Source organism: Pseudorhodobacter turbinis, assembly GCF_005234135.1.
Lineage (GTDB): Bacteria > Pseudomonadota > Alphaproteobacteria > Rhodobacterales > Rhodobacteraceae > Pseudorhodobacter > Pseudorhodobacter turbinis.
The window spans coordinates 1,417,501-1,529,453 of the sequence record NZ_CP039965.1 but is presented as its reverse complement, the minus strand read 5'-3'; the positions used below and the strand labels follow the sequence as shown (position 1 = coordinate 1,529,453).

General features: G+C 58.5%; 109 protein-coding genes, 1 tRNA gene, 2 rRNA genes, 16 pseudogenes and 2 riboswitches (1 of these 130 running past the window's edge). Of the genes and pseudogenes, 66 read left to right on the top strand and 62 right to left on the bottom strand.

Features of this window, described 5'->3' with window-relative positions:
• Positions 1 to 25: 25 nt before the first annotated feature.
• A complete protein-coding gene (gene msrB, locus EOK75_RS19900) occupies positions 26 to 463 on the top strand; it encodes a peptide-methionine (R)-S-oxide reductase MsrB (RefSeq protein ID WP_137195725.1) in 438 nt (145 codons plus the stop codon).
• Here the strand turns inward: msrB and EOK75_RS19895 are convergent.
• The gene (locus EOK75_RS19895; RefSeq protein ID WP_137195724.1) at positions 460 to 1,854 is read right to left on the bottom strand and encodes a glutamine synthetase family protein; all 1,395 of its coding nucleotides are present in this window, start codon (positions 1,852 to 1,854) and stop codon (positions 460 to 462) included. The two genes, msrB and EOK75_RS19895, sit on opposite strands and share 4 nt — an antisense overlap.
• Positions 1,855 to 1,878: 24 nt before the next feature.
• Positions 1,879 to 2,670 carry a tryptophan synthase subunit alpha gene (gene trpA, locus EOK75_RS19890; protein ID WP_137195723.1) on the bottom strand — a complete coding sequence of 264 codons (792 nt, stop codon included), beginning with the start codon at positions 2,668 to 2,670 and terminating at the stop codon, positions 1,879 to 1,881.
• 154 nt (positions 2,671 to 2,824) lie between these two features.
• Here trpA and ychF point away from each other — a divergent pair, with 154 nt between their 5' ends.
• From ychF to EOK75_RS19870, 4 genes are all read left to right on the top strand, one after another.
• A complete protein-coding gene (ychF, locus tag EOK75_RS19885; protein WP_137195884.1) occupies positions 2,825 to 3,922 on the top strand; it encodes a redox-regulated ATPase YchF in 1,098 nt (365 codons plus the stop codon).
• Between the two features lie 99 nt (positions 3,923 to 4,021).
• On the top strand, positions 4,022 to 5,230 hold the full coding sequence (gene uxuA / locus EOK75_RS19880; protein ID WP_137195722.1) for a mannonate dehydratase: 1,209 nt from the start codon (positions 4,022 to 4,024) through the stop codon (positions 5,228 to 5,230).
• On the top strand, positions 5,230 to 6,672 hold the full coding sequence (locus EOK75_RS19875; RefSeq protein ID WP_137195721.1) for a mannitol dehydrogenase family protein: 1,443 nt from the start codon (positions 5,230 to 5,232) through the stop codon (positions 6,670 to 6,672). Before uxuA ends, EOK75_RS19875 begins: the two co-directional genes overlap by 1 nt.
• A gap of 25 nt (positions 6,673 to 6,697) precedes the next feature.
• Positions 6,698 to 7,846, top strand: coding sequence for an AGE family epimerase/isomerase (locus tag EOK75_RS19870; RefSeq protein ID WP_137195720.1), 1,149 nt, complete (start codon positions 6,698 to 6,700; stop codon positions 7,844 to 7,846).
• A gap of 3 nt (positions 7,847 to 7,849) precedes the next feature.
• On the opposite strand, the gene EOK75_RS19865 is transcribed toward EOK75_RS19870, so the two are convergent.
• Together EOK75_RS19865 and EOK75_RS19860 are read right to left on the bottom strand one after the other, a co-directional pair.
• Positions 7,850 to 8,668, bottom strand: a complete 819-nt coding sequence (locus EOK75_RS19865; protein WP_240794101.1) for an EcsC family protein — start codon at positions 8,666 to 8,668, stop codon at positions 7,850 to 7,852.
• Entirely contained in the window at positions 8,631 to 9,143 is a 513-nt protein-coding gene (locus EOK75_RS19860; protein WP_137195718.1) for a GNAT family N-acetyltransferase, read from the bottom strand. The genes EOK75_RS19865 and EOK75_RS19860 overlap by 38 nt, the downstream gene beginning before the upstream one ends.
• A gap of 146 nt (positions 9,144 to 9,289) precedes the next feature.
• On the opposite strand from EOK75_RS19860, the gene EOK75_RS19855 reads away from it, so the two are divergent.
• Entirely contained in the window at positions 9,290 to 10,150 is an 861-nt protein-coding gene (locus EOK75_RS19855; RefSeq protein ID WP_137195717.1) for an S-methyl-5'-thioadenosine phosphorylase, read from the top strand.
• A 27-nt stretch (positions 10,151 to 10,177) separates the two neighbouring features.
• The gene (locus EOK75_RS19850) at positions 10,178 to 10,711 is read left to right on the top strand and encodes an adenine phosphoribosyltransferase (RefSeq protein WP_137195716.1); all 534 of its coding nucleotides are present in this window, start codon (positions 10,178 to 10,180) and stop codon (positions 10,709 to 10,711) included.
• Positions 10,712 to 10,840: 129 nt separating this feature from the next.
• Here EOK75_RS19850 and EOK75_RS19845 read toward each other — a convergent pair whose 3' ends face one another.
• From EOK75_RS19845 to coxB, 10 genes are all read right to left on the bottom strand, one after another.
• Positions 10,841 to 12,259 carry an FAD-binding oxidoreductase gene (locus EOK75_RS19845; RefSeq protein ID WP_137195715.1) on the bottom strand — a complete coding sequence of 473 codons (1,419 nt, stop codon included), beginning with the start codon at positions 12,257 to 12,259 and terminating at the stop codon, positions 10,841 to 10,843.
• Between the two features lie 25 nt (positions 12,260 to 12,284).
• On the bottom strand, positions 12,285 to 12,869 hold the full coding sequence (locus EOK75_RS19840) for a GNAT family N-acetyltransferase (RefSeq protein WP_137195714.1): 585 nt from the start codon (positions 12,867 to 12,869) through the stop codon (positions 12,285 to 12,287).
• On the bottom strand, positions 12,869 to 14,128 hold the full coding sequence (locus EOK75_RS19835) for a M16 family metallopeptidase (protein WP_137195713.1): 1,260 nt from the start codon (positions 14,126 to 14,128) through the stop codon (positions 12,869 to 12,871). The genes EOK75_RS19840 and EOK75_RS19835 overlap by 1 nt, the downstream gene beginning before the upstream one ends.
• Entirely contained in the window at positions 14,125 to 15,510 is a 1,386-nt protein-coding gene (gene thrC, locus EOK75_RS19830; RefSeq protein WP_137195712.1) for a threonine synthase, read from the bottom strand. The genes EOK75_RS19835 and thrC overlap by 4 nt, the downstream gene beginning before the upstream one ends.
• A gap of 21 nt (positions 15,511 to 15,531) precedes the next feature.
• The gene (locus EOK75_RS19825; protein WP_137195711.1) at positions 15,532 to 16,194 is read right to left on the bottom strand and encodes an SURF1 family protein; all 663 of its coding nucleotides are present in this window, start codon (positions 16,192 to 16,194) and stop codon (positions 15,532 to 15,534) included.
• An 89-nt stretch (positions 16,195 to 16,283) separates the two neighbouring features.
• A complete protein-coding gene (locus EOK75_RS19820) occupies positions 16,284 to 17,084 on the bottom strand; it encodes a cytochrome c oxidase subunit 3 (protein WP_137195710.1) in 801 nt (266 codons plus the stop codon).
• A 50-nt stretch (positions 17,085 to 17,134) separates the two neighbouring features.
• Complete coding sequence (locus EOK75_RS19815) at positions 17,135 to 17,707, bottom strand: cytochrome c oxidase assembly protein (protein ID WP_137195709.1); 573 nt, start codon at positions 17,705 to 17,707, stop codon at positions 17,135 to 17,137.
• Entirely contained in the window at positions 17,704 to 17,901 is a 198-nt protein-coding gene (locus EOK75_RS19810) for a hypothetical protein (protein WP_137195708.1), read from the bottom strand. Before EOK75_RS19810 ends, EOK75_RS19815 begins: the two co-directional genes overlap by 4 nt.
• 1 nt (position 17,902) lies before the next feature.
• The gene (gene cyoE, locus EOK75_RS19805) at positions 17,903 to 18,835 is read right to left on the bottom strand and encodes a heme o synthase (protein ID WP_137195707.1); all 933 of its coding nucleotides are present in this window, start codon (positions 18,833 to 18,835) and stop codon (positions 17,903 to 17,905) included.
• 54 nt (positions 18,836 to 18,889) lie between these two features.
• Positions 18,890 to 19,735, bottom strand: coding sequence for a cytochrome c oxidase subunit II (gene coxB / locus EOK75_RS19800; protein ID WP_137195883.1), 846 nt, complete (start codon positions 19,733 to 19,735; stop codon positions 18,890 to 18,892).
• A gap of 180 nt (positions 19,736 to 19,915) precedes the next feature.
• Here coxB and tldD point away from each other — a divergent pair, with 180 nt between their 5' ends.
• Positions 19,916 to 21,337: a metalloprotease TldD gene (gene tldD, locus EOK75_RS19795; RefSeq protein WP_137195706.1), complete on the top strand. Its 1,422-nt coding sequence runs from the start codon at positions 19,916 to 19,918 to the stop codon at positions 21,335 to 21,337.
• A 236-nt stretch (positions 21,338 to 21,573) separates the two neighbouring features.
• Here the strand turns inward: tldD and EOK75_RS19790 are convergent, their stop codons facing one another.
• From EOK75_RS19790 to EOK75_RS19770, 5 genes are all read right to left on the bottom strand, one after another.
• Complete coding sequence (locus EOK75_RS19790; protein WP_137195705.1) at positions 21,574 to 21,876, bottom strand: hypothetical protein; 303 nt, start codon at positions 21,874 to 21,876, stop codon at positions 21,574 to 21,576.
• A 70-nt stretch (positions 21,877 to 21,946) separates the two neighbouring features.
• Positions 21,947 to 22,423: a transcription antitermination factor NusB gene (nusB, locus tag EOK75_RS19785; protein WP_137195704.1), complete on the bottom strand. Its 477-nt coding sequence runs from the start codon at positions 22,421 to 22,423 to the stop codon at positions 21,947 to 21,949.
• The gene (locus EOK75_RS19780; RefSeq protein WP_137195703.1) at positions 22,420 to 22,941 is read right to left on the bottom strand and encodes a 6,7-dimethyl-8-ribityllumazine synthase; all 522 of its coding nucleotides are present in this window, start codon (positions 22,939 to 22,941) and stop codon (positions 22,420 to 22,422) included. The genes nusB and EOK75_RS19780 overlap by 4 nt, the downstream gene beginning before the upstream one ends.
• Positions 22,942 to 22,944: 3 nt before the next feature.
• Complete coding sequence (gene ribB / locus EOK75_RS19775) at positions 22,945 to 24,045, bottom strand: 3,4-dihydroxy-2-butanone-4-phosphate synthase (protein WP_137195702.1); 1,101 nt, start codon at positions 24,043 to 24,045, stop codon at positions 22,945 to 22,947.
• Between the two features lie 81 nt (positions 24,046 to 24,126).
• Positions 24,127 to 24,729, bottom strand: coding sequence for a riboflavin synthase (locus EOK75_RS19770; protein ID WP_137195701.1), 603 nt, complete (start codon positions 24,727 to 24,729; stop codon positions 24,127 to 24,129).
• Between the two features lie 160 nt (positions 24,730 to 24,889).
• On the opposite strand from EOK75_RS19770, the gene EOK75_RS19765 reads away from it, so the two are divergent.
• The 3 genes from EOK75_RS19765 (at position 24,890) to EOK75_RS19755 (ending at position 29,468) form a co-directional block, all read left to right on the top strand.
• Positions 24,890 to 26,179, top strand: a complete 1,290-nt coding sequence (locus EOK75_RS19765; protein ID WP_137195700.1) for a capsule biosynthesis protein — start codon at positions 24,890 to 24,892, stop codon at positions 26,177 to 26,179.
• A gap of 139 nt (positions 26,180 to 26,318) precedes the next feature.
• A complete protein-coding gene (locus EOK75_RS19760) occupies positions 26,319 to 27,410 on the top strand; it encodes a polysaccharide biosynthesis/export family protein (protein WP_168199321.1) in 1,092 nt (363 codons plus the stop codon).
• A 6-nt stretch (positions 27,411 to 27,416) separates the two neighbouring features.
• Positions 27,417 to 29,468, top strand: coding sequence for a capsular polysaccharide biosynthesis protein (locus tag EOK75_RS19755; protein WP_137195698.1), 2,052 nt, complete (start codon positions 27,417 to 27,419; stop codon positions 29,466 to 29,468).
• A gap of 4 nt (positions 29,469 to 29,472) precedes the next feature.
• On the opposite strand, the gene EOK75_RS19750 is transcribed toward EOK75_RS19755, so the two are convergent.
• From EOK75_RS19750 to EOK75_RS19740, 3 genes are all read right to left on the bottom strand, one after another.
• Positions 29,473 to 29,970 (bottom strand): MarR family winged helix-turn-helix transcriptional regulator, encoded by a 498-nt coding sequence (locus EOK75_RS19750; protein ID WP_137195697.1) that lies wholly within the window; start codon positions 29,968 to 29,970, stop codon positions 29,473 to 29,475.
• A 105-nt stretch (positions 29,971 to 30,075) separates the two neighbouring features.
• A complete protein-coding gene (locus EOK75_RS19745; RefSeq protein ID WP_137195696.1) occupies positions 30,076 to 30,369 on the bottom strand; it encodes a succinate dehydrogenase assembly factor 2 in 294 nt (97 codons plus the stop codon).
• On the bottom strand, positions 30,366 to 30,761 hold the full coding sequence (locus tag EOK75_RS19740) for a helix-turn-helix domain-containing protein (RefSeq protein ID WP_137195695.1): 396 nt from the start codon (positions 30,759 to 30,761) through the stop codon (positions 30,366 to 30,368). Before EOK75_RS19740 ends, EOK75_RS19745 begins: the two co-directional genes overlap by 4 nt.
• Positions 30,762 to 30,882: 121 nt before the next feature.
• Between EOK75_RS19740 and EOK75_RS19735 the strand changes: the two genes are divergently transcribed.
• From EOK75_RS19735 to EOK75_RS19710, 6 genes are all read left to right on the top strand, one after another.
• Positions 30,883 to 32,085 (top strand): pyridoxal phosphate-dependent aminotransferase, encoded by a 1,203-nt coding sequence (locus tag EOK75_RS19735; protein WP_137195694.1) that lies wholly within the window; start codon positions 30,883 to 30,885, stop codon positions 32,083 to 32,085.
• A gap of 81 nt (positions 32,086 to 32,166) precedes the next feature.
• Positions 32,167 to 32,580, top strand: coding sequence for a hypothetical protein (locus EOK75_RS19730; protein ID WP_137195693.1), 414 nt, complete (start codon positions 32,167 to 32,169; stop codon positions 32,578 to 32,580).
• 136 nt (positions 32,581 to 32,716) lie between these two features.
• Complete coding sequence (locus EOK75_RS19725) at positions 32,717 to 33,994, top strand: 4-aminobutyrate--2-oxoglutarate transaminase (protein WP_137195692.1); 1,278 nt, start codon at positions 32,717 to 32,719, stop codon at positions 33,992 to 33,994.
• Positions 33,995 to 34,123: 129 nt separating this feature from the next.
• Positions 34,124 to 34,384 carry a glycine zipper 2TM domain-containing protein gene (locus tag EOK75_RS19720; RefSeq protein ID WP_137195691.1) on the top strand — a complete coding sequence of 87 codons (261 nt, stop codon included), beginning with the start codon at positions 34,124 to 34,126 and terminating at the stop codon, positions 34,382 to 34,384.
• A gap of 86 nt (positions 34,385 to 34,470) precedes the next feature.
• Complete coding sequence (locus tag EOK75_RS19715; protein WP_137195690.1) at positions 34,471 to 35,208, top strand: energy-coupling factor ABC transporter ATP-binding protein; 738 nt, start codon at positions 34,471 to 34,473, stop codon at positions 35,206 to 35,208.
• The gene (locus EOK75_RS19710) at positions 35,183 to 35,779 is read left to right on the top strand and encodes a CbiQ family ECF transporter T component (RefSeq protein WP_137195689.1); all 597 of its coding nucleotides are present in this window, start codon (positions 35,183 to 35,185) and stop codon (positions 35,777 to 35,779) included. The genes EOK75_RS19715 and EOK75_RS19710 overlap by 26 nt, the downstream gene beginning before the upstream one ends.
• Before the next feature lie 4 nt (positions 35,780 to 35,783).
• On the opposite strand, the gene EOK75_RS19705 is transcribed toward EOK75_RS19710, so the two are convergent.
• From EOK75_RS19705 to cobO, 3 genes are read right to left on the bottom strand one after another with little or no spacing between them, the layout of a single operon-like run.
• Positions 35,784 to 36,773, bottom strand: a complete 990-nt coding sequence (locus EOK75_RS19705) for a phosphotransferase enzyme family protein (protein ID WP_137195688.1) — start codon at positions 36,771 to 36,773, stop codon at positions 35,784 to 35,786.
• On the bottom strand, positions 36,773 to 38,218 hold the full coding sequence (locus EOK75_RS19700; RefSeq protein WP_137195687.1) for a cobyric acid synthase: 1,446 nt from the start codon (positions 38,216 to 38,218) through the stop codon (positions 36,773 to 36,775). Before EOK75_RS19700 ends, EOK75_RS19705 begins: the two co-directional genes overlap by 1 nt.
• 3 nt (positions 38,219 to 38,221) lie before the next feature.
• Positions 38,222 to 38,830, bottom strand: a complete 609-nt coding sequence (gene cobO / locus EOK75_RS19695; protein WP_137195686.1) for a cob(I)yrinic acid a,c-diamide adenosyltransferase — start codon at positions 38,828 to 38,830, stop codon at positions 38,222 to 38,224.
• A gap of 99 nt (positions 38,831 to 38,929) precedes the next feature.
• Positions 38,930 to 39,167, top strand: a riboswitch (cobalamin riboswitch).
• 86 nt (positions 39,168 to 39,253) lie between these two features.
• Between cobO and EOK75_RS19690 the strand changes: the two genes are divergently transcribed.
• The 7 genes from EOK75_RS19690 to cobJ are packed head-to-tail and all read left to right on the top strand — an operon-like array spanning position 39,254 to position 47,224.
• Entirely contained in the window at positions 39,254 to 39,661 is a 408-nt protein-coding gene (locus EOK75_RS19690; RefSeq protein ID WP_137195685.1) for a DUF1636 family protein, read from the top strand.
• A complete protein-coding gene (gene cobW / locus EOK75_RS19685) occupies positions 39,654 to 40,700 on the top strand; it encodes a cobalamin biosynthesis protein CobW (protein ID WP_137195684.1) in 1,047 nt (348 codons plus the stop codon). Before EOK75_RS19690 ends, cobW begins: the two co-directional genes overlap by 8 nt.
• Before the next feature lie 5 nt (positions 40,701 to 40,705).
• Entirely contained in the window at positions 40,706 to 43,990 is a 3,285-nt protein-coding gene (gene cobN, locus EOK75_RS19680) for a cobaltochelatase subunit CobN (RefSeq protein WP_137195683.1), read from the top strand.
• On the top strand, positions 43,983 to 45,131 hold the full coding sequence (locus EOK75_RS19675; protein WP_137195682.1) for a cobalamin biosynthesis protein CobG: 1,149 nt from the start codon (positions 43,983 to 43,985) through the stop codon (positions 45,129 to 45,131). Before cobN ends, EOK75_RS19675 begins: the two co-directional genes overlap by 8 nt.
• Positions 45,121 to 45,750, top strand: coding sequence for a precorrin-8X methylmutase (locus EOK75_RS19670; protein WP_137195681.1), 630 nt, complete (start codon positions 45,121 to 45,123; stop codon positions 45,748 to 45,750). Before EOK75_RS19675 ends, EOK75_RS19670 begins: the two co-directional genes overlap by 11 nt.
• A complete protein-coding gene (gene cobI, locus EOK75_RS19665; RefSeq protein WP_137195680.1) occupies positions 45,747 to 46,475 on the top strand; it encodes a precorrin-2 C(20)-methyltransferase in 729 nt (242 codons plus the stop codon). Before EOK75_RS19670 ends, cobI begins: the two co-directional genes overlap by 4 nt.
• The gene (gene cobJ, locus EOK75_RS19660; protein ID WP_137195679.1) at positions 46,472 to 47,224 is read left to right on the top strand and encodes a precorrin-3B C(17)-methyltransferase; all 753 of its coding nucleotides are present in this window, start codon (positions 46,472 to 46,474) and stop codon (positions 47,222 to 47,224) included. The genes cobI and cobJ overlap by 4 nt, the downstream gene beginning before the upstream one ends.
• On the opposite strand, the gene EOK75_RS19655 is transcribed toward cobJ, so the two are convergent.
• On the bottom strand, positions 47,197 to 47,952 hold the full coding sequence (locus tag EOK75_RS19655; protein WP_137195678.1) for a cobalt-precorrin-6A reductase: 756 nt from the start codon (positions 47,950 to 47,952) through the stop codon (positions 47,197 to 47,199). The two genes, cobJ and EOK75_RS19655, sit on opposite strands and share 28 nt — an antisense overlap.
• Between EOK75_RS19655 and cbiE the strand changes: the two genes are divergently transcribed.
• From cbiE to cobF, 7 genes are all read left to right on the top strand, one after another.
• The gene (gene cbiE / locus EOK75_RS19650; RefSeq protein ID WP_137195677.1) at positions 47,951 to 49,150 is read left to right on the top strand and encodes a precorrin-6y C5,15-methyltransferase (decarboxylating) subunit CbiE; all 1,200 of its coding nucleotides are present in this window, start codon (positions 47,951 to 47,953) and stop codon (positions 49,148 to 49,150) included. The genes EOK75_RS19655 and cbiE overlap by 2 nt on opposite strands.
• Positions 49,147 to 49,515, top strand: coding sequence for a cobalamin biosynthesis protein (locus EOK75_RS19645; protein WP_137195676.1), 369 nt, complete (start codon positions 49,147 to 49,149; stop codon positions 49,513 to 49,515). Before cbiE ends, EOK75_RS19645 begins: the two co-directional genes overlap by 4 nt.
• A complete protein-coding gene (gene cobM, locus EOK75_RS19640) occupies positions 49,512 to 50,306 on the top strand; it encodes a precorrin-4 C(11)-methyltransferase (RefSeq protein WP_137195675.1) in 795 nt (264 codons plus the stop codon). The genes EOK75_RS19645 and cobM overlap by 4 nt, the downstream gene beginning before the upstream one ends.
• A complete protein-coding gene (locus EOK75_RS19635) occupies positions 50,299 to 51,624 on the top strand; it encodes a cobyrinic acid a,c-diamide synthase CobB (RefSeq protein ID WP_137195674.1) in 1,326 nt (441 codons plus the stop codon). The genes cobM and EOK75_RS19635 overlap by 8 nt, the downstream gene beginning before the upstream one ends.
• Complete coding sequence (cobA, locus tag EOK75_RS19630) at positions 51,621 to 52,355, top strand: uroporphyrinogen-III C-methyltransferase (RefSeq protein ID WP_137195673.1); 735 nt, start codon at positions 51,621 to 51,623, stop codon at positions 52,353 to 52,355. The genes EOK75_RS19635 and cobA overlap by 4 nt, the downstream gene beginning before the upstream one ends.
• Before the next feature lie 18 nt (positions 52,356 to 52,373).
• Positions 52,374 to 52,556, top strand: a riboswitch (cobalamin riboswitch).
• A 51-nt stretch (positions 52,557 to 52,607) separates the two neighbouring features.
• A complete protein-coding gene (locus tag EOK75_RS19625) occupies positions 52,608 to 53,288 on the top strand; it encodes an energy-coupling factor ABC transporter permease (protein ID WP_137195672.1) in 681 nt (226 codons plus the stop codon).
• Between the two features lie 46 nt (positions 53,289 to 53,334).
• On the top strand, positions 53,335 to 54,072 hold the full coding sequence (cobF, locus tag EOK75_RS19620) for a precorrin-6A synthase (deacetylating) (RefSeq protein WP_137195671.1): 738 nt from the start codon (positions 53,335 to 53,337) through the stop codon (positions 54,070 to 54,072).
• On the opposite strand, the gene nagA is transcribed toward cobF, so the two are convergent.
• The 6 genes from nagA to EOK75_RS20980 form a co-directional block, all read right to left on the bottom strand.
• On the bottom strand, positions 54,052 to 55,200 hold the full coding sequence (nagA, locus tag EOK75_RS19615; RefSeq protein WP_137195670.1) for an N-acetylglucosamine-6-phosphate deacetylase: 1,149 nt from the start codon (positions 55,198 to 55,200) through the stop codon (positions 54,052 to 54,054). The two genes, cobF and nagA, sit on opposite strands and share 21 nt — an antisense overlap.
• A complete protein-coding gene (locus tag EOK75_RS19610; RefSeq protein ID WP_137195669.1) occupies positions 55,197 to 56,225 on the bottom strand; it encodes an SIS domain-containing protein in 1,029 nt (342 codons plus the stop codon). Before EOK75_RS19610 ends, nagA begins: the two co-directional genes overlap by 4 nt.
• Positions 56,226 to 56,227: 2 nt before the next feature.
• Complete coding sequence (locus EOK75_RS19605) at positions 56,228 to 57,133, bottom strand: glucosamine kinase nucleotide-binding domain-containing protein (protein ID WP_137195668.1); 906 nt, start codon at positions 57,131 to 57,133, stop codon at positions 56,228 to 56,230.
• A 391-nt stretch (positions 57,134 to 57,524) separates the two neighbouring features.
• Positions 57,525 to 59,351 (bottom strand): TniQ family protein, encoded by a 1,827-nt coding sequence (locus EOK75_RS19600; protein ID WP_240794149.1) that lies wholly within the window; start codon positions 59,349 to 59,351, stop codon positions 57,525 to 57,527.
• 10 nt (positions 59,352 to 59,361) lie between these two features.
• Positions 59,362 to 60,354, bottom strand: coding sequence for a TniB family NTP-binding protein (locus tag EOK75_RS19595; protein WP_137195666.1), 993 nt, complete (start codon positions 60,352 to 60,354; stop codon positions 59,362 to 59,364).
• Positions 60,355 to 60,367: 13 nt separating this feature from the next.
• Positions 60,368 to 60,622: an integrase core domain-containing protein gene (locus EOK75_RS20980; RefSeq protein ID WP_168199314.1), complete on the bottom strand. Its 255-nt coding sequence runs from the start codon at positions 60,620 to 60,622 to the stop codon at positions 60,368 to 60,370.
• A 170-nt stretch (positions 60,623 to 60,792) separates the two neighbouring features.
• Between EOK75_RS20980 and EOK75_RS19585 the strand changes: the two genes are divergently transcribed.
• Positions 60,793 to 61,880, top strand: a protein-coding gene (locus tag EOK75_RS19585; protein ID WP_137192138.1) for an IS3 family transposase whose coding sequence is annotated in 2 segments (ribosomal slippage) — positions 60,793 to 61,054 and positions 61,054 to 61,880 — 1,089 coding nt in all. Because the reading frame shifts where the segments join, the coding sequence is not laid out codon by codon here.
• 40 nt (positions 61,881 to 61,920) lie between these two features.
• A pseudogene (locus EOK75_RS19580) lies at positions 61,921 to 62,229 on the top strand (LysR substrate-binding domain-containing protein); the annotation flags it as partial.
• A gap of 4 nt (positions 62,230 to 62,233) precedes the next feature.
• Here EOK75_RS19580 and EOK75_RS19575 read toward each other — a convergent pair.
• Positions 62,234 to 63,262 carry an NAD(P)/FAD-dependent oxidoreductase gene (locus EOK75_RS19575; protein ID WP_168199312.1) on the bottom strand — a complete coding sequence of 343 codons (1,029 nt, stop codon included), beginning with the start codon at positions 63,260 to 63,262 and terminating at the stop codon, positions 62,234 to 62,236.
• 385 nt (positions 63,263 to 63,647) lie between these two features.
• A complete protein-coding gene (locus EOK75_RS19570; protein WP_137195662.1) occupies positions 63,648 to 64,100 on the bottom strand; it encodes an Lrp/AsnC family transcriptional regulator in 453 nt (150 codons plus the stop codon).
• Between the two features lie 145 nt (positions 64,101 to 64,245).
• Here EOK75_RS19570 and EOK75_RS19565 point away from each other — a divergent pair, with 145 nt between their 5' ends.
• The 5 genes from EOK75_RS19565 to lpdA are packed head-to-tail and all read left to right on the top strand — an operon-like array spanning position 64,246 to position 69,384.
• On the top strand, positions 64,246 to 64,473 hold the full coding sequence (locus tag EOK75_RS19565; RefSeq protein WP_137195661.1) for a hypothetical protein: 228 nt from the start codon (positions 64,246 to 64,248) through the stop codon (positions 64,471 to 64,473).
• A complete protein-coding gene (locus EOK75_RS19560) occupies positions 64,466 to 65,698 on the top strand; it encodes a thiamine pyrophosphate-dependent enzyme (protein ID WP_137195660.1) in 1,233 nt (410 codons plus the stop codon). Before EOK75_RS19565 ends, EOK75_RS19560 begins: the two co-directional genes overlap by 8 nt.
• A gap of 1 nt (position 65,699) precedes the next feature.
• A complete protein-coding gene (locus EOK75_RS19555; RefSeq protein WP_137195659.1) occupies positions 65,700 to 66,713 on the top strand; it encodes an alpha-ketoacid dehydrogenase subunit beta in 1,014 nt (337 codons plus the stop codon).
• 3 nt (positions 66,714 to 66,716) lie between these two features.
• A complete protein-coding gene (locus tag EOK75_RS19550) occupies positions 66,717 to 68,003 on the top strand; it encodes a dihydrolipoamide acetyltransferase family protein (protein WP_137195658.1) in 1,287 nt (428 codons plus the stop codon).
• Complete coding sequence (lpdA, locus tag EOK75_RS19545; protein WP_137195657.1) at positions 67,996 to 69,384, top strand: dihydrolipoyl dehydrogenase; 1,389 nt, start codon at positions 67,996 to 67,998, stop codon at positions 69,382 to 69,384. The genes EOK75_RS19550 and lpdA overlap by 8 nt, the downstream gene beginning before the upstream one ends.
• A gap of 159 nt (positions 69,385 to 69,543) precedes the next feature.
• Here the strand turns inward: lpdA and EOK75_RS21910 are convergent, their stop codons facing one another.
• A complete protein-coding gene (locus EOK75_RS21910) occupies positions 69,544 to 69,864 on the bottom strand; it encodes an amidohydrolase family protein (RefSeq protein ID WP_168199310.1) in 321 nt (106 codons plus the stop codon).
• Positions 69,865 to 70,240: 376 nt separating this feature from the next.
• On the bottom strand, positions 70,241 to 70,990 hold the full coding sequence (locus tag EOK75_RS21510; protein ID WP_240794148.1) for a site-specific integrase: 750 nt from the start codon (positions 70,988 to 70,990) through the stop codon (positions 70,241 to 70,243).
• Positions 70,991 to 71,265: 275 nt separating this feature from the next.
• Between EOK75_RS21510 and EOK75_RS19530 the strand changes: the two genes are divergently transcribed.
• Positions 71,266 to 72,936 (top strand): recombinase family protein, encoded by a 1,671-nt coding sequence (locus EOK75_RS19530; RefSeq protein ID WP_137195656.1) that lies wholly within the window; start codon positions 71,266 to 71,268, stop codon positions 72,934 to 72,936.
• 232 nt (positions 72,937 to 73,168) lie between these two features.
• Here EOK75_RS19530 and EOK75_RS19525 read toward each other — a convergent pair whose 3' ends face one another.
• A complete protein-coding gene (locus EOK75_RS19525) occupies positions 73,169 to 73,630 on the bottom strand; it encodes a hypothetical protein (RefSeq protein ID WP_137195655.1) in 462 nt (153 codons plus the stop codon).
• 1,263 nt (positions 73,631 to 74,893) lie between these two features.
• Between EOK75_RS19525 and EOK75_RS19520 the strand changes: the two genes are divergently transcribed.
• Positions 74,894 to 75,301 carry a universal stress protein gene (locus EOK75_RS19520; protein WP_137195654.1) on the top strand — a complete coding sequence of 136 codons (408 nt, stop codon included), beginning with the start codon at positions 74,894 to 74,896 and terminating at the stop codon, positions 75,299 to 75,301.
• Between the two features lie 89 nt (positions 75,302 to 75,390).
• Here the strand turns inward: EOK75_RS19520 and EOK75_RS19515 are convergent.
• Positions 75,391 to 76,070, bottom strand: a pseudogene (locus EOK75_RS19515) (IS6 family transposase).
• Positions 76,071 to 76,329: 259 nt separating this feature from the next.
• Here EOK75_RS19515 and EOK75_RS19510 point away from each other — a divergent pair.
• Both EOK75_RS19510 and EOK75_RS19505 read left to right on the top strand, forming a co-directional pair.
• Positions 76,330 to 78,480, top strand: a complete 2,151-nt coding sequence (locus EOK75_RS19510) for an esterase-like activity of phytase family protein (RefSeq protein WP_137195653.1) — start codon at positions 76,330 to 76,332, stop codon at positions 78,478 to 78,480.
• Positions 78,481 to 78,878: 398 nt separating this feature from the next.
• Positions 78,879 to 79,306, top strand: a pseudogene (locus EOK75_RS19505) (transposase); the annotation flags it as partial.
• 38 nt (positions 79,307 to 79,344) lie between these two features.
• Here the strand turns inward: EOK75_RS19505 and EOK75_RS19500 are convergent.
• Positions 79,345 to 80,432 (bottom strand): IS3 family transposase gene (locus EOK75_RS19500; RefSeq protein ID WP_137192138.1). Its coding sequence is split into 2 segments (ribosomal slippage): positions 79,345 to 80,171 and positions 80,171 to 80,432, totalling 1,089 coding nucleotides; the frame shifts between segments, so codons are not numbered across the junction.
• Positions 80,433 to 80,614: 182 nt separating this feature from the next.
• Between EOK75_RS19500 and EOK75_RS19495 the strand changes: the two are divergent.
• The 6 genes and pseudogenes from EOK75_RS19495 to EOK75_RS19470 form a co-directional block, all read left to right on the top strand.
• A pseudogene (locus tag EOK75_RS19495) lies at positions 80,615 to 81,133 on the top strand (ParB/Srx family N-terminal domain-containing protein); the annotation flags it as partial.
• Positions 81,130 to 82,032: pseudogene (locus tag EOK75_RS19490) on the top strand (phage portal protein); the annotation flags it as partial. The pseudogenes EOK75_RS19495 and EOK75_RS19490, both read left to right, overlap by 4 nt.
• On the top strand, positions 82,032 to 83,342 hold the full coding sequence (locus EOK75_RS19485; RefSeq protein WP_137195652.1) for a S49 family peptidase: 1,311 nt from the start codon (positions 82,032 to 82,034) through the stop codon (positions 83,340 to 83,342). The pseudogene EOK75_RS19490 and the gene EOK75_RS19485, both read left to right, overlap by 1 nt.
• A 44-nt stretch (positions 83,343 to 83,386) precedes the next feature.
• Positions 83,387 to 83,701: pseudogene (locus tag EOK75_RS21505) on the top strand (head decoration protein); the annotation flags it as partial.
• A 525-nt stretch (positions 83,702 to 84,226) separates the two neighbouring features.
• Positions 84,227 to 84,454 carry a hypothetical protein gene (locus EOK75_RS19475; RefSeq protein WP_137195650.1) on the top strand — a complete coding sequence of 76 codons (228 nt, stop codon included), beginning with the start codon at positions 84,227 to 84,229 and terminating at the stop codon, positions 84,452 to 84,454.
• A 1-nt stretch (position 84,455) separates the two neighbouring features.
• Positions 84,456 to 85,313 (top strand): hypothetical protein, encoded by an 858-nt coding sequence (locus tag EOK75_RS19470; protein ID WP_137195649.1) that lies wholly within the window; start codon positions 84,456 to 84,458, stop codon positions 85,311 to 85,313.
• 176 nt (positions 85,314 to 85,489) lie between these two features.
• Here EOK75_RS19470 and copM read toward each other — a convergent pair whose 3' ends face one another.
• The 4 genes and pseudogenes from copM to EOK75_RS19445 all read right to left on the bottom strand — a co-directional run.
• Complete coding sequence (gene copM / locus EOK75_RS19465; protein ID WP_137195648.1) at positions 85,490 to 85,942, bottom strand: CopM family metallochaperone; 453 nt, start codon at positions 85,940 to 85,942, stop codon at positions 85,490 to 85,492.
• 102 nt (positions 85,943 to 86,044) lie between these two features.
• A pseudogene (locus EOK75_RS21500) lies at positions 86,045 to 86,137 on the bottom strand (glutaredoxin); the annotation flags it as partial.
• A 1,144-nt stretch (positions 86,138 to 87,281) separates the two neighbouring features.
• Positions 87,282 to 87,447, bottom strand: a pseudogene (locus EOK75_RS21695) (GreA/GreB family elongation factor); the annotation flags it as partial.
• Positions 87,448 to 88,221: 774 nt separating this feature from the next.
• A pseudogene (locus tag EOK75_RS19445) lies at positions 88,222 to 88,389 on the bottom strand (IS5/IS1182 family transposase); the annotation flags it as partial.
• Between the two features lie 30 nt (positions 88,390 to 88,419).
• On the opposite strand from EOK75_RS19445, the gene EOK75_RS21905 reads away from it, so the two are divergent.
• Positions 88,420 to 88,620 carry a 2Fe-2S iron-sulfur cluster-binding protein gene (locus EOK75_RS21905; protein WP_420821958.1) on the top strand — a complete coding sequence of 67 codons (201 nt, stop codon included), beginning with the start codon at positions 88,420 to 88,422 and terminating at the stop codon, positions 88,618 to 88,620.
• Here the strand turns inward: EOK75_RS21905 and EOK75_RS21900 are convergent.
• A pseudogene (locus EOK75_RS21900) lies at positions 88,599 to 88,688 on the bottom strand (hypothetical protein); the annotation flags it as partial. The gene EOK75_RS21905 and the pseudogene EOK75_RS21900 sit on opposite strands and share 22 nt — an antisense overlap.
• A 401-nt stretch (positions 88,689 to 89,089) precedes the next feature.
• Positions 89,090 to 89,584 (bottom strand): hypothetical protein, encoded by a 495-nt coding sequence (locus tag EOK75_RS19430; RefSeq protein WP_137195646.1) that lies wholly within the window; start codon positions 89,582 to 89,584, stop codon positions 89,090 to 89,092.
• Positions 89,585 to 89,721: 137 nt separating this feature from the next.
• Here EOK75_RS19430 and EOK75_RS19425 point away from each other — a divergent pair, with 137 nt between their 5' ends.
• The 5 genes from EOK75_RS19425 (at position 89,722) to EOK75_RS20970 (ending at position 91,251) form a co-directional block, all read left to right on the top strand.
• Entirely contained in the window at positions 89,722 to 89,892 is a 171-nt protein-coding gene (locus EOK75_RS19425) for a hypothetical protein (protein ID WP_420821939.1), read from the top strand.
• 5 nt (positions 89,893 to 89,897) lie between these two features.
• Positions 89,898 to 90,038 carry a hypothetical protein gene (locus EOK75_RS20975; protein ID WP_168199309.1) on the top strand — a complete coding sequence of 47 codons (141 nt, stop codon included), beginning with the start codon at positions 89,898 to 89,900 and terminating at the stop codon, positions 90,036 to 90,038.
• Positions 90,035 to 90,325 (top strand): DUF6127 family protein, encoded by a 291-nt coding sequence (locus tag EOK75_RS19420; RefSeq protein WP_137195645.1) that lies wholly within the window; start codon positions 90,035 to 90,037, stop codon positions 90,323 to 90,325. Before EOK75_RS20975 ends, EOK75_RS19420 begins: the two co-directional genes overlap by 4 nt.
• Before the next feature lie 91 nt (positions 90,326 to 90,416).
• The gene (locus EOK75_RS19415; protein ID WP_137195644.1) at positions 90,417 to 91,070 is read left to right on the top strand and encodes an NlpC/P60 family protein; all 654 of its coding nucleotides are present in this window, start codon (positions 90,417 to 90,419) and stop codon (positions 91,068 to 91,070) included.
• A gap of 13 nt (positions 91,071 to 91,083) precedes the next feature.
• Positions 91,084 to 91,251 carry a Pam3-gp28 family putative phage holin gene (locus EOK75_RS20970; RefSeq protein ID WP_168199308.1) on the top strand — a complete coding sequence of 56 codons (168 nt, stop codon included), beginning with the start codon at positions 91,084 to 91,086 and terminating at the stop codon, positions 91,249 to 91,251.
• Positions 91,252 to 91,418: 167 nt separating this feature from the next.
• Here the strand turns inward: EOK75_RS20970 and EOK75_RS19410 are convergent, their stop codons facing one another.
• Positions 91,419 to 92,339 carry a LysR family transcriptional regulator gene (locus EOK75_RS19410; RefSeq protein WP_137195643.1) on the bottom strand — a complete coding sequence of 307 codons (921 nt, stop codon included), beginning with the start codon at positions 92,337 to 92,339 and terminating at the stop codon, positions 91,419 to 91,421.
• Between the two features lie 96 nt (positions 92,340 to 92,435).
• Between EOK75_RS19410 and EOK75_RS19405 the strand changes: the two genes are divergently transcribed.
• From EOK75_RS19405 to EOK75_RS19390, 4 genes and pseudogenes are all read left to right on the top strand, one after another.
• Positions 92,436 to 92,867 carry a DoxX family protein gene (locus tag EOK75_RS19405; protein WP_137195642.1) on the top strand — a complete coding sequence of 144 codons (432 nt, stop codon included), beginning with the start codon at positions 92,436 to 92,438 and terminating at the stop codon, positions 92,865 to 92,867.
• 34 nt (positions 92,868 to 92,901) lie between these two features.
• On the top strand, positions 92,902 to 93,483 hold the full coding sequence (locus EOK75_RS19400; RefSeq protein WP_137195880.1) for an NADPH-dependent FMN reductase: 582 nt from the start codon (positions 92,902 to 92,904) through the stop codon (positions 93,481 to 93,483).
• Between the two features lie 41 nt (positions 93,484 to 93,524).
• On the top strand, positions 93,525 to 94,265 hold the full coding sequence (locus EOK75_RS19395) for a pirin family protein (RefSeq protein ID WP_137195641.1): 741 nt from the start codon (positions 93,525 to 93,527) through the stop codon (positions 94,263 to 94,265).
• A gap of 73 nt (positions 94,266 to 94,338) precedes the next feature.
• Positions 94,339 to 94,587 (top strand): annotated as a pseudogene (locus EOK75_RS19390) (pirin family protein); the annotation flags it as partial.
• 105 nt (positions 94,588 to 94,692) lie between these two features.
• Here the strand turns inward: EOK75_RS19390 and EOK75_RS19385 are convergent.
• Together EOK75_RS19385 and EOK75_RS21955 are read right to left on the bottom strand one after the other, a co-directional pair.
• Positions 94,693 to 95,424: pseudogene (locus EOK75_RS19385) on the bottom strand (IS1595 family transposase); the annotation flags it as partial.
• A pseudogene (locus tag EOK75_RS21955) lies at positions 95,398 to 95,652 on the bottom strand (hypothetical protein); the annotation flags it as partial. The pseudogenes EOK75_RS21955 and EOK75_RS19385, both read right to left, overlap by 27 nt.
• Between EOK75_RS21955 and EOK75_RS19380 the strand changes: the two are divergent.
• From EOK75_RS19380 to EOK75_RS19350, 7 genes are all read left to right on the top strand, one after another.
• Complete coding sequence (locus EOK75_RS19380; protein ID WP_137195639.1) at positions 95,627 to 96,463, top strand: pirin family protein; 837 nt, start codon at positions 95,627 to 95,629, stop codon at positions 96,461 to 96,463. The pseudogene EOK75_RS21955 and the gene EOK75_RS19380 overlap by 26 nt on opposite strands.
• Positions 96,464 to 96,966: 503 nt before the next feature.
• Positions 96,967 to 97,275 (top strand): BufA1 family periplasmic bufferin-type metallophore, encoded by a 309-nt coding sequence (locus EOK75_RS19375; protein ID WP_137195638.1) that lies wholly within the window; start codon positions 96,967 to 96,969, stop codon positions 97,273 to 97,275.
• A 67-nt stretch (positions 97,276 to 97,342) separates the two neighbouring features.
• Positions 97,343 to 98,182, top strand: a complete 840-nt coding sequence (gene bufB, locus EOK75_RS19370; RefSeq protein WP_137195637.1) for an MNIO family bufferin maturase — start codon at positions 97,343 to 97,345, stop codon at positions 98,180 to 98,182.
• Entirely contained in the window at positions 98,179 to 98,907 is a 729-nt protein-coding gene (locus EOK75_RS19365) for an HvfC/BufC N-terminal domain-containing protein (RefSeq protein ID WP_137195636.1), read from the top strand. Before bufB ends, EOK75_RS19365 begins: the two co-directional genes overlap by 4 nt.
• A gap of 13 nt (positions 98,908 to 98,920) precedes the next feature.
• Complete coding sequence (locus EOK75_RS19360) at positions 98,921 to 99,481, top strand: DoxX family protein (RefSeq protein WP_240794100.1); 561 nt, start codon at positions 98,921 to 98,923, stop codon at positions 99,479 to 99,481.
• Positions 99,474 to 100,451, top strand: a complete 978-nt coding sequence (locus EOK75_RS19355) for a DUF3179 domain-containing protein (RefSeq protein WP_137195635.1) — start codon at positions 99,474 to 99,476, stop codon at positions 100,449 to 100,451. Before EOK75_RS19360 ends, EOK75_RS19355 begins: the two co-directional genes overlap by 8 nt.
• A 113-nt stretch (positions 100,452 to 100,564) precedes the next feature.
• Entirely contained in the window at positions 100,565 to 100,936 is a 372-nt protein-coding gene (locus EOK75_RS19350; protein WP_137195634.1) for a hypothetical protein, read from the top strand.
• Here EOK75_RS19350 and EOK75_RS19345 read toward each other — a convergent pair.
• From EOK75_RS19345 to EOK75_RS19300, 10 genes and pseudogenes are all read right to left on the bottom strand, one after another.
• Positions 100,901 to 101,719: a YiiX/YebB-like N1pC/P60 family cysteine hydrolase gene (locus EOK75_RS19345; RefSeq protein ID WP_137195633.1), complete on the bottom strand. Its 819-nt coding sequence runs from the start codon at positions 101,717 to 101,719 to the stop codon at positions 100,901 to 100,903. The genes EOK75_RS19350 and EOK75_RS19345 overlap by 36 nt on opposite strands.
• A 59-nt stretch (positions 101,720 to 101,778) precedes the next feature.
• A complete protein-coding gene (locus EOK75_RS19340; RefSeq protein ID WP_137195632.1) occupies positions 101,779 to 102,768 on the bottom strand; it encodes a YeeE/YedE thiosulfate transporter family protein in 990 nt (329 codons plus the stop codon).
• 31 nt (positions 102,769 to 102,799) lie between these two features.
• Entirely contained in the window at positions 102,800 to 103,342 is a 543-nt protein-coding gene (locus tag EOK75_RS19335) for a hypothetical protein (RefSeq protein WP_240794099.1), read from the bottom strand.
• Between the two features lie 366 nt (positions 103,343 to 103,708).
• Positions 103,709 to 104,581, bottom strand: coding sequence for an acetoacetate decarboxylase (locus EOK75_RS19330; RefSeq protein WP_137195631.1), 873 nt, complete (start codon positions 104,579 to 104,581; stop codon positions 103,709 to 103,711).
• Positions 104,582 to 104,603: 22 nt separating this feature from the next.
• Positions 104,604 to 105,821, bottom strand: a complete 1,218-nt coding sequence (locus EOK75_RS19325) for a bifunctional alpha/beta hydrolase/OsmC family protein (protein ID WP_137195630.1) — start codon at positions 105,819 to 105,821, stop codon at positions 104,604 to 104,606.
• A 62-nt stretch (positions 105,822 to 105,883) separates the two neighbouring features.
• Positions 105,884 to 106,321: a DUF6789 family protein gene (locus EOK75_RS19320; RefSeq protein WP_137195629.1), complete on the bottom strand. Its 438-nt coding sequence runs from the start codon at positions 106,319 to 106,321 to the stop codon at positions 105,884 to 105,886.
• 35 nt (positions 106,322 to 106,356) lie between these two features.
• Positions 106,357 to 106,596, bottom strand: coding sequence for a zf-HC2 domain-containing protein (locus EOK75_RS19315; RefSeq protein WP_137195628.1), 240 nt, complete (start codon positions 106,594 to 106,596; stop codon positions 106,357 to 106,359).
• A gap of 107 nt (positions 106,597 to 106,703) precedes the next feature.
• A complete protein-coding gene (locus EOK75_RS19310) occupies positions 106,704 to 107,303 on the bottom strand; it encodes an RNA polymerase sigma factor (protein WP_168199307.1) in 600 nt (199 codons plus the stop codon).
• A gap of 250 nt (positions 107,304 to 107,553) precedes the next feature.
• Positions 107,554 to 108,459: pseudogene (locus EOK75_RS19305) on the bottom strand (IS3 family transposase); the annotation flags it as partial.
• A gap of 42 nt (positions 108,460 to 108,501) precedes the next feature.
• Positions 108,502 to 109,589 (bottom strand): IS3 family transposase gene (locus tag EOK75_RS19300; protein ID WP_137192138.1). Its coding sequence is split into 2 segments (ribosomal slippage): positions 108,502 to 109,328 and positions 109,328 to 109,589, totalling 1,089 coding nucleotides; the frame shifts between segments, so codons are not numbered across the junction.
• A gap of 71 nt (positions 109,590 to 109,660) precedes the next feature.
• Between EOK75_RS19300 and EOK75_RS19295 the strand changes: the two are divergent.
• Positions 109,661 to 109,867, top strand: a pseudogene (locus EOK75_RS19295) (IS110 family transposase); the annotation flags it as partial.
• Here EOK75_RS19295 and EOK75_RS19290 read toward each other — a convergent pair.
• The 4 genes and pseudogenes from EOK75_RS19290 to EOK75_RS19275 form a co-directional block, all read right to left on the bottom strand.
• A pseudogene (locus EOK75_RS19290) lies at positions 109,847 to 110,320 on the bottom strand (hypothetical protein); the annotation flags it as partial. The pseudogenes EOK75_RS19295 and EOK75_RS19290 overlap by 21 nt on opposite strands.
• Before the next feature lie 161 nt (positions 110,321 to 110,481).
• A tRNA-Met gene (locus tag EOK75_RS19285) sits at positions 110,482 to 110,558 on the bottom strand.
• Between the two features lie 91 nt (positions 110,559 to 110,649).
• Positions 110,650 to 110,764, bottom strand: a 5S ribosomal RNA gene (gene rrf, locus EOK75_RS19280).
• Between the two features lie 175 nt (positions 110,765 to 110,939).
• A 23S ribosomal RNA gene (locus EOK75_RS19275) occupies positions 110,940 to 111,953 on the bottom strand; it runs 1,820 nt beyond the window's last position.

Genomic DNA, 111,953 nt, shown 5'->3' with positions numbered 1-111,953 from the left:
CATTCAAGCCCAAAAGGAGGACGCAATGACCTACCACAAAACCAAAGAGGCGCTTGACCGCCTGACGCCAGAACAATTCCGCGTAACCCAGCAAAGCGGCACCGAGCGGCCCTATACCGGCGAATATGACGATCACTACGCGCCGGGGATCTATGTTGATGTCGTCTCGGGGGAGCCGCTTTTTGCATCCGCCGCCAAATTCAAATCCGGCTGCGGCTGGCCTGCCTTTGCCAAACCGGTCGAGCCTGCGAATGTCGGCGAGCTGCGCGACCAGACCCACGGCATGACGCGGGTCGAGGTACGTTCTGCCCATGCCGACAGCCATTTGGGCCATGTATTCAATGACGGGCCGCCCGATATGGGCGGGCTGCGTTATTGCATCAACTCTGCCAGCTTGCGGTTTATCCCCAAAGCGCAGATGGAGGCCGAGGGCTATGGCGACTATCTGGATCAGGCCACCTAGACTGTGTGCAGGTAAAGCTCGAAATCCACCTCGGAAATGGTGCTGGCAACGCGGGCATATTCGGCCGCTTTGATCGCCACAAAGGTGCGGTGCATATCCACGCCCAAGGCATCCCGCAAAAATGTTGACGCGCGCGCGGCATCTATCGCGCCGCGCCAGTCAACCGGCATATCGCCGACCTCTGCCCCGTCATAGCCGTTGCCGGTGGTTTGCGGCCCCGCATCGATCTGGTTTGCAAGCCCCGTGCGAATGCCCGCCAAGACGGTGGCCGCAACCAGATATGGGTTGGCATCCACGCCCGCGGGACGATGCTCAATCCGTCGCGCCTTTATGTCGCCCGCAGGGATACGCAAGGCCACCGAACGGTTGTTCACCCCCCAAGAAGGGCTGACAGGTGCATAGGATTGCCCGACAAACCGCCGCCATGAATTCGCATGCGGCGCAAACACCAGCATGGATTCCGCCATTGTGCTGCGCAACCCGCCGATGCTGTGCAGAATGGTGTCGGACCATTTCCCTTCGACAGCTTCGACAAAGACGTTATTGCCGTCGCTATCCAGCATCGAGACGTGAAAATGCATGCCAGAGCCCGCATATTGCTGCACCGGCTTGGCCATGAAACAGGCCGTCACCCCATGTGCGCGGGCCTGCGCGCGCACGATCCGTTTCAACCGGATCAGGTCATCGGCGGCTTGCATCACATCGGTGCGGTAATCCAGCGTCAGCTCATACTGCCCCGGCGCAAATTCCGAAATCACGGTTTCCGCATTGATACCGGCGGCGGCAGCCCCCGCATAAATATCGGAAAACAGCGGCAACATGCCGTGCAAATGATCGACCGAATAGACCTCGGTCTTGGCGCTGGCGGCGCGCCCGTCCAGCACATCGCGCGCGGGCTGCACCTTGCCATCCGGCCCGCGCTCGTTTGCCAACAGAAAAAACTCCAGCTCGAACGCGCCTGCGGGGAAAAGCCCCTCGGCGGCCAGCGCATCCACCTGCCGTTGCAAGGCATGACGCGGATCAGAGCTCATCGGGCTGCCGTCCAGCCCGTACATGGACATGAACACCTCGGCCCGCGCTGGCTTGGTGCCATGCAAGGGCACCAACGTGCCCGGCACCGGCCACGCGCGCAAATCGCCATCTCCCTGATCCCAGATCAATCCGGTTTCATGCACATCCTCGCCGCAGATATCCAAGGCCAGCACCGAAATCGGCACATGACGGCCCGACTTGTAAAACCCCAGCAATTCATGCCGGCGGATGATCTTGCCGCGCCCGACCCCATTGGCGTCATGCAGCACAAGATCAATCGCCTCCACCTCGGGGTGCGCGGCCATAAAGGCCTCTGCCTCAGCGACGGAGGAACCCGAGGGGCTGATGTCTGCGGTCATGGGACGGTTCCTTGGTGAAAATCTTCAGCCGCGATGGGCGCCGGCGGCAAGCTTGGCCACACGGTCCAGCACCTCTGCCACGGGCATGCCCTCGGCGATGTCTTTGACGATGGCTGAACCCACAACACAACCATCTGCGATGCCTGCAATGCCCTCGGCGGCCTCGGGCGTAGAGATGCCAAAGCCCACGATCACGGGCAGATCGGTTTGCGATTTGATGCGCGCCACCTCGGGGGCAACATCGGCAGGCTCGGGCGCCGCGGCCCCCGTGATCCCGGTGATCGAAACATAATACACAAAGCCAGAGGTGTTTTGCAGCACCTTTGGCAAACGCTTGTTATCGGTGGTCGGCGTTGCCAGACGAATGAAATTCAAGCCCGCCTTTTGCGCAGGGATGCACAACTCGCTGTCTTCCTCGGGTGGCAGGTCGACGATGATCAGCCCATCAATGCCGGCGGTTTTCGCTTGGGTTAGGAACAGATCCACGCCGCGCGAATAGATCGGGTTGTAATAGCCCATCAGCACAATCGGGGTGGTATCATCGCCCTTGCGGAAATCAGTAACCATCGCCAACGTCTTGTCCAGCGTCATGCCGCCTTCCAGCGCACGTTGACCGGCAAGCTGGATCGTGGGGCCATCGGCCATCGGATCGGTAAAGGGCAGGCCGATCTCAATGATATCCACACCCGCGCCCGGCAAACCCTTCATCACCGCAAGCGAGGTTTCCACATCCGGGTCCCCCGCCATAATATAAGAGACAAAAGCCTTCTTGCCCGCAGCTTTCAGTTCGGCAAATTTCTGATCGATCCGGGTCATTCTGGCGTCCTTATATATGTTGCGCCAAGGTTTGCCCAAAGGCGGCGCGAAAATCAATGGCCCTCGGCGCTGTTTCGGCACAAGAAGCCCTGCCCGCTTGCAGATAACCCGTGTTTCGGCCTATGAGGGCGGTGAAACGGATGGAGAGAAGATCATGGGCTTTCGCATGGGGATTGTCGGGCTGCCGAATGTGGGCAAGTCTACCTTGTTCAACGCATTGACGCGTACGGCCGCAGCACAGGCGGCGAACTTTCCGTTCTGCACGATTGAGCCGAACGTCGGCGATGTGGCTGTGCCAGATGCGCGACTGGAAAAGCTGGCCGCGATTGCAGGCTCCAAGGCGATCATCCCGACACGGATGACCTTTGTCGATATTGCGGGCCTTGTGCGCGGTGCCTCCAAGGGTGAGGGGTTGGGCAACCAGTTTTTGGCCAACATTCGCGAATGTGACGCCATCGCCCATGTTTTGCGCTGCTTTGAAGATGATGACATCACCCATGTCGAGGGCAAGATCGACCCCGTTGCCGATGCCGAAACCATCGAGACCGAGCTGATGCTGTCCGATCTGGAATCGATTGAGCGCCGTCTGGCCAACCTCGCGCGCAAGATCAAGGGCGGCGACAAGGATGCGGGCGATCAGGTGCGTTTGCTAAAACTGGCGCAGGTGGCGCTGGAAGAGGGCAAGCCCGCCCGTTCGGTCGAGGTGACTGAGGATGACGCGCGCAACTGGCGGCTTTTGCAGCTTTTGACCTCCAAACCCGTGCTGTTCGTCTGTAATGTTGAGGAATCCTCGGCCGCGAATGGCAATTCCCAATCGGCACGCGTGGCGGAAATGGCCACCAAGCAAGGCGCTGGCATGGTTGTGATATCCGCCCGCATTGAGGAAGAGATCAGCCAGCTTGACGCCGAGGAAGCAGAGATGTTTCTGGGCGAAATGGGGCTGGAAGAGGCCGGTCTGGACCGTCTTATCCGCGCGGGCTATGACCTCTTGGGGCTTCAGACCTATTTCACCATCGGCCCGAAAGAGGCCCGCGCCTGGACCATCAAAAAGGGCACCCTTGCCCCGCAGGCGGCAGGTGTCATCCATGGTGACTTTGAAAAAGGCTTTATCCGTTCCGAGACCATCGCCTATGACGATTATATCGCAGGCAAGGGCGAAGCCGGCGCCAAAGAGGCAGGCAAGTTCCGCGTCGAGGGCAAGACTTATGAGGTAAAAGACGGCGACGTCCTGCACTTCCTCTTCTCTGGCTGATCTCAGGGAAACAGGGCGCCACCCGAACTCGCATACTACCATACTTGTTTGCGCCATCACTCCATGCTAGCTTTTTTATGAAGCGGAATGGAGATGGCGATGCAGCAGACTTGGCGTTGGTTCGGCCCGACTGACGGGGTGTCGATTGATGATATGCTGCAAGCGGGTGTGGAGGGTGTCGTCTCGGCGCTGCACCACATCCCTACCGGACAGGTCTGGTCGCCCGAGGAAATCAAACTTCGCCAGACCCAAATAGCGACCCGCCGCGATGGCAGCCCCTCGGGGCTGCGTTGGGATGTGGTCGAAAGCCTGCCGGTGTCCGAAAACATCAAAAAGCAGCAAGGCGCGTGGCGCAATCATATCGACGCCTACCGCGCCAGCCTGCGCAATCTGGCCGAAGCCGGGATCAAGGTGATCTGCTATAACTTCATGCCGGTGCTGGACTGGACGCGCACGGATCTTGCATGGCGGGTGGGTCATGGCGGCACGGCGATGCGGTTTGACCTTTATGACTTCGCGGCCTTCGATATCCATATCCTCGGGCGCAAAGGGGCCGCCGATGACTTTCCCGAAGGTGTGGCGGCCGAGGCCGAAACCCGTTTTGCCGCAATGTCTCAGGCGCGGCGGGATGCTTTGATGGGCAATATCATATTCGGCCTGCCGGGGGCTGCCGAAGGTTTCAGCCTTGAGGATGTGCGCGCCCATCTTGCCGAATATGCCGACATCTCCGCCGACACCCTGCGCAAACATCTTATTGATTTCCTGACCGAGGTTGCCCCCGAGGCCGAAAGGCTGGGCCTGCGCCTGTGTTGTCACCCCGATGATCCTCCATTCCCGCTGATGGGCCTGCCGCGCGTGATGTCGACCGAGGCCGATTACCGCATGATACTGGATACGGTTGATCTGCCCGCGAATGGGGTGACCTTATGTTCCGGCTCTTTGGGGGCGCGGCCCGACAATGACTTGCCGGGGATGATGGAGCGCTTGGGCGACCGCGTGCATTTCTTGCATCTGCGCAACATCAAACGCGACAGCGACACCACGCCCTGCTCTTTCTTTGAGGCAGAGCATCTGGGCGGGGACACCGATATGGTGGCCTTGGTCAAAGCCGTTCTGGCCGAGGAAAAGCGCCGCCGCGATATGGGGCGCGTGGATTGCTCTATCCCGTTCCGACCTGATCACGGGCAGGATATTCTGGACGACCTGTCGCGCAAGCCGCAGCCCGGTTATCCGGCCATTGGGCGGTTGAAGGGCTTGGCTGAATTGCGCGGCGTGATGCGGGCGCTGGAACACGGGGCGGGCCTGTAATGCGGCTTTGCCTTAACACCCTGCCGCAATCGCTACTCCCTGCCTATGATCCAGAGGCACATGGAATCGGCATCCTGCATCTGGGCCTCGGGGCGTTTCACCGTGCGCATCAGGCGGCCTATACCGACGACGCGCTTGCCGCAGAGGGGGGCGATTGGCGTATTCTGGGTGTCAGCCTGCGCTCCACTGACATCATTGACGCGCTGGCCGCCCAAGACGGGCTTTTCACCCTGACCGAGCGGGCCGATACCGACCGGACCCGCGTGATCGCCGCAATCGGTGAAACGCTTGCCGCCGCCCGCGATAGCGAAGCGGTTCGCGCCGCACTGGCCCGCCCCGAGATCCGGGTGATCACGCTGACGGTTACCGAAAAAGCCTATGGCATTGACCGCGCCGCGATGGATATTGACCCCGCCCACCCCGATGTTGACCGCGACCTGAAGGATCCGCGCCATGCCAACGGCGTTCTGGCGCTTTTGGTCGAGGGCTTGCGGCGGCGGCAAAAGGCAGGGCTTCCCGCCCCTGCCATCCTGTGTTGCGACAACCTGCCGGAAAACGGTGCCTTGCTGCGCGCAGGTGTTCTGGGCTTTGCCCGCCGTATTGATGCGGGGCTGGCGGAATGGATCGCAGCCAATGTCGCTTTCCCCTCATCCATGGTCGACCGGATCACCCCTGCGGCAACCGATGCCACGGCGGACCGCATCAAGGATCTCTTTGGTGTGACGGATACCGCCGCCATTGAATGCGAGGCGTTTTCCCAATGGGTGATAGAGGATAATTTCCCCCAAGGTCGCCCCGCATGGGACGCGGCAGGCGCGCTTTTCGTCCAAGACGTCGCCCCCTATGAGCGGATGAAGCTGCGGATGCTGAACGGGGCGCATTCGCTGATCGCCTATGCCGGTTTCATCGCGGGGCATGAATTTGTACGCGATGCGATGCAGGATGCCCCTTTGGTCGCCTTGGTGGATCGTCACATGAAGGCCGCAGCGGCGGGTTTGGGCGCATTGGGGGATATTGATCTGGATGCCTACCGCCATGCGCTTCTGGCCCGGTTTGCCAACCGCTCTATCGCGCATCAAACCTATCAAATCGCCATGGATGGCACCGAAAAACTGCCACAACGGATTTTTGCCCCCGCACTGGAGGCAGGCACCGACATCGATGCCTTTGCTTTTGCGACAGCCGCTTGGATGCGCTATTGCACCGGCATTGATGAACAGGGGCGGCCCTATGACCTGCGCGACCCGCGCGCGGCAGAAATTCACGCCGCGCTGAAGGGTGCCACCACTGCCGGGGCCATATGCGATGCCCTGATCGGCCTGCCCGATCTGTTCCCCAAGGCCTTGAAGGAAAACCCCAGCTTTCGGCAGGCTTGCACCGATCGGCTGCAAATCATGCTGGCGCGTGGCATGACCCGAGCGATCGCCCAAGAGCCCCTTTGACCAGCCCTTGAAAGGACCGCAGACCTTGCCAGTAACCAACGCCTCGGCGCATAGCCCGGACCGCTTTGCATCAGACTTCATGCCCGCTTGGCTGGCGCGGGCCTTGCCTGCAGGCGACGGTCCTGCCCCCGTGGTCGAAAGCTTAGGCGCGCCTGACGCCCCCGCAACCACCCTGACACAAGCGCGCATCATTTTCACCTTGGCGCATCTGCACTTGACCAACGGCACGCCGGGGCTGCTGCAGGCGGCACGGCGGGTCTATGCCTATATGCTGGTGCAGCTGCGCGACAATGACGGCGGCTTTCGTCAATCCACGGCGGCGGATGGCCATTTGCGGCGTAGCTATGACCAAGCCTTTGTCTTGCTGGCGATGGCGACATTGCACCGTGCGGACCCGACACTGGTCAGCACGAATGATATCGACGCCTGCTGGGGCTTTATCCATGACCATCTGACCGCGCCGGACGGCTCCTTATGGGAGGATGACCGGGGCGCAGAGGGTGACACGCTACGCTCGCAAAACCCGCATATGCATATGCTGGAGGCGCTCTTGCAATGCCATGAGATGACCCGCGCACAGGTCTGGCTGGACCGTGCTGCGGGCTTTGTTGATCTGGCAGAGCGACACCTTATTGATGCGGCAACCGGCGCTGTGCGTGAATTCGTTGCGCCGGATCTTTTGCCATTGCGCACGGTGGATGGCGCGCGGCGCGAGCCGGGACATCAATTTGAATGGGCCTGGCTGTTGCGGCGCTTTGCCGGTTTTAGCGGCAACCCCGCCCCGCTTGCATTGGCCAGCCGGATGCAGCGCTTTGTCGAAACCCACGGTATACGCCACCACGGCCCGTTAGGCGGCGCGCCCTATGATGCACTTGACGCCAAGGGGAATGTGACCGAGGCCTCGCATCTTTTGTGGCCCCTGACCGAGGCAGGCAAGGTCTATGCCGCGCAATTTGTCCAGAGCGGTGATCCCGATGCAAAGGCCGCGGCCAAGACCTGCGCCGAGGTGATATTCACGCGCTACATCAGTGCCACGGATGCCGCCGACTGGGTAAACCAGCTCGATGAAAACGGAAATACCCTTTGGGATGCCGCGCTATCGCGGTTGCTGTACCATCTGGCTGTTTTCGTTACCGAAGGTGCCCGCGCGGGCCTGTGGCAAACCCGGCGCTGAATATCAGCGCGCCTTAAGCCGCTTTTGCGCGCGCAGCTCCTGCTCAAACGCGGTGCGAACAGGTTCCGCCCCGTGTAATGCAGTCAGGCGCAGCAGGCCAAAACGGATATGAGCCAATTCGCGGTAATGCGTCAGAAAGGCCGTATTCAGCGCCGCCCCCGAAACCGCACCCAAAACCGGAATCGATTGCGCGGCAAGTTTCTGGCCCAGAACTGTGGCAAAGCCCGGCACGATCTTGGCCAAAAGCTTGTGCAAGGCGGGGCCCGTCAGTGTGATCCGCGCTCCGATAAATGAGGTGTTGATCCCGTCATCATCCGCCAGCGGCCCGCCCATCGTCAGCACACGCAGGGCTTCGGCCCGCACCTCGGGCAAGCTTGTGTCGAAGCCTTCGGCCTCGGCTGCGCGCAGGATGGCATGCAAGATAACGGTGACAGTCACCGGCAATTCGGCAAGGGCGGTCGCAATCCCGCCTACCCCACCAACTGCCCCCGTCAAGGCAGCCAACGCAGGGGCCCCGCGTGGCCCGAAATCCGGCGCGTTGCGCCCATGCTGCGCAAGGCTGACGGCACGGGTCAGGGCTTGGGTCGTGATGCTTTCGATCTGGCCGCGCAGTCCGGCGGGCAGATGCGCCATCTGTGCTTCGATCTTGCCGCCAAACTTGTTGATAACCCGCATCAATGGCCCGTCGGCGCGCAGCTGTCGCGCCGCCAGCGCCGAAATCTCGGGCAGCGGGTCGTGGTTGTGCAGCACGGGCAGATGGGCGGTAATTTCCTGTTCCATACGCTTAAGGTAATGTGCCGTTGGGCGCAAAACAAGCAGCACGCTCCACCTGCCCCTGAACACCACGCCATGCATCTTGCCGCAACGACAAGCCCAAGACACGGTCGGGATTGGTGGGCGGCGGCATTACCACCCCTTCCAGCTTGGTAAAGCCGAATCGGTTGTAATAGGGCGCATCCCCCACCAAAAGCACGCGGTCCCAATCCAGGTTTCGGGCCAGATCAAGGCTTTCGGTCATCAAAAGCGCGCCCAGCCCTTCGCCCTGACGGGTCGGATGAACGGCGATCGGCCCCAACAACAGCACATCATCCGCCCCGACCCTGACCGGCCAATAGCGGATTGCAGCGGCCAGAACCCCGCCCTCATCGCGCAAAACCAGACTGAGTGCTGCAATCGTGCGCACCCCTTCCCGCAAACGGTACGAGGACAGCGCCGTGCGACCCGGTGCAAAGCACAGATCATATAGCGCCTCTACCTCCCACCCGTCGGCTTCGGTCTCTTGTTCCAGTTTGTACAAGGATGCCGTCCTTTGCGCTGAACCCCCAGCGCAAGAAACACGCAAGCGCAGCATATGCAAGACCGAATGGCAGAACATGGATTTTTCCCTTTCAGGCCCGCCGCCTGCGCCCTATCGTGAGCCTTGGACAAAAAGGAGCGGCAAGCATGGAAACCATGATCGGTGTTATCGGCGGCTCTGGCCTTTATGAGATTGCAGGGCTGGAGGGGGCGTCATGGGTCAAGGTGAAAACTCCTTGGGGCGCGCCCTCGGATCAGATCCTTGTGGGACGGCTGGACGGGGTGCCAATGGCGTTTTTACCGCGCCACGGTCGCGGGCACCGGCTGTCGCCCACCGATGTGCCCTACCGCGCCAATATTGATGCGCTCAAACGGCTGGGCTGCACCGATGTTATCTCGGTTTCGGCCTGCGGTTCCTTGCGCGAAGATTACGCGCCCGGTGATTTTGTGATTGTCGATCAGTTCATTGACCGCACCTTCGCGCGGGAGAAATCCTTTTTCGGCACCGGCTGTGTCGCGCATGTCTCTGTGGCCCAGCCCACCTGTCCCCGCCTGGGGGCGGCCTGTGCGCAGGCGGCCACGGGGGTGCAGGTGCATCAGGGTGGCACCTATCTGGCGATGGAGGGGCCGCAGTTTTCCACGTTGGCGGAATCACGGCTTTACCGTGCTTGGGGGGCGGATGTGATCGGCATGACCAATATGCCCGAGGCAAAACTCGCCCGCGAGGCAGAACTTTGCTATGCCTCTGTCGCGATGGTCACCGATTTCGACTGCTGGCATGAGGATCACGGCGCGGTGGATGTGGCCGAGGTGATCGCCACCCTGACTGCCAACTCCGGCCACGCCAAGGATATGATCGCCCGCCTGCCCACGCTTTTGGGGGCTGATCGTGCGCCCTGCCCGCATGGCTGCGACCGCGCGCTTGACCATGCGATCATGACAGCCCCCTCTGCCCGCGATCCTGATTTGCTGGCCAAGCTGGATGTTATCGCCGGCCGCATGCTCTGACCTACCATTCACAACCGAAAGCAATGTATGATCAAAGCCGTCAAAGACTATATCCGCACGATCAAGGATTTCCCGCATGAGGGGGTCCTGTTTCGCGACGTCACCACGCTTTTTGCCGATCCGCGCGGGTTTCGGATGGCGGTGGACCAACTTCTTTCACCCTATGCGGGTCTTGATATCGACAAGGTCGCGGGGCTGGAGGCGCGCGGCTTTATCCTTGGCGGGGCGGTGGCGCATCAGCTTTCGACCGGCTTTGTGCCTGTGCGCAAAAAGGGCAAACTGCCGGGGCGCACCATTTCCCAAGCCTATACATTGGAATACGCCGAGGCCGAGATAGAGGTGCATGACGACGCCTTCCACCCCGGCGAGAAGGTGCTTTTGGTCGATGATTTGCTGGCAACTGGCGGTACCGCCGAGGCCGGGATCAAGCTGATTGAACGGCTGGGTGCGCAGGTTGTCGGATGTGCCTTTGTGGTCGATCTACCCGACCTCGGGGGCCGCGCCAAACTGGAGGCAATGGGGATGCAGGTTCATGCCCTTTGCGCCTTTGAGGGCCTCTGAAATACCATTAACTATTTGGTAACGAATTCGGCATAATCTGAAAAAACCGGGAAAAACCGGTCGCTGCTTGCAAACACGTGACCATTTAACCCCAGCCCTGCCGGTTCACCCCGGTAGGGCATTTAAATATCAAAGCGCTTCCCGCAAGACCGCACCGGGGTTCATAATCCCCATCGGATCAAGCGCGGCCTTTATGGCCCGCATCGCGGCCAGTTTGGCCGGATCGCCGTATTTCTCCAGATCCTCAACCTTGAGCCGCCCGATCCCGTGTTCCGCACTGACCGAGCCGCCGCGCGCATGAACCATATCATGCACCATAGTCTTGATCGCCTCACGGCTGTTTTCATGATCTGCGCGGGTCTCTCCCGCTTTGGGGAAGACATTGTAATGCAGGTTGCCATCCCCCAGATGGCCAAAACAATTGATCCGGAAATCCCCCAGCGTGGCAAGCGCCGGTGCCCCCGCGGCAATAAACCCCGCCACCTCGCCCAAAGGCAGGGAAATATCATGGCTGGAGATTGACCCGATCCGGCGGTTCCCCTCGGGGATGTTTTCGCGCACCGACCAGAATTCCGCCCGCTGCGCCTGCGATTGTGCGATAACGCCGTCAAGCACCAGGCCGGCCTCGGCGGCAGCCTCAAACAATCCGGCAAGGGCTGCATCAGGGTCCAGCCCATCAGGCAGGCCCACATCGATCAGCACCATCCACTCTGGCGGTTGGGCAAAGGGTTGGCGTTGCTCGGGCATCGTCTCGGCCAGAAATGACAGACCCATGCCAGAGATCAGCTCAAACGCAGACACCAGCCCGCCAAGCCGCGATTGCGCCAGCGCCAGCAATTCCAGCGCCGCAGCAGGGCTTGGCACCACCATCAGCGCCGTGCCTATCGCCGCTGGTATCGGGGACAGCTTCAGACTGGCTGCGGTAATAACACCCAGCGTCCCTTCTGCCCCGATCAAAAGATTGCGCAGATCATATCCGGTGTTGTCCTTGCGCAAGCGTTTCAGCCCGTGCCAGATCGTGCCATCGGGCAAAACCGCCTCTAGCCCCAAGCACAGATCACGCGTATTGCCATAGCGCAGCACATTGACCCCGCCCGCATTGGTCGCCAGATTGCCGCCGATATGCGCGCTGCCCTGACTGGCCAGCGAGAGCGGAAAGAGCCGCCCCGCCTCCTCAGCCGCTGCCTGCACCTCGGCCAGCGTGGCACCTGCCTCAACCACCATCACGTTTTCGGACGGATGCACGGCGCGCACCGCCCGCATCCGCTCCAACGACAGTACCAGAACCGGCGGGCCGTCCGGCCGCACCTGTGCGACCACAAGCCCCGTACCGCCGCCAAAAGGGATCACCCCAACACGTGCCGCATTACACGCAGCCAAAATCACCGAGACGTCTTCGGCCGAGCGGGGCCGCGCAACGCCGCCCGCCTGCCCCGTAACACGTCCGCGCGGTTCCGCCAGATAGCGGGGCTCTGCCGCTGAAATCACCCCTTCGGGCAAGGCTGCCGCTAGGGTTTCAAGAAAGGCCGTGTCAGCAGGGTTCAACATGATGGCTCCTTATCCTGTGGGGGGATCAGCCCACATCCGTCCGGCCGCGCCGGTCACCGCGCAAATTGGCATAAAGCACATGATTGCGCCAACGTCCCGCGATTTGCAAATAGCTTTGCGCGACGCCTTCATATTTGAAACCGGTCTTTTCCAGCACCCCGCGCGAAGCGCTGTTTTCGGGCAGGCAGGCCGCCTCGACACGGCTCAGGTCCAACTCGGTAAAGGCATGATGCACCATCGCAAGAATTGCCTCGCGCATAAGGCCCTGACGCGCAAAAGGTTCCCCGACCCAATAGCCCAAGGTCCCCGCCTGTGACGGCCCGCGACGGATATTATCCAGCGTGATCGCGCCCAAAAGCTGTTGATCTTGGCGGCGGATAAGCAGCATCGGCAGTGCCGTGCCCTGCGCCTGCGCCCGAGACGCCCAGTAAACCCGGTTGGTAAAGGCGCGGCGCGACAGATGGTCAGCGGCCCAGACCGGCTCCCACGGGGATAGGAACCCCTTGCTTTCCGCCCGCAGCGCGCTCCACCCGTTCCAATCCGTGTGAATAGGCAAGCGCAGGGTCATGCGCTCTGTCTCTATCCGGACTTTACGGCGGAACCCAAGCATCAGGCAGCAAGACCTCGTCTGATGTCTTCCAGACTCGGGGCGGAATCGATCGGGCCGTAAAGCGCCATCGCCGTATCGGCCGTAATCATCTCACCGGCATAGCGGCGCACGCCCTCGGTGGTTACCGCCTCAATCTTGGCCACGGCTTCCTCGGGTTCTGGCACCCTACCCCAAATCGCAAGCAGACGCGCCAAACGTTCGGCGCGGCTTGACGGGCTTTCAAGCCCCATCAACATTCCCGCCTTTAGTTGCACACGGGCACGGTTGACCTCGGCATCGCTCATATCCGACGCGGCACGGCGCAGCTCTTGCAGGGTGATTGCGGTCAGATCGGCAATCTCTTCCTGAGAGGTGCCCGCATAAATCGTGATCTGGCCGCCATCCTCATAAGCGCCGGACTGGGCGAAAATGGAATAGCACAGCCCCCGCTCTTCGCGCACCTTTTGGAACAAGCGGCTAGACATGCCGCCGCCCAAGGCCATCGCATAGATCTGCGCGGTATAGACATCGGGCGAAAGATATCCGGGCGCATCAAAGGCCAGCGCGAAATGCACCTGCTCCAGCGCCTTGACCTCGCGCCGCTCGGCACCTTTGAAAACGGCAGGCTGGATGAGGGCCTTGCCCGTGGCTTTACGATCGCCAAACAGCGCCTCGGCCTGTGCGACAATCGCATCATGATCCACCGCACCCGCCGCCGAAAGGATCATGCGGTCGGGGCTGTAATGTTCGGCCACGAAACCGGTCAGGTCCTCGCGAGAAAAGCCGCTAACGCGTTCGGCGGGGCCGAGAATACTGCGCCCAAAAGGTTGATCGGGATAGCAGGCCTCTTGCAGCCAATCGAAAACGATATCATCGGGCGTGTCCATCGCCTGCCCGATTTCTTGCAAAATCACATGACGCTCGATCTCGATTTCTCTGGGATCAAACACCGGATTAAGAACGATATCGCCGATCACATCCAGCGCCAGCGTCACGTCATCTTCTAAAACGCGGGCATAATAGGCCGTCATTTCGCGGCTGGTATAGGCATTTATATAGCCGCCGACATCTTCAATTGACTCGGCAATTTGCAAGCTGCTGCGCTTTTCCGTGCCCTTGAACGCCATATGTTCCAGAAAATGCGCGATGCCGTTCTGTTCTACCCGTTCATGCCGCCCGCCTGCGGTGACCCAGATCCCCACGCTGGCAGATTTCAAGCCCGGCATCGCCTCGGTCACAATGCGAAACCCGTTGGGAAGTGTTGTCAGCCGGCTTTTCAATTGGCGATCCTTTCGCGGATATGGGCTTGCAAGGCGGCAAGATCATTGGGCAGGCGTGTGACGCGTTCATCGCGGTCAAACAGATCCGCCATACGGTCGGGCAGAATCGGGCGGGTGCCCATCGCCGCCTCGACCGCATCGGGGAATTTGGCGGGATGGGCGGTGGCAAGCGTGATCATCGGCGTCGCGCCCAAATGTTCTGCCGCAACCTTCACGCCAACGGCGGAATGTGGGCAAAGCACCTCTCCGGTCTCGGCGAAACAGCTACGGATGGTGTCGCGGGTTTCTTCCTCGGAACAGCGGCCCGAGGCGAATTGCTCACGCAGCATTTCCAGCGCCCCTTGCGAAATCGTAAAGCCGCCCTCACGCAACTCACCCATCAAGGCCGAAACGGCGGCACCGTCACGCCCGTAGGCATCAAACAAAACACGCTCAAAGTTAGAGGACACCTGAATATCCATCGACGGGCTGATCGAGGGTTTAACCCCGTCCGTCCGGTATTCGCCCAGTTTGATAGCGCGGTCCAGGATGTCGTTCTGATTGGTGGCGATCACCAACTTTTCAATCGGCAAGCCCATTTTCCGCGCAATATAGCCCGCAAAAATATCTCCGAAATTGCCCGTTGGCACGGTAAAGCTGACCTTGCGGTGTGGCGCGCCAAGGCTGACCGCCGCGCTGAAATAATAGACCACCTGCGCCAGAACCCGCGCCCAATTGATAGAGTTGACACCTGCAAGACGCACCCCGTCGCGGAATTCCATATCGTTGAACATGTCCTTTACGCGGGCCTGCGCATCGTCGAAATCGCCGTCAATTGCGATGGCATGGACGTTTGCCTCGCTCGGCGTGGTCATCTGGCGGCGCTGCACCTCGGACACCCGACCATGCGGATACAGGATAAAGACATCCACATTCGACAGCCCGCGAAAGGCCTCCATCGCCGCCGACCCGGTATCGCCGGATGTGGCACCGACAATCGTGATCCGCTCTCCTGATTTGGCAAGGGCGGCCTGCATCATCTGGCCGATCAGCTGCATGGCGAAATCTTTGAACGCCAGCGTCGGGCCATGAAACAGCTCTAGCAAAAAGTGGTTGGGTGCCAGTTGCACCAAGGGCGCACGGGCCGGATGGCCGAACCCGCCATAGGCATTGGCAAGCAACCCGCGGAACTCCGCCTCAGTGAAGGTGTCGCCCAAGAAGGGCAACATCACGCGAAAGGCGATCTCCTCATAGGGTTGACCGGCAAGCGCGGCAATATCAGCCGCTGCCATGGCCGGAATCTCTTGCGGGACGTAAAGCCCGCCATCGCGGGCCAGCCCCGTCATCATCGCCTCGGAAAAGCTAAGCTCCGGGGCCTGACCCCGAGTAGAGATATAGCGCATCAAACGCCCCCTTTATGCAATCTAACGCCTCATACGCCACAGCAGCAGGACTGTCATCCCCGCCCATACGATCGCCAAGGAAAACCATGTGATCGCATAGTTCAAGTGATTATTGGGAATGGCGGAACTGTCCACCGGTAAAGGCTCTATCCCGTCCCCGGATTGAGAGCGGGCGATGATCAGAACGGGTTCGGTTTTAAGCGCCCCTGCCATCGCCGGCAAGTCACGCGCAAACCACAGCCCGCTGGCCGCATCCGGCGCAGGCGTAAACCCGTCCACCTCATCGGGCCAAAGCAGGTTTCCCGTCACCTCAACCTTGCGGGTTTCGCGGGGCAGGCCGCGCGAGGCATCAGCCAGAAACCCGCGATCAAGCAAGACGCGGCGGCCACTATCCGTTTCCAGCACCGAGATCACGCGAACACCGGCACCGATATCCTTGCGGCTGACCAGAACATCCAGACCCTCATCCAGAAGTGTGCCTGACACCATCACCGGCAAAAAGCGATCTGCAACGCTATCGGGCGCGGCGGGCAAATCCACAGGGGCGGCACCGATACGCGCATCTATCGCGGCCAGAGTTTCCTCTTTCCACGCCAAACGCTGCATCTGCCATGTGCCAAGGGCCACTAAAATCGAGACCCCGAAGAGCCCGAAAAGCAGGGGCACCACTATCCGCCGTATCATGTCCCGTTCCGTTCTTTCTGAAAGCGAAAGGCGCGGCCCTTTCGGCCCGCGCCTCCTGATATTTTGGCCTTAAAACCCGTCACCCGGATTTATTGGCCCCAAACGTAGATTGCCGCGAACAGGAACAGCCAGACCACATCCACAAAGTGCCAGTACCAAGCAGCCGCCTCAAAGCCGACGTGCTGTTCGGGGGTAAAGTGGCCCTTTTGGGCGCGCACCAAGCAAACAATCAAAAAGATCGTGCCGATAACAATGTGGAAGCCGTGAAAGCCGGTCGCCATAAAGAAGTTCGCGCCATAGATGTTACCCGCAAAACCAAAGGCCGCGTGGCTATATTCATAGGCTTGCAACATGGTGAAAAGCGCGCCCAGAATGATCGCAAGGAGCAGACCGTTCTTGATGTCTTTGCGATTGTTCTCATGGACCAGCGCATGGTGCGCCCAAGTTGCCGCTGCACCGGAACACAGCAAAATCAACGTGTTGATCAACGGCAAGTGCCAAGGATCAAATGTCTCAATTCCCGCTGGAGGCCAAACACCATCGATTCCGGGTGAAAGCGGCCCCATCGGGTACATCGCATGTTTGAAGAACGACCAGAACCATGCTGCAAAGAACATCACTTCGGACATGATAAACATGATGAAACCGTAGCGCAGGCCAATACGGACAACGGGTGTATGGTCGCCGGTTTCTGCCTCATGGACCACTTCGGACCACCAGGCAAACATGACATAGAGCACAAGGGCCAAGCCAATAAGCCCCATCCACGGGCCGGATCCGTGCATCCAGATCACCGCGCCAAACAGCATGATGAACGCACCGAGAGACCCCATTAAGGGCCATATGGACGGCGGAAGAATATGGTAATCGTGGTTCTTGGCGTGGGCCATAGTCGTCATTCCCTCGTTTAGCGCTTTGCCGCTTTGTTTCGCGGTTTTTCTTAGTTTACTGTTCCGGCGTCAGATTGGGCAAGGCTTGCTTGCTCTGTCTCTGGCAGTTCGGATTCGTAAAAGGTGTAGGATAGTGTGATTTCGTGGACATATTTGCCCTCGCGGTCATCCACAATTTCCGGGTCCACATAGAATGTGACAGGCATCTGAACCCTTTCCCCGGGTTGCAAGACCTGCTCGGTAAAGCAGAAGCAGGCGATCTTATTGAAAAAGCCCCCTGCCGAATCCGGTGCGACATTATAGCTGGCCATACCGGCAACAACCCGGTCGGTCGGGTTATACGCCTCATAGAACGCCAGCCCGGTTTCACCGATCCGAATCTCCATCTCACGCTGCATCGGCTTGAATTCCCACGGCATGCCGCGTGTTTTAGAGCCGTCAAAGCGGACGGTAATGGTCTGATCCAAGATCACATCCGAGGCGGCGACAGCGGTCTGCGTGGTGCCCGCAAAACCCGTCACACGGCAAAACCAGTCATAAAACGGCACCGCCGCAAAGGACAGCGACACCATCATGACGGCAACGCCGCTAAGTTGGATTGCAGTTTTCTGAATTGGTGTCATTGGCTCGCTCCCTCCTCAACCGGGATCATTTCAGGGCGAACCACATGGTCAAACGCCTGCATTTCCCCAAGATTCATCACCTTAACCACCGTCAGCCCAAAGACCAACGCAACAAAGGCCACCAACACAAGGCCAAGGCCGACATTGCGGCCCAGTCGGCGTTTGTGCATCTCATGCTCTTCGCGGAACGCCATATTACCAGCCCCCAAGCCCGTAAGGTTTCAATGCGGCCTCTGCCAGAAAGGCCCCGAAATGTAGGAACAGATAAAGCAAGGAGAACTTGAAAACCTGCTTTTCAACGGTATATTTATCCGCCTCGGCCTGCACCTCATCGCGCCGCCATATTTTCCACGCCCCCCAAAGGAAGCCCGCGTTCAACAGCACCGACACAGCCAGATAAAGCGGCCCGCCAATAGAGGTGAACCCCGCCCCGACAGCAAAGGGCACCAGCGCAATCGTATAGACAAGGATATGGTTGCGCGTGACCTTCTTGCCATGCGTCACCGTCAGCATCGGCACACCGGCCTTGCTATAGTCACTGTTCATGAACAAGGCCAAAGCCCAGAAATGCGGCGGCGTCCACATGAAGATCAGCATGAACATCAGCACCGATTCCACGGAAACCCCACCGGTCACCGCCGCCCAACCGATCATAGGGGGGAATGCGCCCGCAGCCCCGCCAATAACGATATTTTGCGGCGTAGAACGCTTCAGCCACATCGAATAAACGACGGCGTAAAAGAAGATCGTGAAGGCCAGCAACCCCGCCGCCAACAGGTTGGTCGCCAGCGCCAGCATGACAACCGCGATCCCCGACAACGCCAGCCCAAAGCCCAAAGCCTCACGCGGATGGATCTTGCCTGCAGGAATCGGACGCCCTGCCGTGCGCTTCATGATCACGTCGATATCGGCATCCCACCACATGTTCAGCGCACCCGAGGCCCCTGCCCCAAGCGCGATAAACAAAATCGCCGTCATTGCCAAAAATGGATGCACCGGCACCGGCGCCACCAAAACCCCGACCATCGCGGTGAACACCACAAGCGACATGACACGCGGCTTGAGCAAGGCAACGTAGTCGCCAAAGCTCGCCTCTGTGTCTTGTGTATATGCCTGCGTATCGCTCATCACGTGGGTCCTTTACCGAAAGTCTGGCGACGAGAAGCCCCGTCGCCGATGCTTTTAATCTGCCAATGCGACAGTGACAGGGGTCGCTGGAATACCGGCAAATTCCTGCTTGGCCTCGGACAGCCACTCTGCATAGGCCTCTTCAGACACGACCTTCACCGTAATCGGCATATAGGCGTGATCCTTGCCGCAAAGCTCTGAACATTGCCCGTAGTAAATACCTTCACGTTCAGCATTGAACCACAGGTGCGCCAAACGGCCTGGCACCGCATCCTGCTTTACGCCGAACGCAGGGATCGTCCAAGAGTGGATCACATCCGCGCCGGTCACCGTCATCACGATGGTCTTGCCGACAGGCACAACCACGGAAGTATCCGTTGCCAAGAGGTAATCGCTTTCGGCATAGCCGTTCGCGGCCAGCTCTTCCTTGGGCAGCAAGAAGCTGTCAAAACCGAACTCCTCATCAACATACTCATAGCCCCAATACCACTGGTAGCCGGTCACCTTGATGTTAATGTCGCCCTTGGGGATCTCTTGCTGCTTGAACAGCACGGGCAGGGAGAACGCGCCGATCAGCACCAGAATCACGATCGGAACAATCGTCCAAGCCACTTCCAGCGGGCTATTGTGGGTGAATGTGGCAGGGTTTTGGTTACGCTTTTCGCTAAAACGCCATGCACACCACAGCATCAATCCTGTGACCATAAGCGTAATCACCGTGATGATCACCAAGATGAAATCATCCAACCAGTGAATGTCGCGGGCCAATTCGGTCGCCGCAGGCTGAAAGCCCATTGCGCCGTCAACTGGCCTCCCCACAACTTCCAAATCCTGTGCAAAGGCCATCCCGGCCATCCACAGGGACCCAAAACCAGCGGCAATGCCGGAAATTCCTGTCATCATGCGCATTTGCATTTCCCGTTCGTTACGCGGCAGTTTTTGCCTGCTTTTTGAGATCCGCCAAAAGTTAGGGCAGAATCCCGTTGTTTCCATCTATGGTGAAACCATATTAAGTCAGAAACAACAAGAGAAACCATAGCGGCAAAACGTAGCCGTTTGATGTAAATCAAGGACACGCCCATGACAGACGCCCCTTTCCGCCCTTTTGAGCAGCATCTGGACGAGGCAAGCACCCTTGCTCTGTTGCGAAAAGCCACCCATGGCGCCGACGACGGAGAGCTATTTTTAGAACGTCGCCGCTCTGAGGCCATTGTTTTGGATGATGGCCGCGTGAAAAATGCAACCTATGACGCATCTGAGGGCTTCGGGTTGCGGGCCGTTCGCGGTGAGGTGGCTGGCTATGCCCATTCCACCGAGATTTCAGAGGCGGCATTGGGCCGTGCGCTGGAAACCACCCGTCTGGCCGTGGGTGACGGTGGCGGCACCATGGCCGATGCCCCCAAGGGCACCAACCAAAAGCTTTACACCGATGCGAACCCTATGCTGGATGCCAGCTTTGCGGGAAAAATTGACTTGCTGCGTGAGGTGGATGCCTTCACCCGCGCGCTCGACCCGCGTGTGGTTCAGGTGTCCGCGACCATCGCGGCAGGCCTGCAAGAGGTGGAAATTCTGCGCCCCGAGGGCCTGCGCCTTTCCGATATCCGCCCTATGGCGCGGCTGAATATCTCGGTCATCGTTGAACAGAACGGGCGGCGCGAACAGGGCGGCATGGGCGGCGGCGGGCGTTATGGCCTCTCGCGGCTGATGGAACCTGCGCATTGGCAATCCGTCGCGCGCGAGGCATTGCGAATCGCTTTGCTGAACCTCGACGCGGTGCCTGCCCCTGCGGGCGTGATGGATGTGGTCCTTGGGGCCGGCTGGCCCGGTATCTTGCTGCATGAGGCCATCGGCCACGGGCTGGAGGGCGACTTCAACCGTAAGAAAACTTCGGCTTTTGCCGGGCTTATGGGACAACAGATCGCCGCCAAGGGCGTGACCGTTCTAGATGATGGCACCATCCCCGACCGTCGCGGCTCTATCTCCTTTGATGATGAGGGTACGCCCTCGGCCCGCAATGTGCTGATCGATGACGGCGTGTTGGTCGGCTATATGCAAGACCGCCAAAACGCGCGGCTGATGGGTGTGGCCCCCACCGGCAACGGACGCCGCGAAAGCCATGCCCATATCCCGATGCCGCGCATGACCAATACCTATATGCTGGGTGGCGATACTGATCCCGCTGAAATCGTCGCCAGCCTGAAGGATGGCATCTATGCGGTCGGCTTTGGCGGCGGGCAGGTCGATATCACCAACGGTAAATTCGTGTTTTCCTGCACCGAGGCCTACCGTGTCCAGAACGGCAAGATCGGCGCGCCGGTCAAGGGGGCGACGTTGATCGGGGACGGGGCGACCGCCCTTAAACAGATCCGCGCCATTGGCAATGATATGGCAATGGACCCCGGCATCGGCAATTGCGGCAAGGCGGGGCAATGGGTGCCGGTGGGTGTGGGCCAGCCAACCCTGATGATCGGCGGGCTGACGGTGGGCGGATCGGCGGCCTAAACACAATTGACGGCCAAGGGGCGTTCATCGCCCCTTGCCTAAGGCGCCTTGCGCCCCTATCTGTTGAATTGGCGGATCTGCTCGGTTTGTGATCAGCACATTTCCAGTGGCCCATAAGCAACTCCGAGGGAGCTGGCTCTGCTAAGATCCTGGTCTTGGTATCTGGCGCCCACCTGAAAACTCAGGCTCTCGGGAAATTCACGCAGACACGACTGCTGCGGTCCCCGCCACCTTTGTCAGCGCCGCTTGGCGCCGACTTTGACGCGTGCAAGTTCTCCGGTGATATGCTGTTTCAGACCGCCCTTGGGGCCGTCATCGGGCGCGGCAAGGCTCATCACCGCATAGGCGAATTGAACGCCTGCAAAGACGATGCCGTTGAACACAACCATCATCAGAAATGCGAGCCAGCCCATTTCGGTGCCCGTCACCAAATGCCGCAGGCCACCCACGTCAAAAAATACGATCATCGACACAAAGGCCAGCGCCAAGGCAAAGCCAATGGCGACGTTTACGATATAGAGTCGGATCAGTTTTGGCATGATATCCCCCGTTTCATCCATTTTTATAGCACGAAAGGGGGGCATATCCATAAGTCTAATCGTCGCGGGCCTAGAACGCCTCGGGCTTTGCCTCACGGGCCATGTGGTCAAGCACTGCATTGACGAATTTTGATTCCTTCCCTTCAGGAAAGAAGGCCTTGGCCACATCCACAAATTCGGTGATGACAACCTTGGGCGGGGTTGGCAGCTCCAGCATCTCGGCACCGGCGGCCCGAAACAGCGCGCGCAAAACCGGGTCGATACGGGCGATGGGCCATTTCTCCACCAAAGCACGGTCGGTCATCTGGTCGACCCGCGCCTGACGGTTCACGGCATGGTTCAGTAGCGCGCGGAAATGGGTCACATCCCCCTCGGCCATCTCGTCCCCATCATAGGTCGCGCCGAAACGGTGGTTCTCAAACTCGCGCTGGATCCCCTCAACCGTCTGGCCAGAGCTTTCCATCTGGAACAAGGCCTGCACAGCATAAAGCCGGGCGGCAGATTTCATTTGCTTCTTTTGGTCTTTTTTTGGGTCAGGCTTGGTCATGCGCGAAAGCTATCCTCGGAAGGGCGAAAGCCGATGCCTGTGCGCTTGCTGGACCAGCGGCGCGACAGGGCAATCAGATGAAGGGCGGCAGCGGCGGCGCCACCACCTTTGTTTTGTTTGTCAGGATTGGCGCGAACCTCGGCCTGATCCATATCCTCAACCGTCAAGATGCCATTGCCGATGCAGGCACCTTGCAAGCCAAGCAAAGAGATCGCGCGGCTGCTGTCGTTGCACACCGTGTCGTAATGCGTTGTCTCACCGCGGATCACGCAGCCAAGGGCGACGTAACCGTCATAATTGCTTTGCCGTTCGGCCATCGCGATCGCGGTCGGCACCTCCAGGGCACCGGGCACCTCGATGACCTCCACATCAGCACCGCAAGCCGCAGCCGTAGCGCGGGCTCCGGCAAGCATCTGGTCGGCAATTTCGCGGTAATAGGGGGCAACCACAACAAGCAGCTTCACCGGCTTGTCGAACTCTGGCAAAGGCAAGGTATAATGCGATTCAAGAGAAGCCATGTTTCACCCTTTCGGAATGGCACGGGTGCCGGTGATTGTCAGGTCATATGCATCCAGCCCGACAATGCGGGGCTGGGGGGAATTGGTCAGCAAGACCATCTCTGTGATGCCAAGGCTCGACAGGATTTGCGCGCCCAGCCCGTATTGGCGTAAGGTTTGCGGGCTGTCATCACTGGCCGATGTCATCTTCATATGCACATCGCGTAACAAGACCAACGCGCCGCGCCCCTCATCCGCGATCAGGCGCATTGCATCGCCAAATTCATGCGTCCGGCCCGCAGGCCCAAGGCCCGCCACATCCAAGAGCGGGTCCAGCGTGTGCATCCGCACCAAAACCGGTTCCGGCGTGGAAATATCACCCTTGATCAGCACCACATGATCCGCGCCCTCGGTATCATCGGTATAGATCCGCAGCGTCCAGTCCCCACCAAATTCCGAGGTGACCGTGCTTTCAGAGCTGACCCGCACAAGGTTGTCATTGCGGCGGCGGTAGGCGATCAGATCGGAAATCGTGCCGATCTTGAGCCCATGCTTTTGCGCGAAAGTGACCAGATCAGGCAGGCGCGCCATGGTGCCATCGTCATTCATAATCTCACAGATCACGCCCGAAGGGTCCAACCCCGCCAAGCGCGAAACATCCGTTGCCGCCTCGGTATGGCCCGCGCGCACCAGAACGCCCCCATTGCGCGCCCGCAGCGGGAACACATGGCCGGGACAGGCGATATCTTGCGGGCCCGCTTTGGGGTCAATCGCAACCTTGATCGTCAGCGCGCGATCCGCCGCCGATATGCCGGTGGTGACCCCCTCACGCGCCTCGATCGAGGTGGTGAAGGCCGTTTCATGCCTGCTGGAGTTCTTGGCGCTCATCAGAGACAGGCCCAAAGTCTCGATCCGCTTTTCGGTCAGCGTCAGGCAAATCAACCCGCGCCCATAGGTCGCCATGAAGTTCACATGGGCTGCATTGCACATCTGCGCCGGAATGACCAAATCACCCTCGTTCTCGCGGTCCTCATGGTCCACCAGAATGAACATGCGACCATTGCGAGCGTCGTCGATGATCTCCTCAATAGAGGCGATAGCGTGCGTATATTCTGTCTGGGTCATCTTGGGCCTCGAAACTGGATGCCCAGCCCTTACCGCGCCTTGAAGCCGAATGCCAGTGCACGCGATGTTAAAACGAGACGCTTATTGCTGTGCCCAATCGCGCAAACGGGCAACATAACGCGCCATCGTATCCACCTCGAGGTTGATACGATCCCCAACGGCCACATCGCCCCATGTCGTAGCTTGCTGAGTATGCGGAATAAAGTTGACGCCGAAGTCGGTGCCCTCCACCTCATTCACTGTCAATGAGGTGCCGTTCAGCGCAACCGAGCCTTTTGGCGCAATAAAGCCCGCCAGCGCATGCGGCGCGCGAAAGGTGACGCGGGTGCTGTCGCCCTCACGGTGCATGGCGATTACCTCGGCCACGCCATCGACATGGCCCGAGACGATATGGCCGCCCAGCTCATCCCCGACTTTCAATGCCCGTTCAAGGTTGAGGCGTTTGCCCACACTCCACCCGCCGATATTGGTTGCGCCCACCGATTCCGCGCTGATCTGCACGTCGAACCAGTTTTGCGGCGCATCCCCCAGCGCAATCACCGTCAGGCACACCCCGTCACAGGCAATCGAGGCCCCGATATCAATGCCCGCAATGTCATAGCCGGTGCCGATACGCGCGCGCAAATCGCCCTGCTGCTCCAGCTCCAACAGCTTGCCGATGTCTGTGACGATACCTGTGAACATGCCAAAATCCCTTAATTGCTGCCCAAGGCCTACCGCCCCCAAAGCCGCTATGCAAGCCGACCGCTATTTCGCCGGTCATTAACGGTATATTGCAAGATGGCGGGAATAATTCCCTTTACCAATGAGAAAAATTCAAGTGGATAGGGCAAAAGGATTTTTGATGCGCTTATCAGGTGAGAATCGCCGGTTCCTGTTGCTGCAGGGGCCGCATGGCCCTTTCTTCACGCAACTTGCCGCGATGCTGACCAAGGCAGGCGCGGACGTCTGGCGTGTCGGCTTTAACCGTGGTGACCGGGCCTTTTGGGCGCATGGCGCCTCGTACATCCCGTTCAAGGGCTGCGCGGCCGATTGGCCCGCCACATTTTCTGCGCTGATCGAGACGAAAGAAATCACCGATATCGTGCTTTACGGTGATACCCGCCCGATTCATGCCCATGCTGTGCGGATCGCCAAAGCGGCGGGGATCACAGTGCATGTCTTTGAGGAAGGCTATCTGCGCCCGCATTGGGTCACCTATGAGCGCGGCGGGTCAAACGGCAACTCGCGGCTAATGGATCTGACGCTGGCGCAAATGCAAGCCGCGCTGGAAAATTACGATATGGATCTGCCCGATGCCCCTGCCCGCTGGGGCGATATGCGGCAACATATGGTGTGGGGCGCGCTTTATCACTGGTTCGTGCTGACCGGCTTCTGGGATTACCGCAACTATCGCCCGCACCGCGCCCTTACTGTCCGGCAAGAATTCCTGCTCTATTGTAAGCGATTGGTCTTGCTGCCTTTTCACCGCTGGGAACGGATGCTGGCGGGGTTCCGGATCAAACACGGTGGCTTTCCCTATCATCTGGTACTGCTGCAACTGGAACATGACAGCAGCTTTCAAATGCACTCGCCGTTTTCTACCATGACCGATTTTCTAAGCATGGTGATGGAAGGGTTCGCCCGAGGGGCCGCCCCCCATCATCACCTTGTGTTCAAGGCCCACCCGCTTGAGGATGGGCGCGTACCCGTCGCACGCGAAATCAAACGTCTGGCCCTGTTGCACGGCGTCAAAGACCGCGTACATTTCGTGCGAGGCGGCAAGCTTGCAGGGCTGTTGAACCACGCCCGATCTGCGGTGACGGTCAACTCTACCGCCGCGCAACAGGTGTTGTGGCGCGGTCTGCCGCTCAAGGCTTTCGGGGCAGCGGTCTATGACAAGCCTGAATTTGTCTCATCGCAACCGCTGGACCGTTTTTTCACCCGCCCGACGCGCCCCGACAGCCGCGCCTACCGCGCTTATCGGCATTATCTGCTGGAAACGAGCCAGGTTTCCGGCGGCTTCTATTCCTCTCGTGGCAGGCGAGAATTGCTGCGGCAAGTGGTTGATATGATGCTTTTACACGACGATCCCTATGACGCGTTAACCACGGGAAGCGCGGCACCTCGGCAACAGTTACGGGCCGTGACGTGACAAACCCTCGAAAAGCTGGAATTTTATCAGGCCTTTATGTAGCGTGGCAAAAAATACTGAGGCAAAATCCAGAATAAAAGGAGCCCGGGCAGTGAAAATTACGGCAAACAAGGGGGCCAAGGGCTTGGCCCTTGTCCTTATGGTTACGGCACTGGCATCCTGCGGGCTGCCGCGGTCCGGACCGAATAAGAAAGAAATCTTTGCGGGCTCCGTGCTTAAACAGGGTGATGCCTTTATTGTTACGGTCAACAGCCGTGTGACCCGCGCAACATCTGTTGTTCCCGCGCTTGGCTTCGGGTCCGACTTCCGCAATGCAAGCGTGATGGGCTCGGATACAATCTCACCGGGGGATACGGTTGCGCTGACCGTCTTTGAAAACGTCAAGGATGACCCGCTTTTGGGCAATACCGGGCAACGTGTCTCGGCGCTGGAAGAGGTGCAGGTTGACGGCGCAGGCTATATTTTCGTGCCTTACGCCGGCCGGATCAAAGCTGCGGGGAACACACCCGAAGGGTTGCGCCGCCTGATCACACGCAAGCTCGACAGTCAGACGCCTGATCCGCAGGTTACCGTGCAACGGGTTGCGGGTAACGGTGCCACTGTTTCAGTGTCGGGCATGGTTGGCGGTCAGGGCGTCTATCCGATCGAGCGTCCGACACGCACCCTGACGGCAATGCTTGCACAGGCAGGCGGCTCTGCTATTGAGCCCTCGGTTGCCATTGTGCGCGTGACGCGCGGCGGGAAAACGGGGCAGATCTGGTTGGAAGATCTCTATGCCAACCCGTCGCTGGATATTGCGCTGCGGGCGGGCGACCGGATTGTGGTGGAACGTGACACCCGCGCCTTTGTCGCGATGGGGGCAACCGGATCGCAAAACCGCGTACCGTTTGAAACCCAGTCCCTCTCTGCGATTGAAGCGATTGCGCAGGTTGGCGGGTTGAATACTTCCCTTGCGGATCCCACTGGCGTTTTTGTGTTCCGCAACGAACCGGCAGAGATCGCAAATGCCGTTCTTGGCCGATCTGACCTGACCGGCGATCAACGCATGGTCTATGTCCTCGACCTGACGCAGCCGACCGGCATGTTTGAGGCCCGCGATTTCTTGGTCCGCGACGGCGATACGGTTTACGTCACCGAGGCGCCTTTCGTGCAGTGGCAAAAAACCATCTCTGCCGTAACCGGGACTGCCGGTGCCGCCAGCTCGCTTTCCTCCGTAGGGTCGTCGGACTAAGCGTAAATGCAGGCGCATCCAATTGAATCAAAAGCCGCCGGGGCGCATCCTCGGCGGCTTTTTGCATATAATGCCGGGTTTTGGCGTGCCCCCCGGCTGCGCCGGATACTGCAACTTGCGGGCTATGACCTGACCCTTGGCTTGCCTTCAAAAGGGGATGCCGTGGCGGTTTGGGGCCGCAGCCCCTATGCCAAACGCGGTGAAACAATCGCAGCGTGGCGGGCAGCAAACTTGATCCGGGTAGAGGATACCTTTTTACGCTCCATCAGACCGGGCCGCGCGGGGGATGCGCCGCTGGGGCTGTTTATCGACCCTTTCGGCGTCCATTTCGATGCCAGCCAACCGTCCCTGTTGGAGCATATTCTAGCCACCGAGGATCTGAACGATTCGCATCTTTTGATGCGCGCTTCACTGGGTATCGTGCGGCTGAAAGCCCTGCATCTTTCAAAGTACAACATCCACGACCCGTCCCTGCCTTGCCCTACGCCCGGATATGTGCTGGTTGTGGATCAAACCAAAGGTGATGCCTCGCTCAAGGGCTGCGGTGCAGATGTGTTTGACCAGATGCTGGCGGCGGCAAAGCGCGAACACCCGGGCAAGAGGATCGTGGTAAAATCACACCCAGAAACCAACCTGAGCCTGCGCGGCGGCCATTTCGCAGCCTATCCCGACTATACTCTGCTAACCACACCGGTTTCCCCTTGGATGCTGCTGGCAGGGGCCGCGGCGGTTTATACCGTGTCATCACAATTGGGGTTTGAGGCGATTTTGGCGGGCCATCGCCCTCGCGTGTTCGGCACGCCCTTCTATGCCGGTTGGGGGGCATCCGATGATGCGTGTTCAATCCCGCGCCGCACACGCAATTTGACACCGGAACAGCTTTTCGCGGCCGCGATGATCCTTGCGCCGACATGGTATGATCCCTGCCGCGACCGGCTCTGCAGCTTTGAAGAGGCCGTCGACCAATTGGAGGCGGAAGCCCGCACCTACCGCGAGGATCGGGCGGGCCATATCGCACTTGGCATGCGTCTTTGGAAACGGGGCCGGTTGCAGGCGGTTTTCGGTCGTCACACCGCGTTGAGGTTTGCGGATTCACCGGAAAAAGCTGTCGCCCTCGCCGCGACCGCTAACGCCGGACTTTTGGTTTGGGCTGGGGCCGAACCTGCGGGCCTGACCGCGCCGACACCGATTCGGCGGGTAGAAGACGGCTTTTTGCGGTCGCGCGGCTTGGGCGCAGAGCTGATCCCTCCACTTAGCCTCGTGGCCGATGATCTGGGGATCTATTATGATCCCTCCCGTGAAAGCCGTCTTGAGCGGATCATCACCAGCCCCGCCCCCCCCGGTGCAGAGCTTCGGGCAAGAGCTTTGGTGGAACGAGTAATCCGCGACCGTTTGTGCAAATATAACCTGTCCGGCACGGCCCTGCCAACGCTGCCCGTAGGCCACCGCATTCTAGTGCCCGGACAGGTTGAGGATGACGCGTCCATCCGCTTGGGCGCAGGGCAGGTACGCAGCAACCTTGCGCTTGTAAAAGCGGCTCGCAAGGCCAACCTCGATGCCATTTTGATCTACAAACCCCATCCGGATGTAGAGGCGGGCCTGCGCCCGGGCCTGATTGACCCGAAGGCGCTTGTACCCCTGGTTGATTATATCGCCAACAAGACCGATCCCATCGCTTTGCTGGATCAGGTACAGGAGGTGTGGACCATGACATCCCTTCTGGGATTTGAGGCGTTGATTCGTGGCAAAAAGGTCACCTGTTTGGGCACCCCGTTCTATGCCGGTTGGGGGCTGACCAATGATCTTGGTCCTGTGCCGCAGCGCCGCCTTTTGCAGCCCGATGGCACCGCCCGCAGTCACACCTCGCTGGACCTTCTGGTCCATGCAACGCTGATTTCATACCCGCGTTACTTTGATCCCGTCAGCCGCTTGCCCTGCCCACCCGAGGTGGTGCTGGACCGGCTGCGCAATGGCGCAATTCCGCGCCCTTCACTTGCCAACCGTCTGCTTGCAAAGACACAAGGCAAACTGGCAAGCCATGCCGCGCTTTGGCGGTAACCCATTAGTAAATATACCGGATCTGGTCTGTCCAATACCGTTCCATCCGTTTAAGCGACTGGTTGATGTTTTCCATCCCTTCCGCATTGATGATCCCGCGCTGCTCAAACCCTTCGGTGTGACGCGCAAACAGATCATTCAGAACGGTCCGGATATACCGGCCATTTTCCGTCAGGCTAACCCGCACAGAGCGGCGGTCAATCTCGGACCTCTGATGGTGCATATAGCCCAGCTCCACCAGCTTTTTCAGGTTATAGCTCACGTTGGAGCCTTGATAATAGCCCCGCGATTTCAGCTCACCGGCCGTAACTTCATTGTCGCCAACATTGAACAACAACAGTGCCTGCACCGAATTGATCTCCAGCACGCCTAAACGTTCAAATTCGTCTTTGACGACATCAAGCAACAATCGGTGAAGCCGTTCGACCAGCGCAAGACTTTCAAGATAACTGGACATCAACGCCTTGTCAGAGCCGTCCAGCAAATTTGTATGTAGGGTCATTCTCTTCTCCGCCCCGAAATTGGATAGGGACAGAATCGGCACAAAACGCAAACATTCGGTAAACTCGCGCTAGATTAGTCTCGAATTTGCGAAAATATTTCGCGCTTATCTTTTCAGACGATTACGCGCAAAAACGCCGATTTCACCAACCAAGTCCTTGTAATCAATGGGCGTTTCCGCCTTCCCTAAAATCCAAGGCAAAATTTCCTGATCATTTTCCCACAGCAGGCGATCATATAGAATCAGCCGCGCTTCATCCATGCCCGCCAGATGTTCATCGGCATAGGGGCCGAGAATCATATCCATCTCTTTGGTACCGCGCCGCCATGACCGCATCTTCATGCGTTTAAGCCGCGCCTCGGGCGTCTCGTTTAGCACCTCGTCCACGCCCGCATTCATTGTGCCGACTCCCGTAGCATCGCGCGCAAGCGCTTTTCCAAGTGGCCCATGTCTTGTGACAGCGCCAAGGCTTGTGCGCGCATCCGCGACAATTCTGCCAATGCGGTATTCAGATCGGTGTTGCTGACCGGCACGGGGGCTTCGACGCCTTCGCCTTCGCCCGTCAACAGCCAACGCATAGACACGTTGAGCATCCCCGACATCATCTGCAGCTTGTTGGCGCGCGGTTCCGAGTGATCGTTTTCCCAGTTCTGGATGGTGCTTAGCTTGACGCCGATCCGCCGGGCAAGTTCCTCTTGGCGAAGGCCTGCGGCCTCTCGGGCACCGGCGACGCGATCGCCAAAGGTTGCCGCTTCGGCACTATACCAGTTTGCGCTGTCTGTATCCGTCATTCATCGACTCCCCAGGGCTCGTTATCGCTTGATCGTATACTGCCTGCATTCTATGACAAGAGGCCGCCAAGTTCAAACGGGGCCGTCGCGGCATCTTTGCCCCCTGAGCCGGAGCCTGCCAATGGCCTTTTTGTCCGATACCCTCGCCCGCGTAAAACCTTCGCCCACCATCGCAGTGACCACCAAAGCCAACGAGCTGAAAGCCGCTGGCAGGGATGTGATCGGCCTTGGCGCCGGGGAGCCGGATTTCGACACCCCGCAAAACATCAAGGACGCGGCCAAGGCAGCGATTGACGCGGGCCGGACCAAATACACCGCCGTCGATGGCATCCCCGAGCTTAAAAAAGCGATCTGCGCGAAATTTGAGCGTGAAAACGGCCTGACCTATGCGCCGAACCAGATCTCTGTCGGGACGGGCGGCAAGCAGATTTTGTATAACGCGCTGATGGCGACCTGCAATCCGGGCGATGAGGTGATTATCCCTGCGCCCTATTGGGTGTCCTATCCCGATATGGTCTTGCTGGCAGGCGGCACGCCGGTTGCGGTGGCCGCAGGGATTGAGACGGATTTCAAACTCCAGCCCGAGCAGTTGGAGGCCGCGATTACGCCCAAGACCAAATGGTTCATCTTCAACAGTCCCTCCAATCCCACGGGTGCGGGCTATACCCGTGCCGAGCTGAAAGCGCTGACTGATGTCTTGATGCGCCATCCCCATGTTTGGGTGATGTCGGATGATATGTATGAACACCTCGTCTTTGATGACTTCGAATTCTGCACCCCCGCGCAGGTGGAACCCGGCCTTTATGACCGTACATTGACCTGCAATGGTGTGTCCAAGGCCTATGCAATGACCGGCTGGCGCATCGGCTTTGCCGCGGGGCCGGTAGCGCTGATCAAGGCGATGGGCACGATCCAGTCGCAATCCACCTCCAACCCTTGTTCCGTCAGCCAATATGCCGCTTTGGAAGCGCTGACCGGCCCGCAAGAGTTCCTGACCGACAACAAAGCCCTGTTCCAGCGCCGTCGTGATTTGGTGGTGGGCATGCTTAATGAGGCCGAGGGCATCACCTGCCCCAAGCCTGAAGGCGCTTTCTACGTCTATCCCGACATCTCGGGCTGCATTGGCAAGACTTCCCCTGCCGGCACCAAGATCACCGATGATGAAGTCTTTGCCACCGCCCTGCTGGAAGAAACCGGCGTGGCCGTGGTCTTTGGTGCGGCCTTCGGGTTGTCGCCAAACTTCCGTGTCAGCTATGCAACTGCCGACGACACGCTGACAGAGGCCTGCACCCGCATCCAGACCTTCTGCGCGGGCTTGCGTTAATCCAAACCACCCGGCCGCGTTCTATGCGTGGCCGGGTTTTTCGCAATGAACGCAGAGTGATCGTGCAACAGGGGCAAACAGATGAATGACCTGCCAGAGTATTACTTTCGGGTGCGCGACAACGGGGCCTTGGTGTTTCGGGTGGATGCCGACAACCGCCAGCGCCGCATTGACATGGACCAGATCGCCACCGTCAATATCCGCAACGGTGAGGTCAAACCCCAAGGGGATCGCAGCCTGACCCCCAAGGATATCGCCGAAATCCAAAGTTGGGTCGCGTGGCGCACGAACCAACTGGCAGAGCGCGAGGTCGATGATATCATACGCGCCGTCGACCATATGAACCTGACCAGCCAATGGGTGCAGACCCGCGCCTCTGACGCGCAGTTGGACCAAGTAACCGACGCGCTGCTTATGGCGATGCATGACCTCAAATCAGTTCTGATCCGCAAAAAAGCCGATCGCATGGTCCGCGAAACCGGGCGCGAAGACTAGCCCGCGCCGTTTACCTCCGCTTACGGCAGCCATTTTGGCAAATCGACAAGATCATTCCCTGCCGCTGCAATCGTCTGTTGAAGCGGCGCTTAAAAAGGCGTCATATCTGTGATGATCTTTAATCGAGGTATAGACGATGTTGAATGCAGAAGTGGCCGAGCGCAAGGATAAGGCAATCTCGCGCGGTGTAGGTATGTTGACGCAGATCTATGCAGATCGCGCGCTCAATTCCGAAGTGTGGGATATTGAAGGCACCCGTTATATCGACTTTGCCGCTGGCATCGCCGTGGTCAATACCGGCCACTGCCACCCCAAGGTGATGGCCGCCGTGACCGAGCAGCTTGGCCGTTTCACACACACCTGCCATCAGGTCATGCCCTATGAGCCCTACGTCCGCCTGGCAGAACGCCTGAACGAACTGGTCCCCGGTGATTTCCCCAAAAAGACGATCTTTGTCACCACCGGTGCCGAAGCCGTTGAGAACGCAATTAAAGTTGCGCGTATTGCCACGGGCCGCCCTGCGATCGTCGCTTTTGGCGGTGCCTTCCATGGCCGCACGTTCATGGGCATGTCGCTGACCGGCAAGGTGGAGCCTTACAAAAAAGGCTTTGGCGCGATGATGCCCGATGTCTATCACGTGCCCTTCCCGCAAGACATTCACGGCATCTCGACCGCCGATGCGATGTCCTCGCTCAACAAGCTCTTCAAATCGGATCTGGACCCGGACCGCGTAGCCGCCATCATCTTTGAACCTGTGCAGGGCGAAGGCGGCTTTTACCCCGCGCCGCCAGATTTGCTGCGCAGCCTGCGGGCATTTTGTAACGAGCATGGCATCGTGATGATCGCCGATGAGGTGCAAACCGGTTTTGCCCGCACCGGCACGATGTTTGCGATGGACGGCTATGACGTGGCCGCCGATATTACCACCATGGCCAAAGGTCTGGCAGGCGGCTTGCCTTTGGCGGCGGTCACCGGTCGCGCGGACCTGATGGATGCGGCCCGTCCCGGCGGCTTGGGGGGCACCTATGCGGGCAACCCCTTGGGGATTGCGGCGGCAAATGCCGTCCTCGACATCATCGAGGAAGAGGGCCTTTGCGACCGCGCCAACGAACTTGGCAGCCGCTTGCGCCAAAAGCTGGAGGCGATTCGCTCCACCTCTCCCGAGGTGATCGATATTCGCGGTCCCGGCTTTATGGTCGCGGTGGAGTTTGGCGATCCGGCCACGCATGCCCCTGATCCGGATTTCACCAACCGGGTGCGGATGGAGGCATTGAAGCGCAACCTGATCCTGCTGACCTGCGGTGTCTACGGCAACGTGATCCGCTTCCTCGCGCCGATCACCATTCCTGATGAGCATTTCGCCGAGGCAATGGATATCCTGGAGGCTTCCGTCGCTGCCGCGCGCAAAGGCTAAGCCATTTGAAACATCGGAAAAGGGGATTTGCGTTCCCTTTTCCGGCCTCCTTGGTTTTTTGAAATTCTAGGGAACTTTTCTGCAGATCATGCGTTCCCTCTCAGACAATCATTTTTGAGTGAGGATGCCATGAAAACGCTACTGCTTTCCCTTCCCGTTATCGCGCTGTCCCTTGCGGGCTGCCAAACTGCCAATCAAAATGCGGCCGCAGGGGCCGTTGCTGGCGGCGTTCTGGGCGCTGCTGTTTCCAATAAGGATGACCGCCTGACAGGTGCCGCCCTTGGTGCCGCTGCAGGTGTTGCCGCCTCTACCTTGATCGGCACTGCACCCGGCAAAGACCAGTGTTATTACCGCAACAGCCGCGGCGAGCGCTTTATTGCTGACTGCTGACGCGGGGCAGCTTTTTCCGTGGGTGCTTGGCACGGGCGGGCTGGCAGGGTAAAAGCCCCCAACCGCAGCCCGAGCCGATAGAGCCTATGCCCCCGCCAAACCCTCCCGTCGGATTGACCCTTGAAAACGCAGGCTTTACCGCCGCCGGTCGTGTGATCCTGTCCGATCTGACGCTGTCGCTGACAGAGCAACGCATCGGCATTATCGGGCGCAACGGTTCGGGGAAAACCAGCCTGTTGCGCCTGCTTTCGGGCCTTGTGGCCCCCGCCACCGGCACCGTGCGCGTCGATGGGCTGGACCCTGCGCGCGACCGCAAGGCGATCCTGTCGCGGCTCGGGATCTTGTTCCAGAACCCCGACCATCAAATCATCTTCCCAACCGTGGCCGAGGAATTATCCTTTGGCCTGCACCAGCAAGGCATGGCGAAACCTGCCGCCAAAGCCGCGATGCGCGCCATGCTTGCGCAGCACGGCCGCAGCCATTGGGAGGATCGCCCTGTCACAGCCCTCTCACAAGGTCAGCGGCATTTTTTGTGCCTGCTGTCACTGCTGGCGATGAAGCCCGCCACGATTTTGCTGGACGAACCTTTTGCGGGCCTTGATCTGCCCACGCAATCGCGGCTGACGCGCACCTTTGATGCCCTGCCGCAACGGCTGATCCTGATCACCCATGATCCGGCGGCGCTGGCGCGCTATGATCGGGTGATCTGGCTGGAACAGGGGCGCATTCGTGCCGATGGCCCGCCAACCACGATCCTGCCCGATTTCACGACCGAGATGACCCGTTTGGGGGAAGTTGATGCTGACACTGACCTGTCCGATTAAGACCCCCCTGCACCGCATCCCCGTGGGCCCGAAGCTGCTGGCCTTGGCGGTAGGAAGCGTGGCGCTGTTCCAGTTGCAGAACCTCTGGCTAATCGGGGCGGTCATGGCTGCGGTGGCGGGGCTTCACCTTGCCTTCGGGTGGGCCTTTGCCCGCCATGCAGCGGCCATGCTGCGCCCGCTTTGGCCGTTTTTACTGATACTGGGGATCTGGCACGGCTGGACAGGCGAATGGGTCACAGGGGCCGCGTTGGCAGGCAAGATGCTGGTGGCCGTGGCGCTGGCCAATCTGGTCACCATGACCAGCCGGCTTGAGGATATGATCACCCTTGTAGAACGCCTCGCCGCCCCTTTGTCGCGCTTTGGCCTGTCGCCGCGCGTGCTGGCCGTTGCGATGGCTTTGGTCATCCGCTTCACCCCGGTTTTGATGGAGAAGACAACCCAGCTTGGTCACGCATGGCGCGCCCGGTCCGCCCGGCGCGCAAACTGGCGGATCATGCTGCCCGTCAGCCTGATGGCGCTGGATGATGCCGATCATGTCGCCGAGGCCATCCGCGCCCGTGGCGGGCTATAGCACCTTATCCGTGGCTGGCCAGATAGCGCTGCGCCAGAACAAGCGTGCGGGCGGCAAAATCAGGGGCGAGCATTTGCGGCTCGGGCGCCTCAATATGACTGCCGATCCACGCCAAAAGCGCCATGCGGCGCAGCATGATGAAGGTGTCGATCTCGGCCTCATCGCAGGCCGATAAGGGGCGCACCTGCCGGTAGCCCTGCAACCAAGCCGCGCGCAAAGCGGGGATCTGGGGGTGATCCTCGATAAAGCTGATGCCGGCCGCGAAATCATAAAGGTGCCAGCCCAGCCCGCAATCGTCGAAATCGATCAACCGCGTGGTCGCGCCGTCGATCAACAGATTGGCCAGACGCATATCTGCATGGATCAACCCATAGCGATCCGCCCCCTTGCCAAAGGCGCTCAGGCGGCGGCGGACGGTGGCCTCGGCCTGTTCCAGAACCGTGACAATTTCGGGGGTGACATTCGGGGCGGCGCGCCAATCCCCCCAAGTGGGGTTCGGGCCAAAGACCGCCTCATCATCCCAGATCAAACGCTCCAGCGGGGTGGTCGGCTGCCACTGTTGCGTGTGCAGATGCATCGCGGCGGCAATAGCACCCAATGACGCAAAGGGGGTGGTCAGATCATTGCCCTCATCGGGTTGCGCACCGGGGGCAAAGTGGAACATCACCATAAAGCGCGGATCGTCAAGATCGGGCGCATGGCCCTGCTGTACAAAGGCCCCGTCCCGCCCTGCGATCGGCGCAGGGGTCAGTACGGTACCAAGGGCTGCCAACGCCTGTGACCACTCCAACTCTTGCTCTATCCCGCGGCGGGAATGATAGGCGGCGCGGTGGATTCGCAGGACCGCGCGGAAATCAGGGGCCTCGACCAGCCATGTGGTGTTTTCCGACACATTGATCAACCGCAGGGTCGCGCCTTCGGGCACAGGCCACAGCCGCAGCGATGCTTTTGCCAGCCGCTCCAACCGGGGCAAAAGATCGGCCAAAGGGGCCATCAGCGCGCGACCCCGAACAGGCCAGAGACATCCAGATGTTCCTCCAGATGCGCGGCAAGGCTGTCCAATGCGGCCTCAACCGCCGTGCTATGGCTATGGCTTGAGGACACGCCGAGATTGGCCAGAAAGGCCGCGCGAAAGGCATCATCCGCGAAAATCCCGTGCAAATAGCTGCCCGTGACCAGCCCGTCGACACTTATCGCGCCCTCACCCCCGTTGTTGATACGGGCAAAGGGGCGGGCGCGGTCGGGGCCCTCGCTGCGCCCGATGTGGATCTCATATCCCTGCACCGGTGTATCGCTGGCGATGTGGCGGCCTTGCACTTGGGTCAGACGTTTATCGCCCGTCATCACCGTATCGACCTCCAGCAAGCCCAGACCGGCGGTGGTGCCCGCAGGCCCCTCGCCCCCCTCAGGGTCCGCGATAGAGCGGCCAAGCATCTGATACCCCCCGCAAAGGCCAAGGATCCGGCCGCCGCGCCGGTGGTGGGCGGCAAGGTCGATATCCCAACCTTGCGCGCGCAAAAACGCCAGATCGCCGCGCGTCGATTTGCTGCCGGGCAGGATCACCAGATCGGCATCGCCGGGAATCGCCTCTCCTGCGCGCAGCATCGTCAGCCGAACGCCCGGCTCTTGTGCCAGCGGGTCGAGGTCATCGAAATTTGCAATCCGCGAAAAGGTCAGCGCAACGATATGCAGCCCCTCGGCCTTGGGCCTTGCGGCGATATCCAGCGCATCCTCGGCAGGTAGCCGCCACGCTTGGGGGAACCACGGGCAGACGCCAAAGCCGCGCCAGCCCGTGCGCGCGCCGATCAGCGCATAGCCGTCCCCAAACAAACGCGGATCACCGCGGAATTTATTGACCAGAAACCCCGCCACCATTGCCGCATCTTCTGGGTCAATCACCGCTTGCGTGCCGATGATCTGCGCAATCACCCCGCCGCGATCAATATCGCCCGCCAGTATCACCGGCACATCCGCCGCACGGGCAAAGCCCATATTGGCAATATCATCGCGCCTCAGGTTGACCTCGGCCGGGCTGCCCGCCCCTTCGACAATCACCAAATCATATCGCGTCTTGAGACGGGAAAAACTGTCCAGAACCGCGCCCATCAGCTTTGGTTTCAACGCCGCATAATCCGCCGCGCGGGTCGAGGTCAGCCAACGCCCCTGCACGATCACCTGCGCCCCGGATTCGGTCTCCGGCTTGAGCAGCACAGGGTTCATATCCGACACCGGCGCCAGCCCCGAGGCCTGCGCCTGCAATGCCTGCGCCCGCCCGATCTCGCCGCCATCCACCGTTACGGCGGCATTATTCGACATGTTCTGCGGCTTGAAGGGTGCCACGGTCAACCCGCGCAACCGCGCCGCACGGCACAGCCCCGCCACCAGCATCGACTTACCGACATTAGAGCCGGTGCCCTGGATCATCAGCGCGCGGCCCATCCCCTAGAATTCAACCCCTTTTTGCGCCTTGATCCCGTCGCGGAAGGGGTGCTTGACCAAGGTCATCTCGGTCACCAGATCGGCGGCCTCGATCAATTCGGGCTTGGCATTACGCCCCGTCAGCGCAACATGGGTCATCAGCGGCTTTTGCGTTTGCAGGAAATCCACCACCTCGTCGATCTCCAGATAATCATTGCGCAGCGCGATGTTTATTTCGTCCAAAAGCACGAATTGGACCTCGGGGTCGAGGATCAGCGCCTTGGCCTGTTCCCAACCGTTGCGGGCGGCGGCAATGTCGCGTTCGCGGTCTTGGGTCTCCCAAGTAAACCCTTCTCCTGAAACGACAAATTTGCACGCATCGGGGAAATGTTTTTGCAAGAAATCGCGTTCGCCTGTGGCGCGCGCCCCCTTGATGAACTGCACCACGGCGCAGGGCATCTGATGGGCGATACAGCGCATGATCATCCCGAATCCCGAAGAGCTTTTGCCCTTGCCGGTGCCGGTGTGAACGATGATCAGCCCGCGTTCCTCGGTCTTGGTTTGCATCATCCGGTCACGCGCGGCTTTGATCTTGCGCATCTTTTCGGTGTGGCGGCTGTTGGTGTCTTCCATCCGTCCCTCCTTAGGGGTTCATCGCCCTGATGTGTGGCAGCCTGCGTGCGGGGCGTCAATATGGCAGCTTGGGCTCTTGACTTGGCAGGGCCAAGCGGTCAGACCTGACCTCGTGTTGGTGCCCGGTCTTGGCTGGGTGAAAAGGGAATTTGCAATCGGGCCGAACGCGCAAGCGTTTGATCAGGTCAGCAGAGCCGCCCCCGCGACCGTGACCGGAGAGGTCACCCGAATGCCACTGGCCGATATGGTCGGGAAGGTTGGGTGACCGACAAGGGCTGCCATCCGGCACCCCCTGACATCCGCAAGCCGGGAGACCTGCCAGCACGGGATTGATCGAAACCGGGCGGGGTGCCTCGGTGGCGGGTCGCTATCGTTTTGCACCCTGTCGCCTAGCCTCGTTCTGCCTAATGAACGGGATTGCCGATGCCACAGGACCACCCCCATCCAGTCGAATTACTGGTCTGCACCAGTTGCCGCGCAGGCCAACCCGTGACCGAAGGCCAGCCGGTTCCCGGTGCTGCATTGCACGCGGCCCTGATGGCCCAAGAGCCGATGGATGGCGTTAAAATCACCGCTGTGGAATGCCTGTCGAACTGCTCGCGCGGCTGTACGGTTGCCCTGCGCGGCGGCCCTGCCCGCTGGACCTATGTTTACGGTAACCTGTCAGAGGGCACAGACGCCGCGATGGTCTATGAAGGGGTCGCGCAATACCGTGATGCCGCTGACGGGCTCGTGCCTTGGCGCGAACGCCCCGTACATTTCCGCAAAAACTGCATCGCCCGCATCCCTCCACTTCCGCAAACCCCCACCCCAGAGGTTGATCATGTCTGACCTGTCGAAACTTCCCGTTACCGTCATCACCGGCTTTTTGGGCGCTGGCAAAACCACGCTGATCCGTCACCTGATGCAAAATCCGCAGGGCCGCCGTCTGGCCGTTGTGGTCAATGAATTTGGCGATGTGGGGGTCGACGGTGATATCCTCAAAAGCTGCGCGATCCCTGATTGCCCGGCTGAAAACATCGTTGAGCTGGCCAATGGCTGCATCTGCTGCACCGTCGCCGATGACTTTATCCCGACGATTGAGGCGCTGATGGCCTTGACGCCGCGCCCCGATCACATCCTGATTGAAACCTCAGGACTGGCCCTGCCCAAGCCCTTGCTCAAGGCCTTTGACTGGCCCGATATCCGGTCGCGCATCACCGTGGACGGTGTGATTGCCGTGGCCGATGCCGAGGCCATTGCGGCCGGTCGCTTTGCGCCCAATGAAGCAGCAGTTGAGGCCCAGCGTGCGGCAGACGACTCACTTGATCATGAAACCCCGCTGTCCGAGGTGTTTGAGGATCAGATCGCTTGCGCCGATATCGTCTTGTTGACCAAGCCCGATCTGGCCGGCCCAGAAGGTGTCGCCCGCGCCCGCGCCATAATCGCCGCCGAGGCACCCCGCCTGCTGCCGGTGATTGAGGTCGCCGAGGGCGTTGTCGACCCCCGTGTGATCCTGGGCCTGGGCGCCGCCGCCGAAGATAGCCTCGACGCCCGTCCCAGCCACCATGACGGCGCCGATGATCATGACCATGATGACTTCGAATCCGTTGTCATCGACATCGCCGAGGTGGCAGAACCCGCCGATCTTGCCGCCCGGATTGAGGCTTTGGCCCGCGATCACAACATCCTGCGCGTCAAGGGTTATGCCGCCGTCACCGGCAAGCCAATGCGCCTTTTGGTGCAAGCCGTGGGCGCAAGGGTCCGCCATCAGTTTGACCGCCCTTGGGGGGCCGAGGAACCGCGGCGCGGCCGTTTGGTGGTGATCGCCGAGCATGATGATATCGATCCGGTGGCACTTCATGCTGCGTTGAACGCTCCGGCGGGATAACCTAAATGCACGTTGTCTTTCGCGAAAGCCACGGGTTGGACGAGGCCGACACCCCCACCGATCTGGGCCAAAGCCCGGGTGATCTGGTGGTGCTGTCGTTCTCGGACAGTGACCTTGGCGCTTTCGCGGCGGGCTGGCGTGCGGGTGGCGGGTGCGAGGGCCGTTTGCCCAGCCTGCGTTTGGCCAATCTGGCCGCGCTGAAACACCCTCTTTCGGTCGATACCTATGTGGAGCGCACGCTTGAGGGCGCCAAAGCCATCCTGATCCGGCTAATCGGCGGGGTGCCCTATTGGCCCTACGGGTTGCAAAGCGTGGCCGATCTGGCCCGCCGCAAGGGGTTGGCGCTGGCGGTTTTACCCGCAGACGGGCGCCCTGATCCACGGCTGGATGAGGTGTCCACCCTGCCCAAATCTACCCTGCGCCGCCTGTCACAGCTTTGCGATACCGGCGGGGAAATCGCGGCACAGGCAGCACTGGCGCAATTGGCACTTGCCGCGGGGCTTTATACCGGCCCTGTGGTCGGCGCAAAGGTGCTGCCGCAAGTCGGCGCGTGGTTGCCGGAACATGGCGCCTGTTGCCCACTGATGCGCGATCCCGCCCGCCCTCTGGTCTTGGTGACGTTCTACCGGACATGGCTGGCCGCCGCCGATATGGCCCCGATGACCGCGCTGACACAGGCGTTGCGGGACGCGGGCTTTACCGTATTGGGACTGTTCGCGCCCTCGCTCAAAGCGCCCGAAGCTGCACGCTGGCTGTCCCGCCAAGTGGCCTTTCTTGGGCCGGTCGCGATCATCAACGCCACCTCTTTTAGCGGCAAGGGCGCGAATGGGGTGTCGCCGCTGGATTTAGCTGAAGTACCGGTTTTTCAGGTCGCGCTTTCAACCGCTACGCACAGCGCTTGGGCGGAATCGGCACGCGGTCTGTCGCCTGCCGATCTTGCGATGCATGTTGTGTTGCCAGAGGTGGACGGGCGGTTGTTTGCAGGCGTCGCCTCCTTCAAAGACCCTGACACCCGCGACCCCGATCTGCAATTCTCTCGCCACGCGCATCGCCCCGAGGCCGATCGGATCGCCGCGATTGTGGCAAAGGTCGCGGGCTGGACTAACCTTGCCGCCCGCCCCGCCGCTGACCGCAGGCCTGCCTTGATCCTATCCACCTATCCGGGCAAGGACTGGAATATGGCCCATGCCGTGGGGTTGGATGCGCTGGCCTCTGCCGAGGCGATCTTGGCGGATCTGGCGACGGCGGGCCACAGCGTATCGCCCGATGCCCGCCCCCTTTCAGATGCACTCTCTGCACCGTCTGAGGCATGGCCGCTGGCCGAATACCGCGCGGCCCTGTCATCCCTGCCCCAAGAGCTACAGGACGACCTAAACGCCGTCTGGGGTGCGCCCGAAACTGATCCCGCCTGCCATGACGGTGCGTTTCATTTTGCCGTCACGCGGCGGGGCGGCGCGCTGATCGCTCTACAGCCTGAACGCGGCTCCCCCGATCTGCGCGATGTCGAGTATCATGACCTGATGCGCACGCCGCGCCATGGCTATGTCGCCTTCTATCTGTGGCTGCGGCAACAGGCGGATGTGATGATCCATATCGGCGCGCATGGCACGCTGGAATGGTTGCCGGGCAAATCGGTCGCCCTATCGGATGCCTGCTGGCCCGAGGCCTTGGTGGGCGCAATGCCCGTCATCTATCCCTTTATCGTCAATGACCCCGGTGAGGCGGCACAGGCCAAGCGGCGCATCGGGGCTGTGACCTTGGGCCATATCCCGCCGCCTCTGCGCCAATCGGGCGCGCCACAGCGGCTTTCGCGGCTGGAATCCCTGCTGGATGAGTTTTCCAATGCCGACGGGCTTGACCCGCGCCGTCGTGACCGCTTGCAAGGCGACATCCGCGCCGAGGCACAGGCCTTGGGCGTAGAGGCCGATCTGGGCCTTAGCGCTGCGACCTCATTGGCTGAGGCGATCACCCGTATCGACAGCTTTGTCTGCGATGTCAAAGACAGCCTCTTTGGCGACGGGCTGCATATCTGGGGCCGCGCGCCCGCCAGTCAAACCGCCTTTGATGGCGCAAGCGCCGCGCAGGCCGAACGCCAAGCCTTGCTGGATGCGGTGGCGGGGCGGCGTATTCCGGCGGGGCCGTCCGGCTCCCCTTACCGTGGGCGTGGGGATGTTTTGCCCACGGGGCGCAACCTTTATACCACCGATCCCCGCGCCGTCCCCAGCCGCGCCGCCTATGCCCAAGGCGTCAAACTGGCCGAGGAGCTGGTCCGCCGCCACCTGCAAGATCATGGTGATTATCCACGCGGGTTGATCGTCGATCTTTGGGGCTCTGCCACCATGCGCACAGCCGGAGAGGAATTCGCCATGGCCCTGCATCTGTTGGGGGTGCGGCCCGTCTGGGATGCCAATAGCGAACGGGTTTCCGGCATCGAGGTGCTGCCCTTGGCCGAGATGAACCGCCCGCGGCTTGATGTGACCCTGCGCGTCTCGGGGCTGTTTCGCGATGTGTTCCCCAATCTGTCCGCGCTTTTCACAAGTGCCGTTCGGGCGCTTGCCGCCCGCGATGAGGCGCCCGACTGGAACCCCTATGCAGGCACGGATGCGGGCGCGCGGGTCTATGGCCCGATGCCCGGCAGCTACGGTTTGGGCATGGGCAACAGCCTGACCGATTACAGCGCCGAGGGCCGCGCCGCGGCAGGGCAGGCATGGCTTGCGGCCAGTGCCTGGGCGCTTGATGGCGATAAAACAGTGCGTGATGAGGCCGGCATCGCCCAACGGGTCGCGGCGGCAGACAGCTTTGTCCACTTGCAGGATTTGCCCGAAACCGACCTGCTGCTGGCCGTGGATTATGCCGCCCATGAGGCAGGCTTTGCCGCCGCCAAGGCAATCACCGGCGGACAAGCCGCCCTTTGGCATCTGGACAACACCGATCCCGCCCGCCCCCGCGCCCGCAGCCTGCCCGAGGAAATCGCCCGCGTGGTTCAGGCCCGCGCTGCCAATCCGGCATGGATCGCGGGCATGCACCGCCACGGGTTTCGCGGTGCCGCCGAGATTGCCGCGACCTTGGACAACATGGCCGCCTTTGCGCATCTGGCCGATGTGGTCGGCCCCCATCTGTTTGATCTGTTCCATGATGCAACCTTGGGCGATACCGATGTCACTGGCTTTTTGCAGGCAGAAAACCCACAAGCCCTTGCCGCCCTGCGCGCCCGATTTGCGGCGCTGCAAAAGGCCGGGCTATGGCAGTCGCGCCGCAACTCCATTCTGGCGGGGATGGCCGATGGTTGACCCGATTATCCAAGGCTGGTGCCCCGGCAGCTATCGCCCGATGATGGCAGGTGACGGCTTGGTGGTGCGGGTGCGCCCGCCGCTGTCGCAGGTCTCGCCCGCGCAACTGGCCGCTTTGGCCGATCTGGCCGAAGATCACGGCACCGGCGTGATAGAGGCGACCTCACGCGCCAATCTGCAAATCCGGGGCGTGGCCGAGGCCCGCTTTGCCACGCTTTTGGCCGCACTTGACGGGCTGGGCCTGATCGCCGCCTCGGCCGAGCTGGAGGCCCGCAGCAACCTTATCCTTTCCCCCCACCGCGAGGATAGCGTGGCCGAGGATATCGCCCACACTTTGCCCAAAACCCTGATGGATCTGCCGCCCCTGCCCGCGAAATTCGGTTTTGTTATCGATACAGGCGCGATGCGGCATCTGGCCACCACCAGCGGCGACATAAGGGTGGAGGGCACCAAGGACGCGCTGATCGTGCGGGCGGACGGGGCAGCGGCGGGACGAAGGGTCACGGATGCGAACGCTGCGGTACAGGCCTGTGTTGATCTGGCGCGGTGGTTCCAAGAGACTGGCGGGGTCGGCCCTGACGGGCGAGGGCGGATGCGCCGTCATCTGGCCGCAGGGGCCGTTTTGCCCCCCGCATGGGCGAACATCCCGCCACCGCCAACCGCCGCCCAGATGCAGGCCGGATCGGGCGCGGTCGGGGCGGGCTTTGGCCTGTTTCCCGCCGCCGCCCTGCGCCAGATCGCACGTGCCACAAGCCACCCCATACGGGTTACCCCCTTCCGGCTGCTTGTGCTGCGCAAGGCCGATCTGACAGGCTTGACACATCCCGACCTTATCCTGTCGCCCGGTACGGGGCTGGCGGCGATCCACGGCTGCACAGGCGCACCCGCCTGCCCACAAGCCACCGTTCAAACCCGCACAACCGCCCGCGCGCTTGCGCCATTGTTGCCTGCGGGGAAAACACTTCATGTTTCGGGCTGTGCCAAGGGCTGTGCGCTCCAACGCCCTGCCGATTTCACCCTGGTCGGGCGGGATGGCCGCTTTGACCTTATCCGGGATGGCACGGTTGGTGCCCCCCCTTCACAATATGGCCTTGCGCCAGATCAACTTCCTCTCATCTTCGGACCCCAGAATGCCCTATAAATATGAAACCGACGGTGCCGCGATTTACCGGCAATCCTTTGCAATGATACGGGCCGAGGCCGATCTTGCACGTTTTGATGCGGATGATGAACAGGTCGCGGTGCGCATGATCCATGCCGCCGGGATGGTCGATCTGGCGGCGCATATCTGCTTTTCATCCGGGTTTTCCGCCGCCGCGCGCAAGGCTTTGGCAAACGGCGCGCCGATCTTATGCGATGCGCGTATGGTCAGCGAGGGCATCACCCGCGCGCGCCTGCCCGCCGAGAACGCTGTGATCTGCACCCTGCATGACCCCGCCACACCCGCCCTTGCCGCCAAGATGGGCACCACCAGATCCGCCGCCGCATTGGAGCTGTGGCGCCCCCATCTGGCGGGGGCCGTCGTCGCCATCGGCAATGCCCCCACCGCGTTGTTCCATCTGCTCAATATGTTTGAAGACCCCGCCTGCCCGCGCCCTGCCGCGATCATCGGCTGCCCTGTCGGCTTTGTCGGCGCGGTCGAAAGCAAAGAGGTGCTTTGGCAGGCGCAACCCACCCCCTGCTGCATCGTTGCGGGGCGTTTGGGTGGCAGTGCGATCACCGTGGCCGCCGTCAACGCCCTCGCGAGCCGTTCCGAATGAGGCCCGGCGTCATTCATGGTGTGGGCCTCGGCCCCGGTGCGGTTGATCTGCTGAGCGTGCGGGCCGACCGTCTGGTGCGCAATGCCAAACATATCGCCTTTTTCCGCAAGGCCGGTCGTGCAGGGCGCGCGCGCAAGATCGTTGAGGGCATGCTGCGCGCCGATGTCACCGAATTCGCGATGGAATATCCGGTCACAACCGAGATCCCGCTGGACGATCCGGCCTATAACGCCACGCTTTCCGCATTCTATGAGGAGTGCACCGCCCATCTGCGCGCCCTCGCCGCGACCGGTGAGGATGTCGTGGTGCTGTCCGAAGGGGACCCGTTTTTCTACGGCTCTTTCATGCATCTTTATGAACGGTTGAAGGACAGCAATCGGGTTGAGGTCGTCCCCGCGATCACCGGCATGTCGGCGGCCTGGACCGCGACGGGCCTGCCGATCACTTGGGGCGATGATATCCTGACCGTGCTGGCGGGCACCCTACCCATGGAAGACCTGATCCGTGGCATGTCGGGTGCAGATGCCATCGTGGTGATGAAAATCGGGCGCAACATCGACAAGGTGGTAGAGGCGCTGAAAACCTCGGGACGTTATGATGCTGCATGGCTGGTGGAATTCGCCAGCATGGAGGAACAGCGCGTCACCCCCCTGCGCGAGGCAACCGCACGCATCACGCCCTATTTCTCGATCATCCTTGTCCATGGTCAGGGGCGGCGACCATGACGGGCTGGTTGGTTATTGCGGGCCTCGGGCCCGGATCGGATGCGATGGTCACGCCCGAGGTCACCCAAGCCTTGGCCGAGGCCAGTGATGTCATCGGCTATATCCCCTATGTCGCGCGGATTGCACCGCGACCGGGCCTGACCCTGCACCCCACCGACAACCGCGTCGAGATGGACCGCGCCCGCCACGCCCTTGCCCTTGCGGCCGGGGGGGCGCGGGTGGTTGTGGTCAGCTCGGGCGATCCGGGGGTCTTCGCCATGGCCTCGGCTATTTTTGAGGCTGTCGAGGCCGGTGATCCGCAATGGCGCGCGCTGGATATCCGCGTGTTGCCCGGCATCACGGCGATGCTTGCGGCGGCGGCACGGGCTGGCGCGCCCTTGGGGCATGATTTTTGCACGATCAACCTGAGCGACAACCTCAAACCCTGGGCAGTGATAGAGCAACGCTTGCGCCTTGCGGTCGGGGCGGATTTCGCCATGGCCTTTTACAACCCGCGTTCGGCCAGCCGTCCCGAGGGGTTTGCCCGCACGCTGGAGCTGTTGCAACAGGCCTGCAATGATGCCCGGCCGGTGATCTTTGCCCGCGCCGTCTCTACCTCCGAAGAGGTGTTGACCGTGGTCCCCCTGCCCGAGGCGCGCCCAGAGATGGCCGATATGCGCACCATGGTGATCGTGGGTTCATCGCGCACACGGATGATTGCGCGCGACGGCGTGCCCTTTGTCTACACGCCAAGGTCGATCCCGAAATGAGCCAACCACGCCAGCACATCATCGACAGAGCTTACCTCCGCTCGCGGGGGAATGGCAGGCCGATCGATCATCAAAACCGGCAGGCCAAGCGCACGGGCGGCTGCGATCTTGGCAATGGCCCCGCTGCCGCCCGAATTTTTCGACACGATCAGGTCAATACGGTGATCGGTCAGCAAGGCCATATCCGCAGCCTCGGTAAAGGGGCCGCGCGAAATCAGGGCGTGATGATGCGGGAACGGCAAGGGCGTTTGCGGCGGATCAATCAGGCGCAACAGGTAGAAATGCTGCGGATGGGCGGCGAAATCCGCCAGATGCATACGCCCGACGGCCAGAAACACCCGCGCAGACAGGCGGTCCAGCGCGGCGACAGCGGCGGGCATATCGGGCACCACCTGCCAATTATCTTGCGGCTGCGGTTGCCAAGCGGGGCGGGTCAGGGCGACCAGCGGGATCCGGGTCACGGCACTTGCCTCGACCGCATTTGCGCTGATATTGGCGGCAAAAGGATGGGTGGCGTCGATCAGGTGGGTGATGCGGTGGGTGCGGATATACTCTGCCAACCCCTTTGCCCCCCCGAAACCGCCAACCCGCTGCGGCAAGGCCAAGGGTGCGGGGGCTGCCACCCGCCCCGCAAGGCTGACGGTGGCGGGCAGGCCCAGCGCGGCAATACGGCGACACAGGGCGGCGGCCTCAGTCGTGCCGCCGAGGATCAGAAGGTTGAGCGGCATGGTTGAAACCCCTTGGCTGACAATCATCGGACTTGGCGAAGATGGACCGGAGGGGCTGTCCCCCGCAAGCCGTGATGCGCTGACGCAGGCCAAAGTTGTGATGGGCCCACCCCGCCATCTGGCATTATTGGGCGAAACCTTGGCCAAACAGGTGGAATGGCCGGTGCCTTTTGCGGATGGGCTGCCGTTGCTGCTGGCTTTGCGCGGGCAGCGGGTGGTTGTGCTGGCCTCGGGTGATCCGTTTTGTTTTGGTGCGGGCAGCGTCATCGCCGCCCATCTTGACCGCCGCGAATGGCGCGCATTTCCTACCCCCTCGACCTTTTCCCTTGCCGCTGCACAACTTGGCTGGCGGTTGGAGGAAACGCTATGCTTGGGCTTGCACGCCGCCCCGCTGGCGCGCCTGCGCCCGCATCTGGCAAGCGGCGCGCGTGCGATTGTGCTGTTAAGGGATGGCCACGCGCCGCACGCGCTAGCCGCATGGCTTTGCGCCCAAGGGTTTGGCGAAACCCGCATGACGGTGATGGAATCCCTTGGCGGTCCAAGGCAACGGATCACGAATGCGCCCGCGCAGGCCCTACCGAACCGTGATTTCGCACACCCGCTTTGTGTCGCGCTAGAGGTTGCAGGCAACGGCCCCGCCCTGCCTCGCAGCAGCGGCATCGACGACAGCTTTTTTGAGACCGACGGCCAGATCACCAAACGCCCGATCCGCGCGCTGACCCTCTCTGTGCTGGAACCGCGTGCGGGGCTGCGGCTGTGGGATATCGGCGGCGGGTCCGGCTCTATCGCGGTTGAATGGCTTTTGACACATCCAACGACCCAAGCCGTGGCGATAGAGCCGCGTGCCGACCGTGCCGCCACCATCCGCCGCAATGCCGACCGGCTGGGCGTCGACCGTTTGCAGATCGTCGAAGGTCACGCCCCCAAGGCATTGGCCGATCTGCCCCGCCCTGATGCGGTCTTTATCGGTGGCGGGTTGTCGGATGGGATGTTGGACCATCTGACAACAACATTACCCCAAGGCACACGGCTGGTCGCCAATGCCGTCACGCTGGAATCCGAGGCATTACTGGCCTCTGCGCAGGCCCGCCTGGGCGGAACATTGCTGCGGATCGAACTGGCGCGCGCCGCGCCCTTGGGCAGCAAACGCGGCTGGAAGGCCAGCTATCCGGTCGTGCAATGGGCGGTGGTGCTATGATCATCGCGGGATTTGGGTTCAGGGCAGGTGCCAGCGCCGCAAGCCTACGCAACGCGCTGGTGCAGGCCGCAGACGGGCATAGGCCGGACTGTCTGGCCACCGCCGCGGCCAAGGCCCAATCCGCCGCGTTTCAACAGCTTGTCACCGAAACCGGCCTGCCCTTTCGCGCCGTTCCCGCCCATGATCTGGCCGCCATAAACACCCCGACCCAAAGTGCAGCCGCACAAACAAGCCATGGCACCGGCAGCGTCGCCGAGGCCGCAGCCCTTGCTGCCGCCGGCCCCCAAGCGCGACTGCTTGCACCGCGCATCATCTCAACCGACCGGCAGGCCACCTGTGCCCTTGCCATGACAGAGGACCCATGACCGTACATTTCATCGGCGCCGGCCCCGGCGCACCCGACCTGCTTACCTTACGTGGTCGCGATCTGATCGCCGCCTGTCCGGTCTGTCTTTATGCCGGATCTCTGGTCCCCGAGGCCGTTCTGGACCATTGCCCAAAAGGCGCGCGGATCGTGAACACCGCCTCCCTTGATCTGGATGCCATCATCGCAGAAATTCGCGCGGCCGATCAGGCCGGGCTTGACGTGGCGCGGCTGCATTCGGGGGATCTGTCGGTCTGGTCCGCGATGGGCGAGCAAATCCGGCGACTGCGTGCCGAGGGTATTGCCTTTACCGTCACCCCCGGCGTGCCAGCCTTTGCTGCTGCTGCTGCCGCGCTTGGGGCGGAATTGACGCTGCCGGGTGTGGCGCAATCGCTGGTCCTGACGCGCACACCGGGGCGGGCCTCCTCTATGCCGCCCAAGGAAACGCTGGTGAATTTCGCCGCCACGGGGGCCACGCTGGCGATCCACCTGTCGATCCAGAACGCAGCGCAAGTGGTGGCCGATCTTGCGCCTGACTACGGCGGGGATTGCCCCGTCGCAATCGTTTGGCGTGCAAGCTGGCCAGATCAGCGCATCATCCGCACCACCATAGCAGGGCTTGCCTCCGCAATCCCCGAAGGTGTCACCCGCACCGCGTTGATCCTTGTGGGGCCTGCCTTGGCACAAGAAGGGTTTGGCGAAAGCTGCCTTTATGCGGCGGATTATGACCGGCGTTACCGCCCGCAATCGGCAAACAGCCCTTGGGCAGAATGGACAGATGGAGATGACTGACCCCTATGACCGCAAACTTCCCGGCCTGATGATCTCGGCACCGGCTTCAGGCACAGGCAAGACCACCGTGATGCTGGGCCTGCTGCGCGCATTGGCCGAGGACGGGCTGGTGGTGCAGCCGTTCAAAAGCGGGCCGGATTATATCGACCCCGCCTTTCACCGCGCCGCCAGCGGACGGGCCTCGTTCAATTTTGATACTTGGGCGATGGACCCTGCACTGCTGGACGCGGTTTCGGCACAAGGGACGGGCGCGGATATCGCCGTGGCCGAAGGGTCGATGGGCTTGTTCGACGGGGTCGCCACACGCGGACAGACGGGCTTTGGTTCCAGCGCAGAGACGGCGCTGCGGATGGGCTGGCCTGTGATCTTGGTGATCGATGTCAGCGGACAGGCGCAATCGGCGGCGGCAACGGCGCTTGGCTTTGCGCGCTATAACCCCGACCTGCCCTTTGCGGGCGTAATCTTGAACCGTGTCGCCAGCCCCCGCCATGAGCGGCTGGCCCGCCTTGGCATGGAGGCTGCAGGCATTGAGGTGCTGGGCGCCCTGCCCCGGCGCGGTGATCTTTCCCTACCCGAGCGCCATCTGGGCCTGATCCAAGCGGTGGAGCACCCCGATCTGGAAACGGCGATTGCAGGCTATGCCACGTTCTTGCGCGCGCATGTCGATCTGGAACGGATCAAAACCTTGGCGCAGGGGCATGCGTTGGGGCAAGGCGCGCTGCCCAAACCACCGGCACAACGGATCGCCTTGGCACAGGATGCGGCGTTCTCCTTTACCTACCCGCATTTGCTGGAAGGGTGGCGCGCAGCAGGGGCCGAGATTTTGCCGTTTTCTCCCCTTGCCGATGAGGCACCGGATGCGGCGGCCGATCTGGTCTGGCTGCCCGGCGGTTATCCCGAATTGCATGCAGGGCGGTTGGCCGCAGCGGCGCAGTTTCGGGCCGGATTGCAGCACCATGCGCAAAGCCGCCCCGTGCATGGCGAGTGCGGTGGCTATATGGCATTGGGACAGGCGCTGATCGACAAGGACGGGGTGCGCCACCAGATGGCCGGTCTTTTGGGCCTTGTGACCAGCTATGAAACCCGCCGCTTTCACTTGGGCTACCGTCGCGCGGTCTTGCGCGCGGGCCTGCCCGGCTTTGCCGCCGGTCACGCCCTGCGCGGGCATGAGTTCCACTATTCCACCATTCTGGAACAACCCGACGCGCCGCTTGCCGATGTCTTTGATGCCGATGGCGGGCCGGTTACGGAAACCGGATCAATTCGTGGCCATGCCAGCGGCACCTTCTTTCACCTTATTACAGCAGAGACATCATGACCGGATTTGTCAGCATCATCGGCTCCGGCCCCGGCGACCCCGAGTTGCTTACCCTAAAAGCCGCCGACAGGTTGAAACGCGCCGATGTGGTGCTCTTTGATGATCTGGCCTCGGGTCCGATCCTTGCACTTGTGCGGCAGGGCGCGGATATGGTGGCGGTGGGCAAACGCGCGGGACGCCCCTCGCCCAAGCAAGATCACGTCAGCCGCTTGCTGGTGGATTATGCGAAAACCGGTCAGCGTGTGGTGCGGCTCAAATCCGGCGATAGCGGTTTGTTCGGCCGTCTGGAGGAAGAGCTTGTCGCCCTGAAAGCCGCAGGCATCGAATATGAGATCATCCCCGGCGTCCCCTCGGCCATCGCGGCGGCGGCGGCGGCGGGGCTGCCGCTGACGCGTCGCCTGACCGCGCGGCGGGTGCAATTTGTAACCGGCGCCGATACCAGCGGCGGCTTGCCCCCCGATCTGAATATGGCGGCCCTGGCCGATCCGGGGGCCACGACGGTGGTCTTTATGGGCAAGCGCAGCTTTCCCGCTTTGGCGGCGGCCTTGACCGCCCATGGCTTGCCCGCCGATACGCCCGCGCTTTTGGCCGAAGGGGTCAGCACCCCCGACCAGAAGCTTCAGCTTTCGACGGTTGAAGAGCTGGCACGGCAACTTGGTGAAAACACCGGCACCGCCCCCGCGCTCATTCTTTTTGGACCGCTTGCCACCGATTGCGCAAAGCTGGATTGAAACGCCGGTCACTTGGCGTCATAGTAAACCTCGAACGGTTCCCGAGAGGGATCAAAAGGGAACGGGGTGAAAAGCCCCGACTGCCCCCGCAACTGTAGGCGGATAGCGAGACTGGCAAAACCACTGGCCCCTTTGGGCCGGGAAGGGCCAGAACCGCGATGACCCGCAAGTCAGGAGACCTGCCGTTCTGAAACGCAACGCCGGAGCATCCGGCACCCATGGCCGCCGGGTGGGCGGTCCGGAGAGACTGATATGCATATCGAACCCGGCGTCGTAGATGGCGCCAAGATGGTCTTTGCCTATGCCACCGCAACCGCGGCTGCGGGCTATACCGCCAAGCTGATCGTCGATGATCTAAAAACCCATAACATTGTATCACTGGCCCTGCGGTCGGTGATCGCAATGGTCGGAACCTTTATCTTCTTTGAGGTGCTGCCCCATTTTGCCGTTGGCGTGTCAGAGGTCCACTTGATCCTAGGGACGACGCTGTTCTTGCTGCTGGGGGCGCCTGCCTCGGCCATCGGGCTGGCGGCCGGGCTTTTGGTGCAATCGCTCTTTTTTGCGCCGACCGATCTGCCGATGTATTTCGTCAATGTCACAACGCTGCTGTTCCCGCTGTTTGCGATTGATCTTCTGGCGCGGCGCGTTGTTCCGGCGCATGTGGCTTATGTCGACCTTAGCTATAGCCATGTTTTGAAAATGTCGGCGGCCTATCAGGGCGGTGTGGTGCTTTGGGTGGGTTTTTGGGCGATCTACGGTCAGGGCGTGGGGGCCGATAATCTGGCGGCCATCGGGTCCTTTGGTGCAGCCTATATGCTGGTGGTCCTGATAGAGCCGCTGGCCGATCTGGCGGTTCTGGCGGGGGCGAAATCCTTGCACGGACTGAAAGGATCACCGCTGTTGACCAACCGCCTGTATCATCAGCACAGCTAATGGATCAAGCGTTCGGGCCACAGCAAAGGCCCGGACGCGTTCAACAATGCAGACATTATTTCTTATTGGTATCGGCACCGGCAACCCTGACCATCTGACGGTCGAGGCCCGAAAAACCTTGGCCGAGGCCGATCTTATCCTGATCCCGCGCAAGGGGGCGGATCGCGCCGATCTTGCCGACCTGCGACGTCAGATTGTGGCCTCGGTCTTGGGGGCGGATGCGCCTGTGGTCGAATTTGACCTGCCCCGCCGCGACCCCGCCTTGCCCTATTTAAAGGCGGTCGAGGACTGGCACGACCGGATTGCCGCCGTTTGGGCCGCCTCCATCCCGCCTTCGGCCAAGCGGGTCGCCCTGCTGGTCTGGGGGGACCCTTCGCTTTATGACAGCACGCTGCGGATTGCCGCGCGGCTGTCGCCTGCGCCGAAAGTTCGGGTTGTTCCAGGGATCACCGCGCTGCAAGTGCTGACGGCGGCGCATGGCATTCCCCTCAACACATTGGGCGGGGATTTCACCGTGACCACCGGCCGCCGCCTGCGCGATCATGGCTGGCCCCAAGGCGCTACCACGCTGGTGGTCATGCTGGATCAGGGTGCTGCGTTCGAGGTGCTGGAGGGCAGTGCCTATCATATCTGGTGGGGGGCCTATCTGGGCATGGCGAACCAGCTGCTCCATGCCGGTAGGCTGGATGAGGTTGGCGCCGAGATACGCTCCATGCGGCAGGCCGCACGGGCGGCGCATGGCTGGATCATGGATATCTATTTGCTACGCAGGGTTGATGCCTGAGCCAATCGGGGTGTAGCGGTGTTTGTCATCCAACCAGATGCCGTTCCACCGCTGGCCGGAGGTAAAGCCGCCAAGCCCGAAATCTGTCGTCAACAGCTTGGCAGGGCCAGAGGTCACCATCGCATACGCCCGTGCCGGATCAATTCCGACCTCGTCGATCATCACCGACAGCGCGCGTGAGAAATCAAGATCCGCGCCCGCCAAAGTACCATCCTCAAGCCGCAAATCGCCGTTCTCTCGCAACACCCGCCGCCCGTTAAGGGTGAACTCCGTGATATCCGATCCGGCGGTGGCCATCGCGTCCGTCACCAGAAAAATCGCCGCAGGCCCCTGTTTGGCAGCCAGCGCCAAACGCATCGCGGCGGGATGCACATGAATACCATCAGCAATCATCCCCGCTGAAACCGCCCCGGCTTGCAGGGCCGCCCCGACCAACCCCGGCTCTCGGTTGCCAAGCTGGCTCATGGCATTGAAAAGATGGGTGACACAGCGCGCGCCCGCCGCAAAGGCAGCCTCAGCCTCGTCAAAGCTGCAATCGGTATGACCGATTGAGACGATAACGCCCGCCCCGCTCAGCCGTGCGATCTGTGCGGTGCTGACGGATTCGGGCGCGACCGTGATCATCACATTGGGCAAGCGTTGCGCCGCATCGCACAGGAAATCCTCGTCTGCCTGCTCCATCTTTCGGATCAGCGCAGGGTCATGCGCCCCTTTGCGCGCCAGCGACAGATGCGGTCCCTCAAGGTGGATGCCGATGATCCCCGAAACTCCTTTCCGGATCGCCGCTTCAACCGCGTCGACGGCGGCGCGGGTGCGCTCGACCGTATCGGTGATCAGGGTCGGCAGCAGCGCCCGCGTGCCTGTTGTGGCATGTGCCTGTGCGATTACAGCCAGACCTTCGGCCGAAGTTTGGCTGTTGAACATCACCCCGCCGCCGCCATTGACCTGAAGATCAACAAAGCCCGGCATCAATGTGCCACCCGCAAGCGTGATGCGTTGAAACCCCGCCGGAATATCCCCCTCAGGCAGGATAGCGCGGAAAACCTCGCCCTCCAGTAAGATCGCCATGCCCGGTTGCAGACCGCTGCCGTCAAAAATATCCGCCCCGATATAGGCGCGCTGTGTCATAGTGTTTCCGTTACTTTTTGAAGGTGGCGCGGGGCGTCGGGATTGATCCCGCGCGCACGGGCGAGTTGCTCCACCATCGCATAAAATGACAGGATCAGTGAAATCGGATCGGTCAGCGGATGGGCCGTACGGGCACAAGGCAGGGCGGTGGCTTGACTGGCTTTATCCGAGGTCACAAAGACCGCAGCGCCTTTTGCCGCCATCGCATCGGCCACGCCGACCACAGATTGCTCTGCCGCGTCGGCCGAGACAAAGGCCAGCACCGGAAAGCCGCGATCCACAATCGAGACCGGACCGTGCAGCACCTCGGCCGAGGAAAAGGATTCCGCGTGAAGCTGGCAGGTTTCCTTGAACTTCAGGGCCGCCTCGCTGGAAATCGCATAGGCAGGGCCGCGCCCCAAACAATAAAGCGACGGCCGCGCGGCGATCTGGTTGCCAAGCGCGCTCCAATCCATCGTCACCGCTTGGGACAGCACCTCTGGCAAGCCATGGAGGGCCGCCAACAAGGCCCGATCCTTGCGCCATTCCGCCAGCAGCCAAGCAAGTGAGACGATAGAGGTGACGAATGTCTTGGTCGCCGCCACGCTTTGCTCGGCGCCCGCATGAAGTTGCAGCGTATGGGTGCTGGCCTTGGCAAGCGCGCTGTCAGGATGGTTGGTCAGGGCAAAGGACAATGCCCCGCCCGCAGTTGCCATTTCGGCCATGCGCACAATATCAGGGCTTTTGCCCGATTGCGATACCGCCAGACAGGCCCCCCCTTGCAGGGTCAGCTTGCGCCCGTAGATGGAGGCCACAGATGGCCCGACCGAGGCCACGGGAATACCCGCCTCCATCTCACAGATATACTTGAAATAGGTAGCGGCATGGTCCGACGACCCCCGCGCGACAGAAATGATAAACTTTGGATCGCAGGCCGCCAAGGCGCGCGCGCCCGCCGCCATACCGGATTTTCCCTGTATCAAAAGGCTTTCAACCGCATCGGGAATTTCAAGGATTTCCCGACGCATATGGGTTTGATGGGGCATGCTCACTCCTTTGCCAACCGAAGCGTTTCCATGTTCTGATGGGCCTGACGCGCCAAAAACAACGCACCGTCAAGGGCGGTGCCAAGCGGGGCGACCAAACGGTCACGAAACCGGGTTTCGAGATAGGGCGCATAGTGCGGGCCAATTCCGCCTGACAAGCAAAACGGGCCTGATTGCCCCGCCGAGGCCGCCGCGAAACAGCTGTTCAAATAGGCCGCACCTTGCCGCATCAAATCGCTGGCGGTTTCATCCCCGACTTTGGCCGCCTCCACGATTTGGGGGGCGAATGTCGCGTAATCAGCTGGCAGGGCCGCACTCGCAAAATCAACAAGCGTGGTCGGCACGTCCCCGAATTGCGCCATGATTGCGCGCGTCAGGGGGCTTTGCGCCGCCAACCCGTCATGCGCCAGCAGGCAGCGCATCAAAGCGCCCCGTCCCAACCATGCACCCGAGGCCTGATCCGACAGATCAAAGCCCCAACCGCAAAAATACCGATGGGTCTGTGCAAAGCGTGCGGCGACCAAAGTGCCGGTCCCAACCGCCGCCAAAACGCCGTCACCCTGCCCCAAGGCCCCCGCAAAGGAGGTTGGCCGGTCATCCGTCACAACGGCCCGCGTGAAAGGCAAAACCGCCCGAAACCGTGCCGCGTCAGCCTCTTGCATAATGCCGGCCAGCCCGAGGTGAATGGCACAGCACCGCAGCTGCGCGGGCAGCAGCCCCACGCTTTCTGCCGCACAGGTAATGGCCGCCATCACATTGGCCCTTGCCTGATCCGGATCGGTGGAAAAATTTGCGGGACCGGCCTTTGCCGTTGCAAGCACGGAACCGTCAAGCGTCGCAAGCCCGGCCCGGCAGCCCGTGCCACCGCCATCAACCCCGATGACGCAACCGTTTTCCACAATACCCATAAGATACCTCTAGCATATCCATTTGCCCGCAAAAGAGAAATCCCCGCAAGTCACCCCAATAGCTATTGCTTCGATACTGCCGCGTAAATCGCCAAATATACAGAGTGGTTCGTCGACCGTCAGAGTGGCCGACCTTTTCCGGCATTGCCATTTCGGCCGCCAACTGTCGACGCGGGTATAGTTATGCCAAGCAGATTTTCGAAATCAAAAACATACGTTCAAAATCAATAAGTTGAAGACACCCCCAAATAAGCACGTGTCAAATGCACAGCCACTTTTGCCAAGGGTGCGGGTATAGTTTTGCGCCGGAAATCGGGGTAAGTTTTGCCATAATGAGCACAAAAAAAGACCGCCCCGAAGGGCGGCCTGAGTTTCTCGATATTGGCTTGGCTTAAAGGTCTTTTCGTCGGAATACTTTTGCTTGGAGCGACTTAAACTCCATGATCGGTTCAATACCCGCCTTGCTCAATTTTAGGCCCATTGTTCTCGTAACAATGCCATGCTCGGCAGCGAGATCCTGAAGCTTGACGTATTTCTCGCAAAACCGTTCCACCTCTTCTTTGGCGTAACAATACCGGACCGTGCCACGCGCGTTGGTAATGGTGGAAGCATTGAGGAACAGCTCCCCGTCCGTGTCACGGTTTACACGAAGGAGATCAATTGCCAGAAGCTTCAGGCCAATTAGATCAGACACGTTTTTTGGCGACAGCCCATGTCCAGCCACTTCTGCTTCAGACACCATCCGCACATTTTCAGGATCAACAAAGACTGACTTAAACCGCAGTTCTTCCGCTCCGGTCTCGACCCGAGGCAGTCGTCCTGCGAGCACAAGAGCAACGATATCCGCGACAGGCACACGGGCTATTTCAGACGCAGCAATAACGTCAGCCATACCATCGCCTGCTGAGGCCACAGGTTGCCCCGCGCGCCTGAACCGAGCAAGAAAATCGTCAAGATCATCATTCGCGACATTCGACAATAAGCCGCCTATTATCGACGGGTCGTTCCCGAGCTTGTTCAAGATACCATTTTTGACCATCATCTGTGCCTGCGTACGGTTACAGTTCAGATAATCTGGTATCTTTTTAATGGGAGTAGAATTTGTAATCCGATGTGCCAGTGCTTCGCCGTCATCTGCATTAAAAGTTCTTCTGCTTTCGAACTCAGCAGGGTTCCCTCCCGCAAGCAGCCCCGTAAGAACCAAAGCTCTATTGAGTGTCTTCCGGTGAACCCCGCTCACCTTGGATAACGTAGTCACCGTATGCCGTTTCCGTTGTAGCACAGTGGCTCCGAACAGGACCGTACCTGGTTCGACGGGCATATGATCGATAATAAAATCCCGCACGACATCCTTGATCGGACCCGGATCTTGCTTTGACGTGTTGAACTGGAGCCATTTATAAACCCCACCCAATGCTGACTGTGGGCCACCCCAGCGTTTTTCGACCGTCGCTTTTTGCACAATCTCTTCCAGCAACTGGTAAATGCCTTCGGCCCCCTGAGATACAGCTTCCATGCCAACTGAGCCCGCTTCGTCCCATTGCTGAATTGTCAGATCGTCGATGTCGGTATGGGCCCCATGGACGCGGTAGACGCCCAGCATTTCACAAGCACGCGCCGCTTGATCGATACGCTGTGCATCCATCCCGCCGGGCCCTACTGCGCCCAACAACCTGCCCCCAACATACATCTGAAGTGGCGAAACGCTTGCGGCCTCCGCGACGGCAACTTGATCAGAAAGTTCCTGATCTGATGGCGCGACCTTATCCATGTTCTGGAATCTCTCAAAGTACCCAAGGTTCTTCCGCCGGGTGAGGTAAATACCATGGCGTGGACACATGCGGACAGGATCCAACATCCACGAAAAGCGCCCTACCCTGTCGCCATGTGCCTCCTCTGTAGCATCATCAAGTAAGCACGCTGGGCAATAAGTTGTGAAGCCGCGGGTAATGAACGTGGAACCGAAGATTTCACCGTTGTAGGTCAATAGCCGTTCGCCAGCTTTCTGGGTACCACATCTCAAGATTTGCGTTTCTGAAACGCCTGTCAACTTTGACAGGCGTTCCACGGCATAATCGCTAAGGTCCATCACATCGAGCTGACTGATCCGCATCAATTCCAGAAAATCTGCGCAGGTCAGGCCAGTGTGAAAACGGGCGACACGGCCACACCAGGAAACGGTCGTTTCATCGGCATATGGAGCCAAGATGGGAAGCATGTGCACGATCTCAAACCTTCTCCAGCTTTTTCTTTTGTCGCTTTGTACGCGCCTCGTCGTATTCCTCCGCTCCCGCTTCGAGCGGGATGGAAAGCCAGTGATCGCTAAGAAAGACATTGGCACTCGGATCGCAACCTTCCTGCATAGCCCAGGCTTCGGCAAAATGATCAATAGTGAGGATCTTATCGTCCTCCCACAGCGCACATTCGATGGCATTGATGATCGTATCTATACCACGCCCGAAGCGGTGACGGCTTGCGGTAATCAAGCGCGCCATAACATCGGCATTGACGCGAGCCTTGATTGAGACCTCTTCGCAATAGTACTCAACCAGAGAGATCAAACCAAATTCGTCAACGCCATGCTGAAGGTTAGAAGGCACTATCTTTGTAAATCGTCGCGAAACCTGGGGATCTAATGCGGCTACCTCTGCCAAGCGTTCTGTCCCACTCAAAATGGGAATGACCGCATGTTCGCCCTGCATCAGGGATTTGATCATCCGCAAAGAGGTTTCAGTATCACTGGCAGAACGCGCCATGATGAGATCCTGTGCTTCATCTAACCAAAGGACACGAATCCCGGCAACACTCAGGCGCTGACTAACCGTCTTCCAGATGAACCATAATTTCGCGTTTTGCGTTACAGTGTCCACGCCCAAAGCGGCGAGGATCGCCAAGCCAACGCTTTTCAATGTTGCGGGGCTCGGCACCTGAATTTCAAGGTACCGCGGCGCACCCGTATCAGGATTATGTGCCAAAAACGGTGCTTCCTGAAGCATGGTGCGCACCGCGGTTGTTTTGCCGCCACCTGGCTTTTCAATGAGGATTACGCCTCGAGTTTCCTGCCCCGCGGTGTAGCGGCAAGGTACTGAGGTCATTTCCCCCGAGCTATCGACTTCGAACAAACGATAGAGATGTTTCTTTAGCTCGCGATCGCGTTCGGATGGAATATGGATTTCGCGCAGTTTCTGGATTTGCGCAGCGGTTGAGGTTGTAAACTCCATGGTTATGCTCCCGTTAGTTCCCATCTTCCATATCAGCGTCCCATTGTTCCAACGGGGTTCGGCCACCAAGACCCTCGTGCGGCGAGTTGTGATAAATATCGACAACCCAGCGCACCAAGACGAAAGCAACATCTTCCGCATTCAGACAAGCTCTTTTCTCGGATTTATAATCCCCTCGCTCAATAGAATTCGAGAAGGTGCGCCCCACCAAACGTGGCATTAAATCGGTGCTTAATGTGCCAAAAATACGCTCACCCGTCCCGCGCATACCGGGAACACCTGCGTGTGTTCGTAATGTTGCGACACGCAGATCGAGACAGCAATTGGTGAACGCCTCAGACTTAAAGGCTGGGCCGTTGTCTGTGACGGTAATCCCCCCCGAAAGTAAGGGGCTGCGGAAGTAGAATTTTCTCGGCAAGATGAACGAGGAGATTTTGAATGAAAATGACCAGATATAGCGAACCCCAGATCCTTGCGATCCTGCGCCAAGCCGAAGGTGGTGTGCCGGTGGCCGAGCTTTGCCGTGAACATGGCATGAGCAATGCGTCGTTTTACAAATGGCGTGCGAAGTATGGTGGCATGGATGCATCCATGGTCAGCCAGATGAAAGCCATGGAGGAAGAGAACCGCAGGCTGAAGCGGATGTATGCAGATCTGAGCATGCAGGCGGACTTATTGAAGGAAGCCCTCGGAAAAAAGTAACGGGGCCATCTCAGCGCCGCGAGATGGCCGAAACGGCGGTAGAGCGACGGGGCGTCAGCATCGCGCTGGCGTGCCGGGCCTTCGAGGTCAGCGAGACCTGCTATCGTTACAGCCCGAAGCTGAAAGACGAGAACGAGGTGATCGCCGATCTGCTGACAGGGCTGACGGATGCGCGCAAGACTTGGGGATTTGGCCTGTGTTTCCTGCATTTGCGCAACGTGAAGGGGCATCCGTGGAACCACAAGCGGGTCTACCGGATCTACTGTGAGCTGGAACTGAACCTGCGCATCAAGCCGCGCAAGCGGCTGAAACGGGAGAAGCCTGACGTTCTGGCGGTCCCGAACAGACCGAATGTGACCTGGTCCATGGACTTCATGGCGGATCGCCTCGGCGACGGCAGGGCTTTTCGGCTTTTGAATGTGTTGGACGACTTCAACCGCGAAGGGCTGGGGATCGAGGTTGATTTCTCGCTCCCTGCCGAACGGGTCATCCGCAGCCTTGATCGCATTATCGAATGGCGCGGAAAACCGGGCACGATCAGGGTCGACAATGGGCCGGAATATATCAGCGAAACACTGAGAAAATGGGCTGAGAAACATAGTGTTACGATCCAGCACATCCAACCCGGACAGCCCCAGCAGAACGCCTATGTCGAGCGCTACAACCGGACGGTTCGGCATGAATGGCTGGATCAATACATCATCGAAAGCATCGAGGAGGCTCAGGATCAGGCCACACAATGGCTCTGGACATATAACAACGACCGCCCGAACATGGGCATCGGCGGCATCACACCCGCTATGAAACTGAAAATGGCCGCGTAAGTTCTACAGATGCACCCCGTTAAAAAGGGGGCGATTACCCTATGAAACGGTGCAAGTAGATAGTTTGGTTGCCCAGATTGAAATGGTAAAAGCCGGTATGGGCCTCGCCATCCTGCCAAAGGCAAGCATTTCAACGCTCATTTCCTCCGGCCACCTGACAGAGATAAATGTCCAAAAGAAAACATGCAGTGTTATTTATAGAATTTACGGTCGCCAAAGCGAGCTTTCATCTTCCTTGAAAGGCATCGTCGACGTTATCAAGGATATCTGCAATTTTGAAAAACATGGCCAATATATAGCTGAACGCAAACCTCTCAGCAAAAAAATCGTAACTTCGGCTGCATCCTGAAACGTTAGCTTTTCATGCCAACGAACTTTCCAAATCTGGAAAGGTTGAATTTGGTATCAACAAAGCTGTCAGCTCTGCCAAATAGCACGTCAGACAGGACAGATGCGGACACCGCGGCATGAGTCAGGCCCAGATGATGATGGCCGAAGTTATATAGGAGGCCCGGATGCCGTCGTGCCCGCCCGATTGCAGGTAACGAGTCTGGCAGCATCGGCCGGTTTCCCAACCAGCGGCTGGCTCCGGAACGGTTGAGATCAGAGAAGACCTGTTTCGCATGTTCAAACAAAAGGTCGGCGCGCTTTTCGTTTAGTGGTGTCTTTTCCGAAGCAAATTCGGACGTACCCGCCAGACGCAAGCCCTTGTTCATGGGCGTCGCGATAAGACCATGCTCGGCGACCGCGACTGGCCTTGAAAGCGATACGCCTGATTGCGGCAACATGAGGTGATACCCGCGCTCCGATTGGAGAGGCATTGTATACCCAAGGGGCCGCAGCAACCGGTCGGACTGATAGCCCGCTGCAACAACAACATTGGCGGCATCGAACGCGCCCGCACCCGTAGAAACGGTCCAGCCATGATCGCTGCGTGTCAGCTTATCGGCCTTTGCTGCGATTATTTCTCCGCCACGGCTCTCAATTGCCTGTGCGAACCGGCACCCTAGCGCAAATGGATCGACGCAGTGACCATTCCCGCTAAAAAACAGACCCCCGCTAATCTGCCCGTCAACGGCAGGTTCCAGAGATTTAACCTGCTCTGCTGTCAACACTTCGACTTGAACACCAGAGGATCGCAGAAACCCGGTTTCGCGAATGGCAGCTGCGAACGTCCGTTCGTCTGAGTAGACAAAAATACTACCCCGGGCCTGGAAAAAGGAGGCGCATTCGGCAGCCTCCAAAAGCGGTGTGTAGGCCAGCAATGCACGCTCATTGAGGTAGCGCAAACCCTGAGTAACGGCCACGCGGCATTGAGGCATCAAGGCCCGAAGCAGGCGAATCCCCCAAGGGATCATGCGGGGTAAATACAATGGCTCCACCGCGAGGGGCCCCTTCGAAGATGCCATAAGATATGGAAGACGACGCAAAACCGCAGGAGAAACCACGCTTTCAACACGGTTACCCTCTCGTGGTTAAACAAGCGTTCAAGCGCGACTTCAAACACCGTCGAATGGTGAAGCGCCCGCAGTGCCCAAGAACGCGTCGGGAAACACTTTGCTACTTTCGGCAATGCACTGGCGCGTAGCTCGCTTAATGAGGCTAGTTTCAAGTCGTATAAAAACAAGCGATATTTAATGATGTAATCACATCAACAAAAGTAATGCTGCCGTTGGTCAGCAAATACGTTCGAGCGGAATTTATATAAGAATCATAAAGCAAGCTGCCCGGTTGTGTCGGGCCGCTTCACGCGGGCATGACCCGTCTTTACGGCAAGTATGCCTGAATATTTTTCAAACTGCGCAACACGAAGCTGGATCGCGAATGTCGGATACCAGGCACCTTGTACAACTTCTTTCTCAAGAACTCTTCGTAGCCACGGGTGCCTTGCACCGCCACTTTAATCAGGTAGTCGTATTCCCCTGTGGTCAAGTGAACCTCAAGGACTTCGGGCATTTGTTGCATCTTTTGCCCGAAGATCTCCAATGTCTCGTCATCATGCCGATCCAGGACAATTTCGATCAGAACGATCTCTGAGGCACCCAATTTTTCTTGATCGAAAATTGCATGGTAGCCGGAGATAACCCCTTTTTGTTCCAATCGACGGAACCGTTGCCAGCACGGGCTTGGTGACAAACCTACCTCTTGTGCAAGCTGCGCATTTGAAATCCTCCCGTCTCGCGCCAACACCTTGAGAATCCTGCGGTCCATCTCGTCCATTACCAAGGCCTTGCTCACCGAATGAATCTCCCTCACTCTTGCCAGATCAAAGAATAATATTTCTGTATATCAAACATGGGTAGCGTAAAATGAAAACCTCTTCTTCAAATTAAATACTATCATGCTGTCAGGTTGGAGGATCTGAATGGACATAAATTTTCACTGCAAGCACCCGCTGAACACTGTCGCGCGCGTAATGGACATCGCCCGACGGATGGACATTGATTTCGACCAACTGACCATGCGCCGAAAAGAATGCGGTCAGTTCGCAGTCAATTTCGCCCTAAGAACAGGCGATCAAACCGTCCGCGACAAGTTTTTCACACAGCTCCGTCAATGCCACGACCTGACACAGGACAAGTATGATGTTTGAAGAAGTACCCCCCCATTTAAAAGTCCCCGAACCTGCCCTCCGTAAAGGCGACAGCCCCGACTTCACCCATGTCCAGATCCCCCACGCCGGAGAGGTTAGACGGCCGGAACCGGACTCGAACCCCGAAGACATGCGCGACCTTGCATTTACAATCCTTCGGGTCCTGAACAGCGAGGGAGAGGCCGTCGGGCCGTGGGCCGGCTCTTTGTCTGACGAAGCGCTAAAGGAAGGCCTGCGCCATATGATGACCCTGCGTGCCTATGATGCGCGCATGCAAACGGCACAACGGCAGGGCAAAACCTCCTTTTATATGCAGCACTTGGGGGAGGAAGCTATTTCATGCGCCTTCCAAAAGGCACTCCGTCAGGGGGATATGAATTTCCCGACCTATCGGCAGGCGGGACTTCTGGTTGCTGCCGGCTATCCGATGGTCAAGATGATGTGTCAGGTCTACTCGAACGAGCAGGACCCCGTGCGCGGCCGTCAGCTTCCTGTTTTTTACAGCTCCAAGGAACACGGGTTCTTCTCGATCTCGGGGAACCTTGCGACGCAATATGTGCAAGCTGTTGGCTGGGCCATGGCCGCAGCCATCAAGGGCGAACGCAAGCTGTCGGCGGCATGGATCGGGGACGGTTCAACCGCAGAAAGCGATTTCCACGCGGCACTCGTCTTTGCCTCGACCTATAATCCGCCGGTCATTCTGAATGTCGTCAACAACCAATGGGCCATTTCCACCTTCCAAGGTATTGCACGTGGTGGCGTTGGCACATTTGCGGCCCGTGCGCATGGTTTCGGTTTGCCTGCACTAAGGGTGGACGGGAATGACTATCTTGCGGTTCATGCCGCGGCAACCTGGGCGGTGGAGCGCGCACGACGCAATCTGGGGCCGACCCTGATAGAATATGTGACCTACCGTGCAGGCGGTCATTCCACATCGGATGACCCCACAGCCTACCGCCCCAAAGAAGAGGGCAAAGCCTGGCCATTGGGCGACCCTATTCTGAGGTTGAAAACCCATCTCATTCAAAAAGGGCTCTGGAGCGAGGAACGCCACAAACAGGCCGAAGCCGAAGTGATGGATGAGGTGATCGCCGCGCAAAAAGAAGCTGAGGCAATCGGCACCTTGCATTCAGGCAGCCGCCCCAGCCCTCGCGATATGTTTGAAGACGTATACGCAGAGATGCCCCCTCATCTGATACGCCAACGCCACGAGGTAGGATACTAACATGGCCCGTATGACAATGATCGAAGCCATTCGCGATGCCCACGCGGTTGCGATGGAACGAGACCCTGATGTGGTCGTGATGGGCGAGGACGTCGGCTATTTTGGCGGTGTTTTCCGCTGCACAGCCGGATTGCAAAGCCGTTTTGGCGTTCAACGCTGCTTTGACACGCCCATCTCCGAACTCGGCATCGTCGGCACCGCAGTCGGGATGGCCGCTTTCGGCCTTAAACCCGTCGTCGAGATTCAGTTCGCCGACTATATGTATCCGGCCTATGACCAGATCGTAAGCGAGGCGGCACGGCTGCGATATCGCTCGGCAGGGGAATTCACTTGCCCAATAGTGGTGCGAATGCCGACGGGCGGCGGCATCTATGGCGCGCAAACCCACAGCCAAAGCCCGGAATCGCTATTTACCCATGTGGCCGGTTTGAAAACCGTTGTGCCGTCAAACCCACGCGATGCCAAAGGCTTGTTGCTTGCGGCAATTGCCGACCCCGATCCGGTCATTTTTCTAGAGCCGAAGCGGCTTTATAACGGTCCCTTCAACGGGCATTTCGACCGCCCCTCCGAAAGCTGGGCCAAGCATGAAATGGGCGATGTAGAAGAGGGGTATTACGAAACTCCGCTAGGCAAGGCTGCGGTCCTGCGCGAAGGCAGCGCCGTGACGTTGTTGACCTATGGCACGATGGTGCATGTGGCGCTGGCCGCTGTCGAGGAATCCGGCAAAGACGTCGAGGTGATCGATCTGCGCACATTGGTACCGCTCGACCTAGAGACGATCATCACATCGGTCACCAAAACAGGGCGCTGCATCGTTTTGCATGAAGCAACCTTGACGTCCGGTTTTGGAGCAGAGCTGACCGCGCTTGTGCAAAGCGATTGTTTCTACAGCCTCGAGGCGCCGGTCTTGCGGGTTGCCGGCTGGGACACACCCTATCCTCACGCCCAGGAATGGGATTATTTCCCGGGCCCCGAGCGTGTGAAACGGGCAATCACCAAAGTCATGGAGGGCTAAAAATTGACAGAACAGACCTATAAGTTGCCTGACATCGGCGAAGGGATTGCGGAGGCCGAAGTCAGTGATTGGCTGGTGAAAGTCGGCGATCTAATCCGCGAGGATGACATTATTTGCGAGGTCACGACCGACAAGGCAACAGTGGAAATTCCTGCTGCCATTGGTGGTAAAGTTGTATGGCTTGGCTGCAAGGCCGGGGACATCTTGGCAATCGGCAGCGATCTGATCAAGATCGACAGCGACGAAACCGTTGCCACCTCGACACCGGCCGATCCTGCGCCAGCCCCGCCTGTTTCCGCCCCGGCCGAACCTGCTGCCCCCGCCCCGAAAGCCAAGGCAGAACCTGCCGCTCCGCCCCCCGCGCGCAGACCGGCCCGCTCTGACGCTTTGCCGATAGTGCGCAATGCCGCAGGTCGCCCACTCGCATCCCCCGCAGTAAGGGGCAGGGCACGCGAATTGGGCATTGACCTGCGGCAACTAAGAGGGAGCGGCAAAGCCGGGCGCATCGAGCACGAAGACCTGACAGACTTTATAAACCACGGCCCCGATCTTAGTGCGCTTAAGGGCCCTACACGCCGCATGGGCACCGAGGACATACGGGTCACAGGTGTGCGCCGCAAAATCGCCGAACGTATGGCACAGGCGAAACAGCAGGTCCCTCATTTTTCAATCATTGAGGAAGTCGACGTCGAAGCCCTAGAGGAATTGCGCGCCAAGCTGAACGCCCGGTTCGGTGCCGATCGTGGTCGCCTGACAATCCTGCCGTTCTTGCTGCGCGCCTTGGCCGAAACAGTGGTCGACCATCCGGAAATCAATGCCCATTACGATGCCAAAGAGGGGGTTATTACCCGCTTTGATGCTTTGCATTGCGGTATTGCCACGCAAACAGATGGTGGCCTTATGGTGCCTGTCGTCCCCCACGCCGAAGCCTTGAACCTTTGGGCCACAGCCCGCGAAATCAAACGCCTTTCTGACGCCGCCCGCAGCCGCAAGATCGGACCGGAAAGCTTATCTGGCTCTACCATGACGGTCACCTCCCTTGGCAAACTTGGGGCTTTGGCAACAACGCCGATCATCAACCAACCCGAGGTGGCCATCGTCGGTGTCAACAAGATTGACGTGCGACCCGTCTGGGATGGGCGAACCTTTATCCCGCGACAGATGATGAACCTGTCGTGCAGCTTCGACCACCGTGTTGTGGATGGATGGGCTGCCGCGGAATTTGTGGCCAAGCTGAAATCCTTATTGGAAACCCCTGCAATGCTATTCATGGAGTTGGGCGATGATTGAACTTAAATGCTCGCTATTGGTCATCGGCGGCGGCCCTGGTGGTTATGTCTGTGCATCGCGCGCCGCGCGCCTAGGGGTTGATACCATCCTTGTAGAGGGCAAGCGCGTCGGGGGCACATGTCTCAACGTTGGCTGCATTCCATCCAAGGCACTGATCCATGCTGCCGACCTTTATCACAACGCGGCCCTTCAAGCCAAAGAGGGCCTACAGGGCATAACTGTCTCGGAACCGAAGCTGGATTTCGGCAAAACGCAAGACTGGTCGCAAGGCATCGTAGACCGGCTTTGCACCGGCGTGAGCGGCCTGCTTGAGCGTAGCAATGTCAAAAGCGTGAAGGGCTGGGCGCGGTTTCGGGATGGCAAAACCGTCGAGATCCAAAGCGAGACGGGCCCGATGTTGGTGACGGCCGAGAACATCGTGATTGCCACGGGTGCCCGCCCTGCGGAATTGAGCGGGTTCCCCTTTGGTGGCCGCATACTCGATTCAACTGCGGCCCTTGCTTTGGATACGCCACCCAAAAGGCTGGCCGTGATTGGCGGCGGGTATATCGGGCTGGAACTGGGAACGGCCTTTGCGAAACTTGGAAGCCAAGTGACCGTGATCGAGGCGGGCGAGCGTATTTTGATGCAATACGACGACAAGCTGACACGCGGCGTGAAACGTCGGCTTGAAACGCTTGGCATCGATCTGAAGCTGTCCACAAAACTGGCGAGCTGGGACAATGACAAGAGCATTCTGGGGCTTACCACTGCGGATGGGGCCGAAACGCTGGAAACCGATGCCGTTCTGATTACCGTCGGGCGGACACCCTGCACCGATGGGCTTGGCCTAGAAGAGCTGAGCTTGCGCCATGATGGCGCTTTCATCGAGATTGATGACCATTGCCTTACCTCTATGCGCGGCGTCTATGCCATCGGGGATGTGACGCCGGGGCCAATGCTGGCCCACCGTGCCATGGCCCAGGGTGAAATCGTCGCTGACATTGTCGCGGGCACCGCCAATGCTTGGGACAAGGCCTGTGTGCCCGCCGTTTGCTTTACCGACCCCGAGATTGCCACAGCAGGCCTGTTGCCGTCAGAGGTACCCGAAGGTGTCGCCACAAAGGTAAGCGAATTTCCGTTTCGTGCCAACGGCCGCGCCATGACGCTGGATGATACCGAAGGTTTTGTGCGGATCGTGGCGCGCGAGTCCGACCATGTCATCTTAGGGATTCAGGCTACGGGCTCTGGTGTCTCCGAACTTGTGTCGGGGTTTGCGCTGGCTATTGAATCGGGCTTGCGCGCCGAGGATCTGGCCGGAACAATCCACGCCCATCCCACCCTCAGTGAGGCGCTTCAAGAAGCCGCGCTGTCGATATCCAGCATGGCAAACCACGGCTAGTCCGCATCCCGCTCCGCCTCACGCATTGTTCAAAAATGCATATTCCGAACAATGCGTGAGGCGGAGTGATAATCCCGGCAGGTACCAAACGCCCTTCCCAGAAAGCCTTTGACCCGCCGAACAAGCACAGCTGCCAGCACCACCTCTTTTAAGCCAAGACTAGAATCCGTAGAACTTTACAGCATTATCCCAAAGAATTTGCCGCTTTAGACTTTGAGTTTTGGCTACAGCCTCAAGCGGGTTCAGCATCGAAATAGCAGGCGGTCGTACCGCCTCGGTAGCCTGCGGCCAATCCGACCCCCAAACAATGCGCTCAGGAAACATCTCTACCAATTGCAGCGCCGTATCGCGAAAGCCCTTATCAGCCTGTCCGCCAGGCACGCCCCGCAAATATTCCCCGCTAAGCTTTACCCAACCACGCCCAGAATTGCAGAGATCGCAAACCAGCTCAAAAGCGACCCTATGGTGAGCGATATACACCAGCGGATCTCGTATCTGATGGACCAAGGCCCGGACACGGATGGCTCGGCCGCCTGCTGCGATCAGAGAAGGGCACCTTTGCCGCCGCGTTCATCTTTGAAGACGGCGGTAAAATCTATGGTGATCAACACGAGACGTGGGTGATTGAGCAAAGCCCAAAAGCTGATGAGGTCGTGCATGGTTTAGGCGGGACACCCGCCGCCGAAAGCCGGGATTACGAGCCTTCAATCTGAGGTTACCCAATTCAGTGTTGGACTGTCGGCTTGACCCGGAAATTGGCCCCAAGCCCGCAATCGCCCCCCATGGGATCAGCCGTTGCCCCGAGATCAGACGCCCTATTCCGAATATCAAGCCTTTCGAATATCGGATTAGTCTTTCAATACAGATGTTGGACCACTGGAAAACTGGGCCGGTTTTTGAAGTATCCCGCTGCGGCAGGACCACTCGACACAGGTATCGACGCTCTCGGCCTCCACGATCGGATATCCTTGCGCACGGCCTCCGGCAGATCAGCGATACGGCCAAGCTGCGTCGCCACGTAGTGCCGCAAGCTGTGGAACACCTTGCCCTCCGGATTACCGTTGAGCCGGGTCTGAACCAGCTTGCGGAAGCGGTAATCGAGCTGACCTCCGAACCCCGAGCCCTTGCGGGGCCGCAGGTCGAGGAAGAGATCGGCTTGCGGCCCGTGCCGGGCGATCTGGCGGGCGGCGTGGTCAATGAGCCCGAGATCCACCAGCTGCGGATGCAGAGGCAGGTCGCGTTTGGCCGTGAGCGACTTGAGCCCGCGATTGGCGTTCGGCGCGATGATCAGCGCGGGCAGCCGGAATTCGCCCTTGAAGTGCCGCCCCAGGCGCAGGGTGACCAACAGGTAGTGCAGCACCTCGAGCGGCGGGAATTCGTGTTCATTGATGACCTTGTTGTAGCGGAACATTTCCTCTGCGCTGGAGCCCGGCCAGTCAAAATGCTCGACCGCCCATTGGACGAAGACGCGCTTGAACGCTTTCGTCTTGGTCAGGCCTATGGACCCATGTTTCTGGGTATATTGCAGCGTCAGCAGCGCCGCGCGCAGGAGCGGTGAGTGCACAAGGTCGGGATGGTCATTGGACAGGGGGTGGAATGTGATCATGCCCGATGCTGCCACGGGGTTTTCCGCGGGGCCAGGAGACCTCGGCCGATGGCACGAGAACGGAAGAGACATGCATGCGAAAGGGAGGTGCCAAATGCATCGCCTCTTGCCGTGTCTTCCGACCATGCCACAGGCGGGCAGCGGGAACATTTCTTCGCCATGATCCGGGCTCTGGCCCGCGAAGCCGCCAGAGCCGATCACGAAACAGGCCTAGATAATACACCTGACTCGAAGCATTCTACCAATTAAGCTACATTTCAGAAGTGGATATTCCCATGACACAACCTCTTCGTGCCGTAATCTATGCCCGTTTTTCCACTGACATGCAGCGCGATGCATCAATTGACGACCAGATCCGCTCTTGCCGTGAGCATGCCAAGCGGCAGGGTTTAAACGTGATTGAAGTCTATTCCGACAAAGCGATCTCTGGCGCGAGCCTGATGCGCAGTGGCATTCAAAAATTATTGCGAGACGCACAAGGCAACGTCTTTGATGTTGTCTCATCAGAAGCACTTGATCGCTTGTCGCGCAATCAAGCTGATATCGCCGCGATCTTCCAAAAACTGCAGTTTCGAGGCATCATGATCGAGACAGTAAGCGAAGCCATGATTTCCGAGATGCACATCGGCCTGAAAGGCACGATGAACTCCCTATTCATCAAAGACCTCGCCATCAAAACCCATCGTGGCCTCAAAGGGCGTGCCCTCGCCGGTAAATCAGCGGGCGGCAAGGCCTTCGGCTATCAAAATGTCATTCACTATGATGCCAGCGGTGAGCCGATCAGGGGTGACCGCAAGATTGATCCTATCGAGGCAGACGTGGTGCGGCGCATCTTCACTGATTACGCGGCAGGCCTTTCCCCGCGCAAGATTGCGGAAAAATTGAACGAGGGCGGCATCACTGGCCCAACGGGGCGTGGCTGGGGCACATCAACCCTGCACGGCAACCGTGAGCGCGGCACCGGCATTCTGAACAACGAGCTCTACATCGGACGGCAGATCTGGAACAGACTGGCTTATGTGAAAGACCCCGACACTGGCAAGCGCGTGTCTCGGCTCAATCCAGAGGCCGACTGGGTAATCACCGACGTTCCGGACCTGCGGATCATCGACGATGCACTTTGGGACGCGGTAAGAGCCAGACAAGGGGCCATGAAGGTAAAGAACTCAGACGTTCCAATCTGGGACAGGCGCAGGCCCCGGACCCTGTTCTCTGGCTTGATGGCCTGTGGGTGCTGCGGCGGCGGGTTCTCGAAGGTAAACAAAAATAGCTTTGGCTGCTCGATAGCCCGCAACAAAGGCAAGGCATATTGCACTAATATGGCTATGATCTCACAGGTCGAACTGGAGGAGCTTGTCCTCAAAGCCCTGCAAGACAACCTGATGGATGAAGATGCCCTGAAGGTGTTCTGCGAAGAATACGCCAAGGAGCGCAACCGCCTGCAAGCGACAGCATCGCAAAATCGTAGTGCGTTGGAAAAGGAGCTGGCGAAGACAAAGGCAGACCACGCAAAGCTGGTCGATGCCATCATCGCAGGCGTTCCCGCCGAGCAGGTGAAGGACAAGATGATCGCGCTGGATGCCCGCCGGATCGAGCTTGAGGCGCAGATGGAACGCGATCCGGCCCCGTCGCCCATCCGGCTACACCCGAAACTGGCAGAGACCTACCGCGACAAGGTCGCTACGCTGATCCGGCAACTTCAGGAACCCGACGGTATGCTGGAGGCAAAGGGAGCATTGCGCGGCCTGATCGACCGCATCGTGCTTCAGCCTACCAAACCCGACGGCAAACTCGCAATTCATCTCGAAGGCGCTTTGGCGCAGCTTCTGATCCTGAGTCTGGGGTCCAAAGGCAATCAAGGCCCGAGAAGTAAATCTCAGGCCATTGATAACATTGACGAATTAGTGTTGGTTGCGGGGAGGCCGCAACCGCCGCAATCTACCTGATCTGCGCAGCTTCGTTTGAAGAAGTTGATCTGAGAAGAATCTCTAGGCCATTTTTTTTCGCAATGCCCAAGTTAAAATATTCAGCTATACTGATAAATTACTGACAGCACCTTGAAAATGTTAACATACCTAAGCTCATTTGGGGGCGGCTGCTTTGTGACACGGGTCCTACGAGAGTACACATGACTGTGGAGAAATCCTAGACCAGCGGCCAGTCACGCAGCCCAGAAGCCTATTCTTTCGTCCCAAACCCCTTTGGTGCGCGGACGTCAAGATCAACAGGCAGGCCCGCGTCTTGCAATAGGTCGACGGCCATAGACTCTGCATTCGGGCCAGCGTTCACTATCTGCCGCCAGATGTCGCAAACATCAGATACAATTCGGGGCTCTGATACAGCGCGTGCCGTATGAAGCCAGACAGACAGCCCGTCGCTACTGTCATACTCGCGTGTTTTGCGCAGGGCGGCGATTTTTGTCTGCGTTTTAGAGACAAAACGCGAGACCTCTCTAGGCGTCCAGTCGATCATGCCGTACAAATTCTGCCCTTGGGCAAGATATGTGGCTGCCCAAAACGTAGTAAACGCGGCGTGACTTTCCAAAAAATGCGATTTTGCTTCGGCCAGCTTGTTGGAGAGCGCGTTGGCCGCATCAACGAGTGCCGCAGTGGCTTTTTCTTGCTTCCAGGCGTTAAACATAGTGTCCTCCTACCCCCTTTATGACGGAAATAGCAAAAAAGGGAAATTGCATTCCCGAACAGCCATATCTAATGGGGTCAAGGCTTGGGCGCGGATTCGTAAATGGATTGCTAAGGGCATGTGGATGTACCCTATCGTGCGGTCGGGAAAAGTGGATCGAACACCCGACGTTTAAAATCGCACCCCCGCGCGTTTCGCCACCTCATCCGCAATGACGCCCCTGCATAATAAAGTCTTGGTCGTGGCTGTTCGCAACATCCCAGTGTCGGCCGCAGTAAATACTAATGCAAATCCCGGACCACAGGTCTCCGCAATATCTTGCCATACTTAAGGGGGCAGGCCCTGTCAGCGGGCGAAAACAGGGATGCAATCTGCGGTCGCCTTGCTGGAGCACCCTCGGGGGGGGGGGGGGAACGCACAGTATCACCAGTCTCGACGAGAACATGAACCGAACTGTGAGCTTGCAGGCTCGACATGACATGCTCGCAATTCGAAGCACAGCCACGGCAATCCGATGTTATTTTCCCCATACTGACCCAGATCTGTGCGGGATCTTCATTGTCGAAGGTGAAAGCTGCCTGGTTGCCTGTAGGGCTGCGGCCGCCGAGCATGAAGTTGATGCCTGAGTTCGCAGATAAATCACCCCCTCGTTACAGGTAACGTAAATCTGGTTTCCAAGACCATGTGAAACTAAACTTTCAGAGACATCCTGCCCTATCCAGACACCCACATGCTACCTCAACCACAAGCACACGCGGGTAGCCTTAACAGCAACCGTATTGTTTTGACTTTGACGATCAATGAGACAAAAATCTAACTTTGATCAGGTGTTTGAACGTTGCAGCGCGATGCCGCCTCAGCAAGCAAAATCGCAGCCTCAATACAATCGATTATTGGTATACCGTGCCGTTGCGTTAGTTCTGGCCCTCGGCCGGTCAGCCCGCCAGACCCCAGACCCCAGACCCCAGACCCCAGAATGATTGCGCCAGCACCGTCGACGGCTCGTGCAATCTCAATAGTCTCATCCAATCGAGAATTAGCCCCTGTGTCACCCGAAGCCGCCGAAGCAACGCCAATGCCCGCTGCACGGATTGTACACTGATCTTGCGCCCCCAGCCGTTCGATTAAAGAGCGACTGCCCGGCACCATGGGCTCAACGCCAACAACGTGTCCTTTGTGTTGCGGGTCATCGTCTGGCTGATCTGAATCAATGCAAGTCTTATCTACCCGGTCTATCCAGAGTAATCATATTTGGAGGTCAACATGTACAAGCATATCCTTGTTGCCGTCGGTTTTGACGACGAGCATGATCCGGAGCAGTCCCTTCAGGCGGCAAGTATACTCGCCGACAAGGGTGCTCGCGTTTCCATCCTTCACGTACAAGAGGAAGTTCCGAACTTTGCTATTACTTACATGCCTGAGGGCTACGGTGAAAAGCTGAAGGTCGCGATAAAGGATCGGCTTGATGCGTTGGCGTCGCGGTTTGAAACGGGAACTGGTATCCTTCTTGAGGGGCATTCCGGCCGGACAATTCTCGACTGGGCTAAGGCGAACTCAGTCGATTGCATCGTCATCGCATCGCATCGGCCGGGTCTGCAGGATTATCTGCTCGGCAGTACCGCTGGCCGGGTTGTACGTCATGCGCAATGCTCTGTTCACGTCGTTCGATAACCGACGCTACAATGCAGATTATTACAGATTACTTCACCGGCATCGCCAAGTTGTTAAGGCGTATTTTTGAAAGGTCATGTAGGCTGACTTCAAGCCACAATCTCCACGGCATAATCGGCCCACAGGCAGAAAACATCTGCCCTTGCATGACGGTATAAAGTTACTGAGAGGCGGAAGCTTTGTGCCTGTCTGGGCGACTTGAACCTTTTCTCGTCGTCGCGGGGGCCTGTGACCGCCCTCAATTCTGTTGTTGAGGCCCTTCTGAGCCAGATGATCGGCGTCCGGTGCTTGATGAGCAACCGGCTTGATGTAGCTGCGTAATTTGACGGTAATGACAACCCTTGGTTGGCAGAATTGTGCGATCAGCCTTGCCATGAAGCGCGTGGCGGCTTTGGCATTTCGGCGCGTCTGAACGAAAACATCGATCACGTCGCCGTTGGCGTCTACTGCGCGCCAGAGCCAATGCTTCACGCCATTGATCGGAACACGACCCTCTCGCACATGCAGGCAAGCGCTGCCGGGCAGCGCCATCATCGAGATGCCACTTGTCATTCGGCCGTGGCCGGTCGCGGCGGATGCAATGAGCCCCGAAACGATTGACCCAGAGACGGACTGCTTCCCGGCTGACAATCAGGCCACGTTCGGCAAGCAGATCCTCGGCATCCGCAGTCCTCAGCGCGAACCGATGGTACGCCCAGGCCGCGTAACCGATGATTTTACCGGGGTGACGAAACCCCTTAAGGCGTAGCATTGTGCCCGGTGATTTCATGCGCCACCGTCTAGCCAATCCAGTAGGACTGAGCAACTTGGCAATGCCTTCATAACCGCTCGCCAGGTTTTAGGCATGCAACTCGCTTGCGGTTCACCGGAGAGAGGTCGCTGTGTGAAAGGTTTGAAAACAAGTTCCTCCGTTTTCTTATCACTTCGAGCGGCCGGAAGTATTCATTAGGCCGTTACAAAACCTTCACCTCGCCGTCATGAAACGCCCCAACAGTGCGCGCGAAAGCTATCACTTTGGGGAAACAAGAATGTCACTAAAACTACTCGGCATGACGTCAGTCATTGCGATCACCGCGACGGGTGCTGCGGCTGAAATGAACTTCAACCGCATCAGCAACTTTGCGACATTTGCCAATAACCAAGACGCGTCAGCGGAGTCATCCGCCGAGATCATCAGCGCTTCAGGCGACGGCATGACGCTGGTTTATTCTGACAGCCCGCTCGGCGTCATCGGGTTGATCGACATCACGGATCCCACCGCACCCTTGGCGAAAGGCAATATCGACGTTGGCGGCGAACCGACGGCCGTGTCCGTTTTGGGCAATATCGCCATGGTTGGTGTGAACACATCGGAAAGCTACACAGCACCATCGGGGATGTTGAAGGCTTTCGACCTGACAACCATGGAAGAAGTATCCGCCTGCGATCTCGGCGGTCAGCCAGACAGCACCGCGACCGCACCCGATGGCAGCTTTATCGCCGTTGCGATTGAAAATGAACGTGACGAAGATTTGGGCGAAGGCGGCCTTGGTCAAATGCCGGGTGGTTATGTTGTAACCATCGGCATCGAAAACGGCGTCCCAGCGTGTGACAGTATGGTGCAGATAGACGTCAATGGCCTGGCCGACATCGGCCCTAATGATCCTGAGCCAGAGTTTGTGGATGTGAACGCCGCGGGTGAAATCGTCGTAACGATGCAAGAAAACAACCACATCGTGGTCATGACCCAGACAGGGGAGATTCTAAACCACTTCTCAGCCGGATCTGTCGATCTCACTGAGATTGACACAACGGATGAGCGCGGCGCGCTGTTGTTCACCCAAACCCAAGAAGGCCGCCTGCGTGAACCGGATGGCGTCCAGTGGATCGACACGGATCACTTCGCTATCGCAAATGAAGGCGATATGGACGGCGGCGCACGTGGTTGGACCATTTTCAACAAAGACGGCACCGAAATTTTTGAAGCAGGCAACAGCTTTGAGCATGCCATCGTCCAGATTGGCCACTACCCCGACAAACGCTCAGACGCCAAAGGCGCAGAGCCCGAGGGCATGGAATTCGCCATTTTCAACGACATACCCTATGCTTTTATCCTAGCCGAGCGCGCCTCAGTAGTTGGTGTTTATGACGTCACGGATCCCAGCGCACCGGTCCTCACGCAAATGCTCCCGTCCGGGATTGCACCTGAAGGTGCCATCGCGATCCCGTCGCGCGGCCTGTTCGTCACAGCCAACGAAGCAGATCTGATCGAGGATGGCGGCATTCGTAGTCACGTCATGATCTATGAATACCAAGACGCACCCGCTGCCTATCCGCAACTTACATCTGCGGGTGCGGATGAATTGATCGGCTGGGGCGCAATTTCAGGCATGGTCGCGGGTGAGGACGGCATTGTCTACGCCATCAACGACAGCTTTTACAGCTACCAACCGACGATCTTCACCATCGACACCACTGTGAAACCTGCACAGATCACCAATGCCATGCCCGTCACGCGCGGCGGCTTTGCGGCGCAAAAGCTTGACCTCGAAGGCATCACACGAGACGGCGAAGGTGGCTTCTGGCTGGCCTCAGAAGGTCGCACTGATCGGATGACCCCACATGGAATTTACCACGTCAACAGCGACGGTGAAATTGACAAAGAGATCAGCCTGCCTGTGGAGCTTCTCGCGGTCGAACGCCGGTTCGGGATTGAGGGCATCACACTTATCAACGGAACGCTTTGGATGGCAGTTCAGCGTGAATGGGCAGACGATCCTGCCAATCACGTAAAGCTGGTTGCCTATGACATTGAAACAAGTGAATGGGGCGCGGTTTTGTATCCAACAGCTGCGGCTGATACGGGCTGGGTCGGGCTGTCTGAAATCGTAGCCTACGCAGGTGACGTCTATGTCATCGAGCGTGATAACCAGATCGGCGACAATGCCGCGATCAAAATGGTCTATCGCATTTCCGGCGACCAGATGGTTCCAGCACTCCTTGGCAGCGAATTGCCTATTGTGAGCAAAGAAGCCGTTTACGATCTGATCCCCGACCTACAGGCTGGCAACGGCTATGTCGTGGACAAAGTCGAAGGTCTGGCGATTTTTGCAGATGGCGCAGCTTGGGCCAGCACGGATAACGACGGCGTCGATGACAGCTCAGGCGAAACCTTTTTTTGGTCAATTGGCACCTTCTAAACCAACTTGGCCTTAACAACGCGGTGCGCAGGAATGACTGCGCACCGTTTTCGTTTTGAAGGCTGCGTATATCGAAGATTTGATCCCACATTCCTCCGTTGCCGAGCGCCCCCACAGCAACCATCTACTTCCTATACCTGACACTTTTTGCGGGGTTTGCAGTCGATCGAAATTGGACATTGATCTATGGGGAGGCATGGACCGGTTTGTCCCGCAAACTGTTGATCCGCAGATAACCTGATTTCGCAGGAGCAGCGAATGTCCCCTTCGGTGGGCCGCATTGCAGCATAGCAACAGTAGAGCGGCAGTAGAGTGAATGGCATGCCCCCACTGAAGTTCTCTAATCGCATTGGTCAAGTTCTTTGATTGATGCCTTAGCACGCGCCGGGTTCATGGTTCAGGCCAAAGCAAAGGGCCATCTGCACGATATCCACTGGCCGACAGGGCGTTGCGCAGCAATGGCCCGAGAGGCTGGCAGGCTGAAACCCGTGTCGACGCTGAGGCTGCATTCGACTACTTCGTCGCGACATATGGTGTGAAATACGACAAGGCCGTCGCCAAATTGACCAAAGACCGCGACGTGCTACTGGCGTTCTATGATTTTCCTGCTGAGCATTGGAAACACATCAAAACTACCAACCCAATCGAAAGCACCTTCGCCACGGTTCGGCATCGCACCGGCAAAACCAAAGGATGCCTCAGCCGCAAAACGGGCCTTGTCATGGCGTTCAAGCTGATGCTGTCAGCCCAGACCAAATGACACAAACTCGACGGCGCAAACCGTATGCCTGAGATCATCCAGGGGATTGAATTCAAGGACGGTATGGTAATCGCCCCCTTTTTAACGGGGTGCATCTGTAGAACTTACGCGGCCATTTTCAGTTTCATAGCGGGTGTGATGCCGCCGATGCCCATGTTCGGGCGGTCGTTGTTATATGTCCAGAGCCATTGTGTGGCCTGATCCTGAGCCTCCTCGATGCTTTCGATGATGTATTGATCCAGCCATTCATGCCGAACCGTCCGGTTGTAGCGCTCGACATAGGCGTTCTGCTGGGGCTGTCCGGGTTGGATGTGCTGGATCGTAACACTATGTTTCTCAGCCCATTTTCTCAGTGTTTCGCTGATATATTCCGGCCCATTGTCGACCCTGATCGTGCCCGGTTTTCCGCGCCATTCGATAATGCGATCAAGGCTGCGGATGACCCGTTCGGCAGGGAGCGAGAAATCAACCTCGATCCCCAGCCCTTCGCGGTTGAAGTCGTCCAACACATTCAAAAGCCGAAAAGCCCTGCCGTCGCCGAGGCGATCCGCCATGAAGTCCATGGACCAGGTCACATTCGGTCTGTTCGGGACCGCCAGAACGTCAGGCTTCTCCCGTTTCAGCCGCTTGCGCGGCTTGATGCGCAGGTTCAGTTCCAGCTCACAGTAGATCCGGTAGACCCGCTTGTGGTTCCACGGATGCCCCTTCACGTTGCGCAAATGCAGGAAACACAGGCCAAATCCCCAAGTCTTGCGCGCATCCGTCAGCCCTGTCAGCAGATCGGCGATCACCTCGTTCTCGTCTTTCAGCTTCGGGCTGTAACGATAGCAGGTCTCGCTGACCTCGAAGGCCCGGCACGCCAGCGCGATGCTGACGCCCCGTCGCTCTACCGCCGTTTCGGCCATCTCGCGGCGCTGAGATGGCCCCGTTACTTTTTTCCGAGGGCTTCCTTCAATAAGTCCGCCTGCATGCTCAGATCTGCATACATCCGCTTCAGCCTGCGGTTCTCTTCCTCCATGGCTTTCATCTGGCTGACCATGGATGCATCCATGCCACCATACTTCGCACGCCATTTGTAAAACGACGCATTGCTCATGCCATGTTCACGGCAAAGCTCGGCCACCGGCACACCACCTTCGGCTTGGCGCAGGATCGCAAGGATCTGGGGTTCGCTATATCTGGTCATTTTCATTCAAAATCTCCTCGTTCATCTTGCCGAGAAAATTCTACTTCCGCAGCCCCTTACTTTCGGGGGGGATTACCCCCCCTCGCGGGCGCTTTCGTAATTCCCCACATCGCGGATCCCGATCCTGCCGCTGGCATCGCCCGGCGCGCATCGCGCTTAACCGCCCTGCCCCAAATGAAAGCCACAACATGGACCTGGTCTTTGCACCGAGCCAGATCGAGACTTGGCCGCTTGACCGGCTGCGCCCTTACGCCCGCAATGCCAAAATCCACGGCACCGATCAGGTGGCCAAGATCGCGGCCAGCATGGCGAAGTTTGGCTGGACCGTGCCCTGCATGGTAGCCGACGATGGCGAGTTGATCGCGGGGCATGGCCGGGTGCTGGCGGCCGCCATGCTCGGGCTGAAGGACGTGCCGGTGATCCGGCTCAGCCATCTCGACGAGGCCGAGCGCCGCGCCTATCGCATCGCCGATAACAAGCTGACCGAGTTGGGCGAATGGGACGAGGCGATGCTGCGCGACGAAATCGCGGGCTTGCTGGCCGAGGATTTCGACCTGTCGCTGCTGGGTATCACTGACGAGGATCTGGATGCCCTGCTGCGCGATCCGGATCAAGCGGAAGGCGGCGCGGTCGAGGGCGAAGATGACATCCCCGAACCGCCGGTCACGCCGGTGTCGGTGGAGGGCGATCTCTGGCAGCTCGGATCACCAATGAGACCGTCCGTGTTCCCGCCGTGGATGTGATCCATGTGATGGACCCGGTCGAAGCAGGCCAGTTGCGCGGCGTGTCACGTTTTGCCGCTGCCATCGTGAAACTGTTCACGCTGGACCTCTACGACGATGCAGAGCTGGAGCGCAAAAAGATCGCTGCTATGTTCGCTATGTTCATCACTTCACCCGCCCCGGAAACGCCGCTGGACCCGACCGACGAGGATCTGGAGGTTGAGCCTGGCCAAGTGGTACGGCTGGATCCCGGCGAGGATATCTCGACGCCCGCCACCCCGGATTCCGGCGGCACCTACGAGCCATTCCAATACCGAACCCTGCTGCAAATCGCAGCCGCACTCGGCATCCCCTATGGCTATCTGACCGGCGACACCGCCAAGGGCAATTTCTCCAACACGAGGATTTCCCTGATCGAATTCCGCCGCCGCATCTCGGCCTGGCAGCATGGCGTGCTGGTGTTCCAGCTGTGTCGTGCGGTTTGGGCCCGATGGATGGATGTAGCGGTGCTGTCCGGTGCTATTGATTTTCCCGGTTATGACAGCCAGCGGCGGCAATATCAGTCCTGCACATGGTTGCCGACAAAATGGGACTGGATCGACCCGATGAAGGACGCCTCCGCCGAGATCCTGCAGATCGAGTCCGGGCTGAAATCTCGCACGCAGGCCATCTCTGAACGTGGCTATGACGCCGAACAGGTCGACCGCGAAATTGCTGCCGAGCGCAAACGCGAATTGGCGCTGGGCCTCGACTTCCGCCGTCCGGGATCCCCGGCGCAGGGACCGGGTGCTGCAAGTAGCAAAGACGGCAAGCCTGACGACAACGCAGACGACAATGCGCCGGATGACGCTGCAGACAAATCCGACCCGAAGGATGAACCGTGATGCACCACGCGCAGATCGCCCAGCGCGCCTTCAACACGCCCCTGATGGTGGACCCAGCCAAGGCGCTGGCGTTCCTGTCCGGGCTGGGGCCACGCATCACCGGGCAGGAGGTCACCTTCCAAGGGCTGGAGGCGGTGGCAGAAGACCAAGCTGCAGCTGCCCTCCCGGCCCGCGCTTCGCTGTTCGGCAATGATCTCGCCCAGCGTCACCAGCGCAACGGCAGCCAACCCTACCCGGTGGTCGACGGCATTGCCGTGATCGAAATCGCGGGCACACTTGTGCACCGTGGCGCCTGGATCGGGCAATCTTCGGGCCTGACGTCTTACGAGGGCATCGCGGCACAATTGCAGGCGGCTATCGCGGATCCCGGCGTGCGTGGGATTGCGCTGGATATCGACAGCTTTGGAGGTGAGGTCGCCGGGGCCTTCGATCTGGCGGATCGCATCCGTGCCGCCCGAGCGCAAAAGCCGGTCCACGCCTTCATCGCTGAACACGCCCTGTCAGCTGGCTACGTTCTGGCGTCTCAGGCGGACCGCATCATTCTACCGCGCACCGGGGCGGTCGGCAGCATCGGCGTGGTCGCCCTGCACACCGACATGAGCGGCGCGCTGGATCAAAAGGGCATCGCCGTCACGCTGATCCATGCGGGCGTGCACAAAATTGACGCCAATCCCTACCAGCCCCTGCCCGAGGCCGTGCATAACCAGATGCAGCGTGAACTGGAGGTCGTCCGCTTCCTCTTTGCAGAAACCGTCGCCGCAGGTCGTGGGGATCGCCTCAGCCAAGCGGCGGCACTTGCCACAGAAGCAGCTGTGTTCCGCGGCGCCGATGCCATTGCCGTCGGTCTTGCCGATGAACTTGCGGATCCCGTCACCGCCTTCCGCGCTTTCGCTGCCGCCCCGCGCGACACCACTTCCTCCAACAGAAAGGGTCCAACGATGACCACCACGCCCGCCGACACCCCGAACTCAGCACCACTTGCCGCAGCACCAATCGCAACCGAACCGACCATCGCTGCGAGCGCGATCACCTCAGACGCCACCACGATGACTGTCGACGCCGTGCGCGCCGAGGCGGCCGAGGTGGCGCAAGTCTGTGCTCAGGCCGCCCGACTGGGTGTGTCCATCGACGCTGCCGACGCGGTATCACGCGGGTTGAAGCCCGAAGCCTTGCGCGCGCGCGTGCTGGCCGACCTTGCCGCCCGCAGTGATGCTGCTGGCATTGTCGCGACCGCCCCGGCAGCGGCGGTCGCCAAAGACAGCCCGATCATTGCCGCCGCCAAAAAAGCTGCGACCGACGCCAAGCGTTGATCCAGCGCCCACGTCGCAACCCACAATAACATGGAGACTGACCAATGCCCGTCCTGACGGAACCGCCCAGCATGGGCGATGTCCTCAAATATGAGCTCAACCCGAACTACACCCGCGAGGTCGTAACCCTTCTGGTGGGCATGCCCTACCCGGTCGGCGCAGTGCTCGGAAAAATTACCGCCAGCGGCAAATACAAGTTGGCGACCAGTGGTGGCGCTGATGGTGCGCAGACCGCCAACGCGGTCCTCCTTTATGCCGTCGATGCCACGCTCGCCGACGCCAACGGTATTGTTCTCGCACGCGGCCCCTCGATCGTGTCGCGCGCTGGCCTCCGGACCATCACTGCCGCCGTCACGGATGGGCTCGACCACCGTCTGACGATCTCCTCAAACCTTGGTGAGCCGGTTCCGCTTGGCACAAAAGTGCATTTCCTGACGCTGGTGCGTTCTGACGCTGACCGGGTGGAGATCAGGCATGGGGCTGTGGCGAGCGAAGTGACTCTGCCGGTCGTGGAGGTTCTGGGGTGAGGCCCGGTCATCTTCTGAAGGGACGCGGCACACAGCGCCGCCGCTTCCGAATCGAACCTTCATGGACAGCGTGGCTAACGGCAGGTTCGAGCCCTGATTGACGGATGCTGCGTGATGTATGGATGTCAGCTATCATAAGAGCGCCAAAAAGGATCATTTTTAGAATGATCACTGCAACAGCATACGCTCATTTACTTGATAAATTTACGAAAACCTGAACAACACCTATTAAACACTATAAATTTAGACAACGAAGAAAACTTACTTACCCGCGCTAGAAACTAATTTGTATCTTTTTACTTAAAGTTGTGCACTACTAATAAGATCGTTCACAATGAAAGATTCATGGAGAGAATTATGAAAGAAGGATTTAAACCTGTTGAAATTCATCTGACAGAAATTGCAAATTTTGATATGCCCAAAGAAGTCCGAGAACGACTAACGTCGGATATGCTGGCGGGAAAAGGGTATGAGGCGTGCCACGTTATAATTCAGAAACAGACCGGTATATGGATCCCTGAACTGGAACAGGTTTTCAAAGACTTGGACAAGCTGCTAGGTCTCCCCTCCCCCAAAGGAGCTTAACTTGAACAAGCCTTCGCAGCTACTGTTACAGAAGCTGCGAACACCTACCGTATTTGAGCGTGAACATTCCATGCTAGATTCACAACTTCGTGGCTGTGTCGAATGTTTGGATTTGTCAGATAATTGCACAAATAAAAAGTTCTGGCTCTTAACGAATGGAGGCTTCGAATCAATTAATGATCCGAAGTGGGAAATTAACTCTGAGAATTCTGTGATGTCCGCTTTGAATATGCTTCATGGGCAAGTTGCTCTAAATGGCATCTCTTCTTTGCTGGAATTGTGCGTTGACCATGTAGTAATTTTTAGGAGCACCGCGAGAAATTCATTCTACCACCCACAGCTTCCAAGAGTAATTTTCATAAACATCGAACAGCAAAGCGGTCCATATCATATCTTGGAGGAACTAGTTCATCAAGCAGGGCATGCCACTGTAGATTCAATAAGTAGAAACTGCTCTTTGTATGTGGACGCAAGAACCGCGTCATCTTTCTCTGTCGATCATCATGACCGCACGCCCGAAGAAATGGGAACTGTTGTTAGGTTTCACTCGTTTGTTACATTGTCATTGGTGTGCGAAACACTGTCTCTTTTGGAAAAGCCTAAGGATGCAAGTAATGCTGCTCTCATGACCGGAAGGCTTTCTTATGCGTTTCACAAACTGGCCTACGATCTTCAATTTTTTATTGGCGCTATGGAGCTTTTGAAGAAGGACGGATTACTCTTTTTCAGAGGTTCATTCGAGTTGTATAATAGTATTCTAAGAACCCATGAGAATAGAATTTCAGAATGCGAGATGCGCGATCAGCCATATGTTTTCAACGAAGAAATTTTCTTAGGACACAACGCATTGATGCTCTAAAAATCCTAAGGTAGATCGTTGCCTATGTTGCGATAATACTCTCCCCGTCTTTTTAACATAATTTTTCTGTGCGGTTTTCGATAGTGCCCCTTCCAAAAAGGGCCCATTTTGAACGTTCCAAAATTGAAATTTTTTAGACGGGCTGCACAGTTTAAAACTTTGCAGTCCGTCTCAGATCAGTTCACGTTTATGGCCAGCCAATTTTTCATAAGCTCAATTTCGCCAACCTGTGCGTCCATGATTTCCTTGGCAAGCTTGATCATTTCGGGATCATCGCCATGGTCCAGCAAGACCTGCGCCATGTCTATTGCACCTTGGTGATGCGCAATCATGCCACAAGCAAACGCAACATCGGGATCTTCATTCATCATGCCTTTTTCCATGGCAGGCATGGTAATCATCATCTTGCGCATGTTTTTCTGAACATGTTCAGGGGAGGTGCTGAGGTCAACGCTATCAGACCCCGTCATTCCATCACTATGGCCCATGGCTGAATGGTCCATTTCACCCATTTCGGTAGATGTGATACAATGCTCAGGAAGCTGGAATTCGGCATCTTGAGCAAAAGCGGGGAGCGAAAATGCTGCCGCTGCGAGCGCTGTTGCAAGGGATAAGTTCACAAAGTTCATCTTGATTTTTCCTTGGGGTTTGAATGCAAAGTGGGCGCAGATGCGAACCCAACAAGGTAATAGCTAAGCCTTCCAGTAAGTGGAGGGTCAAATGCTAGCGGATCACAGTTTCGAGAGCATCCAGGCCGCCATACCAATCAACATCAAGTTCTCGGTCAATGACACAAAGCCAAGTGGTACATTTCTGTCACCACCATCCATTTGACTATATTGTTGATTTTTGCGCCACACACAGTTCCAAAAAGGACCATTTGATTAACGGCTCACCGAAGCGGACCTTGGAGCACATTGAATCAAGGTCCCAAAAGTCCGCACTGCCGCCCTTGGGCACCACCGCAGCGAAGGCCCGCTCCCGCCCTTCCAGCCGAACAAACCTTAATCGACCGAAGCGACCGGCAATACGCGCGCCTGCACAGGCCGTGCTCGGGCGGGAACCAATTGCCGACCGGTGCGTTTAATCCGTGGTGACCAATAACGGGCTCCAGAATAGGAGACCACATCTCGATATCCTCAAATCTTCGAAATCGATTAACTGTCCTCGACAATTTTGGAACTGACCCCGGCTCGCTGAGTGCGGACACTTATATTCCGGATAACTTCCCCAAGAACGGCCCGCTCGTCGTTGTGCTGCATGGCAGCACCTAGTCGGCGGAAAGCTATGATGTCGGCTCGGGTTGGTCTACGCTTGCCGACGAATACGGGGTAGCGCTCTTGTTTCCAGGCCAAAGACTGGCCAACAACCTCCTTGGCAGTTTCAACTGGTTTAAAACTGGGGACAGCCACCGCGGCGGCGGCGAACCACTCTCTAACCGTCATTGCGATGACCATTCATCACCGCTCCGGCGCGGCTATGGTAATATCGACCTTGCGAGCTGTTATACTGGGGGTTCTCAGCCCTGTTGCGTTCACGTTTGTGCTTGCAGTTCTGCTAGAACCCTTGGGGGCAGTCCTATCGTTCTTCCTAGCACTCATTGCTGGTGTTCTCGCCACCGCTGGGTTGATTAACGTGCAACGGACTGGCGCCAGCGCCTAACTCTGACGCAACCTCTGGTCGTGCCCCGTTTTAGTTCCTGTCTCTTTCGAGCAATGTTTGCTATGAAAGTGATTAAGAATGGCACCGAGATACACAGACGCGTTTCGGCGTGATGCAGTGCGGTTACAAGTCGCCTACCACGACCGTAAGTTTCATCAGATTTGGGCGTGGGTCTTTCGACTTTGAACAAATGGGTTCAGAAGCATCCGTTGGCTGGAAGGCGTGTTTACACGCCGAGAAGGGGGCAGCGGATGAGCGATCGTCATTCTCAAGGGGGCTGATTTGAGGAAATTGATGGATGAGGGCCTAGAGGTGAAGGTCACCAAAGGATTCCGGTTGGTAGATCACCTTCTCGATGCGGATCCGGCGCGTGCGATCTCTGACCACCCAATCGATAGCGTCGCCTTCCTGATAGCCCAAAAATCGCCGTACCGACATCGGAGAGAACTGAGAGCTTTCCCGCACCGCAATCCGTCAGTGCGTCCGTCACCCCGTCTCGACGCGCAAATTCAACAATGTTAGTCGTTTCCATGGTGGTGTATCTCCTTTGGTTGGGCTGCTGTCTCTCAACAACAAAGCAACCAGATACGCCGCCAACCTTCAAACCGCCCAAACACCAGATTCAGTCACAGCTCCTCAATGAGCGGTCGCAGATCATTTGGGTAAAGGACCGGCTGGTGCTCAGTCGTGGCGACTACGTTTCGAAAATGTTAATGGATCATGACTGGTGGCAAAGCCGAAACGCGTCATAGATCGCGGTGTGGATGTTCCGGCTGGCCTGAGCATCGCCAATTCGGTGCAGCTCGTACCCTAATTGCCCGCGAGGCTGCGGCGTGTTCGCGATCAGCGACTTGATATCGGTAACGCCGCCATTCCCGGCCACCTCGCGCAACGCGTTGAACAACTCGTTGTCCGGGACCGTTCCCATATCGACGATTACCTGATCGACCGTCAGTTCGGTGTGTTGACGCGTCAGTTCATTGATAAGCGTCGCGACCAGCTTATTTGACCCACGCGCAATGGAAACCAACCGCATGTCCGTATAGGGGCGCAAGTCCATGCGGGCGAATTCGGTTTTCCAGCGCGTGACCTCGGCATAGGTTAGATCTTGAGCCAAACCGCCGTCGATGGTGGCAAACGTCACCTCGGATCCGGCCTGCTGCGCCATCTGAGCCGCAAGCGGCGCGGGATGCCGCCCTGTGCCGTCCCAGACCAGCACCGATTGGGCGATCTTGCGGTCGCGTCCGATCACAGCATCGGAAAATACCACAGGCCGTCCGGGTCGACCGTCACGCGGTGCGCGCCAGACCATGTCCTTGTCGACCCAGATCAGCAGCGCCCCCCGCTTGCGCAGCGACACGTTGTAGCTGGACCAGTTCGTCGTGCGGTAGCGGGCGGGAGATGGCTTGCTCATGCACCGCGTCTAACAGCATGGATTCGCAAAGTGAATCCTCCGTCGACGGACTTGGGCAACAACGCCGTTCTACGCGAACAACTGGGACTAATCGGCGCAAAGCTGGGTTGCGGGCAAGGTGAGTGCGGCGCGTGTACGGTACACATAAACGGCAGCTTCACCGTATTTATATTTGTTTTAGGATATCGACTGCCAAACCATTCTACTGCTTCGCTTTTTGAGAAGACCTGACCGGGTGCAAGATGTTCCTCCGCCCACTTTATTAGAAGGTCTTTTGTAGACTGTTCGTAGATTGCCACTTTCGTAAATCCTTTGCCGCAAAACTATCTCTAAAAACTCATTGGCAGAGTCTAGAACGCTCACTTCCAACATATCAAACCGGTGGACCTGTGTGCACTGCAATGTCAGCAGCGCCGCGCACAGCAAGGGCGACTGCGCGAGGTCTAGATGGTCATTGGGAAGGGTGCGGAACTCGATCATTCGGCGATGTTGCCACGGGGGATTGCCCCGTCGCAAACGCAAAAGGCCCCCTGGGTTTCAGGGGGGCTCTGTAAACGTTGACGTGGCGTTGACGTAAAACGGGTGTGCTTATACACAAGCGAAACGCTCAACATTTAAGTCTTTGATATCATTTAGGATTTTGGTTGCGGGGGAGGGATTTGGACTTTGGCGAACTTTCTTTGATGTTGTCAGTTAAGTTTTACGCAGGGACATTTTCGTTGCTATCGTCGCCATTGTCTTTGGCCTGTGCTTTCGCGGCTTCGCGTTCGGCTTCTTCCTTCTGCTCGCGCAGATCATCTTCAACGCGCTCAAAGACGCCCTCGGGCATAGTCGCGTGTTTTGCGATGCGGCGGCGATTGCCAGCCGTCGCGAGCATACTGATTTCGTAGTAGAAGTCCGCAGCCGCTTCAGCATCGTTTTCCGATAAGAATGCAACCCATTCTTCGATCGTATCGGCGATTGCCTTGCGGGCGGCTCCCCGCGGCGATTTTCCGGCACTTCCCTGAACCGGCGCGGTCGCCCGACCCTCAACCGGAACAAGCCTTTGCCGGGCTTCAGCCGCTCTGCTCCGATCCATGGTGTCGAAAGCCAGAATAAATCGGCCACCACCTCGATCATGCAAACATATCTGCCCGGCGTTACCGGAAACAGCGGAACGGCGCTGGGCGGCTTTTCCTGTCTGCTTTCCGGACAAAGCGTAAAATATCAATAAAACAAGAGCGGAATTGATTCCGGCGTTTCAATTCCGGTCTCCGCCTAGGTTCCGCCCCTGACCATCTGCTTGGCTGTCTCTGAAACCGGCATCTGCCGGGTTTTGGATAGGAGCTTGATATGCAGACCACGGTCCCTGCCCCGCAGGATAAACCTCTGAACCTTTTGGCCGACTGGATCAGCCGCGAACAACTGGCTGGTGAACTCGGGCTTGCCAGCGATACCCTCGCCAGATGGGAGGCCCGCCAGCTTGGCCCGCCTTGTACACGGATTGGGCGCAAGGTGCTCTAGGCGGCGTGAACTATGACGCGCCGCCCCTGACCGTGCCGATGGTCGCGCCAAAGGCATTCTATTCCACTTGGGCCGTGAACCCGACCGACAACAGCGCCTGGACCAGCCTCACGCTCCCAAGCGAAGTCGGGATCGTCTCGGCATGAGCCCGCACCGGTCCGGTCAGAACCACGTCCGCATGCCCGATGTCGAATTTGAGGAATTGCTGGCCCGGGCGGCAGAAGAAGGCGCAAAGCGCGCCCTCGCCGATGTCGGGCTCGATGGCAAGGAAGCCGCCCCCGATATCCGGGATCTGCGCGCCCTTCTCGATGCCATCCGCTTTGTGCGTCGCACCGCCGTTCAAAGCGCGGTTCAACTCATCACCACTGGTATTATCTTGACGCTGCTCGCAGGCATCGCGCTGAAGATGAAGGTTTTTGGCCAGGGTGGCTGAGCTGCGCGCCGCACCGTTTTACATAGCCCACCCGAACCCGCCTTCATGGCGGGTTTTTTCTTGCCCGGTGACGGGCGAAAGGAACCACATCATGACGACCGACACTCGCGACCCCATCCGGCTGATCCAGAACGGCCTGCAACAACTGGGGCATGCCCCTGGCACTATCGATGGTCTCTGGGGGTCGCGCACAGCCCGCGCAATAAAAGCACTGCTGGCGGCCAATGGTCGCGCGGCCTCCCAGGCACCGCTGGGCCCATTGCCCTGGATCACTGAAGCCAAATCCGCGTTTGGCCGCCACGAGGCCCGCGATCGGTCCTGGTTGATGGATTGGCTCAAACGCGATGGCCGAAGTTTGGGCGACCCGTCAAAAAACCCTTGGTGCGGCGATTTCGTGGAAACCTGCATTCGTATGGGGTTACCGGACGAGCCTTTGCTAGGTGCGCTGGGGATCAATCCCTATTGGGCGCGAAACTGGCTCTTGTTCGGGCAAGCGGTCCAGCCGGTGACAGGCGCCGTTTTGGTCTTCGCCCGCGGGTCTGGCGGTCATGTCGGCTTCGCCATCGGTCAGGACGACACGCATTTCTACGTGCTCGGCGGCAACCAATCCGATGCCGTCACCATCGCCCGCATCGCCAAGTCACGCCTGCTCGGCGCGCGCTGGCCAGCAACGTTTCCGCCCCGTCCGCAGCGCCTGCCAACCATGAGGCCGGGCGAATACCTCGCAACCACCAATGAAATCTGAACAGGAGAAAATCATGCTGAAACCTGCAATTCTGGCGCTGCTGCGCCAAGTTCTGACGGTCGCTGGCACTGCTCTCGTCGCCAAGGGATATGTCGAAGCCTCTGATGTTGAGCCCGTGATTGGCGCGTTGCTGACCATTGGGTCGGTCGTCTGGTCGGTGGCTGACAAGCGTGCGCGATAGGACCAGTTGCAGCGGTGCGGTCATTCAGGGCATTCAGCTTGAATGACCGCACTGCCGGACAAAACGTGCCTTCATTGTAATCCATTCAACAGCTGCTTTCTGGTGGAATCGGTACTGTCGTAAAACACTCATTCTTGCGGCAGCCGAGGTCCATGTTTGGGTCTTGTTCAAGTCAGCCAAGGAAGCTGCTTTGTAGTTGCAACCAGATGGTCGACAAGCAGACGCAACCTTGTCGATTGAAACCGGTTTGGCGGAAACACTGCGTAGATTTCTCGTTTGGGCGATGTTGCGAAGTCAGGCAACACATGTTGGAGGCGGCGGCTTTCCAGATGTTCGGCAACATAAAAGATCGGAAGCAGAACGATCCCGATGTTCTGCAACGCGGCCCGGCACAAAATGGCACCAGAGTCCGCTTTGAAACTGCCCTGCAACGCAACCTGACCAATCTCGCCCGCGCTATTGGTATATCGCCATTCATGCGGCCCCCGGTTTCCGGTGAATGCGAGGGCATTGTGTTTTGTAAGGTCGGCAGGGATTTGTGGCGTTCCGTGAGTGCGAAGATATTCGGGGCTAGCGCAAAGTACGAGCGGGCAGTCTGCCATGCGTCGGGCGATTAATGATGTATCCTTTAAATATCCGATGCGTACGACCAGATCGAACCGTTCGGCTGCGACATCTACCAGTCGGTCATCGAGGTTCACGTCCAGTTCAACCTCTGGATATTGAGCTGCGAAATGCGCAATAGCATCACCGAAATATTTGATGCCAAGACTTTGCGGCAGGCTGACCTTGAGCGGACCACGGGGGCGCGACTTTAGCTCGTTGATCTCGTCTTCCGCTTCTTTCAAGTCTTCCAAAGCTCGCGCCGCACGCTCAAAATACAGCGTTCCTTCTTCCGTCGGAGACACATTTCGGGTCGTGCGGTTCAGCAATTTGACCTGCAAATCCTGTTCAAGGTTTTGGATCTGCTTGGACACCGCAGAGCTGGTGATGCCCAAAGCCTGCGCGGCGCCTGCAAAACTAGCGGCCTTAACCACAGCGATAAATACGCCAACGCGAGAGATGTGATCCATATCATTATCAACCAAATGGAATGAGTAAACTTCTAAGCGACAGTATTATCAATTCAATCATCACATGCAATATCGGTTCCAGAACAAGTTACCCACTTCTGGAGGAATATTATGAAACAGCAAAACGAACTCAACTACGGCGCACTCATTGTCCGCGTTTCCCTTGGCGTTGTCCTCCTAGCCCACGGGCTTTTGAAGGTCTATGTTTTCACAATCCCCGGCACGGTTGGCTATTTTGACAGCCTGGGACTGCCTGCGATTGCGGCCTATCTGACCATTTTCGCAGAACTTGCGGGCGGTACTGCCCTTGTTCTGGGCCTCTACTCCCGCCTTGTTGCAGCGCTTTCCTTGCCGCTTTTGATTGGCTCTGTCTGGGCCCACGCCGCGAACGGCTGGTTGTTTAGCGCACCAAATGGCGGTTGGGAATTCCCATTGCTGCTGGTGGCCCTCGCTGTCGCGGTCACGGCTCAAGGTGGCGGTGCCTTTGCCTTGCGCAAGCTGCCAGTGGTCGATGGGTTTTTGCCAGAAGCATTAAAGCCCTAAATTGAGAACAAAGATAACACAGAAAGCCAAGACAATGACAAAGCTCCTTATCTTCGCGGGCAGTGCTCGCAAGGCGTCCACCAATAAACAGCTCGCAGCCTTGGCTGCGCGCACCGCAAAAGAAGCTGGCGCAGAGGTCACTTTGATCGACCTCGCAGATTTTGACATGCCTATTTACAATGGCGATATCGAAGCGGACACAGGCTTGCCTGAGAATGCCAAACGCCTGAAGCAGTTGTTCGTTGAACACGACGGCTTCTTCATCGCATCGCCTGAATACAACAGCTCGATCTCTGCCTTATTGAAAAACGCGCTGGACTGGATTTCGCGCCCTCATACTGAAAACGAACCGGGCCTCTGGGCCTTTCAGGGTAAGGTTGCAGCCATCGGCTCCGTATCCCCTGGTGCTTTGGGCGGACTGCGCGGCCTTGTGCCATTGCGCATGATGCTGAGTAACATCGGTGTGACCGTTGTGCCGAGCCAAGTCGCTGTGTCAGACGGTTTCAACGCCTTTGACAAGGGTGGCGCACTGACCGCAGACATGACTGCGGGAATGCTGAAGGCGACCGTGGCGCAATTGGTTGGAACAACAGGAGCGTTGAAGCGCGACGCCTAATACGCAGCCCCTTGGCATGCGTTTTCAAAAGGAATGAACATATGACACGTCATCAGAATATCACGACACAAAACGCCCTTACCTTCACCAAGCGGCCTGCCGTTGAGCGCGGTAAAGCTGACTTTGGCTGGCTCAAGTCCGCGCATAGCTTTAGCTTTGGTCAGTATTACGACCCCAACCATCTTGGCTTCGGCAATCTGATCGTCATCAACGACGACCTTGTCGATGGCGGCAAAGGATTTGGCGCGCATCCCCACAAGAACGCGGAGATTTTTTCCTATGTGATGGGTGGTGCGCTTGAGCACAAAGACAGCATGGGCAACGGCTCGGTCGTTGGGACAGGTGGCGTGCAATACATGAGCGCAGGATCAGGTGTGACGCACTCTGAATTTAACCCATCTGCGACCGATGAAATGCGCTTCTTGCAGGTCTGGCTGGTGCCCGAGGTGGAAAACACGCAGCCGACTTATGATACGATGGATCTGACGTCTGCTGACAAAGACGGCAAACTGAAGCTGTTTCTGTCAAAAGATGGACGTGACGGGTCGATGAAAACGCAAGCCGATGCCAGCGTCTACGCGGCCACATTGAGCGGGGATCAAATGATCACGCAGGACCTGACTGCGGGACGAAAAGCATGGGTTCAAGTCGCAGGTGGGTCGGTCCGCGTAAACGAAATCATTTTGAACAAAGGTGATGGACTCGCGATTGACGGAACAGGCGCGTTGACGTTTGATCAAGGCAAAGACGCAGAGTTTCTATTCTTCGACCTCGCACCATAAGTGCCAAAGCGCTGGCGGTAAATTCACCGCCAGTGTGCCTTTATGCCACCGCCGCCCCAATAGGAGAGCCGTTATGAGCTGGAATCCGATCCAAAACCCTGAATGCCCTGAGTCTGACACCAATAGTATCGAAACGCTGATTATTCCTCGCGCACGTGACATTGGCGGCTTCGACGTACGCCGTGCATTGCCCGCTCCCGACCGGCAGATGGTCGGTCCTTTCATCTTCTTCGACCAAATGGGTCCGGCTGAGTTCATTGACGAGGGCGGCATCGATGTGCGCCCGCACCCGCATATCGGGTTGGGAACCGTCACTTACCTTTAGGTTGTGTCGCTATATCGTGTTGGGAATGTTCGCGCTTCCTATTCAGGCTGCTGCGAGGATGCTCCGAAATGCGGCTTCGGGCTTGATCTTGGCGCGAAGAAGGAACCAGCGCAGATAGCGATGGAGATATTTCGTCGCTGGTCCGCAGAACGGCCGGATAAAAGCATCATATCGCGCGTGCAACGCATTGACGTTCTGGATGTGAAACGCACCGGCGACGACACGTTTCCCAGGTTTGTTCGAGACCTCGTAGTGTGTGAGGCTGTGCTTTTTGCAGAAAGCGCGATATGCCCTCATACCATCGCTACATAACACCGCATCATCTGGAACAATCGGCGCCAGAGCGATTTCGATTGTCCGGTTTCGACGGTTTGCGATCGGTGCGAAGAGACGCCTGCCGCCCCGATCCATCACCGTCAGCAAAGGAATCTGCCACTGCGAGAGGCCACGTGCCATCTTGATCCGTCCGCTGCGATAAACATACCACTGCGGCCGAGGCGGCGCGGGATGCTGGTTAGAGTTAGCCGCGTGATTTGCCCATTCACGAGAGCCCTTCCGGCTTTCTCGCTGATAGGTCTCATCGACCTCCACAACGCCAGAGAAATCCTTGTCACAAGCCTCTGCAAGTGACTCCAGAATGATCATCCGCCACCGCCATATCGTATCTTTCGTAAGCCCAAGACGCGCGGCGAGCTTGCGACACGAGAGGGGCGTGTCCGATAGCATATTCCGAATAACCTCCAAGAAAAGATCGTGCCGGTGCAGTCCGCAGATCTGGGTTCCGGTCAGCCCAGAGTAAGTTCGCAAACAGCAGTCGCAACGATATCGCTGCACACCGGTTCGTGTCTGCCCCCATTTCTGGCGACCATCTTCGCTGCAATACGGACACTTGCGTTCTTGTTCTGTTCGTGTCTCTATTTCAGCCAGTGCCGCCCGTCTCTGACGGACATCGTGCGTCCGTGAAAGGAGATCCTCGATCTGTCGTGGGGTAAGGTGGATGATCCGATTGAGGAACTCACGGAATGCGTGCTGACTGATGTTTCTGGTTTGCTTCAATGACACGGAGGCCTCCGGTTTATTGCGACCAGAGTGGGATATTGGCCATTTCTGGCAAAACGAAGGCCGACCAACACGATATCAAGACACAGCCTACCTTTATGAGGGGGAATTCGAACATCGCGACAGCCTTGGTACCCACCAGATGATTTATCCCGGCGAGGTGAACTGGATGACGGCGGGCAAAGGCGTCACCCACTCTGAGCGGACCAGCGACGCGACACGCGCCAAGCAAAACAAACTGTTCGGTATCCAGACGTGGCTTGCTTTGCCATCGGACAAAGAAGAAATGGAGCCGGACTTTGAACATCACAAGGAAGGCGCCCTGCCGCTGATCACCGACACAGGCACCCGCGCGCACTTGATCCTCGGCACTGCCTACGGCGAAACCAGCCCTGTTACGATGCAGTCGGAAACCTTTTATCTGGACGTCGTGCTTGAGGCAGGAAAGTCCTTTCCGCTGCCCGACGATCAAGAGGATCGCGGTGTGTATGTCAGTGAAGGCAGCGTCGAAATTGCTGGTGACCTGTTTGAAAAAGGCCGCATGATGGTGTTCCGCCCAGGCGATAAGATGACGCTAAAGGCAGGTCCAAAGGGCGCACGTTTCATGGCCCTTGGCGGTGCGACGCTGAACGAAAAGCGCTATCTGTGGTGGAACTTCGTCTCATCCTCGAAAGACCGTATCGAGCAGGCAAAGGAAGACTGGAAAGCAGGCGACTGGGAAAACGGCCCGTTCAAATTGCCGCCCGGTGACGACGCTGAATTTATCCCGATCACCCCGGAACTTGACCGTACAAAACCAAAAGACTGGCCTTAAATAAGATAACTCGCGATCAATGTATGCTCTACTGGCTGAGGTTGGTAGAGCATACGGGAAAACCTTATTTGTCGTTGGAACTAGACACCGAAAGCGGGCCCTCGTGCGTGCCGCAGCTTCGGTCATATTGGGCTCATTTTAGACCTTCGCTGCATCCATCGCGAACGTCCGCTCCCGTCAGCGGCTTACTGAACCTTCACCGGCTGCAGCATGTCATCGGTGTCGAGCTTTAGCACACTTCGCCACAGGGGCGTCTTGAAGACGTGATGCACATGCCTGGACGGCAAGGATTAATTCGCGCGCAACCATTCCTAAGCACAGGAAAATTGTCGGGGCTTTTTTCAGTACGCTGAAAGATGACGAGTGCAGGCTCAGAGAAATATCGATCTGCGGTTGAAACGCCATGGTTCACCTGTTCGTGACCTGTGTAACGGCTGGCGCACTGGCGTGTCATATGAGGGAAGGCGCTGGTGCCTTTGCTTTGTTCAATTGGAGAAAACCTGATGACGAGTCATCCAAAAAACCTGATAATCGCTGGCGCCTTGGCAGCTGGTTTGGCGGCACATTTCGCTGGGCCGGCACAGGCCCAGGAAATGGAAAAGTGCTTTGGCGTCGCCTTGGCGGGGCAGAATGACTGCGCGGCGGGCGCTGGCACCACCTGTGCAGGCACTTCGAAGGTCGATTACCAGGGAAATTCGTGGAAAATGGTACCCGCGGGAACCTGTCTGACCATGGAGCTTCCTGCTTCGGCTGACGGCGTTGCGCGCACCGGCGCCATGGAAGCCCTGGAGCGGGATCTTCCCGCAGCCTGAAGCATTATCCTGATTGAAGCCGCCTCGGATGGCGGCTTCAAATCCCCCTTAACGTCCGAGTACCCCCATGATCAACGCTCTGCCCAACACTGCCGGAGTCGGTTTCAAATCCGAGCATTTTTCCGATCTGGTCACGCCCGGCGCTGTTGGGTGGCTTGAGATTCACGCCGAGAATTATATGCTGGACGGTGGCCCTCGGCTGGCGATGCTGCGCGATCTGGCCACGCGCTTTGCGATATCGGTGCATGGCGTCGGCCTGTCAATTGGCGGCATGGCCGCGCTGGACCGGGACCATCTGGCGCGGTTGCGCCATTTGGTCGATTGGCTGAACCCCGCCAGCTTTTCCGAGCATCTTGCCTGGTCCACCCATGAAGGTGCCTATTTCAACGACTTGCTTCCGCTGCCCTATACCGCTGAAACGCTGGCATTGGTTTCGGCCCATGTTGATCAGGTGCAACAGGTTTTGGGCCGCAAGATGTTGCTGGAGAACCCCTCCAGCTATCTGCGCTTTACCGAAAGTACGCTCTCCGAAACCGACTTCCTAGCCGCCGTCGTTGATCGCACTGGCTGCGGGCTTTTGCTGGATGTGAACAATGTTTTCATCTCGGCTACCAATCTTGGATTGGACCCGCGCGACTATATCGCGGACTTTCCGCTAGAGGCCGTCGGGGAAATTCACCTTGGCGGACATGACGCGCAAATCGACAACGCCGGCACGCCTGTGCTGATCGACACCCACGGTGCGCCAGTGGCTGATCCGGTCTGGCAGCTTTATGGCGATGTGATCGCCCTAACAGGGCCAAGGCCGACCTTGATCGAATGGGACAATGACGTGCCGCCCTTTGCCGTGCTTGAGGCCGAAGCCGCGCGTGCCGCAACGCTTTTGCAGGGCAGGAAAGCGGCATGATCACATTTTCCGAATTTGCCGCAGCCCTGACCGCACCGGAATTGCCCCGGCCTGCCGACCTGATTGACGCATCCGGCCGCCAGGCCACAAGCCGTTATGACATCTATCGCAACAACGTCACCGTCGGATTGACCGACGCGCTCGCCGCGAATTTCCCTGTGGTGCGCGACCTTGTTGGGCCCGAATTCTTTTCGGCTATGGCGCGCGAATATCTGCGCCACCATCCGCCACGGCTGCCGATTATGGCGTTATACGGCGATGATTTTGCAGATTGGCTTGTGACCTTCGCACCCGTTTCCAGCTTGCCCTATCTTCCGGGCGTGGCACGGTTGGAGGCTTTGCGGCGCCACGCCACCCATGCGGCGGATGCCACGCCATTGGAACCCACAGCACTGGCCGAAGTATCGCCAGAGAAATTGGGCGGGTTGCGGTTGCGACCGCACCCCTCAGCGCGATGGCTGACCGACGCCCAACCCGTGCTGGCCATCTGGAACCGTCACAATGGTCAAACCGAAGCCAACGATCCGGCTGGCGAGATTTTGTTGTGCCGCCCCGCGATGATGGTGTTGCAAGTCGCAGCCCCTGCGGGAACCTGCGCCACAATGGACGCGCTTGCCGCCGGTTTGCCATTGCGAAAGGCGCTGCCCACCAATGCCGATCACGGCGCAATCTTTGCCGCTATTTTTGCGACCTGCGCCCTGCAGGCGATGCCACAACCACATTGAAAAGGACAGACCCATGAAGCTTGCCATGTTCGCCCCGCTGTTTTCAGCCTCATCTCAGGTCTCCGACCGGACCGGCTCTGCGCTTTCGCTGCTTGTCCGGCTGGCATTTGCTTCGGTGCTGCTGCCATTTTTTCTGAACTCGCTTCTAACCAAGGTCGACGGCTTTGGGCTCTCGACCGGGGCCTATGTGCAAATCTTGCCAACCTACATGGAGTCGGTCGGCTATGATGCCTCACAGGTGCCTGTGGCGCTGAAGCTGGTTGTTTTGGCTGGAACGCTGGCAGAGCTGGCGCTGCCACTGATGATCCTGATCGGGCTTGGCACCCGGCTGGCCGCCTTTGGGATGATCGGGTTTGTGGCGGTTATGAGCCTTACCGACATTTATGGCCACGGAATTGACGCGGCCACCGTCGGGGCGTTTTTTGACACCGATCCTTACGGACTGATTGCCGACCAGCGATTGCTATGGGCTGTCTTGATGGTGATGCTGATGGTTGTTGGTGGCGGGCGGCTTTCGGCGGATGCCTTTGTATCGCGCTGGCTGCGCTCTGCATCTGTGCCCGCCCATGCTTGAGCGCCCCCCCTTTCGCAGCATTTTGGCGGCGACCGTGATGTCGCTCGTGATCGCGGGCAGCGCAACGGCGCAAGATTTTAGCGCCGCCTGGCCGAACACCGATTTCAGTCGCAGCACGATCCAGATGGATGAGGTGATGTCCGGCGGCCCGCCAAAGGACGGCATTCCGGCACTGTCGGACCCCGGCTTTCGCCCGGCAGCACAGGAAACCCGTCTGGCTCCGCGTGAGCCGGTGATCACTTTCGCCCCTGATGGTGCCACGGCGCGAGCCTATCCGGTGCGCTATCTGATGTGGCATGAAATTGTGAACGACACGGTTGAAGGCCAGCCGATTGCGGTTACGTTTTGCCCGCTGTGCAACACCGGTATCGTGTTTTCCCGTCGCCTGAACGGCAAGACCCTCAGCTTTGGTGTGTCGGGCCTGCTGCGCAATTCAGATATGGTGATGTATGACCGAGAAAGCGAAAGCTGGTGGCAGCAAGCGACTGGGTTGGGCATCGTCGGATATTACGCGGGTCAGGAATTGACGCAGTTGCCCGCATGGATGGAAAGCTGGGAAAGTTTCCGCGCAGCCCATCCCGATGGTCAGGTAATGGACGAACCCAACTGGCGCCGCGCCTATGGGCAGAACCCCTATGTCAGCTATGACAGTTCAATCCAGCCGTTCCTTTATGACGGAGCGCCGCCGCCGCATGGCATCGCACCCTTGGCCCGTGTGATCCGCGTTGGCAATCGGGCTTGGCCTATGGAACGGGTGCGGGCAGCGGGCAGTTTGACCGAGGCTGGCGTAACGATCACTTGGCAAAAGGGCCAAGCCTCGGCCTTGGATAGCGCCAACATTGGTGCGGGGGCAGAGGTGGGTAATATTCGCGTACGCGATGCCGCAGGTCGCGACGTGGTCCATGACATTCCGTTCGCATTTGCGTTTCATGCGTTCTTTCCAGATGGGGTTTGGATGCTTGGAAATTGAATAAAGCGGCTATCTGACATGCCTGCAAAAGCAAACATATGCACCGTGACGGTTGGCAACCAGACAGGCGGTGTAATGCGCGCCGGGATTAAATTGCAAGGAATGAGGACCATATGAGACTTGAGCATCTGGCAAGTCTGGCCATCACCTTAGCGATGATTATGGCCAGTGTGCTTGGCTTACCCGAAGCACTGGGCGCACATCCGTTGTGGGCGGTAAAAACCGGCGGTATCGGCAGCCTTGGCGGCTTGGGCATTTATGCGGCCTTGCGAATGTCGGGGGTGCGTCCAGCAGTTTTGGCCGCCCTTGCGGGTATAGGGCTGTTGGCCACGGTATATGCTATATCTCAAGGCAAGCTGATCTTTGCCGCATCTTTGGCCGAAAACGCAATTGCGGGTCGGGTTTGGTTTTTTGGTTGGTTCGGCGTGATGGCGGCAGCCTGTGTTTTGCTATGCAGCCTCGCCGCTTGTGCCTTGCGGCGGTAAGGCGTCGGCAGGTTCGCTGTCGCTCCATTCCAACAAGTGATAGTCGAACCCCGGCGCCAGATGCGGTTTGATGATTTTGAAATAGGGCGACAGATCAAAGTCGCGCGGGGTGAACAACGAGTGGTGCCGGATGTGTAAAATCTCATGGCGCGCGTAGTTCGATCCTGGTCGCGCCTTAACCTCACGGATGTCTGGCAAGATGGGGTAGCGTACCGATTGAAACGCCCGGGCAATCAGCGAAGAACAAATTGCCCGCGTCGGATCGCCGGAGCCAAAAGCCAGCATTTTCCGTCGCCAGCGTACCGGAACCGGTGGCGTTGGAAAAAAATAGCGCAACAAATCAAAGATGTTGCGCAAGTCGTATTTCAGCCCCAGCCGCGCCGTCATAAAATCTGTCACAGCGGCACATTCCTGGGGTGTCAGGCCAACGGGGCGGCATATCCGAGTGTTGTAATTGACATACTTGCTCAACGGGGCGCTGACACAGCCTTCGCCAAGATTGACTTCAACCAGCCTATGTTTTTCACCGGCTTCGCTAGATGTTGGTAATTGATCACCAACATACATTGCCGCATGCGACCAAGTGGATTGCGTCAAGTATTTGATGGCATTTGATATTCTCTCACGCCCCTCCACTAGCAACACGTCCCCGGGACGCAGGGCCTGACAAAGCGTGTCAAGATCTGACGGTGTGAAGGGCTTGTAGCCTTGGCTGGGTCGATTGAGCTTGCGTGCCAATGCATGACCGAAACGGTCCAATAACCCTGTTCGCGCTGTGGTCATGCAACATCTCCCTATTCATCATCGCCTCAGTACAAGGGACCCGCCCAAACGCGGATTTGTTACAGGGTCGCGCGGCAAATGTCGTTATTGCAGCGAATTGCCATCAATGGCCGACCAAAGGCGCGCAAGATGACAAGGGCGACCCCACTCCCCAAACAAATACCAAGCCAAGCGGGTAATGCATGAGGCGACAGGGCTGGCATACCAAACAGGATCAGCCCGTCATTGCCGCCAGGAATAAGCACTGACCCAGCCCCCATCGCCACCCCAGCAGACCCATGCCGCAAAGCCGCTGCAAGCCTGATCCGGCGAATGCGAAACGAGCCGCGCAGCATCGCTGAAACAGCAATGCCTATTGCAGCGGCTGCTGAGATCGCAAACACCGATGACGGATTTTCGCAACTGGCAAGCGGGACTGCATGGGTCGTACAGATCAGCGCCGAGGTAAAAGACCAAGGTCCGGTCAGCAACAGCAACCCGACATTGGCGACCGCAATCACCGCGACGGAAAATGACAGCGGCCAATGCGCTGATTGCAACATCGCCATGCCCTCATCACCAAATCGCTTGAAGATGCGCGTCACCTCCCAAAGCACCCAAGGTGCTAGTGGCAGCAGCAACCAGCCCGATAAATGCCGTGCGGCGAGTGGTGCATATTGCAGATCGGGAATCGCCAGATGGATAGCGGCCATTCCTATCGGCCACCCGATAAGGGTGAACAGCATTACCAAATGCCCTTCGGCCAGCCGCGCCAACGTTGAGAAGCTGCAAGCCCCGTTTGCCCCGGCACCTAAGCCAAACAAAACGCCGCCAATCAGTGCGGGGCCGTTCAACGGCCATTGCCCCAAGGTTGGGGCAATGCCCAAAGCCCCGGCAAATGATAAAAGTGCCATCGTCCACAACGAAGTCTTGGCGAAGGACCACAAAAACCAGCCACGCCGGGTGGTAAGCACCTCGGCCACCGCCTTGACGGTGCAAAGCCCGGCCCGATGCGCCGAGATCCCGAGGATCAATCCCAAGAGCAGGGACGCGGATAGGACTGACGACATAAGACCCCGACGCTGGCTGGATCACGCGGGCCTAGTTGGCTAGATGGTCAGAGGTGAAAACCATATCGTCACCCGCGCTTTTGTGGCAGGCGATGCAACCCTCATCCATGCCTTTGGCAACCTGACCCGCCAATGCCATGCCATCCGGCGTTTTATCTAGCGCGCCGTCTGGAAGATATTTCACCCAGAACCAGTCCTTATCTTCGGGGTCATAGCCCGCCTCACGGCGAAACATCACCGTGTAGGCCCCAAGATGTTTTTCCGGTTCGCGCAGGGCTTGATCTGCTGTCACACCTTCTGGGCCGAAATTGCGTTTGACGATCAGGTCCCCCTCGTGGTCGCCGATCGTGGCTTTTGTGTAGAAGGTTTCCAGCATCATACCGTGCGGATCAGTCCCTTCATATGGCGTGCTTCGGATCATGCCGGGGCCAACGAGTTTGTTGGCCTTCATCACGTCCCAAATCAGCTTTGCATAGTCTGCGTCGGCTTGCGATCCAAACGGCATGTCTTGCGCTTGCGCTGCATTCCCCGCCAAAGCGACCGCCAGAACAACGGATATCATTGATCGTTTCATATTAGTTCCTCCCATTGAATGTATCTTTAAGACTACCGAGAGGGGGCGTTGTTTCACCAAAGGCGTTCACGTTTAAGTGTGCCAGGCAGCAGAAACGCGATTAATGTCCACCCGTTCTAAAATAAGCAATACACTGTGTTTTCTCCCCTACTTATCAATAATTAGGCAAAACTCTTTCAACGGACTAAATGCACCTAGTGACAATTGCTTTCTCTGCGGTTCTTTTGGTTGCACTACTTCCCTGCAAAATGCTTGCAGGGCAAATTTGCGTAACGAATGGCGCAACATCAGCACTACTTTTTACTGCAGAAAACCACGATGGCGACCGGGTTAGTGCAATGTTGGCCCCGAATGAAACGCTTTGCGTCAAGGACGGCACACCCTCCGGAGGCACCATAGCGGCGTTTGAAAACCAAACTCGGTTTGAAGGCTGTTCGCGTCTGATAGGTCCCGCAGGCCAAGACACACTTTTATCCTACGCGGCCTTTGACCGCTGCCGATGGGAATCACATGACTATTGAACCGCAGACGCCGGGTAGGGGCACCGCTTTTTTGCGCAGTGCCTTGCGGTTGGCACTTCTTATTGCGCTGGCCTATGGCGCTCATCTTTTGATTAACTGGGCCAATAACTTGGCCCACAATGATCATCCCGGCGCACAAATCTGGATGATGGCGGTTCTGCTTGTGGTCTACGCCGTTTTGATAGCCACACCTTTCGTGCCGGGGGTTGAGATCGGGCTGACTCTGCTGATGATGGAAGGGGCATGGATTGCGCCATTTATCTACTTGTCCACTTTTGCAGGTTTGATGCTGGCCTACCCGCTCGCCGCCATAGTGCAACGTGCCGGTCAGCGTATCGGTGCGCACCTCCAGCTTTGGTTCACCCCAGCGTTTGGGAAAGCCCCAGATCTCGCGGCCGGCCGAGATCGGCGGCTCGTCGTTCAAAAACATCATCGCGGTGTAGTTCACCGGCTCGCCATGCAGCAGGCAGGGGATGACCACCCCAGATTCCTGACACGACCCGAAGCCGGTGCTGTCAGGCATGGTGATCCATTCGTAATGCACATGGTTTGATCCATCGGGCACTAGCGGTTCCGGCACCATCGCACGGATGGCCTGCGCGTCAGACTCGTAGGTGATGATCAAGTATTCCCGCCCCATAAAGCGGTAGGGTCCGCGCGGATAGCTTGGGTTGGATGGCGGCATTGCCGTCAGTGCCAGAACGTCGGTCGGTGTCATGGGTGGTTCCTCTCGCGGCCCGTCAGGTCAGTTTGGTTTCGATGATCGCCTGCCCGTGCAACGTGCGATGCACCGGGCATTTATCGGCGATGGCCAAAAGGGCCGCGCGTTGATCGACGGTCAAATCGCCTTCCAGCCGGATGTCACGGTGGAAGACATCAATCTTGGGTTCGGTCTTGTCGCAATCTTCGCAGTCTTCGGTGTGGCATTTGTTATGCGCCACATCGCAGGCTACATGATCCAGCGGGATGCCCTTGCGGCGGGCATAAAGCCTGATCGTCATCGTGGTGCAGGCACCAAGAGCTGCCGATAGCAATTGATAGGGGCTTGGCCCCAGATCGGTACCGCCCATTGAGGTGGGTTCATCCGCCACCAACTGATGCACGCCGCCGATGGTGATATCTTGCCGGAACCCCGATGCCTCGGCCTCGGGGTTCCGCACGACGCCTTCTGGGAAGTCGGGTTTGACGGGTTCAGGGGCCATGTCCAGATAGCGCGATGACCAGCTTGAAATCAGGTCAGCCACATATTCGGCATCCGCCTCGCGGCTGATTAGATGATCGGCATCATCCAGCGAGACAAAACTTTTCGGGTGCTTGGCCGCACTGAAAATGGCATTGGCATTTTCAATGCCAACGACCGCGTCGCGCGGGGCATGGAGAACAAGCAAGGCTGCCCCCAAACGCGGCAGGGCGTCGGCCAGTGACGCTTGCGAAACATCGTCTAAAAATTGCTGCCGAATTTCAATATCGCGCCCTGCAAGACTGACCATGGCCTTACCCTTGTCGCGGATCTCGTCCAGCTTTCCACCAAAATTATGCGCCACATGCGCGGGATCAAACGGCGCGCCGATGCTCACCACCGCCCGCAGCGATTTGATTTGAGGGGCTGCTTTCAAGGTCGCAGCGCCGCCCAATGAATGCCCGATCAAAAGTTGCGCAGGCATCCCCCGACCATCCATCCACGCAGCGGCGGCCAGCAAATCAGCAACATTTGACGAAAAGTTGGTATTGGCGAATTCCCCCGCAGAATGCCCCAAGCCGGTAAAGTCAAAGCGCAGAACGGCGATGCCCAACGCTGCCAATCGCCCCGAAATCCTCCGCGCCGCAGCAATGTCTTTGGAGCAGGTAAAGCAATGCGCCAGCACTGCAGCCGCCCGTACCGGGCCTTCGGGCAGATCAAGCCGGGCCGCAAGCATAGCTCCGCCAGCCCCCGGAAAATGGATTTTTTCGCTATGCATGGTTTTTCCAATTCAAAAGGCCGGATCGGCCATATGCCGACCCCAGCTGTTCGACGCGGCCCTTAGTGAAAGGCGGCTTTCGGTGCCGCAAGCATGTGGAACACGGTTCCAAGCACTGCCCCAAAGACAATGTGCAGCACCAGTGTCATGATCGGTGCCATCATTCCAAAGGCCATGCCAAAGAGGCCAGCCCCTGCCATCGGCATCACCATCATCATCATGCCAAGCCATGCGGCTATGCCAAAGACGATGCCTTTGACCAAAGCGGTATTGCCCGGGATCAGCGCGTAAAGCAGGGCGAAACCACCACCCCAAGCCAGTGTTCCGATCATGAAATGGCCCAGCCAGCCAATAAGAGCAGATACGCCCATCATCGCGCTGAGCATGGCGATCACGTCCAGTTCAGGCATCACGCCCATCATTCCTTTGGCCACCATCATCAGTGACAAAACGACAGTTGCTACAAACCCGGCCACAAGGCCAGCTACGATATTATTCATTTTATGGTCCTTTCGCGGGGGCCTTAGCCGCCCTGTTACTTGCCTTCGCGAAGCGTCGAGAGGATTGCGCTGATGCGGCCATCATCGGCCTCGTCGAGCTTTGACTGTGCCACAGCAATTCTAGTCAAATCACGCGTTGTGCGCACCTGATTGACAAACTGTTCGCAGCCTTTGCACATCGCGAGGTGCAGGCGCATCTGGAGCGATTCCCAAGTGCTCAGTTCCCCATCGATCAGGTCGCTGGCGCGGGCCGCTACTTCCTTGCAGCTTAGCATCTTACGGTGTCCTTTTCCTTTGCTTCACGATGATAAGACACGTGGCTAAGCATATCGTTACAGGTTTCGCAAAAATAAGTTCCAATGACCAACATATAAAAGACCTCTCACATCAGGCCATCAAGAGTTCTGCGTATAGACAGTCGCGCACGGTGCAGCTGTACCCGCATGTTTCCTTCTGTTATGTCCAAAATCGCGCAAACCTCTGCCGGTTCCAATTCTTGCTGCCCGCGCAAGATCAGAACTGCGCGCTGCCCCGTTGGCAATGCGTCAATCGCCGCATTCACATGGTTCAAGACATTTCGTCCAGCCAAAATACGTTCGGGTGTCAGCTCTTCCCACAGCTCGGGCATATCTTTCCAACGCCCGCGCCCATCAAAAGCGGCTGCAAGATTATCGTCCTCGCCGCCGCCATCGAAGGAAACGGACCGCCCATCGCGCTGCGCACGGGTCTTGGCCTTGTTAATCAGGATTGTGAATATCCATCCGGCGAGCGATGACCGTGCCTCAAACTTTGCAATGTTTTTCAGTACCGCGATCCAAGTATCTTGCACGACCTCTTCCGCAGTGGCCCGGTTTTGCACGATCCCTGCACCGACACGGATCAGGGATGCGTTGTGCATCCTGTAGACGTGTTCGAACGCAGACCTGTCACCGGCGACAAGACACTCGATCAGCGTAGTTTCCGTATCAAAACGATCCTGCACCTGCCCCCCTGCGTTGCGTGTTGTTACTTTGGGGATTGGCTGAACTGAAAGTCCAGCAATGAGTTCTCTGGACAACGCTTTGTGAAGACTTGTAACTTGAGCTTGGCTTTCTCGGGCCGTCTTTTTAGCGTGTCAGTCGCCGCCTGATGAGTGCGATATCAGGTCGCTGAACCATCCGCAGCGATCGACGCTAAACAATTAGAATCTGGATCACTGTGGAGTGCCCCCATCGGGTGGTCCAGTTTGAATGTTAGTGCATGGTGGGCCTCTGGTCTATCGGCATCATGCTTTCCGGCGCCGGTGGGCGATAGCCCAAGGCGCTGTGGGGCCTGACAGTATTGTAATGGTGGCGCCAGCGCTCGATCAGGATCTGCGCTTCGCGTAAAGTGTAGAAGACCTCACCATTGAGCAGCTCATCCGTTGCCCGGCAGCGGTTTGCTTGCAAACCGTGAGAGGGGCGGAAGCGGGCATTGAAGCTTTCACAGTATCCGTTTTCCCAAGGCGATCCTGGCGTGATGAAGGCTGTCTTAGCACCTACCGCCCCGATCCAAGCCCTTACCTTTTTGGCGATAAATTCGGCGCCATTATCGGACCTTATAAACTCGGGCGGGCCACGTAGTATGAACAGATCAGTCAACGCGTCGACCACATCCGTTGAATTGAGCCTGCGTTTGACTTTGATAGCTAGGGCCTCCTTGGTGAACTCGTCAATGATATTCAACGTGCGAAAGATGCGCCCGTCATGGGTGCGATCTTGAACGAAGTCGTATGACCAAACATGGTTGCGGCGTTCTGGCCGCAGCCGGACGCAAGAGCCGTCATTCAGCCAGAGCCGACCCTTCTTTGGTTGTTTTTGCGGGACTTTTAGCCCTTCTCGTCGCCAGATCCGCTCTACCGTTGCCCGGCAGCGGTTTGCCCGCAAACCGCGAGAGGGGCGCTTATGATTTACGTGCCAGCCGCCGTTATTCAGCAGACCCGCGATCATACGATAACCGTATCGTCCGAATTCTTTCGTCAATGCGATAATATCCTCGGTAAGCCGTTCTTCATCAGGCAAGCCACATGGCACTTTGCGCTGCGTCGAACGATGTTGGCCGAGTGTGCGGCAAATCCTGCGCTCAGATACGCTGAGGGTTTGCCGCACATGATCGATGCATAGGGTAATCGCCCCCTTTTTAACGGGGTGCATCTGTAGAACTTACGCGGCCATTTTCAGTTTCATAGCGGGTGTGATGCCGCCGATGCCCATGTTCGGGCGGTCGTTGTTATATGTCCAGAGCCATTGTGTGGCCTGATCCTGAGCCTCCTCGATGCTTTCGATGATGTATTGATCCAGCCATTCATGCCGAACCGTCCGGTTGTAGCGCTCGACATAGGCGTTCTGCTGGGGCTGTCCGGGTTGGATGTGCTGGATCGTAACACTATGTTTCTCAGCCCATTTTCTCAGTGTTTCGCTGATATATTCCGGCCCATTGTCGACCCTGATCGTGCCCGGTTTTCCGCGCCATTCGATAATGCGATCAAGGCTGCGGATGACCCGTTCGGCAGGGAGCGAGAAATCAACCTCGATCCCCAGCCCTTCGCGGTTGAAGTCGTCCAACACATTCAAAAGCCGAAAAGCCCTGCCGTCGCCGAGGCGATCCGCCATGAAGTCCATGGACCAGGTCACATTCGGTCTGTTCGGGACCGCCAGAACGTCAGGCTTCTCCCGTTTCAGCCGCTTGCGCGGCTTGATGCGCAGGTTCAGTTCCAGCTCACAGTAGATCCGGTAGACCCGCTTGTGGTTCCACGGATGCCCCTTCACGTTGCGCAAATGCAGGAAACACAGGCCAAATCCCCAAGTCTTGCGCGCATCCGTCAGCCCTGTCAGCAGATCGGCGATCACCTCGTTCTCGTCTTTCAGCTTCGGGCTGTAACGATAGCAGGTCTCGCTGACCTCGAAGGCCCGGCACGCCAGCGCGATGCTGACGCCCCGTCGCTCTACCGCCGTTTCGGCCATCTCGCGGCGCTGAGATGGCCCCGTTACTTTTTTCCGAGGGCTTCCTTCAATAAGTCCGCCTGCATGCTCAGATCTGCATACATCCGCTTCAGCCTGCGGTTCTCTTCCTCCATGGCTTTCATCTGGCTGACCATGGATGCATCCATGCCACCATACTTCGCACGCCATTTGTAAAACGACGCATTGCTCATGCCATGTTCACGGCAAAGCTCGGCCACCGGCACACCACCTTCGGCTTGGCGCAGGATCGCAAGGATCTGGGGTTCGCTATATCTGGTCATTTTCATTCAAAATCTCCTCGTTCATCTTGCCGAGAAAATTCTACTTCCGCAGCCCCTTACTTTCGGGGGGGATTACCATCCCACCGGCCTACGTGAAGCCGTTTGTGAAGCGCCAGAAGAACGACATGGCCGATGCGGAGGCGATTGCCGAGGCCGCGTCTCGGCCAACTATGCGGTTCGTTGCGGTGAAAAGCGAAGAACAGCAGGGGGCGGCTATGGTTTATCGCACCCGCGACCTACTGGTTCGACAACGCACCCAGACGATCAACGCGCTGCGGGCTCACCCAGACGTCCCATTTGCCGAAGGGGCGCTCTTCAAAGCGGGCGTAGGACGCATGATCGAGCCGTAGGACAAAGAAGGGGATCAGCTCGGCAAACAGCTTGCCCGGCGTCTGCGCCAGTTCTGCGCCGCGCTTGGTCAGCTTAAAATCGCCTTTGAAGTGACGCCCCAAACGGAGGGTGATCAGCAAGTAGTGCAGCACTTCGAGCGGCAGGAACTCATACTCATTGATGACCTTGTTATAGCGGAACATGTCTTCAGCGCTGCTTCCAGGCCAATCAAAATGCTCTACCGCCCAATGCACAAAGACGCGTTTGAACGCCTTCGTTTTAGTCAAACCGATTGCGCCGTGCTCCTGCGCATACTGCAGCGTCAGCAGCGTCAGCAGCGCCGCGCACAGCAAGGGCGACTGCGCGAGGTCTGGATGGTCATTGGGAAGGGTGCGGAACTCGATCATTCGGCGATGTTGCCACGGGGGATTGCCCCGTCGCAAACGCAAAAGGCCCCCTGGGTTTCAGGGGGGCTCTGTAAACGTTGACGTGGCGTTGACGTAAAACGGGTGTGCTTATACACAAGCGAAACGCTCAACATTTAAGTCTTTGATATCATTTAGGATTTTGGTTGCGGGGGTAGGATTTGAACCTACGACCTTCAGGTTATGAGCCTGACGAGCTACCGGGCTGCTCCACCCCGCGACGGTTGGGCGCTTTGTTGGGCCCTATAGTGCCCCTTGTGTAGGATTGGGGTCATTTTTGTCATCGTTATGAGAGATACGTTTCTTACTAGGTTTGGCGGTGACCTACTCTCCCACGTCTTAAGACGCAGTACCATTGGCGCGGCGGCACTTAACTGCCGAGTTCGGGAAGGGATCGGGTGTTTTGCTCGCGCTATGACCACCAAACCGAGAAAGAAACGTTTTCCTGAGGTATTCAGGAAGTAACAACATCAGTGATAAAGCTATGCGGCTTTATCATTGTTCCATGTTCTTACACTGCCGTCACTTTGTGACGTAGTGATGTTTGCTTTTGACTTTATTTCCGAATGCTTGGTTCATATGAACCTTGCTTTTTCTGGATCAAATCAAGCCTATCGAGCAATTAGTACCAGTCAACTGAATGCATTGCTGCACTTACATCTCTGGCCTATCGACGTGGTGGTCTTCCACGGCTCTCAAGGGAGATCTTGTTTTGAAGGGGGCTTCCCGCTTAGATGCCTTCAGCGGTTATCCTGTCCGTTCATAGCTACCCAGCACTACCATTGGCATGATAACTGGTCCACCAGTGGAACGTTCACCCCGGTCCTCTCGTACTAGGGGCAACTCTTCTCAAATCTCCTACACCCACGGCAGATAGGGACCGAACTGTCTCACGACGTTCTAAACCCAGCTCACGTACCTCTTTAAACGGCGAACAGCCGTACCCTTGGGACCTGCTCCAGCCCCAGGATGAGATGAGCCGACATCGAGGTGCCAAACGATGCCGTCGATATGGACTCTTGGGCATCATCAGCCTGTTATCCCCAGCGTACCTTTTATCCGTTGAGCGATGGCCCTTCCACTCGGGACCACCGGATCACTATGACCGACTTTCGTCTCTGCTCGACTTGTCAGTCTTGCAGTCAGGCTGGCTTCTGCCATTGCACTCAACGAGCGATTTCCGACCGCTCTGAGCCAACCTTCGCGCGCCTCCGTTACACTTTAGGAGGCGACCGCCCCAGTCAAACTACCCACCACGCAGGGTCCCGGATCCGGATAACGGACCGCGGTTAGACATCAAGAGTAAGAAGGGTGGTATCTCAAGGGAGGCTCCACGAGAACTAGCGTTCCCGCTTCAATGCCTACCACCTATCCTGCACATCTCAATCCTGATGCCAGTGCGAAGCTATAGTAAAGGTGCATGGGGTCTTTCCGTCTAACCGCGGGAAGTGTGCATCTTGACACACAGTTCAATTTCGCTGAGTCCACATCAGAGACAGCGGGGAGATCGTTACGCCATTCGTGCAGGTCGGAACTTACCCGACAAGGAATTTCGCTACCTTAGGACCGTTATAGTTACGGCCGCCGTTTACTGGGGCTTCAATTCAGAGCTTGC

Excerpts from the sequence above, each read along its gene's own strand:
- cobI (WP_137195680.1), top strand. The coding sequence starts at position 45,747 with ATGAGGCCCGGCGTCATTCATGGTGTGGGCCTCGGCCCCGGTGCGGTT.
- EOK75_RS19595 (WP_137195666.1), bottom strand. The coding sequence starts at position 60,354 with ATGGAGTTTACAACCTCAACCGCTGCGCAAATCCAGAAACTGCGCGAA.
- EOK75_RS19700 (WP_137195687.1), bottom strand. The coding sequence starts at position 38,218 with ATGGGCCGCGCGCTGATGATCCAGGGCACCGGCTCTAATGTCGGTAAG.
- EOK75_RS19790 (WP_137195705.1), bottom strand. The coding sequence starts at position 21,876 with ATGCCAAAACTGATCCGACTCTATATCGTAAACGTCGCCATTGGCTTT.
- EOK75_RS20980 (WP_168199314.1), bottom strand. The coding sequence starts at position 60,622 with ATGCGCGGGACGGGTGAGCGTATTTTTGGCACATTAAGCACCGATTTA.
- EOK75_RS19600 (WP_240794149.1), bottom strand. The coding sequence starts at position 59,351 with ATGCTTCCCATCTTGGCTCCATATGCCGATGAAACGACCGTTTCCTGG.
- cobA (WP_137195673.1), top strand. The coding sequence starts at position 51,621 with ATGACCGGATTTGTCAGCATCATCGGCTCCGGCCCCGGCGACCCCGAG.
- EOK75_RS19485 (WP_137195652.1), top strand. The coding sequence starts at position 82,032 with ATGCACCACGCGCAGATCGCCCAGCGCGCCTTCAACACGCCCCTGATG.
- EOK75_RS19320 (WP_137195629.1), bottom strand. The coding sequence starts at position 106,321 with ATGAATAATATCGTAGCTGGCCTTGTGGCCGGGTTTGTAGCAACTGTC.
- EOK75_RS19610 (WP_137195669.1), bottom strand. The coding sequence starts at position 56,225 with ATGCCCCATCAAACCCATATGCGTCGGGAAATCCTTGAAATTCCCGAT.
- EOK75_RS19355 (WP_137195635.1), top strand. The coding sequence starts at position 99,474 with ATGCTTGAGCGCCCCCCCTTTCGCAGCATTTTGGCGGCGACCGTGATG.
- EOK75_RS19715 (WP_137195690.1), top strand. The coding sequence starts at position 34,471 with ATGCCCCCGCCAAACCCTCCCGTCGGATTGACCCTTGAAAACGCAGGC.
- cobM (WP_137195675.1), top strand. The coding sequence starts at position 49,512 with ATGACCGTACATTTCATCGGCGCCGGCCCCGGCGCACCCGACCTGCTT.
- EOK75_RS19560 (WP_137195660.1), top strand. The coding sequence starts at position 64,466 with ATGTTTGAAGAAGTACCCCCCCATTTAAAAGTCCCCGAACCTGCCCTC.
- EOK75_RS19895 (WP_137195724.1), bottom strand. The coding sequence starts at position 1,854 with ATGACCGCAGACATCAGCCCCTCGGGTTCCTCCGTCGCTGAGGCAGAG.
- EOK75_RS19855 (WP_137195717.1), top strand. The coding sequence starts at position 9,290 with ATGGAAACCATGATCGGTGTTATCGGCGGCTCTGGCCTTTATGAGATT.
- uxuA (WP_137195722.1), top strand. The coding sequence starts at position 4,022 with ATGCAGCAGACTTGGCGTTGGTTCGGCCCGACTGACGGGGTGTCGATT.
- bufB (WP_137195637.1), top strand. The coding sequence starts at position 97,343 with ATGATCAACGCTCTGCCCAACACTGCCGGAGTCGGTTTCAAATCCGAG.
- EOK75_RS19605 (WP_137195668.1), bottom strand. The coding sequence starts at position 57,133 with ATGGGTATTGTGGAAAACGGTTGCGTCATCGGGGTTGATGGCGGTGGC.
- EOK75_RS19420 (WP_137195645.1), top strand. The coding sequence starts at position 90,035 with ATGAGCCCGCACCGGTCCGGTCAGAACCACGTCCGCATGCCCGATGTC.
- EOK75_RS19520 (WP_137195654.1), top strand. The coding sequence starts at position 74,894 with ATGTACAAGCATATCCTTGTTGCCGTCGGTTTTGACGACGAGCATGAT.
- EOK75_RS19755 (WP_137195698.1), top strand. The coding sequence starts at position 27,417 with ATGCAGGCGCATCCAATTGAATCAAAAGCCGCCGGGGCGCATCCTCGG.
- EOK75_RS19825 (WP_137195711.1), bottom strand. The coding sequence starts at position 16,194 with ATGATACGGCGGATAGTGGTGCCCCTGCTTTTCGGGCTCTTCGGGGTC.
- EOK75_RS19395 (WP_137195641.1), top strand. The coding sequence starts at position 93,525 with ATGACACGTCATCAGAATATCACGACACAAAACGCCCTTACCTTCACC.
- EOK75_RS19875 (WP_137195721.1), top strand. The coding sequence starts at position 5,230 with ATGCGGCTTTGCCTTAACACCCTGCCGCAATCGCTACTCCCTGCCTAT.
- EOK75_RS19705 (WP_137195688.1), bottom strand. The coding sequence starts at position 36,773 with ATGGCCCCTTTGGCCGATCTTTTGCCCCGGTTGGAGCGGCTGGCAAAA.
- msrB (WP_137195725.1), top strand. The coding sequence starts at position 26 with ATGACCTACCACAAAACCAAAGAGGCGCTTGACCGCCTGACGCCAGAA.
- EOK75_RS19425 (WP_420821939.1), top strand. The coding sequence starts at position 89,722 with ATGCAGACCACGGTCCCTGCCCCGCAGGATAAACCTCTGAACCTTTTG.
- EOK75_RS19725 (WP_137195692.1), top strand. The coding sequence starts at position 32,717 with ATGTTGAATGCAGAAGTGGCCGAGCGCAAGGATAAGGCAATCTCGCGC.
- EOK75_RS19345 (WP_137195633.1), bottom strand. The coding sequence starts at position 101,719 with ATGACCACAGCGCGAACAGGGTTATTGGACCGTTTCGGTCATGCATTG.
- EOK75_RS19745 (WP_137195696.1), bottom strand. The coding sequence starts at position 30,369 with ATGAATGCGGGCGTGGACGAGGTGCTAAACGAGACGCCCGAGGCGCGG.
- lpdA (WP_137195657.1), top strand. The coding sequence starts at position 67,996 with ATGATTGAACTTAAATGCTCGCTATTGGTCATCGGCGGCGGCCCTGGT.
- EOK75_RS19820 (WP_137195710.1), bottom strand. The coding sequence starts at position 17,084 with ATGGCCCACGCCAAGAACCACGATTACCATATTCTTCCGCCGTCCATA.
- nagA (WP_137195670.1), bottom strand. The coding sequence starts at position 55,200 with ATGACACAGCGCGCCTATATCGGGGCGGATATTTTTGACGGCAGCGGT.
- EOK75_RS19415 (WP_137195644.1), top strand. The coding sequence starts at position 90,417 with ATGACGACCGACACTCGCGACCCCATCCGGCTGATCCAGAACGGCCTG.
- ychF (WP_137195884.1), top strand. The coding sequence starts at position 2,825 with ATGGGCTTTCGCATGGGGATTGTCGGGCTGCCGAATGTGGGCAAGTCT.
- EOK75_RS19670 (WP_137195681.1), top strand. The coding sequence starts at position 45,121 with ATGCCCTATAAATATGAAACCGACGGTGCCGCGATTTACCGGCAATCC.
- nusB (WP_137195704.1), bottom strand. The coding sequence starts at position 22,423 with ATGACCAAGCCTGACCCAAAAAAAGACCAAAAGAAGCAAATGAAATCT.
- EOK75_RS19375 (WP_137195638.1), top strand. The coding sequence starts at position 96,967 with ATGACGAGTCATCCAAAAAACCTGATAATCGCTGGCGCCTTGGCAGCT.
- EOK75_RS19325 (WP_137195630.1), bottom strand. The coding sequence starts at position 105,821 with ATGCATAGCGAAAAAATCCATTTTCCGGGGGCTGGCGGAGCTATGCTT.
- EOK75_RS19845 (WP_137195715.1), bottom strand. The coding sequence starts at position 12,259 with ATGTTGAACCCTGCTGACACGGCCTTTCTTGAAACCCTAGCGGCAGCC.
- EOK75_RS19750 (WP_137195697.1), bottom strand. The coding sequence starts at position 29,970 with ATGACCCTACATACAAATTTGCTGGACGGCTCTGACAAGGCGTTGATG.
- coxB (WP_137195883.1), bottom strand. The coding sequence starts at position 19,735 with ATGACAGGAATTTCCGGCATTGCCGCTGGTTTTGGGTCCCTGTGGATG.
- EOK75_RS19625 (WP_137195672.1), top strand. The coding sequence starts at position 52,608 with ATGCATATCGAACCCGGCGTCGTAGATGGCGCCAAGATGGTCTTTGCC.
- EOK75_RS19675 (WP_137195682.1), top strand. The coding sequence starts at position 43,983 with ATGGTTGACCCGATTATCCAAGGCTGGTGCCCCGGCAGCTATCGCCCG.
- EOK75_RS19350 (WP_137195634.1), top strand. The coding sequence starts at position 100,565 with ATGAGACTTGAGCATCTGGCAAGTCTGGCCATCACCTTAGCGATGATT.
- cbiE (WP_137195677.1), top strand. The coding sequence starts at position 47,951 with ATGGTTGAAACCCCTTGGCTGACAATCATCGGACTTGGCGAAGATGGA.
- thrC (WP_137195712.1), bottom strand. The coding sequence starts at position 15,510 with ATGCGCTATATCTCTACTCGGGGTCAGGCCCCGGAGCTTAGCTTTTCC.
- EOK75_RS19720 (WP_137195691.1), top strand. The coding sequence starts at position 34,124 with ATGAAAACGCTACTGCTTTCCCTTCCCGTTATCGCGCTGTCCCTTGCG.
- EOK75_RS19340 (WP_137195632.1), bottom strand. The coding sequence starts at position 102,768 with ATGTCGTCAGTCCTATCCGCGTCCCTGCTCTTGGGATTGATCCTCGGG.
- EOK75_RS19380 (WP_137195639.1), top strand. The coding sequence starts at position 95,627 with ATGTTTCTGGTTTGCTTCAATGACACGGAGGCCTCCGGTTTATTGCGA.
- cobF (WP_137195671.1), top strand. The coding sequence starts at position 53,335 with ATGCAGACATTATTTCTTATTGGTATCGGCACCGGCAACCCTGACCAT.
- EOK75_RS21510 (WP_240794148.1), bottom strand. The coding sequence starts at position 70,990 with ATGATCACATTCCACCCCCTGTCCAATGACCATCCCGACCTTGTGCAC.
- EOK75_RS19735 (WP_137195694.1), top strand. The coding sequence starts at position 30,883 with ATGGCCTTTTTGTCCGATACCCTCGCCCGCGTAAAACCTTCGCCCACC.
- EOK75_RS19780 (WP_137195703.1), bottom strand. The coding sequence starts at position 22,941 with ATGGCTTCTCTTGAATCGCATTATACCTTGCCTTTGCCAGAGTTCGAC.
- cobN (WP_137195683.1), top strand. The coding sequence starts at position 40,706 with ATGCACGTTGTCTTTCGCGAAAGCCACGGGTTGGACGAGGCCGACACC.
- EOK75_RS19475 (WP_137195650.1), top strand. The coding sequence starts at position 84,227 with ATGAAAGAAGGATTTAAACCTGTTGAAATTCATCTGACAGAAATTGCA.
- EOK75_RS19690 (WP_137195685.1), top strand. The coding sequence starts at position 39,254 with ATGCCACAGGACCACCCCCATCCAGTCGAATTACTGGTCTGCACCAGT.
- EOK75_RS19710 (WP_137195689.1), top strand. The coding sequence starts at position 35,183 with ATGCTGACACTGACCTGTCCGATTAAGACCCCCCTGCACCGCATCCCC.
- EOK75_RS19770 (WP_137195701.1), bottom strand. The coding sequence starts at position 24,729 with ATGTTCACAGGTATCGTCACAGACATCGGCAAGCTGTTGGAGCTGGAG.
- EOK75_RS19525 (WP_137195655.1), bottom strand. The coding sequence starts at position 73,630 with ATGTTTAACGCCTGGAAGCAAGAAAAAGCCACTGCGGCACTCGTTGAT.
- EOK75_RS19565 (WP_137195661.1), top strand. The coding sequence starts at position 64,246 with ATGGACATAAATTTTCACTGCAAGCACCCGCTGAACACTGTCGCGCGC.
- EOK75_RS19730 (WP_137195693.1), top strand. The coding sequence starts at position 32,167 with ATGAATGACCTGCCAGAGTATTACTTTCGGGTGCGCGACAACGGGGCC.
- copM (WP_137195648.1), bottom strand. The coding sequence starts at position 85,942 with ATGAACTTTGTGAACTTATCCCTTGCAACAGCGCTCGCAGCGGCAGCA.
- EOK75_RS19760 (WP_168199321.1), top strand. The coding sequence starts at position 26,319 with ATGGTTACGGCACTGGCATCCTGCGGGCTGCCGCGGTCCGGACCGAAT.
- cobO (WP_137195686.1), bottom strand. The coding sequence starts at position 38,830 with ATGGAAGACACCAACAGCCGCCACACCGAAAAGATGCGCAAGATCAAA.
- EOK75_RS19335 (WP_240794099.1), bottom strand. The coding sequence starts at position 103,342 with ATGAAACGATCAATGATATCCGTTGTTCTGGCGGTCGCTTTGGCGGGG.
- EOK75_RS19330 (WP_137195631.1), bottom strand. The coding sequence starts at position 104,581 with ATGACACCGACCGACGTTCTGGCACTGACGGCAATGCCGCCATCCAAC.
- EOK75_RS19655 (WP_137195678.1), bottom strand. The coding sequence starts at position 47,952 with ATGCCGCTCAACCTTCTGATCCTCGGCGGCACGACTGAGGCCGCCGCC.
- EOK75_RS19850 (WP_137195716.1), top strand. The coding sequence starts at position 10,178 with ATGATCAAAGCCGTCAAAGACTATATCCGCACGATCAAGGATTTCCCG.
- EOK75_RS19400 (WP_137195880.1), top strand. The coding sequence starts at position 92,902 with ATGACAAAGCTCCTTATCTTCGCGGGCAGTGCTCGCAAGGCGTCCACC.
- EOK75_RS19765 (WP_137195700.1), top strand. The coding sequence starts at position 24,890 with ATGCGCTTATCAGGTGAGAATCGCCGGTTCCTGTTGCTGCAGGGGCCG.
- EOK75_RS19530 (WP_137195656.1), top strand. The coding sequence starts at position 71,266 with ATGACACAACCTCTTCGTGCCGTAATCTATGCCCGTTTTTCCACTGAC.
- EOK75_RS19360 (WP_240794100.1), top strand. The coding sequence starts at position 98,921 with ATGAAGCTTGCCATGTTCGCCCCGCTGTTTTCAGCCTCATCTCAGGTC.
- EOK75_RS19810 (WP_137195708.1), bottom strand. The coding sequence starts at position 17,901 with ATGGCGTTCCGCGAAGAGCATGAGATGCACAAACGCCGACTGGGCCGC.
- EOK75_RS19840 (WP_137195714.1), bottom strand. The coding sequence starts at position 12,869 with ATGCTTGGGTTCCGCCGTAAAGTCCGGATAGAGACAGAGCGCATGACC.
- tldD (WP_137195706.1), top strand. The coding sequence starts at position 19,916 with ATGACAGACGCCCCTTTCCGCCCTTTTGAGCAGCATCTGGACGAGGCA.
- EOK75_RS19365 (WP_137195636.1), top strand. The coding sequence starts at position 98,179 with ATGATCACATTTTCCGAATTTGCCGCAGCCCTGACCGCACCGGAATTG.
- cyoE (WP_137195707.1), bottom strand. The coding sequence starts at position 18,835 with ATGAGCGATACGCAGGCATATACACAAGACACAGAGGCGAGCTTTGGC.
- EOK75_RS19740 (WP_137195695.1), bottom strand. The coding sequence starts at position 30,761 with ATGACGGATACAGACAGCGCAAACTGGTATAGTGCCGAAGCGGCAACC.
- EOK75_RS19555 (WP_137195659.1), top strand. The coding sequence starts at position 65,700 with ATGGCCCGTATGACAATGATCGAAGCCATTCGCGATGCCCACGCGGTT.
- EOK75_RS19645 (WP_137195676.1), top strand. The coding sequence starts at position 49,147 with ATGATCATCGCGGGATTTGGGTTCAGGGCAGGTGCCAGCGCCGCAAGC.
- EOK75_RS19405 (WP_137195642.1), top strand. The coding sequence starts at position 92,436 with ATGAAACAGCAAAACGAACTCAACTACGGCGCACTCATTGTCCGCGTT.
- EOK75_RS19815 (WP_137195709.1), bottom strand. The coding sequence starts at position 17,707 with ATGACACCAATTCAGAAAACTGCAATCCAACTTAGCGGCGTTGCCGTC.
- EOK75_RS19570 (WP_137195662.1), bottom strand. The coding sequence starts at position 64,100 with ATGGACGAGATGGACCGCAGGATTCTCAAGGTGTTGGCGCGAGACGGG.
- cobJ (WP_137195679.1), top strand. The coding sequence starts at position 46,472 with ATGACGGGCTGGTTGGTTATTGCGGGCCTCGGGCCCGGATCGGATGCG.
- EOK75_RS19315 (WP_137195628.1), bottom strand. The coding sequence starts at position 106,596 with ATGCTAAGCTGCAAGGAAGTAGCGGCCCGCGCCAGCGACCTGATCGAT.
- EOK75_RS20970 (WP_168199308.1), top strand. The coding sequence starts at position 91,084 with ATGCTGAAACCTGCAATTCTGGCGCTGCTGCGCCAAGTTCTGACGGTC.
- EOK75_RS19635 (WP_137195674.1), top strand. The coding sequence starts at position 50,299 with ATGACTGACCCCTATGACCGCAAACTTCCCGGCCTGATGATCTCGGCA.
- cobW (WP_137195684.1), top strand. The coding sequence starts at position 39,654 with ATGTCTGACCTGTCGAAACTTCCCGTTACCGTCATCACCGGCTTTTTG.
- ribB (WP_137195702.1), bottom strand. The coding sequence starts at position 24,045 with ATGACCCAGACAGAATATACGCACGCTATCGCCTCTATTGAGGAGATC.
- trpA (WP_137195723.1), bottom strand. The coding sequence starts at position 2,670 with ATGACCCGGATCGATCAGAAATTTGCCGAACTGAAAGCTGCGGGCAAG.
- EOK75_RS19510 (WP_137195653.1), top strand. The coding sequence starts at position 76,330 with ATGTCACTAAAACTACTCGGCATGACGTCAGTCATTGCGATCACCGCG.